98 protein-coding genes, 1 tRNA gene, 4 pseudogenes and 1 riboswitch (2 of these 104 cut by a window edge) are annotated in these 114,268 nt (G+C 68.3%); of the genes and pseudogenes, 41 read left to right on the top strand and 62 right to left on the bottom strand.

All coding sequences use genetic code 11. The features are described 5' to 3' along the window. A protein-coding gene (locus DYZ02_RS08135) for an adenylosuccinate synthase (RefSeq protein ID WP_115685790.1) crosses the window boundary here: on the bottom strand, positions 1–128 show its start. The gene continues 1,162 nt to the left of window position 1, outside the view; 128 of the gene's 1,290 nt are visible here — the first part of the coding sequence; its start codon is at positions 126–128; its stop codon lies off the left edge, out of view. 50 nt (positions 129–178) lie between these two features. Between DYZ02_RS08135 and DYZ02_RS08130 the strand changes: the two genes are divergently transcribed. Then, entirely contained in the window at positions 179–1,090 is a 912-nt protein-coding gene (locus DYZ02_RS08130) for a hypothetical protein (RefSeq protein ID WP_115686433.1), read from the top strand. A 311-nt stretch (positions 1,091–1,401) separates the two neighbouring features. Beyond that, complete coding sequence (locus DYZ02_RS08125) at positions 1,402–2,304, top strand: PRC and DUF2382 domain-containing protein (protein WP_115685789.1); 903 nt, start codon at positions 1,402–1,404, stop codon at positions 2,302–2,304. Positions 2,305–2,391: 87 nt separating this feature from the next. Here DYZ02_RS08125 and DYZ02_RS08120 read toward each other — a convergent pair whose 3' ends face one another. The 11 genes and pseudogenes from DYZ02_RS08120 to DYZ02_RS08065 all read right to left on the bottom strand — a co-directional run bounded on the left by DYZ02_RS08120 (position 2,392) and on the right by DYZ02_RS08065 (position 14,863). Next, complete coding sequence (locus DYZ02_RS08120) at positions 2,392–3,564, bottom strand: FUSC family protein (protein WP_115685788.1); 1,173 nt, start codon at positions 3,562–3,564, stop codon at positions 2,392–2,394. Positions 3,565–3,630: 66 nt separating this feature from the next. Beyond that, entirely contained in the window at positions 3,631–4,665 is a 1,035-nt protein-coding gene (gene fbaA / locus DYZ02_RS08115; RefSeq protein WP_115685787.1) for a class II fructose-bisphosphate aldolase, read from the bottom strand. Positions 4,666–4,842: 177 nt separating this feature from the next. Then, positions 4,843–6,048 (bottom strand): glycoside hydrolase family 76 protein, encoded by a 1,206-nt coding sequence (locus DYZ02_RS08110; protein ID WP_115685786.1) that lies wholly within the window; start codon positions 6,046–6,048, stop codon positions 4,843–4,845. A 47-nt stretch (positions 6,049–6,095) separates the two neighbouring features. After that, on the bottom strand, positions 6,096–6,758 hold the full coding sequence (locus DYZ02_RS08105) for a TrmH family RNA methyltransferase (protein WP_115685785.1): 663 nt from the start codon (positions 6,756–6,758) through the stop codon (positions 6,096–6,098). Continuing rightward, positions 6,745–7,293: an orotate phosphoribosyltransferase gene (pyrE, locus tag DYZ02_RS08100; protein WP_115685784.1), complete on the bottom strand. Its 549-nt coding sequence runs from the start codon at positions 7,291–7,293 to the stop codon at positions 6,745–6,747. Before pyrE ends, DYZ02_RS08105 begins: the two co-directional genes overlap by 14 nt. Positions 7,294–7,304: 11 nt before the next feature. Beyond that, entirely contained in the window at positions 7,305–8,531 is a 1,227-nt protein-coding gene (locus tag DYZ02_RS11390) for a type III secretion system chaperone family protein (protein ID WP_181896934.1), read from the bottom strand. 30 nt (positions 8,532–8,561) lie between these two features. Then, complete coding sequence (locus DYZ02_RS08085; RefSeq protein ID WP_115685782.1) at positions 8,562–9,404, bottom strand: sulfurtransferase; 843 nt, start codon at positions 9,402–9,404, stop codon at positions 8,562–8,564. Between the two features lie 28 nt (positions 9,405–9,432). Continuing rightward, positions 9,433–9,846 carry a DUF4265 domain-containing protein gene (locus DYZ02_RS08080; RefSeq protein WP_115685781.1) on the bottom strand — a complete coding sequence of 138 codons (414 nt, stop codon included), beginning with the start codon at positions 9,844–9,846 and terminating at the stop codon, positions 9,433–9,435. A 113-nt stretch (positions 9,847–9,959) separates the two neighbouring features. After that, a pseudogene (locus DYZ02_RS11665) lies at positions 9,960–10,584 on the bottom strand (alcohol dehydrogenase catalytic domain-containing protein). 106 nt (positions 10,585–10,690) lie between these two features. Beyond that, the gene (gene clpB, locus DYZ02_RS08070; RefSeq protein ID WP_115686432.1) at positions 10,691–13,240 is read right to left on the bottom strand and encodes an ATP-dependent chaperone ClpB; all 2,550 of its coding nucleotides are present in this window, start codon (positions 13,238–13,240) and stop codon (positions 10,691–10,693) included. Positions 13,241–13,456: 216 nt separating this feature from the next. Beyond that, positions 13,457–14,863: a sodium/glutamate symporter gene (locus tag DYZ02_RS08065; RefSeq protein ID WP_181896931.1), complete on the bottom strand. Its 1,407-nt coding sequence runs from the start codon at positions 14,861–14,863 to the stop codon at positions 13,457–13,459. A gap of 106 nt (positions 14,864–14,969) precedes the next feature. Between DYZ02_RS08065 and DYZ02_RS08060 the strand changes: the two genes are divergently transcribed. Further along, positions 14,970–16,010 carry a ferredoxin reductase domain-containing protein gene (locus tag DYZ02_RS08060; RefSeq protein ID WP_147291494.1) on the top strand — a complete coding sequence of 347 codons (1,041 nt, stop codon included), beginning with the start codon at positions 14,970–14,972 and terminating at the stop codon, positions 16,008–16,010. Between the two features lie 10 nt (positions 16,011–16,020). Here the strand turns inward: DYZ02_RS08060 and DYZ02_RS08055 are convergent, their stop codons facing one another. Further along, positions 16,021–16,812: a carbon-nitrogen hydrolase family protein gene (locus tag DYZ02_RS08055; RefSeq protein WP_115685778.1), complete on the bottom strand. Its 792-nt coding sequence runs from the start codon at positions 16,810–16,812 to the stop codon at positions 16,021–16,023. Positions 16,813–16,912: 100 nt separating this feature from the next. Between DYZ02_RS08055 and DYZ02_RS08050 the strand changes: the two genes are divergently transcribed. From DYZ02_RS08050 to DYZ02_RS08040, 3 genes are all read left to right on the top strand, one after another. Further along, positions 16,913–17,173 (top strand): hypothetical protein, encoded by a 261-nt coding sequence (locus DYZ02_RS08050; RefSeq protein ID WP_115685777.1) that lies wholly within the window; start codon positions 16,913–16,915, stop codon positions 17,171–17,173. Beyond that, positions 17,170–18,327, top strand: coding sequence for an alpha/beta hydrolase (locus tag DYZ02_RS08045; RefSeq protein WP_115685776.1), 1,158 nt, complete (start codon positions 17,170–17,172; stop codon positions 18,325–18,327). The genes DYZ02_RS08050 and DYZ02_RS08045 overlap by 4 nt, the downstream gene beginning before the upstream one ends. Positions 18,328–18,394: 67 nt before the next feature. Next, entirely contained in the window at positions 18,395–20,158 is a 1,764-nt protein-coding gene (locus DYZ02_RS08040; RefSeq protein WP_115685775.1) for a pyruvate dehydrogenase, read from the top strand. A 21-nt stretch (positions 20,159–20,179) separates the two neighbouring features. Here DYZ02_RS08040 and DYZ02_RS08035 read toward each other — a convergent pair whose 3' ends face one another. From DYZ02_RS08035 to exaC, 7 genes are all read right to left on the bottom strand, one after another. After that, the gene (locus tag DYZ02_RS08035) at positions 20,180–20,590 is read right to left on the bottom strand and encodes a heat shock protein transcriptional repressor HspR (protein WP_115685774.1); all 411 of its coding nucleotides are present in this window, start codon (positions 20,588–20,590) and stop codon (positions 20,180–20,182) included. 10 nt (positions 20,591–20,600) lie between these two features. Then, positions 20,601–21,788, bottom strand: coding sequence for a molecular chaperone DnaJ (gene dnaJ / locus DYZ02_RS08030; protein ID WP_115686431.1), 1,188 nt, complete (start codon positions 21,786–21,788; stop codon positions 20,601–20,603). 169 nt (positions 21,789–21,957) lie between these two features. Next, on the bottom strand, positions 21,958–22,623 hold the full coding sequence (gene grpE, locus DYZ02_RS08025; RefSeq protein WP_115685773.1) for a nucleotide exchange factor GrpE: 666 nt from the start codon (positions 22,621–22,623) through the stop codon (positions 21,958–21,960). Positions 22,624–22,634: 11 nt separating this feature from the next. Beyond that, entirely contained in the window at positions 22,635–24,476 is a 1,842-nt protein-coding gene (gene dnaK / locus DYZ02_RS08020; protein WP_115685772.1) for a molecular chaperone DnaK, read from the bottom strand. A gap of 143 nt (positions 24,477–24,619) precedes the next feature. After that, entirely contained in the window at positions 24,620–24,877 is a 258-nt protein-coding gene (locus tag DYZ02_RS11250; RefSeq protein ID WP_147291493.1) for a hypothetical protein, read from the bottom strand. Further along, positions 24,859–25,254, bottom strand: a complete 396-nt coding sequence (locus tag DYZ02_RS08015; RefSeq protein ID WP_115685771.1) for a hypothetical protein — start codon at positions 25,252–25,254, stop codon at positions 24,859–24,861. Before DYZ02_RS08015 ends, DYZ02_RS11250 begins: the two co-directional genes overlap by 19 nt. A gap of 202 nt (positions 25,255–25,456) precedes the next feature. After that, positions 25,457–26,977 carry an acetaldehyde dehydrogenase ExaC gene (gene exaC, locus DYZ02_RS08010; protein ID WP_115685770.1) on the bottom strand — a complete coding sequence of 507 codons (1,521 nt, stop codon included), beginning with the start codon at positions 26,975–26,977 and terminating at the stop codon, positions 25,457–25,459. Positions 26,978–27,211: 234 nt separating this feature from the next. On the opposite strand from exaC, the gene DYZ02_RS08005 reads away from it, so the two are divergent. Together DYZ02_RS08005 and DYZ02_RS08000 are read left to right on the top strand one after the other, a co-directional pair. Further along, positions 27,212–28,597, top strand: coding sequence for an AI-2E family transporter (locus DYZ02_RS08005; protein WP_115686430.1), 1,386 nt, complete (start codon positions 27,212–27,214; stop codon positions 28,595–28,597). A gap of 106 nt (positions 28,598–28,703) precedes the next feature. After that, entirely contained in the window at positions 28,704–29,228 is a 525-nt protein-coding gene (locus DYZ02_RS08000; RefSeq protein WP_115685769.1) for a type 1 glutamine amidotransferase domain-containing protein, read from the top strand. 25 nt (positions 29,229–29,253) lie between these two features. Here DYZ02_RS08000 and DYZ02_RS07995 read toward each other — a convergent pair whose 3' ends face one another. Continuing rightward, positions 29,254–29,838 (bottom strand): HhH-GDP family DNA glycosylase, encoded by a 585-nt coding sequence (locus tag DYZ02_RS07995; RefSeq protein WP_115685768.1) that lies wholly within the window; start codon positions 29,836–29,838, stop codon positions 29,254–29,256. Beyond that, complete coding sequence (locus DYZ02_RS07990; RefSeq protein ID WP_115685767.1) at positions 29,838–30,395, bottom strand: nucleosidase; 558 nt, start codon at positions 30,393–30,395, stop codon at positions 29,838–29,840. Before DYZ02_RS07990 ends, DYZ02_RS07995 begins: the two co-directional genes overlap by 1 nt. Before the next feature lie 41 nt (positions 30,396–30,436). On the opposite strand from DYZ02_RS07990, the gene lplB reads away from it, so the two are divergent. Further along, positions 30,437–31,510 (top strand): lipoate-protein ligase small subunit, encoded by a 1,074-nt coding sequence (gene lplB / locus DYZ02_RS07985; protein WP_115685766.1) that lies wholly within the window; start codon positions 30,437–30,439, stop codon positions 31,508–31,510. Between the two features lie 355 nt (positions 31,511–31,865). On the opposite strand, the gene DYZ02_RS07980 is transcribed toward lplB, so the two are convergent. Genes DYZ02_RS07980 through DYZ02_RS07950 form a run of 7 tightly spaced genes read right to left on the bottom strand, consistent with a single transcriptional unit; the run spans position 31,866 to position 38,486 of the window. After that, the gene (locus tag DYZ02_RS07980) at positions 31,866–32,798 is read right to left on the bottom strand and encodes a sulfite exporter TauE/SafE family protein (RefSeq protein WP_181896985.1); all 933 of its coding nucleotides are present in this window, start codon (positions 32,796–32,798) and stop codon (positions 31,866–31,868) included. 11 nt (positions 32,799–32,809) lie between these two features. Continuing rightward, positions 32,810–33,520: a sirohydrochlorin chelatase gene (locus DYZ02_RS07975; protein ID WP_115685764.1), complete on the bottom strand. Its 711-nt coding sequence runs from the start codon at positions 33,518–33,520 to the stop codon at positions 32,810–32,812. A gap of 10 nt (positions 33,521–33,530) precedes the next feature. After that, positions 33,531–34,799 (bottom strand): sulfate adenylyltransferase subunit 1, encoded by a 1,269-nt coding sequence (locus DYZ02_RS07970; RefSeq protein ID WP_115685763.1) that lies wholly within the window; start codon positions 34,797–34,799, stop codon positions 33,531–33,533. Further along, positions 34,799–35,713, bottom strand: coding sequence for a sulfate adenylyltransferase subunit CysD (gene cysD, locus DYZ02_RS07965; RefSeq protein WP_115685762.1), 915 nt, complete (start codon positions 35,711–35,713; stop codon positions 34,799–34,801). The genes DYZ02_RS07970 and cysD overlap by 1 nt, the downstream gene beginning before the upstream one ends. A gap of 40 nt (positions 35,714–35,753) precedes the next feature. Then, the gene (locus DYZ02_RS07960) at positions 35,754–36,530 is read right to left on the bottom strand and encodes a phosphoadenylyl-sulfate reductase (RefSeq protein WP_115685761.1); all 777 of its coding nucleotides are present in this window, start codon (positions 36,528–36,530) and stop codon (positions 35,754–35,756) included. After that, on the bottom strand, positions 36,523–36,819 hold the full coding sequence (locus tag DYZ02_RS07955) for a hypothetical protein (RefSeq protein ID WP_115685760.1): 297 nt from the start codon (positions 36,817–36,819) through the stop codon (positions 36,523–36,525). The genes DYZ02_RS07960 and DYZ02_RS07955 overlap by 8 nt, the downstream gene beginning before the upstream one ends. Then, a complete protein-coding gene (locus DYZ02_RS07950) occupies positions 36,816–38,486 on the bottom strand; it encodes a nitrite/sulfite reductase (protein ID WP_115685759.1) in 1,671 nt (556 codons plus the stop codon). Before DYZ02_RS07950 ends, DYZ02_RS07955 begins: the two co-directional genes overlap by 4 nt. A gap of 287 nt (positions 38,487–38,773) precedes the next feature. Here DYZ02_RS07950 and DYZ02_RS07945 point away from each other — a divergent pair, with 287 nt between their 5' ends. The 7 genes from DYZ02_RS07945 to DYZ02_RS07915 all read left to right on the top strand — a co-directional run bounded on the left by DYZ02_RS07945 (position 38,774) and on the right by DYZ02_RS07915 (position 47,272). Then, on the top strand, positions 38,774–40,126 hold the full coding sequence (locus DYZ02_RS07945) for an FAD-dependent oxidoreductase (protein ID WP_115685758.1): 1,353 nt from the start codon (positions 38,774–38,776) through the stop codon (positions 40,124–40,126). A 253-nt stretch (positions 40,127–40,379) separates the two neighbouring features. Next, positions 40,380–42,095 carry an ABC transporter ATP-binding protein gene (locus DYZ02_RS07940; RefSeq protein WP_115685757.1) on the top strand — a complete coding sequence of 572 codons (1,716 nt, stop codon included), beginning with the start codon at positions 40,380–40,382 and terminating at the stop codon, positions 42,093–42,095. After that, positions 42,092–44,038, top strand: coding sequence for an ABC transporter ATP-binding protein (locus DYZ02_RS07935; protein ID WP_115685756.1), 1,947 nt, complete (start codon positions 42,092–42,094; stop codon positions 44,036–44,038). Before DYZ02_RS07940 ends, DYZ02_RS07935 begins: the two co-directional genes overlap by 4 nt. Before the next feature lie 14 nt (positions 44,039–44,052). Beyond that, on the top strand, positions 44,053–44,307 hold the full coding sequence (locus tag DYZ02_RS07930) for a DUF1707 SHOCT-like domain-containing protein (protein WP_115685755.1): 255 nt from the start codon (positions 44,053–44,055) through the stop codon (positions 44,305–44,307). Between the two features lie 173 nt (positions 44,308–44,480). Beyond that, on the top strand, positions 44,481–44,831 hold the full coding sequence (locus DYZ02_RS07925) for a hypothetical protein (RefSeq protein ID WP_115685754.1): 351 nt from the start codon (positions 44,481–44,483) through the stop codon (positions 44,829–44,831). A 95-nt stretch (positions 44,832–44,926) separates the two neighbouring features. Further along, a complete protein-coding gene (locus tag DYZ02_RS07920) occupies positions 44,927–46,213 on the top strand; it encodes a pyridoxal phosphate-dependent aminotransferase (RefSeq protein WP_115685753.1) in 1,287 nt (428 codons plus the stop codon). Positions 46,214–46,564: 351 nt separating this feature from the next. Continuing rightward, positions 46,565–47,272, top strand: coding sequence for an endonuclease domain-containing protein (locus DYZ02_RS07915; protein ID WP_115685752.1), 708 nt, complete (start codon positions 46,565–46,567; stop codon positions 47,270–47,272). 62 nt (positions 47,273–47,334) lie between these two features. Here the strand turns inward: DYZ02_RS07915 and DYZ02_RS07910 are convergent, their stop codons facing one another. Beyond that, positions 47,335–48,651 carry a UDP-glucose dehydrogenase family protein gene (locus DYZ02_RS07910; RefSeq protein ID WP_115685751.1) on the bottom strand — a complete coding sequence of 439 codons (1,317 nt, stop codon included), beginning with the start codon at positions 48,649–48,651 and terminating at the stop codon, positions 47,335–47,337. A gap of 46 nt (positions 48,652–48,697) precedes the next feature. Further along, positions 48,698–49,261: a dCTP deaminase gene (gene dcd / locus DYZ02_RS07905; protein WP_115685750.1), complete on the bottom strand. Its 564-nt coding sequence runs from the start codon at positions 49,259–49,261 to the stop codon at positions 48,698–48,700. A gap of 65 nt (positions 49,262–49,326) precedes the next feature. Between dcd and DYZ02_RS07900 the strand changes: the two genes are divergently transcribed. Together DYZ02_RS07900 and DYZ02_RS07895 are read left to right on the top strand one after the other, a co-directional pair. Further along, positions 49,327–49,400 (top strand) — tRNA-Gly (locus DYZ02_RS07900). Positions 49,401–49,449: 49 nt separating this feature from the next. Next, entirely contained in the window at positions 49,450–50,061 is a 612-nt protein-coding gene (locus DYZ02_RS07895) for a CPBP family intramembrane glutamic endopeptidase (RefSeq protein WP_115685749.1), read from the top strand. A gap of 5 nt (positions 50,062–50,066) precedes the next feature. Here the strand turns inward: DYZ02_RS07895 and DYZ02_RS07890 are convergent, their stop codons facing one another. The 5 genes from DYZ02_RS07890 to DYZ02_RS07870 form a co-directional block, all read right to left on the bottom strand. After that, positions 50,067–50,633: a hypothetical protein gene (locus tag DYZ02_RS07890; RefSeq protein WP_115685748.1), complete on the bottom strand. Its 567-nt coding sequence runs from the start codon at positions 50,631–50,633 to the stop codon at positions 50,067–50,069. Between the two features lie 15 nt (positions 50,634–50,648). Next, positions 50,649–50,769: riboswitch (SAM riboswitch) on the bottom strand. 44 nt (positions 50,770–50,813) lie between these two features. Continuing rightward, a complete protein-coding gene (locus tag DYZ02_RS07885) occupies positions 50,814–52,178 on the bottom strand; it encodes a YjiH family protein (protein WP_245945719.1) in 1,365 nt (454 codons plus the stop codon). 201 nt (positions 52,179–52,379) lie between these two features. Continuing rightward, the gene (locus DYZ02_RS07880) at positions 52,380–52,883 is read right to left on the bottom strand and encodes a DinB family protein (RefSeq protein ID WP_115685746.1); all 504 of its coding nucleotides are present in this window, start codon (positions 52,881–52,883) and stop codon (positions 52,380–52,382) included. A 9-nt stretch (positions 52,884–52,892) separates the two neighbouring features. After that, positions 52,893–54,464 carry a VanW family protein gene (locus DYZ02_RS07875; RefSeq protein ID WP_115686429.1) on the bottom strand — a complete coding sequence of 524 codons (1,572 nt, stop codon included), beginning with the start codon at positions 54,462–54,464 and terminating at the stop codon, positions 52,893–52,895. Between the two features lie 213 nt (positions 54,465–54,677). Beyond that, the gene (locus tag DYZ02_RS07870) at positions 54,678–55,877 is read right to left on the bottom strand and encodes a glycoside hydrolase family 3 N-terminal domain-containing protein (RefSeq protein ID WP_115685745.1); all 1,200 of its coding nucleotides are present in this window, start codon (positions 55,875–55,877) and stop codon (positions 54,678–54,680) included. Between the two features lie 81 nt (positions 55,878–55,958). On the opposite strand from DYZ02_RS07870, the gene DYZ02_RS07865 reads away from it, so the two are divergent. From DYZ02_RS07865 to ptsP, 6 genes and pseudogenes are all read left to right on the top strand, one after another. Then, on the top strand, positions 55,959–56,156 hold the full coding sequence (locus DYZ02_RS07865; RefSeq protein ID WP_115685744.1) for a DUF2613 domain-containing protein: 198 nt from the start codon (positions 55,959–55,961) through the stop codon (positions 56,154–56,156). 13 nt (positions 56,157–56,169) lie between these two features. Then, positions 56,170–59,070: an alpha-(1->3)-arabinofuranosyltransferase domain-containing protein gene (locus tag DYZ02_RS07860; protein ID WP_115685743.1), complete on the top strand. Its 2,901-nt coding sequence runs from the start codon at positions 56,170–56,172 to the stop codon at positions 59,068–59,070. A gap of 251 nt (positions 59,071–59,321) precedes the next feature. Then, positions 59,322–61,379, top strand: coding sequence for a glucose PTS transporter subunit IIA (locus DYZ02_RS07855; RefSeq protein ID WP_115685742.1), 2,058 nt, complete (start codon positions 59,322–59,324; stop codon positions 61,377–61,379). A 9-nt stretch (positions 61,380–61,388) separates the two neighbouring features. After that, positions 61,389–62,219, top strand: a pseudogene (locus DYZ02_RS07850) (PRD domain-containing protein); the annotation flags it as partial. 81 nt (positions 62,220–62,300) lie between these two features. After that, positions 62,301–62,567 (top strand): HPr family phosphocarrier protein, encoded by a 267-nt coding sequence (locus tag DYZ02_RS11580; RefSeq protein ID WP_245945864.1) that lies wholly within the window; start codon positions 62,301–62,303, stop codon positions 62,565–62,567. Positions 62,568–62,583: 16 nt separating this feature from the next. Beyond that, complete coding sequence (ptsP, locus tag DYZ02_RS07845) at positions 62,584–64,275, top strand: phosphoenolpyruvate--protein phosphotransferase (protein ID WP_115685740.1); 1,692 nt, start codon at positions 62,584–62,586, stop codon at positions 64,273–64,275. A 66-nt stretch (positions 64,276–64,341) separates the two neighbouring features. Here ptsP and DYZ02_RS07840 read toward each other — a convergent pair whose 3' ends face one another. After that, the gene (locus DYZ02_RS07840) at positions 64,342–65,370 is read right to left on the bottom strand and encodes an acyltransferase family protein (protein ID WP_281269001.1); all 1,029 of its coding nucleotides are present in this window, start codon (positions 65,368–65,370) and stop codon (positions 64,342–64,344) included. Positions 65,371–65,388: 18 nt separating this feature from the next. Between DYZ02_RS07840 and DYZ02_RS07835 the strand changes: the two genes are divergently transcribed. From DYZ02_RS07835 to DYZ02_RS07820, 4 genes are all read left to right on the top strand, one after another. After that, complete coding sequence (locus DYZ02_RS07835; RefSeq protein WP_245945717.1) at positions 65,389–66,084, top strand: porin PorA family protein; 696 nt, start codon at positions 65,389–65,391, stop codon at positions 66,082–66,084. Continuing rightward, positions 66,071–67,450 (top strand): MmpA family trehalose lipid delivery protein, encoded by a 1,380-nt coding sequence (locus DYZ02_RS07830; protein ID WP_115685739.1) that lies wholly within the window; start codon positions 66,071–66,073, stop codon positions 67,448–67,450. The genes DYZ02_RS07835 and DYZ02_RS07830 overlap by 14 nt, the downstream gene beginning before the upstream one ends. A gap of 259 nt (positions 67,451–67,709) precedes the next feature. After that, positions 67,710–67,928 (top strand): three-helix bundle dimerization domain-containing protein, encoded by a 219-nt coding sequence (locus DYZ02_RS07825; protein ID WP_115685738.1) that lies wholly within the window; start codon positions 67,710–67,712, stop codon positions 67,926–67,928. 2 nt (positions 67,929–67,930) lie between these two features. Further along, positions 67,931–68,161 (top strand): three-helix bundle dimerization domain-containing protein, encoded by a 231-nt coding sequence (locus tag DYZ02_RS07820; protein ID WP_115685737.1) that lies wholly within the window; start codon positions 67,931–67,933, stop codon positions 68,159–68,161. Positions 68,162–68,218: 57 nt separating this feature from the next. Here the strand turns inward: DYZ02_RS07820 and DYZ02_RS07815 are convergent, their stop codons facing one another. Further along, positions 68,219–69,217, bottom strand: a complete 999-nt coding sequence (locus tag DYZ02_RS07815) for a glycosyltransferase family 4 protein (RefSeq protein WP_115685736.1) — start codon at positions 69,215–69,217, stop codon at positions 68,219–68,221. 5 nt (positions 69,218–69,222) lie between these two features. Here DYZ02_RS07815 and DYZ02_RS07810 point away from each other — a divergent pair, with 5 nt between their 5' ends. After that, positions 69,223–69,981: a class I SAM-dependent methyltransferase gene (locus DYZ02_RS07810; RefSeq protein ID WP_115685735.1), complete on the top strand. Its 759-nt coding sequence runs from the start codon at positions 69,223–69,225 to the stop codon at positions 69,979–69,981. Positions 69,982–69,994: 13 nt separating this feature from the next. Here DYZ02_RS07810 and DYZ02_RS07805 read toward each other — a convergent pair whose 3' ends face one another. Continuing rightward, a complete protein-coding gene (locus DYZ02_RS07805) occupies positions 69,995–71,821 on the bottom strand; it encodes a phosphoenolpyruvate carboxykinase (GTP) (protein WP_115685734.1) in 1,827 nt (608 codons plus the stop codon). A gap of 430 nt (positions 71,822–72,251) precedes the next feature. On the opposite strand from DYZ02_RS07805, the gene trmB reads away from it, so the two are divergent. The 6 genes from trmB (at position 72,252) to DYZ02_RS07775 (ending at position 79,165) form a co-directional block, all read left to right on the top strand. Further along, positions 72,252–73,022, top strand: a complete 771-nt coding sequence (trmB, locus tag DYZ02_RS07800) for a tRNA (guanosine(46)-N7)-methyltransferase TrmB (RefSeq protein WP_115685733.1) — start codon at positions 72,252–72,254, stop codon at positions 73,020–73,022. A gap of 2 nt (positions 73,023–73,024) precedes the next feature. Beyond that, on the top strand, positions 73,025–73,732 hold the full coding sequence (locus DYZ02_RS07795) for an NYN domain-containing protein (protein WP_115685732.1): 708 nt from the start codon (positions 73,025–73,027) through the stop codon (positions 73,730–73,732). A 9-nt stretch (positions 73,733–73,741) separates the two neighbouring features. Continuing rightward, positions 73,742–76,054, top strand: a complete 2,313-nt coding sequence (locus tag DYZ02_RS07790; protein WP_115685731.1) for an MMPL family transporter — start codon at positions 73,742–73,744, stop codon at positions 76,052–76,054. Next, positions 76,047–77,033: a lysylphosphatidylglycerol synthase transmembrane domain-containing protein gene (locus tag DYZ02_RS07785; RefSeq protein WP_115685730.1), complete on the top strand. Its 987-nt coding sequence runs from the start codon at positions 76,047–76,049 to the stop codon at positions 77,031–77,033. The genes DYZ02_RS07790 and DYZ02_RS07785 overlap by 8 nt, the downstream gene beginning before the upstream one ends. Positions 77,034–77,043: 10 nt before the next feature. After that, on the top strand, positions 77,044–77,403 hold the full coding sequence (locus tag DYZ02_RS07780; protein WP_115685729.1) for a DUF3054 domain-containing protein: 360 nt from the start codon (positions 77,044–77,046) through the stop codon (positions 77,401–77,403). Positions 77,404–77,524: 121 nt separating this feature from the next. Next, positions 77,525–79,165: an IS1380 family transposase gene (locus DYZ02_RS07775; protein ID WP_115685728.1), complete on the top strand. Its 1,641-nt coding sequence runs from the start codon at positions 77,525–77,527 to the stop codon at positions 79,163–79,165. A gap of 149 nt (positions 79,166–79,314) precedes the next feature. On the opposite strand, the gene DYZ02_RS07770 is transcribed toward DYZ02_RS07775, so the two are convergent. The 4 genes from DYZ02_RS07770 to DYZ02_RS07755 all read right to left on the bottom strand — a co-directional run bounded on the left by DYZ02_RS07770 (position 79,315) and on the right by DYZ02_RS07755 (position 81,426). Beyond that, positions 79,315–79,614, bottom strand: coding sequence for a hypothetical protein (locus DYZ02_RS07770; RefSeq protein ID WP_115685727.1), 300 nt, complete (start codon positions 79,612–79,614; stop codon positions 79,315–79,317). Further along, the gene (locus DYZ02_RS07765; RefSeq protein ID WP_115685726.1) at positions 79,611–79,928 is read right to left on the bottom strand and encodes a transposase; all 318 of its coding nucleotides are present in this window, start codon (positions 79,926–79,928) and stop codon (positions 79,611–79,613) included. The genes DYZ02_RS07770 and DYZ02_RS07765 overlap by 4 nt, the downstream gene beginning before the upstream one ends. A 138-nt stretch (positions 79,929–80,066) precedes the next feature. After that, the gene (locus tag DYZ02_RS07760; protein ID WP_220272202.1) at positions 80,067–80,549 is read right to left on the bottom strand and encodes an anthrone oxygenase family protein; all 483 of its coding nucleotides are present in this window, start codon (positions 80,547–80,549) and stop codon (positions 80,067–80,069) included. 13 nt (positions 80,550–80,562) lie between these two features. Further along, positions 80,563–81,426, bottom strand: a complete 864-nt coding sequence (locus DYZ02_RS07755; protein WP_115685725.1) for an NmrA family NAD(P)-binding protein — start codon at positions 81,424–81,426, stop codon at positions 80,563–80,565. A 146-nt stretch (positions 81,427–81,572) separates the two neighbouring features. Between DYZ02_RS07755 and DYZ02_RS07750 the strand changes: the two genes are divergently transcribed. The 3 genes and pseudogenes from DYZ02_RS07750 to DYZ02_RS07735 all read left to right on the top strand — a co-directional run. Then, entirely contained in the window at positions 81,573–82,523 is a 951-nt protein-coding gene (locus tag DYZ02_RS07750; RefSeq protein ID WP_115685724.1) for an AraC family transcriptional regulator, read from the top strand. Positions 82,524–82,684: 161 nt separating this feature from the next. Further along, positions 82,685–83,685, top strand: a pseudogene (locus DYZ02_RS11720) (IS3 family transposase). A 34-nt stretch (positions 83,686–83,719) separates the two neighbouring features. Further along, positions 83,720–83,965: pseudogene (locus tag DYZ02_RS07735) on the top strand (transposase); the annotation flags it as partial. Between the two features lie 174 nt (positions 83,966–84,139). Here the strand turns inward: DYZ02_RS07735 and DYZ02_RS07730 are convergent. From DYZ02_RS07730 to DYZ02_RS07665, 14 genes are all read right to left on the bottom strand, one after another. Further along, entirely contained in the window at positions 84,140–84,646 is a 507-nt protein-coding gene (locus DYZ02_RS07730; RefSeq protein ID WP_115685722.1) for a GNAT family N-acetyltransferase, read from the bottom strand. A 296-nt stretch (positions 84,647–84,942) separates the two neighbouring features. Beyond that, on the bottom strand, positions 84,943–86,484 hold the full coding sequence (locus DYZ02_RS07725) for an acyl-CoA carboxylase subunit beta (RefSeq protein WP_181896927.1): 1,542 nt from the start codon (positions 86,482–86,484) through the stop codon (positions 84,943–84,945). After that, positions 86,468–91,222, bottom strand: coding sequence for a polyketide synthase Pks13 (pks13, locus tag DYZ02_RS07720; protein WP_115685720.1), 4,755 nt, complete (start codon positions 91,220–91,222; stop codon positions 86,468–86,470). Before pks13 ends, DYZ02_RS07725 begins: the two co-directional genes overlap by 17 nt. A 35-nt stretch (positions 91,223–91,257) precedes the next feature. Beyond that, the gene (locus DYZ02_RS07715) at positions 91,258–93,066 is read right to left on the bottom strand and encodes a FadD32-like long-chain-fatty-acid--AMP ligase (protein WP_115685719.1); all 1,809 of its coding nucleotides are present in this window, start codon (positions 93,064–93,066) and stop codon (positions 91,258–91,260) included. A gap of 67 nt (positions 93,067–93,133) precedes the next feature. Beyond that, a complete protein-coding gene (locus DYZ02_RS07710) occupies positions 93,134–94,075 on the bottom strand; it encodes a cutinase family protein (RefSeq protein ID WP_115685718.1) in 942 nt (313 codons plus the stop codon). A gap of 8 nt (positions 94,076–94,083) precedes the next feature. Continuing rightward, positions 94,084–94,587, bottom strand: a complete 504-nt coding sequence (locus tag DYZ02_RS07705; protein WP_115685717.1) for a DUF732 domain-containing protein — start codon at positions 94,585–94,587, stop codon at positions 94,084–94,086. After that, a complete protein-coding gene (locus DYZ02_RS07700; RefSeq protein ID WP_115685716.1) occupies positions 94,587–96,527 on the bottom strand; it encodes an alpha/beta hydrolase-fold protein in 1,941 nt (646 codons plus the stop codon). Before DYZ02_RS07700 ends, DYZ02_RS07705 begins: the two co-directional genes overlap by 1 nt. 182 nt (positions 96,528–96,709) lie before the next feature. Continuing rightward, positions 96,710–97,507, bottom strand: coding sequence for an SDR family NAD(P)-dependent oxidoreductase (locus tag DYZ02_RS07695; RefSeq protein WP_115685715.1), 798 nt, complete (start codon positions 97,505–97,507; stop codon positions 96,710–96,712). Between the two features lie 7 nt (positions 97,508–97,514). After that, positions 97,515–98,528 (bottom strand): alpha/beta hydrolase, encoded by a 1,014-nt coding sequence (locus DYZ02_RS07690; protein ID WP_245945714.1) that lies wholly within the window; start codon positions 98,526–98,528, stop codon positions 97,515–97,517. Between the two features lie 66 nt (positions 98,529–98,594). Then, positions 98,595–100,403, bottom strand: coding sequence for an arabinofuranosyltransferase AftB family protein (locus tag DYZ02_RS07685; RefSeq protein ID WP_115685714.1), 1,809 nt, complete (start codon positions 100,401–100,403; stop codon positions 98,595–98,597). A 10-nt stretch (positions 100,404–100,413) separates the two neighbouring features. Further along, entirely contained in the window at positions 100,414–101,397 is a 984-nt protein-coding gene (locus DYZ02_RS07680; RefSeq protein WP_115685713.1) for a decaprenyl-phosphate phosphoribosyltransferase, read from the bottom strand. Then, positions 101,394–101,897 carry a phosphatase PAP2 family protein gene (locus DYZ02_RS07675; protein WP_115685712.1) on the bottom strand — a complete coding sequence of 168 codons (504 nt, stop codon included), beginning with the start codon at positions 101,895–101,897 and terminating at the stop codon, positions 101,394–101,396. Before DYZ02_RS07675 ends, DYZ02_RS07680 begins: the two co-directional genes overlap by 4 nt. Continuing rightward, complete coding sequence (locus DYZ02_RS07670; protein ID WP_115685711.1) at positions 101,884–103,842, bottom strand: glycosyltransferase; 1,959 nt, start codon at positions 103,840–103,842, stop codon at positions 101,884–101,886. The genes DYZ02_RS07675 and DYZ02_RS07670 overlap by 14 nt, the downstream gene beginning before the upstream one ends. An 88-nt stretch (positions 103,843–103,930) precedes the next feature. Then, a complete protein-coding gene (locus tag DYZ02_RS07665; protein WP_181896926.1) occupies positions 103,931–104,503 on the bottom strand; it encodes a TetR/AcrR family transcriptional regulator in 573 nt (190 codons plus the stop codon). Here DYZ02_RS07665 and DYZ02_RS07660 point away from each other — a divergent pair. Next, complete coding sequence (locus tag DYZ02_RS07660; RefSeq protein ID WP_245945712.1) at positions 104,502–105,281, top strand: GAP family protein; 780 nt, start codon at positions 104,502–104,504, stop codon at positions 105,279–105,281. The two genes, DYZ02_RS07665 and DYZ02_RS07660, sit on opposite strands and share 2 nt — an antisense overlap. Continuing rightward, the gene (locus DYZ02_RS07655; protein WP_115685708.1) at positions 105,278–105,634 is read left to right on the top strand and encodes a hypothetical protein; all 357 of its coding nucleotides are present in this window, start codon (positions 105,278–105,280) and stop codon (positions 105,632–105,634) included. Before DYZ02_RS07660 ends, DYZ02_RS07655 begins: the two co-directional genes overlap by 4 nt. A gap of 25 nt (positions 105,635–105,659) precedes the next feature. Here DYZ02_RS07655 and DYZ02_RS07650 read toward each other — a convergent pair whose 3' ends face one another. From DYZ02_RS07650 to glf, 4 genes are all read right to left on the bottom strand, one after another. Further along, a complete protein-coding gene (locus DYZ02_RS07650) occupies positions 105,660–107,252 on the bottom strand; it encodes a cation:proton antiporter (protein WP_115685707.1) in 1,593 nt (530 codons plus the stop codon). 814 nt (positions 107,253–108,066) lie between these two features. After that, positions 108,067–109,152, bottom strand: a complete 1,086-nt coding sequence (locus tag DYZ02_RS07645) for a DUF262 domain-containing protein (protein ID WP_115685706.1) — start codon at positions 109,150–109,152, stop codon at positions 108,067–108,069. Next, on the bottom strand, positions 109,139–109,876 hold the full coding sequence (locus tag DYZ02_RS11245; RefSeq protein ID WP_147291491.1) for a hypothetical protein: 738 nt from the start codon (positions 109,874–109,876) through the stop codon (positions 109,139–109,141). The genes DYZ02_RS07645 and DYZ02_RS11245 overlap by 14 nt, the downstream gene beginning before the upstream one ends. A gap of 23 nt (positions 109,877–109,899) precedes the next feature. Continuing rightward, a complete protein-coding gene (glf, locus tag DYZ02_RS07640) occupies positions 109,900–111,090 on the bottom strand; it encodes a UDP-galactopyranose mutase (protein WP_181896925.1) in 1,191 nt (396 codons plus the stop codon). Between the two features lie 190 nt (positions 111,091–111,280). On the opposite strand from glf, the gene DYZ02_RS07635 reads away from it, so the two are divergent. After that, positions 111,281–113,062, top strand: a complete 1,782-nt coding sequence (locus DYZ02_RS07635; RefSeq protein WP_181896924.1) for an N-acetylmuramoyl-L-alanine amidase — start codon at positions 111,281–111,283, stop codon at positions 113,060–113,062. Here the strand turns inward: DYZ02_RS07635 and glpK are convergent. After that, on the bottom strand, positions 113,059–114,268 hold the 3' portion of the coding sequence (gene glpK / locus DYZ02_RS07630; protein WP_115685704.1) for a glycerol kinase GlpK. It continues 263 nt past the right edge of the window; 1,210 of the gene's 1,473 nt are visible here — the last part of the coding sequence; the start codon falls outside the window, past its right edge — the gene reads right to left on this strand; it ends in the stop codon at positions 113,059–113,061. The two genes, DYZ02_RS07635 and glpK, sit on opposite strands and share 4 nt — an antisense overlap.

The following is a 114,268-nucleotide window of genomic DNA, read 5'->3' as shown; positions in this document are numbered from 1 at the left end:
ACGGTGTGGCCCGCGTTGTTGCCGCCGTTCGGCTTGACCACGTAGTCGACCCTGCCGCCGAGGATATCCGTGGCCTTGCCCTTCCCTTCGTCGCCCCACTGGGCGCCGACGATGACGATGGCGGACATCTTCACTCCTTACATCTAGGCACTAACGGCGCTATTGTAGCGTGATCGGCATGCGGCTGATCCATTTCGCGTGCGCATCGCCATTGCTTATCGACGGCACGACCAACGTCACTCTCCCCGCCCTGCCCTCCCGGGCGGACCTGCGCTTCCTCGACGAGGCAGCCCGGAAGCTCCTCCCGGTCGATCCCACCCCCTCGCTCGACGAGATCGCCGCCTCCCCCTCTGTGGCGCACATGGGCGAGCCCACGTTCGCGCCGCAGGAGCCCGCCGAGCGCCTGCGCGTCATCGTCTCGGGCTCCGACGCCGCCCTCGGCGCGGTGCTGGCCCGCATGATGCGGGCGGACTACCTCTGGGCCGAGGTGGCCTACCTGCCCGCAGACCCCTTGTCCGCCGCCTCGAAGGTGTGGGGGCTGGCGGGCCTGAGCGAGGAGGAGCGCCTCGCCGCGGCGCTCGAGGCCCCCGTGTCCCCCTCGCCGTGCATCCGCACGGACCGCTCCGAGGTCGTCGCCGGTTCCGCGACGCTCTCGCGTGACGACGCCACCGAGTACGTCGGGGAGATCGTCGTCGACTCCGCCGTGCTGCTCTACCGGGAGGACACCGGCTCCCCAGCGCGGTTCCACGGAGACTTCGGCGCCAGGCTCGTCCCCATGAATACCGCACCGGGCATCGCGGCCTCCCGTCTGGTCACTCCCCTTGTCGCCGGGGGGCGGACGGGCCGGCGCGACCCGGAGGAGCTGGAGCGCCTGCGCCGGCTGCCCGGCGGGGCCTGGCTGACCCGCAACGCCGATGTCGACCCGGGCCTCGTGGACCCGGACCGCGTCCTCACGGGCCGCGCCGTCCAGTCCGGCGGCGCGGGGATCCGGGTCGAGATCGACGGAGTCGCGCGGCCCCGCCCCGTCGACCGCGTGACGTTCTACCGCCATCTGCGGGACCTGCAGAGCGTGAAAATGGGCGTCGAGTAGCTTGTGTGATGTAACTCACATAAAGAAATTTTGACGGCTTTCGGCGCCCTTCCGACCGTTCTGCTGGCATGAAGGAAGCTGAATACCGGCGTAGAACCAAGCCGTTTGCCCAGCTCGGGGCCCTCCGGCGCGGGATGGTACCGAAGACGGGCGGGGTGAGCCACTAACTTTTTGATAACGAGGCATCCCTGAACGCACGTCCGAGCACGCCGGGTCAAACCTTGCCTACATTCGGGGTTGTTCCGCCGAACACGGCTCGCCTCCCACGGGGCTGGGTCGCAACAACTTACTTAGAAGGAGCACTACGAATCATGGCTGACTACAACCGCATTGAAGACCTCGCGAACGCTACCGCTTACGACGTTGACGGCGACAAGATCGGTTCCGTCAAGGACGTCTACGTCAACGACAACACCGGCCAGCCGGACTTCGTCTCCGTAAGCCACGGCCTCTTCGGCGCCGGCGACTCCATCGTCCCGCTGCGCGGCCACAACCTCCGCGACGGCGAGCTGCACCTCGCCTTCCCGAAGGACCGCATCAAGGATGCCCCGGATCTTGACGAGAACGGCCACCTCACCAACGAGGACCAGCAGGCCTTCTACCGCCACTACGGCCTCGAGGGCACCCAGGACGTGACCACCTACGAGACCGGCGCCGCCGGTGCCGCAGGTGCCGGCTTCGCCGCCGACCGCGACGCCACCGACCGCGACCGTCTCGCTGAGCGCGACCGCCTCGCAGACCGCGACCGCCTCGCAGACCGCGACGTTGCAGACCGCGACGTCACCGACCGCGACGAGATCGTCCGCTCCGAGGAGCAGCTCAACGTGGACAAGGAGCGCGTCGAGTCCGGCCAGGTGCGCCTGCGCAAGTACGTCGTCAACGAGACCGAGACCGTCGAGGTTCCGGTCGAGCGCGAGGAGGTGCGCGTGACCCGCGAGCCGATCTCCGAGGCTGACCGCGCCAACTACCGCGGCGACATCTCCGACGACGAGGCCTCCATCACCCTGCACGAGGAGCGCGTCAACGTGAGCAAGGAGTCCGTCCCGGTGGAGAAGGTCTCCCTGGACAAGGAGACCGTCCGCGGCACCGAGCGCGTCTCCGAGGAGCTGGCCAAGGAGCGCATCGAAACCGACGGCGACGTCGTCGAGGGTGTCGAGGGCCGCCGCGCTGGCGACCTGCGCCCGGACGTCGACCTGGACGCCGACCGCCGCTAAGACCCAGCGGTAGAGCGAACAATCCCCCACGCCTTCGGGCGCGGGGGATTTTCCGTGCCCTGGGCGCGGAGCTACACGGCCGCGGTCCTACTGCCCGCCGTAGAGCTCCGGCGGGTACTTCGGCGTGACAGACGTCGGCGCGAGCACGGCCACGGCGGACTCGCGGGACATGCCGCAGACCTGCAGGAGGTCGACGATCAGCGAGCGCGATTGCGCCAGGATGACGTAGGCGGAGAGAACGGCGCCGTCCTCGATGACGTCCATCCCGGCCTCGCCGCCGAGGGCGCGCAGCTCGTTGACAGCCTCGGGGATGACGCGGGCCTGGAGGCGTCGAGAGTTGGCCTCGTAGACCTCCGAGAGGTCAAGGCTGATGCGAGCGAGCGAGTCGAGGATCTCGATCTGCTTCTCGGACACGGTGTCGTTGTCCTCGCAGAGCACGTGCGCGCGGCGGGCGAGCACGCGGGTGGTGCGCACAGCCTGGTCGGTCGGGGGGATGACGCGGCTCAACGACGTCAAGTAGCGGCGCGCCCCCCACAAAAACGGCGACAGCGTCGCCGACTCCTGGCCCGAGCGCACGGCGCTGGTCATGTCGTCGATGTCGCGCTGGCTGGCCCGGATGGCCTCGAGGGCGTCGGTGATGCACTCCTCGTCACGGGTGCGCAGGCCCTCGGCGACGTCGTCGAGCACCGAGGACATCAGTCCCAGCACGCGGGCGATTTCGGTGCGGGCGCGGGCGATCGGCCACTGCGGGATGAGTGCGAGCACGCCGATGGCGACGAGGGAGCCGATGAGGGCGTCGATGGTTCGATCGATGCCCGTGACCTCCCCGCCCGGCGGCATGATCGTGGCGATGAGGATCGAGCCGATCGCCACCTGGTTGTTCACAAGCTGGGACTTGGAGAAGAACGACGCGATGAGCATCGAGCCCGCCACGATCACCGCGATCTGCCAGCCACCCTGCCCGATGTGCACGAAGATGAGATCGCCCACGAGCACCCCGAGCACGCAGCCAATGGAGACATCCAGCGCCTTGCGGATGCGCTCGCCGCCCGTCATCCCGATGACGATGATCACCGAGATCGGCGCGAAGAACGGCTGCTTGTGCCCGAAGATATGGGTGGCGATCCAGAAGGCGATGCCCGCCGCCACGGCGATCTGGGTGATCGGCAGGAGGCGGTCGCGGACACGGGTCACACGGGCCTGAATGGAGCTGTCGATCTGGTGCAGTCTCTCGCGCGTGCCCATCCTCTGCTTTGCCATGCCCCCAAGAGTAGCAACGCGAAAACGCCCCACCGGGAGGGCCGATGGGGCGTCGATAAGCGGGGGCTACTTGTTCAGCGAGGTGCCCACGGAGTGGAGGTCCTGGCACGCCTCGATGACGCGCTCGGACATGGACTGCTCAGCCTTCTTGAGGTAGGAGCGCGGGTCGTAGGCCTTCTTGTTGCCCACCTCGCCGTCGATCTTGAGCACGCCGTCGTAGTTCTCGAACATGTGGGAGGCGACCGGGCGGGTGAACGCGTACTGGGTGTCGGTGTCCACGTTCATCTTGATTACGCCGTGGCGCAGGGCCTCCTCGATCTTCTCCTTCTCGGAGCCGGAGCCGCCGTGGAAGACGAAGTCGAAGGGCTGGTCGCCCTCGTTGAGCCCAAGCTTGGCGACGGCCACCTTCTGCCCCTCCCCGAGGACCTCGGGGCGCAGCTTCACGTTGCCCGGCTTGTACACGCCGTGGACGTTGCCGAAGGTCGCGGCGAGCAGGTAGCGGCCGTTCTCGCCGGTGCCGAGGGCGTCGATGGTCTTCTCGAAGTCCCCCGGGGTGGTGTAGAGGTTCGCGCCGGCCTTCGCCTCGACGCCGTCCTCCTCGCCGCCGACGACGCCGATCTCCACCTCGAGGATGATGTTCGCCTTGCGGGCCTTCTCCAGCAGCTCCTTCGCGATCTCCAGGTTCTCGTCGATCGGGATGGCCGAGCCGTCCCACATGTGGGACTGGAACAGCGGGTTCTCGCCGCGGTCAACGCGCTCCTGCGAGATGGCCAGCAGCGGGCGGACGTACTCGTCCAGCATCTCCTTCTGGCAGTGGTCGGTGTGCAGCGCGATGTTGACGTCGTAGTGCTTGGCCACCTCGTGCGCGAAGGCCGCCAGCGCCTGCGCGCCGACAACCTTGTTCTTCACGGCCAGGCCCGAGCCGAACTCGGCGCCGCCGAGGGAGAACTGGATGATGCCGTCGGACTCCGCCTCGGCGAAGCCCTTGATGGCGGCGTTGATCGTCTCGGACGAGGTGCAGTTGATGGCCGGGTATGCGAAGCCCTCCTGCTTCGCGCGGTCGAACATCGCGTTATAGACCTCAGGGGTGGCAATGGGCATGCTGGGAACCTCCGATTCTCCGGTTGCGTACTCACCCCAGTATGCCCGTTTTGGCGGGGCGCTGCAGTCGCGCTCCCCGCTGGCCTTCACGGTAAGAACCAAAGGGTAAGAATGCGCCCCGGGGCCGCGTTGAGGCGGATTCTTGCCGTTTTGTTCTTACCCTTCAGTTCTTGCCTTTCAGTTCTTGCCCGCGGTGTAGGCCGCCACCTTCGCCGCGGCCTCCAGCAGCATCCAGCCGGAGAGCTGCACGGACAGGTCGCGCTCGTCGATGCGCACGAGCCCGACGGCCTCGCTAATCGACGACGGACCCAAGCCGTAGTTGTGGGGCAGCCGCGCGTCCTCGATCCAGTCCGAGGAGAACACCGGCAGGCCGTCCACCTCGAGGCGGTGCTCCCACAGCGACTCCGCCGAGGCCATGACGAGCCGGGCCGCCAGCTTCTTCGTCGCCACGTTCTCCGGGCTGTCCTCCGGCATCCGCACCGCCACGTCGGCGAGGTAGCGCACGAGGATGCCCTTGAACAGGCCCCCGTCGCCGTCGTGGGTCTCGTGGGGCGGGCAGAGGATCACGTCGCGCGGGGTGGCCAGGTGGCGCGCGATGGCGCGCACCAGCGCCCGGATGTGCGTGATGTAGAACACCGAGGCGTCGGCGCGGTGGGAGTGGTCGAAGGAGTCGATCGGCTCGTCATCGGCGAGCCCGACGTCGTGGCGCAGCGCCAGGGCGATCTCGAGGCTCGCGCCGAGCACCGTGCCCTGGTTGTAGGTGTAGATCTTCTCCACCACCTCGGGGCCGTGCATGCGCATGCGGATCCCGTCCTGGACCAGGCCGTTGTCGGCCATGAGGTTGTCGTAGATCCAGTCGACCATCTCGCGGGACTTGTCCAGCCTGCCCGTCCGGGCGAAGAGGATGGCCGCCGGGCCGTTGGAGGGCACGTTGTAGAACGTCTCGTTGGCCCGCCACGGCAGCACGCCCGTCGAGGGGTCGATCCCCGCCAGGATATTGAACTCTAGGGCGGTGAGCCGCTTGGACTGCGTGAACCCGTCCAGCGCCAGCGCGCGGTTCCACGCCAGGGCGAGCCAGGACTTGTCGTCGTAGTAGCGGTTCGCCGTCAGCCGCCCCCGGCTGCGGGCGATGATGCCGTGCAGCGTGTGGTGGATGCGCTTGCGGCGCTGCTTGGTCGAGCGGCGCAGTGCGGCGTCGATGAGGCAGTCGAGGTAGTGGGCCTGCCACCAGTAGTGCCAGTGCAGGAAGGACGTCTCCCGCCAGCCGGGGGGCCAGGCCACCGCCGCCAGGTTCGTCTTGGGCATGCCCCACAGGCGGGTGGCGTGGCGCTCCTGAATGGCCGCTTCCGCCAGGTCAGCGCGGTGTGACCACGTTTCGGGCACAGGCAACTCCCTCGTCAATAAATCTCCTGCCACGTATATTGCCAGAACTACCAGGATTGTTTCAGGTTCGCGTGCTGCCGGATCCACGCGTGCATGGCGATGCCCGCCGCCACACCGGCGTTGATGGAGCGGGTGGATCCGAACTGGGCGATCGAGCACGTCATCTCGGCGCGCTCCCGGGTGTTATCGGTGATCCCGGGGCCCTCCTGCCCGAAGACGAGCACGCAGCGCTCGGGCAGCTGCGCCGTCTCCAGCGGCACGGCCCCGGGCGTGTTGTCGATGGCCACCACGGCCAGCGAGTTCTCCTCCGCCCACCGCATCAGGTCGGCGACCGTGTCGTGGTGGCGGATGTGCTGGTAGCGGTCGGTGACCATCGCGCCGCGCCGGTTCCAGCGGCGCCGCCCCACGACGTGCACCTCCCGCGCCAGAAACGCGTTCGCGGTGCGCACCACGGTGCCGATGTTCATGTCGTTCTCGAAGTTCTCGATCGCCACGTGGAAGGGGTGGCGCCGCGTATCGAGCTCCGCGTTGATCGCCTCGAGCGACCAGTAGCGGAAGGCGTCGACGACGTTGCGGGTGTCGCCGTTGGCAAGCAGCTCCGGGTCGTAGCGCGGGTCGTCCGGCCAGGGCCCCTCCCAGGGGCCGACGCCGTGGCGTCCCTCCGCCCACTCCGTGGGCCCCTTGCCGGTACCGGTGCTACTCGAGTCCAAGGTCGCCGAGTCCGAGCAGGTAGCGGTACTCCAGCCCCGCCTCCTCGATGACCTTCTGGGCGCCCGTCGCCCGGTCGACCACGGTGGCCACGGCGACAACCTCGGCGCCCTCCTCGCGGCAGGCCTCCACGGCGGTCAGCGGCGAGTTGCCGGTGGTCGTGGTGTCCTCCACCACCAGCACGCGGCGGCCCTTGATGCCGGGGCCCTCGATGCGGCGCTGCATGCCGTGCTTCTTGGCCTCCTTGCGCACGACGAAGGCGTCGATGGCGCGGCCGTCGGCGTGCATGACGGCGGTGGCCACCGGGTCCGCGCCCAGGGTTAGGCCGCCCACGGCGTCGAAGTCGAGGTCGTCGGTGAGTTCGCGCAGCAGCTCGCCGATCAGCGGGGACGCCTGGTTGTGCAGGGTGGCGCGGCGCAGGTCCACGTAGTAGTCGGCTTCCTTGCCCGAGGACAGGGTCACCCTGCCGTGCACGACGGCGAGCTCCTTGACCAGCTCGGCCAGCTCGTTCCTCTTGGCCTCATTCACAGTTCCCATGCCCCCACACATTAGTCGCCGAATATCGAGGGGGGCGTCTGGTCCCGCCGCACCCGCGTCAGGTCGCCGCCGGCGGTGTCGCGCGACCCGCCCTCGGCAATCGGCTCGACCTCGTCGCCGCCGACGGCGCGGTGCGAGATCACCCCGCGCACGGCGCCCGTGGTGCGCGTCGGCATCTCCAGAGGCTCCTCGGGGCGCTGCACCTTCGGCGCAGCTTCCTCACGCTTCTCGACGCCCCCGGCAACGCCCAGCCCCTCCCCCATCTCCCGGGTCGGGTACGGCTGCTCCACCGGGTGCCAGGCATGCGGGGGGAGGACCCGTGCGGCGTCGGCAAGCAGGGCGAGCGGGGCGAGCATCTCGTCCCACTCGGCGGGCGTCGTGCCGTGCTCCGTCTCCGCGAGCACCCACTCGGACTCGAACCACACCGCCGTCGCCGCCGCGGGCAGCTGCTCCAGCGCCGTGCGCACGCGCACGTCCAGGAAGCGCTGCGCCGGGCCGGCCTCGGTGGCGTAGACGGTGAAGTCCTCCACCTCGCCCACCTCGACCAGGTCGGCCGAGGACGCGGCGCTGAACCCGCGACGGCGCAGGTCCACGACGACGTCGCTAACCTCGCCGGTGCGCATCGCCATCACGGTGACGCCTCCGAGGTCCATGACCAGGACCTCGTGGCCGTACATCACGCCCGAGGCGATGTCCTTCGCCGCGGCCCCCGAGGCCGCCGCTCCCCGGGTCCACTCCCCGTTCAGGAACTCGTCCTGCCGGGCGAAGTCGAAGCCGTGCGCCTCCGCCCAGGCGCGGCGCTCCCGGCGCGAGGAGCCCGGCAGCTGCAGCCCGGAACGGCGGTGCGGGCGCGGGGCGCGCTCCTCCCCGGTCGGCGGCTCCCAGCGGCGCAGGGTCACCCCGCCCGGCTGGGCCTCCGGGGCGGGATCCGGCTCGGGCTCAGACTCCAGCTCAGGTTCCGGCTGAGATTCGCGCTCAGGTTCGGGCTCGGGCTCGAGCTCAGGCGCTGTCTCGGGCGCAGGTGCTGGCTCAGGCTCGGGTTCCGGCTCTGCCTCGGGTTCAGGCTCGGGATCGGGAGCCACCTCCTCGCCGCGCTCCTCCGGGGCGGCAGCCGCCGCCTCAGGCGCCGGCGCGGCCCCCTCCGCGGCATCGGCGGAACGCTCGCGTGAGTCCGCGAGCAGCAAGACAACGGCCCCCGCCAGGGCGAGGAGACTGAGGAGGATAAGTATGTAGGCCATCGGGAAATACTGTAGCGCCCGCCCGCGACATCACAGGTCAGTGGCCACGGGGTTGGCCCGGTCGCCGGCCCACTGCGACCAGCCGCCGATGAAGTGGGTCACCACCGGCAGCCCGGCGTGCTCCATCGCCGCCAGCAGCAGGGCCGAGTGGTTGCCCGAACCGGAGTAGGCCACCGCCCCGGCCGGGGCCGTGTTCTGGGTGACGCCGATGCGCGAGAAGCGCTCGCGGATGTAGTCCACCTCCTTGACCTGCTGCGTCTCGCCGTCGAACAGGTCGTAGACGGGCAGGTTGACCGCCTGGGGGATGTGGCCTGCCTTGAGGTCGAGCAGCTCGCGGCGCCCGCTGTAGCGGTTCGCCCCGCGGGCGTCGATAAGCAGGCCCGTGAACTCCTTGACCTCATCGATCGTCGCCGTGGGCAGCGCTCCCGGGTTGGGCTCGATGTCGGCGAAGACAGCGACGTTGCCGGGGCCGGCGACCGTCTCGAAGCCGGCCTTGTCCCAGGCCGCCCAGCCGCCGTCGACAATGTGGACATCCTCGACGCCCAGCCAGCGCAGCATCCACCACGCGCGCGCCGCGAAGACGCCGTTGCCCGTGTCGTAGATGTAGGTCGGGTGCCTCTTCTCCACGCCCCAGCTGCGCGCCGCCTTGAGCAGGATGTCCACCGTCGGCATCGGGTTGCGCCCGGCCCTCCGGCCCGGCATGCCGGCAAGCGTCATGGGCGGGTCACAGAACATGGCGGTCGGGATGTGCTCAGACTGGAACGTCGACCACGCCTTGCCCTCCTCGGGTTCCCACAGCGCCGCGATGACGGCCTGGTTCTTCCCGGAGTGGATGCGTTCGCGCAGTTCTGCGGCTGGGACAAATACGCTCATGCGGCCCAGTCTAAAGTTTCTCCCCTGCCTACGCCGTGTAGCCGGGAGCCAGCTGGATCACCCCGTCGTCGGCCAGGCCGTCGAGCCACTCGACGATGCCCTCGCGCGGGCAGTCCGCGCCGATGCTCGCGGCGAGCATCCCGCCCGGGCCGACCTCCACGCGGCACCCGAAGGCCAGCAGCGTCTCCGCGATGTCGTGCGGGTGCTCCTCGTTCGGCAGGATCCGCACCGTCGACGCCCCGCCGCGAACGATCACGCGGTCGACGTGGAAGTGGCGGTCCACCCGCACGCACTCGACGATGTCGCCCAGCGCCAGCGTGGTATCCACGAACGGGACGCTGGCCACCACAAACTTGTTCTCCCCCAGCTGGTGCGCGGCCAGCTGCTCGTTTTCCACACCAGGCACGGCCACGCGGGTGATGATCATCGTCGTCGGCTGCATGCCTCGTACCTTAGTCCGTGGGGCCCGCGAATGCGCCAGGCGCGGCACCGAGCTCGGCCCGGTCCGCGCCTGAAACTTGCCTGGTTCTTGCCTCATTCTTGCCCAGTGTCCGCCTAGTACTTGATGGACATGCGCCCGTCGATCTTGCCCTCCTCCATCCGGGCGAAGACATCGTTGACGTCGTCAAGCGTGCACTCGGTGACGTGCGGCTTCACCTCGCCGCGCGCGTAGAAGTCGAGCGCTTCGGCCATGTCCTGGCGCGTGCCCACGAGCGAGCCGCGGATGGTGATGCCGCGCAGGACCGTGTCGAAGATCGGCGCCGGGAAGTCCCCCGGGGGCAGGCCGACGAAGACAATGGTGCCGTTCGTGCGCACCGTGCCGATCGCCTGCCCGAAGGCCTGCGGGTGCACCGCCGTGACCAGTACGGCAGAACTCGCACTCGCCGCACGCGGACCACAGCCACGCGTTGCCGACCATGTCCACCACCGCGACGGAGTGCTCGCCCGGCCCGAGCTCGACGACGACACCCACGCCCTCATGGCCGGGGACGAAGGGCGGGGCGGGCTTGACCGGCCAGTCGCCGTGCGCGGCGTGCAGGTCGGTGTGGCAGATCCCCGAGGCCTTCAGCTTGACGAGGGCCTGGAAGGGGCCGGGGGTGGGCAGATCGATCTCGTGGACGTCGACGACCGGGCCGAACTCCTCGACGACCACCGCGCGCATGGTGGTGGGGGTGGACATGTCATCCTCCTTCAAGGGGATAGGGGGTACGGGTTTGCCCGCCACGCTAGCCACCCTTTGTTAGGGGTGCAATAGCTTTTCGACGCCCCACCACGCGCCCCGGGAGCTACGCGGCGTCCACCGTCAGGGACTCCCCGCCCTCGGCAACGTCCACGTTGACTGTGTCGCCGTCGCGGACGTAGCCGGCCAGCAGCTCCTTGGCCAGGCGGTCTCCGATCGCCTGCTGGATCACGCGGCGCAGCGGCCGGGCGCCGTAGGCCGGGTCATAGCCGCGCTCCGCCAGCCACGCCTTCGCCGCGGGCGAGACGTTGAGCGTGAGGCGTCGCGAAGCGAGGCGGTCGGCGAGGGAGCCGAGCTGGAAGTCGACGATGCCCACCAGCTGCTCCTCGGTCAGCGGGTCGAAGACCACGACGTCGTCGAGGCGGTTGATGAACTCCGGCTTGAAGTGCGCCTTCACCGCGTCCATGATCTGCTCGCGGTTGCCGCCCGCGCCCAGGTTGGACGTCAGGATGACCACCGTGTTGCGGAAGTCCACCGTGCGGCCCTGGCCGTCGGTGAGGCGACCCTCATCGAGGACCTGGAGCAGCACGTCGAAGACGTCCTGGTGCGCCTTCTCCACCTCGTCGAAAAGCACGAGCGAGTAGGGGCGGCGGCGCACCGCCTCCGTGAGCTGGCCGCCGGCGTCGTAGCCGACGTATCCCGGAGGGGCACCGACGAGGCGGGCCACCGAGTGCTTCTCGCCGTACTCCGACATGTCGATGCGGATCATCGCCGCCTCGTCGTCGAAGAGGAACTCGGCGAGTGCTTTGGCCAGCTCCGTCTTGCCCACGCCCGTGGGCCCGAGGAAGAGGAAGGAACCGATCGGGCGGTTCGGGTCGGCGACACCCGCGCGGGAGCGGCGCACGGCGTCCGAGACGGCGGTGACCGCCTCGGTCTGGCCGATGACGCGCCCGCCGAGCACCGTCTCCATGTTGAGCAGCTTTTCGGTCTCGCCCTGCATCATCTTGCCGGCCGGGATGCCCGTCCAGCTGGACACAACGTCCGCGATGACGTCCGGGGTGACCTCCTCGGTGAGCATCGTGCGCGTGGTCTCCTCGGCCTCCGCCGCGGCGACCTCCTGCTCCAGCTCCGGGATGCGCCCGTAGCGCAGCTCGGAGACCTTGGCGTAATCGCCCTCGCGCTCCGCGATCTCGGACTCGTTGCGCAGCCGCTCGAGCTCCTCCTTCGCGTTCTGGACCTTGTCGATCTCCGCCTTCTCGTTCGCCCAGCGCGCCTTCATCTCGCCCAGAGTCTCGCGCTGGTCGGCGAGTTCCTGGCGCAGGGCGTCCAGGCGCTCCTTCGAGGCGGCGTCGGACTCCTTCTGCAGGGCGATCTCCTCGATCTCCAGGCGCCGCACGACGCGCTCGAGCTCGTCGATCTCCTGCGGGGAGGAGTCGATCTCCATGCGCAGCCTCGATCCGGCCTCGTCGACCAAGTCGATCGCCTTGTCCGGCAGGAAGCGGTTAGTGATGTAGCGGTTCGACAGCTCCGCCGCCGCCACCAGCGCCGAGTCCTGGATGCGCACGCCGTGGTGCACCTCATAGCGCTCCTTCAGCCCGCGCAGGATGCCGATGGTGTCCTCCACCGTCGGCTCGCCCACGTACACCTGCTGGAAGCGGCGCTCCAGCGCGGCGTCCTTCTCGATGTACTGGCGGTACTCGTCCAGCGTCGTCGCGCCGACGAGGCGCAGCTCGCCGCGGGCCAGCATCGGCTTGATCATGTTGCCCGCGTCCATCGCGCCCTCGCCGGTCGCGCCGGCGCCCACGATGGTGTGCAGCTCGTCGATGAAGGTGATGATCTCGCCCTCGGAGGACTTGATCTCGTCCAGCACCGCCTTCAGGCGCTCTTCGAACTCGCCGCGGTACTTCGCGCCCGCGACCATCGAGCCGAGGTCCAGCGAGATCAGGGTCTTGCCCTTGAGCGACTCGGGGACGTCGCCAGCCACGATGCGGCGCGCCAGCCCCTCGACGATCGCAGTCTTACCGACGCCCGGCTCACCGATCAGGACCGGGTTGTTCTTCGTCCTGCGCGACAGCACCTGCACCACGCGGCGAATCTCCGAATCGCGGCCGATGACCGGGTCGATCTTGCCCTCGCGGGCCCGCGCCGTCAGGTCGGTCGAGTACTTCTCCAGCGCCTGGAACTGGCCCTCCGGGTCCTGCGAGGTCACCTTCTTGTTCCCGCGCACGGAGGGGAAGGCGCCCTTGAGCACGTCGTACGTGGCGCCGCGCTTCTTCAGCAGCTCCGCGGCCTCGTCGCTGCCGCGGGCGATCGCCGCGAGCAGGACCTCGGTGGAGACGTACTCGTCACCCAGCTCGCCGGCCAGCTCCTGGGCGGAGTTGATCGCGTTGAGGGCGTCGCGGTTGAAGTTCGGGTTGGCCATGTTCTGGCCCTCAGCCTTGGGGTAGCCGTCAACGATCTCGCCCGCCTCGCGGGCCACCGTCGCCGGGTCCACGCCCGTGGCCTTGAGCACGGGGGCGGCGATGCCGTCCTCCTGCTGCAGGATCGCCTCAAGCAGGTGGGCCGGACGGATGTCCGGGTTGCCCGCGGCGGAGGCGCGCTGCAGCGCCTGCTGGATCGCCTCCTGGGTTTTCGTCGTGGGGTTGAAAGATGCCATGAAGAGCACCCGTCCTTTCTCTACTTAATTTTCGCTACATCATGTGCAACGCCCCAGAAGTTGAGTCTGTTCCGCTCAAGTAAAGAATTTTCGATTCCGGTCTCCCGGCGCGCTGTCCCGGCGCGCAGTCCCGGCATCCCCAGCGCGCCAACGCACAAAGCCCGCGAGCGCCACGTGGGCGTCGCGGGCCGTGCGGACGGGACCGTGAGAAGAGATCTAGTCGTTGTTGATCAGCTTGCCGCGGGTGATTCCGCCATCGTCGGAGCCGAAGACCTCGTGCCGGGTCTTCCAGGCCGTGCCGTGCTTGTCGGCGGGCACCCACTTCAAGGCGTAAGCCACCACGATCACGGCGACGGCGATGGCGAAGGAGGCCCAGCCGAAGCCCGTCGTGAAGCCAGCGATCACCGCGATGGGAGCGAGGATGGTCATGCCGATCTCGAAGGGGGCGAAGCCGACGTAGGCCACGCCGTACTCGTTGAGGGTGCCGGACTTGAGCTTGGGGTCGACCATCTTGAGCAGGGCGATGCCGGTCGCGACGGCGGCGGTGGCCCAGCCCCAGCCGAAGATGCCTCGCTCGAGCCAGTATTCGCCGAAGAAGAGCGGGCCCGCCCACAGCATCCACACGACGCAGAAGATCGTGCCGAGGACGAACATCAGCACCAGCGCCTGCCAGTACCCCGCCAGCGCGGCGGGGACGATGGAGGCGATGCCGAAGGCGATCATGTAGTCGGTCGCCGCGCCGGAGATGGTGGTGATGGTGTCGCGGTCGAGGAAGTCGCCCCGGCCCGTCGCGCGGAGCAGGAGTCGGCCGACCAGGCCGACCACGAAGGACATGGCGAACAGCGGGATGGACACGTTGGGCCACTGGTCCTTGATCAGCCCGTTGAGCATGTAGGCGATGAGCACGGTGAAGATGATGAAGCCGCCGTGCAGGGCGAGCGGCTCGATCGAGGACGGGTTGGTGGTGGCCTTGCCGATGGAGGGGCGCTCGTCGAGGTTGCCGATGTAGCCGGTGCGCAGGTCGTCGGGAAGCTTGCCCTGCAGCTCCGTGGCCTTGCCCTTGCGAATGCCCCAGTTGGCCACGATGACGCCGCCGACGATGGCGACGAGAGTGCCCACGGTGGCGGAGGTGAAGCCGATGGACGACGCCTCGGCGAAGCCGATCTCCTCCAGCGACGAGCCAACGGCCGCGGCCGTGCCGAAACCGCCGACGAAGCCGACCGGCAGCATCATGCCGAACCACGGCTCGGTGCCGAACAGCGGCGCGAAGAGGTAGAGGCCGAGCAGCACGAAGATGCCCCACTGCCCCATGAACATCGCGGTGGAGTAGCCCCACATGTTGCGCGCGCCGGAGGCGACGGAGCCGCCCATCTCCATGGAGTACGCCATGGAGGCGAACACGACGGCGATGAGGATGGTGGTGTAGGCGCCGATCTTGTCGGACCAGTTGATCAGGCCGAGGACCTCCGGGCCGAGCAGCAGCCCGATGAGGCCGGCGGTGATCGGTGCGGGAAGGAGGAGGGCCTGGAGGATTCTCAACCGGTTGCGCAGAGCGTTTCCGATGATCAGCAGGATGGAGATCCACCCGATGTCGAGAAGCAGCGTGTACGGGGTGTATTCCACCGGCGAGCCCTCCCATTGATGCGGGGCACGCGACCCCGGATGTGCAGTTTCCGAGGGAAGAGTAACCGAAACCGGCGGTTTTTCCTCAATCAGTACCCTTGATTGCATGGGCAGGTTTTCAGCATTGGTCGACTACCTCGACGCGAACAGCGAGGTCATCCGGCGCCGCTACTTCGAGGAGCTCGTCGGGTCCGTGCCTCACGCCCGCGGCATCTTCCCCGCAGGCACGGACACGGTCCCGCCTTCGCTTGTCGACGCCCTCCGCTGGCTTCTCTTCCAGTCTCCCGACGGCGCGCTGACCCCCGCCGTGGCCCGCCGCCTGCGCGCCTTCGCCCTGGACTTCCGCCGCTTCGGCTTCCCCGCCTCCGCCTACTCCGACTTTGCAGCGGCCGCCCACCGCGCCCTCGAGCCCGCCGGTCTGGCTGAGGTTCCGGCCGCGCTCGCGATTGTCGACGCCACCGCGGACGTCATGCAGCGCGAGGCCGCCGCCGCCGACACCGCGGGGATCCCGGCAGCGACCGCCGCCCAGGTCGCCTCCGTCTCCGAAAGGGGATCGGACGGGCGCGTCAAGGTGGTCCGGCTGGAGGCCGGCATGGAGCTGAGCTACCTGCCCGGCCAGTTCGTCCCCGTCATGGACACCGCCCGCCCCGGTGTGTGGCGCAACCTCGTCCCCGCGCTGCCCGCCAACCCCTTCGGCCAGCTCGAGTTCCACGTCACCGACGAGTTCGCGCCCGTGGCCGGCAGCTACGTCACCCTCGGCGCGGCGCGCGGGCCCGTGGTCCGCTGCGAGCCCGAGGAGGCCCTGCTCATCGTCGCGGCGGGTACCGGGGCAGCCGCGGCCAAGGCCCTCGCCTTCGGGTTCCTGGACAGCGCCGAGCGGCCGGACGTCCACCTCCGCCTGCAGGCGGGCACCCGGCGCGACCACTACGACTACCGGGTGTTTTCCGCCCTCGCCGAGGCGCACGACTGGTTCTCCGTCTCGCGCGCCCCGCTGGGCTCGGCAGTGCCGCCCGAGCTGTGGTGGGGTCGCAGGGTGGTGGTCAGTGGGGCGTCGGCAAGCGTGCGGGCGATCGCCTCGGGCCTCCGCGGGGCGGGTGCTGGCGACGTCCTCGAAATCGCCCCCGACGCCCCCACGATGTGGGCCTGACCGCGGGATTTTAGAGCAGGGGCAGGGCGCGTCGGGCGGCGGCGGCCTCGGCGGTGTCGATGTCGACGACGAGGGTGTCCTCCCCGTAGCCAGCCTCCGCGAGCCTGCGGCCCGTCGGCCCCACCACGACGGAGTGGCCGATCCCCGTCGGCCCGCTCGGCTCCCCCGCCTTTTCCGGCCCTCCCGGCCGGGCCTGGCCCGCCGCCGCGACGAAGGTGCCGGAGTCCAGGGCCCGCGCGACGGTGAGCGCCCGCCACTGCTCCAGCTTTCCCTCGCCGTCGGCCCAGCTCGTGGGCACGACAATGACCTCGGCGCCGAGCCGGGCGAGGTCCTTGAACTGCTCCGGGAAGCGGGCGTCGTAGCACGTGGCCACGCCCACGACCGTGCCCTCGTGGGTGAAGGTGACCAGCTCGGAACCCGGTTTGACGGTGTCGGATTCGCGGTAGTCGAAGGCATCGAAGGTGTGGATCTTGTCGTAGCCCTTGTGCACCCCGCCGCCGGTGATGAGCGCGGTGTTGTAGACGCGGTTGAGCCCGCCCCGGGTGTCCGCCGGGCGGAACATTCCCGCCACGATCGTCACCCCCAGCTCCTCGGCGAGCGCGCGCAATCCGGTGGCGAACGGGCCGTCGAGGTCCTCCGCCTGCGTGTCCAGTCTGCCCTGGTTGAAGGCCTGCATCGTCGCCTCCGGCAGCACGATCAGGGTGGCTCCCGCCGCGGCCGCCTCGCGGATCCGCGGGGTGACGAGGGCCAGATTCTCCTGCTTATCACCCGTGGTGATGACCTGCAACAGCGCGATCTTCATGACGCCACGATATGTGGAAAACTCCTCCCGCACCACGGGTTGTCCACAGGCCGCAGCAGGCACCGTTGCCGCGCCGCGCCGCCGTGCGCATGCTGTGCCCATGAATTTCCTGCGCCTCACCACCGCCACCGCCCGCGCCGCCCGCGAGAGCCTGCCCGACTGGCCCGACCCGCCCCGCGCCCAGCTCTCGCCCGGCGCGCTCGCCGCAGCGCTCGACGAGGCGCAGCGCCGCTGGGCCACGCTTATCGACGCCACCACCACCGCCGCCCACGACCACACCGCGTCGATCGCCGACTTCGCCGACACCGTCCACCGCCTGGACTCCCAGGTCGCCGCGCGCCTCGGCGGGGGCGCCCCGTGAGCGCGCCGGCCGCGGTCTACGCCCCGCCCCTGCGCGCTGCCGAGCTGGCCGGCTCGGCCGAGGCGCTCGCCCACGCGGCCGGGCTGCTCGCCGCCCGCGCCGCCGACACCCGGGAGGCGGCCCGGCGCATCGACGCCACCGGTTTCGCCGGGCCCGCCGCCGACGCCGCGCTGGCCCGCCTGGCCGAGATCGCGCAGGCGTTCCTGCGCCGCTCCGCCCTGCTGCACCACGCCTCCCAGATCCTCGCCTCCGCCGCGTCCGCCCAGGAAAAGCTGGACCAGCTCGCGGACCTCGCCGACAACTTCGGCCGCGCGCAGGCCATCGAGTGGCTCAACATGATGGCCTGGCTCCTGGACACCGCTGCTGCGGCGGCGATGCGGCTCGCCGCCCTCGGCCCGGCCGAGCCCGGCGCGCCCCAGCTGGTGCAGCGCCCCTTCGACTCCCTCGAGGAGATCCACGCCAGCAACCTCCCAACCGTCCCGGCCGCGACGATCCGGGAGGTACACGCGGCGGGCGGGCTCATCCTGGAGTCCGGCCCCGGCGGCACAACGGTGCTGGTCGGCGACGCGACGGACCCGGCCCGCGTCACGACCCTCGTCGCCGGGGTGTCGACGGGCCGCCCCGAGAAGCTGGCCGGCGAGCTGGACAAGGCCCGCCGGATCGCTGAGGCCACCGGGGGTGCCGTCGTGGTGTGGCAGGGCTACCGCCCGCCCCCGGACGTCCCGCTCGGCATCAACCCCGCGGCCGCGCGCGAGGGCGGGGAGAAGCTCGCCGCCTTCCAGATCGCCGTGGAGGAGCGCTTCCCGCACGCCCGGAAGACCATCCTGGCGCACAGCTACGGCACGGTCGTCGCGGCCCACGCGGCGGGCGAGCCGGGCCTGTACGCCGACGAGCTGTGGCTGCTCGGCTCCCCCGGTGTCCCCGTGCGCTCGGCCGCGGACATGCGTCTGCTCGGCGAGGATCCCGCCGTGTTTGTCGTCGACGCCGACACCGACCCCATCACCGGGCTGCGCTACCGCGACCGCGCCGTGCACGGTTACTCACCCTCGGACCCCTCCTTCGGCGCCACCGTTGTGGAGGGCGTCGAGGGTGGCCACTCGGCGTACTTCACGGACCCCGACTTCCTGCGCGCGCTCTCCTCCCCGCCCCGCTAGCGGCGAAGCGTGTACGAATGGAGGTGTTAATTACTCGTCAGAAAAAGTCAACACGTGAAGGAGAATCATGGCAGCCACCTTTGCTGACCGGCTTGTATCCAAGCTGGAGGAGCTCGGCGTCACCCGCATCTACGGCCTCGTCGGCGACTCCCTTAACCCCCTGTCCGACGCGGTGCGCAAGCACGACATCGAGTGGATCCACGTCCGCAACGAGGAGGCGGCCGCCTTCGCCGCGGGCGCCGACTCGCTCGCCGCCGACGAGCTTGCCGTCTGCGGTGGCTCGTGCGGCCCGGGCAACACCCACTTCGTGCAGGGGCTCTTCGAGGCCCACCGCAACGGCGCGAAGGTGCTCGCCATCGCCTCGCACATCCCCTCCGCCGAGATCGGCTCCGCCTTCTTCCAGGAGACCCACCCCGAGTACCTCTTCCAGGAGTGCTCCTCCTACCGCGAGGTGGTCAACTCCCCAGACCAGGGCATGCGCGTTCTCCACAACGCGATCCAGAACACGATGGCCGGCAACGGCGTATCCGTCATGGTCATCCCCGGCGACGTGTTCGCCGCCGAGGTCAGCTCCGCGCCGAGCCCCGCCGATTCCGTGTACGCCACCGGCGCGGACAAGCGCGTCTTCCCCGACCCCGCCGAGGCCGCCCGCCTCGTCGCCGCGATCAACGAGGCGGACACCGTCACCCTCTTCGCGGGATACGGGGCCCGTGACGCCCGCGAAGAGCTGTTCGCCCTCGCCGAAAAGATCAAGGCCCCAGTGGGGCACTCCTTCCGCGGCAAGATGTACATCGAGTACGACAACCCCTTCGATGTCGGCATGTCGGGCCTGCTCGGCTACGGCGCCTGCCACGAGGCCTCAAAGAAGGCCGACCTGTTCATCATGGTGGGCACCGACTTCCCCTACACGGACTGGCTGCCGCACGACAACGTCGCGCAGATCGACATCGACGGCACCCACATCGGCCGCCGCACCCCGGTGAAGTACCCGGTGGTCGGCGACGTGCGCAGCGTCATCGACAACATCCTGCCCCACGTCGAAGAGAAGACGGACCGCTCCTTCCTCGACGCGATGCTCAAGCGCCACCACGAACTGCTCGAGGACGTGGTGGACAAGTACACCTCCGAGGCCCAGGAGTCCCGGGTGCCGATCCACCCCGAGCTCGCGGCGAAGGTGCTCGACGAGCTCGCGGACGACGACGCCTACTTCACCGTCGACACCGGCATGTGCAACGTGTGGTCCTCGCGCTACCTCACCCCGAACGGCAGGCGCGACGAGTCGGCCTCCTTCCTGCACGGCACCATGGCCAACGCGCTGCCCCAGGCCATCGGCGTGCAGGCCGCCTTCCCGGACCGCCAGGTGATTTCCTGGTCCGGCGACGGCGGCCTGGGGATGCTCATGGGAGAGCTGCTCACCGTGAAGCTGCACAACCTGCCCATCAAGACCGTCGTGTTCAACAACTCCTCGCTCGGCATGGTCAAGCTCGAGATGCTCGTCGAGGGCTTCCCCGAACACGAAACGGACCACGAGCAGGTCAACTTCGCCGCGATCGCTGAGGGCGCGGGCATCAAGTCCTTCCGCATCGAGGATCCGAAGGAGCTGCGCCCCACCCTCAAGGAGGCGCTCGCCTACGACGGCCCGGTGCTCGTGGACATCGTTACCGACCCCGACGCGCTGTCCCTGCCGCCGAACATCACCTGGGACATGATGAAGGGGTTCACCACCGCCGGGGTGAAGACGGTGCTCGACGGCGGCGTGGGCCGGATGATCGATCTCGCCCGCGCCAACATCCGCCACATCGACGCCGCCGCATCCATCACCTTCAAGTAGCGGCGGGCCCCGCCGGGGCCGTCAGCGGGGGTCGCGGCGGCGTCGGTAAGCGGGCTCCCACGCGACGACCGCCGTCGAGCGGGGCACGTGGACGAGCTCGCCGCCGCGCCGCGAGCCTGCGCTCAGGCGCTGGCGCAGCTGGTCGTTCTGCTCCTTCTGGTGGTTAAGCTGCGACTGCAGCTCCTCGATCTGGCTGGTCAGCTCGATGATCGTCTTGATCCCCGCGAGGTTGACCCCCTCCTCCTGGGAGAGGTGCTGGATGCGCTGCAGCATCGTGATGTCGCGGCGCGAGTATCGCCTGCCCCCTCCCGACGTGCGGGCGGGGGTGACCAGACCCATGCGGTCGTAGGTGCGCAGGGTTTGGGCGTGCATGCCCGTGAGCTCTGCGGCAACCGAGATGACGTAGTACTCCTGTGGCGTGTCCGCTGCCATGGCTCACCTCCTACGCCAGCCCGGCCCACCCGGCGCGCGGGTCGAAGCCGGAGTCCTTCTCGGCCTGCGCGTAGGTGCGCAGGGCGCTGGTGGCGGAGGGGTCGAGGTCCTTCGGCACCTGCACCTGGACGGTGACCAGAAGGTCGCCTGCGGTGCCCGAGCGCTTCGGCACGCCGCGGCCCTTCACACGCAGGGTGCGCCCGCTCGGGGTGCCGGCGGGGACCTTCACCTTGACGCGGTTGTCCAGGGTGGGCACCGTAACGGTCCCGCCCAGGGCGAGCTCGCCGAAGGACACGGGGACGGTCACCTCGAGGTCGTCGCCCGAGCGGGTGAAGACCTTGTCGGGGCGCACCTGCACTGTGACGAAGAGGTCGCCGGCAGGTGTCCCGTTCGGCCCGGCCTCGCCCTGCCCCGCCAGCCGCACCTTCTGCCCGTCGACCACGCCTGCGGGGATGCGCACGGTGATCGAGCGGGTGCGCCGCACCGTTCCGGTGCCGGAGCACGTGGGGCACGGGTCCTCGACGATCGTGCCGGTGCCGCCGCACTTGGTGCACGGGCGCGCCATGCCGAAGCCGCCGCTGTTTTCGCGGATGAACCCGGAGCCGGAGCACAGGTCGCATGTCGTGGTGTGGCCCGACTTGGAGCCGGAGCCGTGGCAGGTGGTGCACGGGGCCTCGCCGGTCAGTTCGACGGGGATGGTCGTGCCCTTGGCCGCCTCCCGGAAGTCGAGGCTTATTTCCGTTTCGACGTCGGCCCCCCGCGACGGCCGAGCGTTCCTGCCAGCACCGCCGCCGCGGTTAAAGAAGCTACCGAAGATATCACCAAGGCCGCCGTCTGCAGCTTGTCCACCAGCGGCACCTCCGAAGATGTCTCCGAGGTCGAAGTCGGTTTGCGTCGTGCGAAACCCTCCCGGGAAGCCCGGGCCTCCTGCCCCTCCGAAGCGGCCGAAGCCCCCGGAGTTGATCATGGACTTGAGCTCGTCGTACTCCTTGCGCTTCGTCTCGTCACCGAGCACGTCGTAGGCCTCGGCGACGCGCTTGAATTTTTCCTCCGCCACCTTGTTGCCGGGATTGGAGTCGGGGTGGTTTTCCCGCGCGAGCCTGCGGTACGCCTTCTTGATGTCGGCGGCGCTCGCGTTCGAGGAGACCCCCAGGTCGCCGTAGTAGTCCTTGTTGGCCCATTCCTGCTGTATAGCCATCTGCTTCACCCCTCCTTTCGCGAGAGTGTGGGTGTGTTCATTCTAAGTTCTGTTTGTTGCCCCGCGCCCGGCGCGGGAGTGGGTATCTAAAGCTAACGCCGGGGTGAGGACCGCCCGATTGTTTCGGCGCGACCTCTCCCCGGCGCGTGGTGCCCTCTGGGTGGAGGGGCTAGTTGGCCTCGTCGGTGCCAGTGCCGGCAGCGTCGGCGATGATGACCATCGCGTTGCGCACCAGGCGGTCCCCGACGCGGTAGCCCTGGCGCAGGACGGTGCCGATCACCTTGCTGTCGCCGGTGGACAGGTCCTGCACGGCCTCGTGGATCTCCGGGTCGAAGTCCTCGCCCTCCGCGCCGAAGGGGGCAACCTTCTGCGTGTCGAGCAGCGCGCGGAACTTGTCGGCGAAGGCCTTGAGCGGGCCCTCGTTGAGGTCGCCGTGCTGCTTGGCGAGGTCGAGGTCGTCGAGGAGCGGGATCATCTGCGTCAACACGGAGGCCTTGGACTGCTCCGCGATCTGCGTGCGCTCGCGCTCGGTGCGGCGCCGGTAGTTGGCGTACTCGGCGCTCACGCGCTGCAGGTCCTCGGTGCGCTCGGCGAGCTGGAGCTCGACGTCGCTGACCGCCCCGTCGCCGTCGGCGTCGGGTTCGGTCTCCTCAGTCACCACGTCGTCGATGTCCTCGTCGACGGCGACTGAGAGGGGGTCCTCGTCAGCCTCGAGCGCCTCGGACTCGGCGGCCTCGTCGGCCAGGGACTCGGCCTGGTCCGGGGAGATGTACTGCTCGTCGTTGTTCTCGGGTGCGCCCGGGTCGGTGGGCATCTGCGGGTTCTCCTTGGTCATGAGCGCCCTCCTTACTTGTTGTCGGTGCCGGCGTTGTCGTCGTCCTCGACGACCTCTGCGTCCACCACGTTGTCGTCGCCCGCGGCGTCCGCCTGGGTGGCGCCGGTGTTGGCCTCGGCCTCGTAGAGGGCCTTGCCCAGCTCCTGGGACTCGGTGGTCAGCTTCTCGACGGCCGACTTGATCGCGTCCAAGTCATCGCCCTTGAGCGCCTCGTCGACGGCGTCGGCCGCCTCGGTGACGCGGGTCTTGAGGTCCTCGGACAGCTTGTCGGAGTTCTCGTCCATGAACTTGCGGGTCTGGTAGGCCATGGACTCCGCGTTGTTGCGGGTCTCCTGCTCCTCGCGGCGCTTGCGGTCCTCGTCGGCGTGCTGCTCCGCGTCCTTGACCATGCGGTCTATCTCCTCCTGGGAGAGGCCGGAGCCCTCCTGGATCTTGATAGTGTTCTCCTTGCCGGTGGCCTTGTCCTTGGCCGAGACGGAGACGATGCCGTTGGCGTCGATGTCGAAGGTGACCTCGATCTGCGGCACACCGCGCGGGGCCGGGGCGATGCCGGCCAGCTCGAAGGAGCCGAGCAGCTTGTTGGCGGACGCCATCTCGCGCTCGCCCTGGAAGACCTGGATCTGCACGGAGGGCTGGTTGTCCTCGGCGGTGGTGAAGGTCTCGGAACGCTTGGTCGGGATGGTGGTGTTGCGCTCGATGAGCTTGGTCATCACACCGCCCTTGGTCTCGATGCCCAGGGAGAGCGGGGTGACGTCGAGAAGCAGCACGTCCTTGACGTCGCCGCGCAGCACGCCGGCCTGGAGTGCGGCGCCGAGGGCGACGACCTCGTCCGGGTTGACGCCCTTGTTAGGCTCCTTGCCGCCGGTGAGCTCCTTGACCAGGTCGGTCACGGCCGGCATGCGGGTGGAGCCGCCGACGAGGACGACCTGGTTGATGTCGCCGACGGAGAGGCCGGCGTCCTTGATCACCTGGTTGAACGGCGCCTTGGTGCGGTCGAGCAGGTCGGAGGTGATCTTCTGGAACTCGGTGCGGGTCAGGGTCTCGTCAAGGAAGAGCGGGTTCTTCTCGGCATCGACCGTGATGTACGGCAGGTTGATGGAGGCCTGCTGGGCAGACGACAGCTCGATCTTGGCCTTCTCGGCGGCCTCGCGCAGACGCTGCAGGGCCATCTTGTCCTTGGTCAGGTCGATGCCGTTCTGCGACTTGAACTTGTCCGCCAGCCAGTCGACGATGCGCTGATCCCAGTCGTCACCGCCGAGCTCGTTGTCGCCGGCGGTGGCGAGCACCTCGACGACACCGTCGCCGATCTCGAGGAGGGAGACGTCGAAGGTGCCGCCGCCCAGGTCGAAGACGAGGATGGTCTGCTCCTTGTCGGCCTTCTCCAGGCCGTAGGCCAGCGCGGCGGCGGTCGGCTCGTTGACGATGCGCAGGACGTTGAGGCCCGCGATCTGGCCTGCCTCCTTGGTGGCCTGGCGCTGGGCGTCCTCGAAGTAGGCGGGGACGGTAATGACGGCGTCGGTGACCTCGTCACCCAGGTACGCCTCGGCGTCGCGCTTCAGCTTCATGAGGGTGCGCGCGGAGATCTCCTGCGGGGTGTACTCCTTGCCGTCGATGTCGACGGTCCAGTCCTCGCCCATGTGGCGCTTGACGGAGCGGATGGTGCGGTCAACGTTGGTAACCGCCTGGTTCTTGGCGGACTGCCCCACGAGGACCTCGCCGTTCTTGGCGAAGGCCACAACCGACGGGGTGGTGCGGGAGCCCTCCGAGTTGGCGATAACTACCGGGTCGCCGCCCTCGAGGACAGAGACAACCGAGTTCGTCGTACCGAGGTCGATACCTACTGCGCGTGCCATATTTTCTGATTCCTCCTGATGAGTTTCGATGAGTTGCGTTCTCTACAAGTTGATTGCTTTGGACTCAACTTCCGGGAACCACTATACACGTCACTCCCGCGACCTTGAGTCCGTTGCGCTCAACCTATACAACGGGAGCCAGCTCAAAGTTGTTCCAACCACGCGCAAATATTTTGCCCCCGCCCCCGCACGCTGCGGAAACGCACCACACTCCCAGGAGGTTCAGGGTAGCCTGGCGCGGCAGCTGCGCCGTGAACCGATCCACGAAAGGGCTGGGCGAAACCTGCACCGGTCAGTGCAAGGATGCCCGCCACCAGGCCGGCGATACCGATGCCGGTCGCCTGGCTGGAGGTCAGTGAGCAGCCCGGCACGACGGAGCCGCTCAGCTTCTCGTGCTCCACGCACGCCTTGAACTCCTTGCCGGAGGAGGCGATCGGGGCGGCGAACCCTCCGCCGGAGATGAAGCCGCCGATGGCACCGCCGGCGACAGAGCCGCGGGCGAGGCGCGTCTGGCGGTGGGGATGGCCGGGTCGGCGGGCACCGGCAGGTCGGTGGCGCTCGTCACGTCCTTCCGGAGGCCGTACTCCCACACGACCTGGGCGTCCGCCTTCGCCGGTTCGCCCGTTAAGCCGTCCCTTACCTGCTCACCCATGCGGAGGACAAGGCCCTCGTAGGCGTCGTTGATGCGCCGGGCGTTGGTGTCGGTGAAGGTGATGGCGCACTTGTCGGTCGCCTTGTCGTACACCGTTGCGAAGGCGTCGGCTTTCGGGGCAGCCACAACACCAAGGACGAGGAGGGCTGGAGAACTTCACCGCTTTCCCTTCCTCACAGCAAAGTCTTAGCGAGCTTCAACCGCACGTGCACGGTGTTGCCCGGTTGATGCGGGAGATTCTTCACGGCCTCTCCCGGGCACCCCCAGAAACGCCGCGACCCGCCGGCCGTTCAGGAGGCGGGCGGGTGGGACGTCGTGAAGCGGGTGCCTAGAACAGGCCGGTCTCCCTCTCCGAGTAGGACACGAGCATGTTCTTGGTCTCCTGGTAGTGGGCCAGCATCATGAGGTGGTTCTCGCGTCCGATGCCCGACTGCTTGTAGCCGCCGAACGCCGCGTGCGCCGGGTAGGAGTGGTACTGGTTCACCCACACCCGGCCGGCCTTGATCGCCCGGCCCGCGCGGTAGGCGACGTTGCCGTTGCGCGACCACACGCCCGCGCCGAGGCCGTAGATCGTGTCGTTGGCGATGCGGATCGCCTCGTCGAAGTCCCGGAAGGTGACGACGGAGAGCACCGGGCCGAAGATCTCCTCCTGGAAGATCGTCATGTCGTTGGTGCCCTTGAACACGGTTGGCTCGATGTAGAAGCCCCCGCCGAGCCCGTCGATGTGGTTGACGTGGCCGCCGGTGAGCGTCTCCGCGCCCTCCTTGGGGCCGAGCTCGAGGTAGCCGGTGATCTTGTCCATCTGCTCCTGCGAGGCCTGCGCGCCCATCATGACGTCGGTGTCGAGGGGGTTGCCCACCTTGATGCCTTTCACGCGCTCGACGCCGAGGGCGAGGAACTCGTCGGCGATGGACTCGTGGACCAGGGCGCGCGAGGGGCAGGTGCACACCTCGCCCTGGTTGAGGGCGAACATGGCGAAGCCCTCGACGGCCTTGGCGCGGAACTCGTCATCCTTGTCCATGATGTCCTCGAAGTAGAGGGCCGGGGACTTCCCGCCCAGCTCGAGGGTCACGGGGATGATCTTGTCGGCGGCGGCCTTGTTGATGATCTTGCCCACCTCCGTCGACCCGGTGAAGGCGACCTTGGCGATGCGGTCCGACCCCGTCAGCGCCACGCCCGCCTCGTCGCCGTAGCCGTTGACCACGTTGACCACGCCCGCCGGGATGAGGTCGCCAACGATCTCCATGAGGTAGAGGATGGACGCCGGGGTCTGCTCCGCCGGCTTGAGCACCACGGCGTTGCCCGCCGCGAGCGCCGGGGCGAGCTTCCACGCCGCCATGAGCAGCGGGAAGTTCCACGGGATGATCTGCCCGACCACGCCGAGCGGCTCGTTGAAGTGGTAGGCGATGGTGTCCTCGTCGATCTGGGAGAGCCTGCCCTCCTGCGCGCGGATGGCGCCCGCGAAGTAGCGGAAGTGGTCGATGGCCAGGGGGATGTCGGCCGCGAGCGTCTCGCGCACCGCCTTGCCGTTCTCCCACGTCTCCGCGACGGCGATCTCCTCGAGGTGCTCCTCCATCCGGTCGGCGATGCGGTGTAGCATGAGCGCGCGCTCGGCGGGGCTGGTGGCGCCGAAGCCGGGGGCCGCGGCGTGGGCGGCGTCGAGGGCCTTCTCCACGTCCGCCGCGGTGCCGCGCGCGACCTGGCAGAACACCTCACCGGTGACGGGGGTGATGTTGTCGAAGTACTCCCCCTCGGCCGGGGCGACCCAGTCCCCGCCGATGTAGTTGTCGTAGCGCTTCCTGAAGTTCACCTTCGAGCCCTCGGTGCCGGGGTTCGGGTAGACGGTCATCGCATTTCCTTTCCTCCGCAAAAGCTGTTTCACCTCACGCTACCCGGGGCGCCGCCCGCCCGCCACGCATTCGCTCCCCGCTTTTCGACGCCCCCTCCCGCGCTTTCCCCTCAGCTCCCCGGTCTGGCATAATTGCCAGGCGTGACTAGCGAAAACAACCGCATCCCCCGCGGCAGCGACGGCAGCGAAAAGGACTTCGTCGGCGCGCTCGACACCGCGGTGCACGAGCCGGAGATGTACCCCACCCCGGCCGACGCCGCCCACGAGCTGTCGGGCGACCAGCTCGACCGCGGCGAGATCATCGCCTCGGACGGGCGCACCGCCGCCGCCTGGGCGCTGCGTTTCATCATCATCGTCGCGGCGACCGCGCTACTGCTCTACCTGCTGAAGTTTCTCTGGGTCGGGCTCCTCCCCGCGATGCTCGCCCTCGTGGTGAGCACGGTCCTCTGGCCGCCCGTGCGCACCCTGCGCAACAAGCTGCGCATGCCCGCCGCGGCGGCGGTCTCGCTCGTGCTCGTCGCGTTCTTCGGCATCATCACCGCCATCTTCGCCCTCATGGCCCCGCTCGTGCGCGACCAGGGCGGCCAGCTGATCGCCCAGTCCCAGCAGGGCATCACCGACATCGTGGCGTGGGCCGAGGAGCGCATGGACATCGGCATCATCGACGCCGACCGCGTCCAGGAGACCCTCCAGCAGGCGACGGACTTCGTGCGCGGCCAGGCCTCGAACATCGCCTCCGGCGTCATGTCCGGCCTGGGCGTGGTCGCCTCGGTGGGCACGACGCTGGTGCTCACGCTCATCCTCACCTTCTTCTTCCTCAAGGACGGCGACCGCTTCCTGCCGTGGCTGCGCAAGTACGTCGGAGTGAAGGCCGGCTGGCACCTCACCGAGGTGCTCATGCGCTCGTGGAACACCCTCGCAGGGTTCATCCGCACGCAGGCGATCGTCTCGGCCGTCGACGCCGTCTTCATCGGCCTCGGCCTCGTCCTGCTGGGCGTCCCGCTCTGGCCCGTCCTCGCGGTGCTGACCTTCTTCGGCGGTTTCATCCCGATCATCGGTGCGTTCACCGCGGGCGTGCTGTCCATCACCGTCGCGCTGGTGTCCAACGGCCCGATGAACGCCCTGTTCGCCCTGCTCCTCGTCATCGCGGTGCAGCAGCTGGAGGGCAACATCCTCCAGCCGATCCTGCAGTCGCGCGCGATGGGTCTGCACGCCGCCATCGTCCTGCTCTCCGTCACGGTGGGCGGCACGCTGTTCGGCATCGTCGGCGCCTTCCTCGCAGTGCCGGTCGCCGCGGTCATCGCGGTGTGGCTCGGCTACTGGGCCGAGATGACGGCGCTGCGCGCGGGGGAGATCACCGCCGACGACATCAAGATCGCCACCCAGCAGAGCCAGACCCTCGACTCGAAGGGGGCCTTCCTGGCCGTGCGGGACCACCTGGCGGCGATGGGGCGTCGCAAGGCGGCCCCCGGCGGCTCCACGCGCGTGCCCCGCGACGACGAGGCGCCGGAGAAGACCTACGACAAGGAGGTCCCCGGCAAGACCCGGGCGATCGACCCCGAGGGCACCGAGGCCGACGACAGGGCCCGCCGCCGCTCCCTCGACAGCGACGACGCCTGACGTCCCCCGAAAACACGCGCTCCGCAGGGCTTCTGCGGGGCGCGTTGTTTTTCCCTACGCTGGACGGCGTAAGAAACTAGCACACACAGACGAAAGGACAGGCGCAATGGCTGACCTGAACGGCAAGAAGATCGCGATCATCTCCACCAACGGTTTCGAGGACTCCGAGCTGACCTCCCCGAAGGCGGCGGTCGAGGCTGCGGGCGCGACCACCCAGGTTATTTCCACCGAATCCGGCGAGATCGAGGGCAAGAACGGCACCAAGGTAGCGGTCGACGTCACCTCCGCGGACGCCTCGGCCTCCGACTACGACGCACTCATCCTCCCCGGCGGCACCGGCAACGCCGACACCATCCGCCAGGATGAGGACGCCGTGAAGCTGGTCAAGGAGCTGCGCGGCGCGGACAAGCCGGTCGGCGTGATCTGCCACGGCGGCTGGATCCTCACCGAGGCCGACGCCATAAAGGGCGTCAAGATGACCTCCTACCCCTCCCTGAAGACGGATCTGTCCAACGCGGGCGCGGCGTGGGTCGACGAGGAGGTCGTCGTCGACGGCGGCTTCGTCTCCTCCCGCACCCCGGACGACCTGCCCGCCTTCAACAAGGCGATCGTCGAGGAGTTCGCGAAGTAGAGCACGCTTAGCGACGCCCGCCGGATCATCCGGCGGGTTTTTTCGCGCCCGCCCTCCCCTCCAGCGCGACCCGCACCAGGTGCGCCGCCAGCCGCGGCAGGTCGTCGCCGAGCTCCGCCAGCGCCCCGGGATCCTGCGGCAGCCCGAGGGCTCCCGCCCCCTGCAGCGCCTTCTTGTCGAAGGCCGGGGCGAGCTCCGGCCACACCCCCTGCACCTCCCGCGCGAACATCGCCGCGCAGGCGGGTCCGACGCCGTCGAAGACCTCGAGCGACGAGGGCGCCCCGGCGCGAAGTTCCCGCAGGTCGCCGCGGTGTGCGTCGACAAGCGCCGCGCTCATGGCGTGCAGCCTGGTGGCGGTGGACTCGTCGTAGCGCTTGTAGCCGGTCGCCCCGAACACGCCGATGAGCCGGGAGCGCGGCGCCGCGCGCATTGTCTCCGGCGTGGTCAGGCCGGCGGCGAACAGGCCTCGCGCCGCCGCGACCGCCACGGAGGACTTGATCGGCTTCGCCTGGAGCATGCACAGGGTGAGCAGCTGGAACAGGGGCGCGGGGTCGTCGGAAAGCGCGATGCCCGCTTCCTCGGCGAAGGTCCGGGTCTGCGAGAGGTCCATCAGAGAAGCGCGAGGGCGTCGTGCAGCTCCACCGCCGCAGCGGCGAGCGACTCCGGCCAGGACACGTCCGAGGTCTCGTCGGCGTTGTCGGAGACCTGCTTGAGCATGCTCAGCGGGACGCGGAACTCGCTGCACACGGCGGCCAGGGCGTAGCCCTCCATGTCCACCAGCTCGCTCTCGCGGGCGAGCTCTGCGCGCAGCGCGGTCGTGTTGACGAAGGTGTCGCCCGTGGCGAGCCGCGCCTTCGGCAGCTCGGTGAGGGTGTCCAGCTCGAAGCGGCGCGGGTACACGAAATCCGTCAGCCCCGGGATGTGCAGCGCCCTGTGGTCGTGCTTCACGGCCGACTCGATCTCGTAGACGCCGGCCGGGACGTCGCTGAGCGCCCCCGCGGTGCCGACGTTGATAACGCGCTCCGGCAGCGGCCCCGCAGCGAGGCGCCTCGTCAGCGCGATCGTCGCAGGGATCGTACCGATGCCCGTGACCAGGACCTCGTGTGTGGTGCGGGCGGAGATTTCGGCGGCCTCTTCCTTCATGGCCGCGACGACAAGGATGCTCATGGGGCTCCAGGCTAGCGCCGCGCGCGCCTATAGTCGCGGACATGACACAGCCACAGGCACAGCACCACTTCGAACTCAAGGTCCCCGGCGGCAAGCTCGTCGTCGCGGACGTCACCTCCGACGGCGAGCGCATCACCGGCGCGGTGATCTCGGGCGACTTCTTCCTCGAACCGGAGGAGGCCTACGACGCCCTCAACCGCGCGCTCGTCGGCGCGGACGTCGACGAGGACGCCGCCGCGCTGCAGACCCGTATCGAGCGTGAGCTGGGCGAGATTGAGGGCGTGACCCTCCACGGCTTCGACGCCAAGGACGTCGCGGTCACGGCCCGGCGCGCGGTGGTCGGCGCGAAGGACATCACGGACTACACCTGGGACGTCATCCACTCCCCCGTCCTGCCCACCCCGGTCAACGTCGCGCTCGACCAGCACCTGCTCGACGAGGTCCGCGCGGGCCGACGCAACCCCACCCTGCGCTTCTGGGAGTGGGAGGACCGCGCGGTCGTCTTCGGCTCGTACCAGTCCTATTCCAACGAGCTGGACGAGGAGGGCGTGGACCGGCACGGGATCGTGCCGGTGCGGCGCATCTCGGGCGGCGGCGCGATGTTCATGGAGGGCGGCAACTGCGTCACCTACTCGATGTACCTGCCCGACACCATCGTCAAGGGCCTGAGCTACGTGGACAGCTACTCCTACCTCGACGCCTGGGTGCTCGCGGGCCTGAAGTCGCTCGGCGTCAACGCCTGGTACGTGCCAATCAACGACATCACCTCCGACGGCGGCAAGATCGGCGGCGCCGCCCAGAAGCGCGTTCCCGGCGCGGTGCTGCACCACACGACGATGAGCTACGACATCGACGCCGACAAGATGATGGAGGTGTTGCGCATCGGCAAGGTCAAGGTCGCCGACAAGGGCCTGCGCAGCGCGAAGAAGCGCGTCGACCCGCTGCGCCGCCAGACGGGCGTGCCGCGCGAGGAGGTCATCGAGACGCTGATCGGCACCTTCATGTCTCGCTACCCCTCGGAGCGCACTACGCTTGACGACGCCGACATCACCGCCGCCGAAGAACTCGTCGCGTCCAAGTTCGGCACGGCGGAGTGGACGCACAAGATCCCCTGAGATCTGCGCTGCAGTTTTACGCCTCAATTTAGTGCTGAGGTCTTTGTCCAGCGCCGCTACTCGACGGTTCGCACATCGCTCCTGGGCTTTCGCCCGCGCAGTGCCGCATCGGTCGAGTAACAGGACCTCGCCTTCGCGTCCCGGAAGACCTCAGCGCAAATTCGGGCAGTTTTACGACTCAATTCAGTGCTGAGGTCTTTGTCCAGCGCCGCTACTCGACGGTTCGCACATCGCTCCTGGGCTTTTGCCCACGCAGTGCCGCATCGGTCGAGTAACAGGACAAGCAACAGGCCGCGCCGCACGTCGAGCAAGAGAACGCGCAGCAAGTGAAGCAGCCCGCCCCGAAAACGTGCTGCTAGCGCCCTGCCTCCACCTGCGGGACTTCCGCCTCGCACGGGCTGTGCCCCTCCTTCTCCGAGGCGGCGCGGGAGTTCGCCCGCGCCCGCAGCGCGCCCCGCGCGGACAGCGCAGCACCCAGGAGCAGCACCGCCACGCGGACGACCCAGAGGTGGTCGGTCACGCCGACGGCCTTCAGCACGACCGGCAGGTTGAGCAGCACGATGAGTGTGCCGACGATCCCACCGAGCAGGATCGGGTTGAGCCTGGACACCAGCCACGCCCCGATCGGCGCCGCGATGACGCCTCCCACCAGCAGCGCCACGACGGCGGCCAGGTTGGCGACGAGGTCCTCCCACATGCCGATCGCGAAGCCCGCGGTGGCCGCGGCGGTGACAAGGAACTCCGCAGTGTTGACGGTGCCGACGATGCGACGCGGCTCGGAGCGGCCGGCGGACAGCAGGGTCGAGGTGGTCACCGGCCCCCAGCCTCCGCCGCCGGTGGCGTCGACGAAACCGCCGAAGACTCCGAGGACGCCGAGGAAGCCCCGCGAGTGCGGCTTCTGCGTAACAGTGCGGTGCACCAGCCCACGGGAGAAGCGCAGCATGAGGTTGAGGCCGATGAGCGCGAGGATGAGGCTCATCACCGGTTTCGCCGCCTCGGTGGACAGGTTGGACAGGATTGTGGAGCCGGTAAAGGCGCCGACCGCGCCGGGGATGCCGATGCAGGCGACGACCTTCCAGTCCACGTTGCCGAAGCGCCAGTGTGAGATTCCCGAGGCGAGCGTCGTGCCGAGCTCTGCGGTATGCACGACCGCAGAGGCCTGGGCGGGGCCGAGGGCGGCGAGCATGATGAGGATGGTGGTGGAGGTGACTCCGAAGCCCATGCCGAGCCCGCCGTCGACGAGCTGGGCGGCGAGTCCAGCGATGGCGATGAATGTCAGGGTGGTCAGCTTGTACATCTCTAGGACCCCGTGCTTTCTGTGCGGGCCGCCCGGTAGCGGGCGGCGATGATTTCCGAAAGGTCGGTGCCCAGGGGCTCTGAGCGGGTGATTGTGGAGCCGGTGACCTGCTGGATTTCGTCCAGGACGTCGACGGCGCGGTCGAGTAGGAGGCCCTCGGTGACGAACAGGGGCAGCAGGTGCACCCGCGCGTGGCGGGCTGCGACCTCGGCGATGCCCTCGTTGCCGGTGGTCTCGCCGCACCCGGTGGCCGGGACGACGGTGACCGCCTGCCCGGTGGTCTCGGCGAGGCGCTCCCCCATGCGCAGGGTCGCCTCCGCGGCCGCGGCGTTGGAGGTGCCCACCGGGTAGAGGATGGTGTGGGCGTCGTCAGGCACTCGCGCCGCGAGCAGCTTGACGACGTCCCCTCCCTGCCCCAGCCCTTCGGCGAGCGTCAGGGTGACGCCGGCGCCGGAGGCGGCCTCGAGCGCGGCGGGCACGTCGTGGGTGGCGTGGAAGGCGCGGGTGAACAGCAGGGGCACGACGATGGCCTCGCTGTGGCCCGCGTCGCGGAGTGTTTCCACCGCCCCGGCGAGGTCGGGGGTGGTGAACTCCAGGTGGGCGTCGACCGCGTCGACCCCCAGCTCCGCGCCGGCCCGGGCGGTGAGGCGCCGGATGCCGTCGTGCGCCCGCGCGTGGCGGGAGCCGTGGGAGAGGGTGATCAGCGCGGTCATGGTGTCCCCCTTAGCGCAGCCGCGTTCCCACGAGCCCGGCTGCCAGGGTGTTGCCGCTGGCCTGGTCGATGAGCAGGAAGTTGCCCACCGCGCCGCGGGCGGCGTAGTCCTCGGCGACGACGTCGGCGGCGGTCTGGACGGTGACGTGCGCGATGTCGTTGAGGCCGAAGGAGGCGGGACCCTCCACGTCGCCGGACGGCGAGTCGATGTCCACCAGGCGGTCGACACTCGCCACGCGCGCCCTCACGAGCGCGGTGCCGATGCGCAGCTTGACGGCCTGGCCCGGCGCGACGTCCTTCTCCGTGAGGCCGACGACTGTGGCAGCGAACTCGCGCACCGGCTCCGGCACCGCGCTGCCGGCGATGAGGTCGCCGCGGGTCAGGTCGATGTCGTCGGCGAGGCGCAGGGCGACGGACTCGCCGGCCTCGGCCGTTTCGACCTCGCCGTCCGCGGTGTCGATGTGCATCACGGTCGTGGCGCGCCCGCCGGCGGTGACGGCGTCGCCGACCGCGATCCGGCCCGCCTCGACGCGGCCCGCGTAGGCGCGGTAGTCGCTGGCGTGCTCCCGCAGCACGTACTGGATGGGGAAGCGGAAATCCAGGTCGAGGGCGCGCCCGGAGTGCACCGGGATCTCCTCGAGCAGCTCGAGCACGGTCGAGCCGGTGTACCAGTCCATGTTGGCGGAGCGCTCGACCACGTTGTCGCCCTTGAGCGCCGAGATGGGCACCACGTGCGGGTCGGCGATGCCCAGCTCGGCGGCCTTGCGCTCGAAGTCGGCCCTGATCGCGGCGAAGGTGTCCTCGGAGTAGTCCACCAGGTCGATCTTGTTCACGGCGAGGATCACGGTCTTCACGCCGAGCAGCGCGGCGACGTTGAGGTGGCGCACGGTCTGCTCGACGACGCCGTGTCGGGCGTCGACAAGCAGCACCACGACCTGGGAGGTGGACATGCCGGTGACCGTGTTGCGGGTGTACTGAACGTGGCCCGGGGTGTCGGCGAGGATGAAGGTGCGCTTGTCGGTGGCGAAGTAGCGGTAGGCGACGTCGATGGTGATGCCCTGCTCGCGCTCGGCGCGCAGGCCGTCGACGAGCAGGCTCAGGTCGAGGCCCTCGAAGCCGCGGTCGGCGGAAGTGCGCTCGACGCTGGCGAGCTGGTCGGCGAGCACCGACTTCGTGTCGTGCAGCAGGCGGCCCACGAAGGTGGACTTGCCGTCGTCGACAGAGCCGGCGGTGCACAGACGCAGGGTCTGGCGCTCGGCCAGAAGCGTGGTGGCGGTCATCAGAAGTAGCCCTCCTTCTTGCGGTCTTCCATGGAGGACTCGCTGAGTCGGTCGTCAGCGCGGGTCGCGCCGCGCTCGGTCAAGGTGGAGTTGGCGATCTCGGCGAGCACCTCGTCGATGGTCGTCGCGTTGGACTCGACGGCGCCGGTGCAGGACATGTCGCCCACCGTGCGGTAGCGCACGCGGCGCACCTCGAGGGTCTCGCCCTCGCGGGGGCCTCCCCAGTCGCCGGCGGTCAGCCACATGCCGTCGCGGTTGAACACCTCGCGCTCGTGTGCGTAGTAGATGTCCGGCAGCTGGATGCCGCGGGCGCCGATGTACTCCCACACGTCGGCCTCGGTCCAGTTGGAGATGGGGAAGACGCGGATGTTCTCGCCCGGCAGCTTCTCGCCGTTGTAGAGGTCCCACAGCTCGGGGCGCTGGCGGCGCGGGTCCCAGCCGCCGAAGGAGTCGCGCACCGAGAAGACGCGCTCCTTGGCGCGGGCGCGCTCCTCGTCGCGGCGCGCGCCGCCGAGCACGGCGTCGTAGCCGACCTCGGCGATCGTCTCCACCAGCGGCACCGTCTGCAGGGGGTTGCGGGTGCCGTCGGGGCGCTCCACCAGGTCGCCGCGGTCGATCCAGTCCTGCACGGCGGCCACGCGCAGGCGCACGCCGTACTCGGCGACGATGCGGTCGCGGAACTCGATGACCTCGGGGAAGTTGTGCCCGGTGTCGACGTGGAGCAGCTCGATCGGCATGGCAGTCGGGGCGAAGGCGCGCCGCGCCAACTCGAGCACCACGCAGGAGTCCTTGCCACCCGAGAAGAGCAGCCCGATCTTGTCGAACTGCCCCGCCACCTCGCGCAGGATGTGGATCGACTCGTCCTCAAGCTCCTTCAGGTGCGGGGAGAGTGCGTTACTGGTTGCAATAGTCACTGTTGTTCGTCTCTTCTTTCGCTCGCGGTTCACCCGGGCCCTAGCCGTGCAGCCCGCACTCCGTCTTGGTGGAAAACGCCCAGCGCCCGGCGCGCGGGTCCTCGCCCTCGGCGACGGGCAGGGTGCACGTGGCGCAGCCGATCGAGGGGTAGCCCTGGCGCGTCAGCGGGTGGACGATCAGGTTGTTGTCCTCGATGAAGGCGTCCGTGTCCTCCAGCGACCACGTCACCAGCGGGGAGATCTTCAGCCGGCCGGTCGTGTCCAGGGACAGCGCCGGGGCCTCGGCGCGGGTCGGCCCGTCCGCGCGGCGCAGGCCCGTGACCCAACCGACGTAGGGCGACAGCGACACCGCCAGCGGCTCCACCTTGCGCATCCGGCAGCAGGCCGTGGGGTTGCGCAGGTAGAGGTTCGGCCCGTAGACCCTGTCCTGTTCCTCACGCGGCAGCACGGCCGTGGCCCGCACCAGGCGGTGGCCGGGGTAGCGCGCTTCCACCTCGTCGGCCACGCTCAACGTCTCCGGGAAGTGGTACTCGGTGTCGAGGAAGAGGAAGTCCGCGCGCGGCAGGTGCTTCTCAGCCAGCTCCGCCAGCACGGTGTTCTCCATCGACAGGGTCACCGCCACGTCGCCGGGCGCGTGCTCGTGCGCCCAGGCGAGGATGGCCTCGGCGGGGGCGTCGTAAAGCTCGCCGGCGTATTCATCCACGAGCTCGCGGTTGCGCTCGAGCGTCTCCTCCGGAAGGGGGGCGGTGGTCGTGGGGCCCTCCGGCGAGACCTCCGGGTCGCGGTAGCCGGCGTCACCACCAAGCAGATTAAGCATTGTGTGTCACCTTTCTCTGGTTCCCATCAGTCTCGCTGAAACCCGCGAGGGCTGCAGCGTGTCCGTTGCGGGCGAGGGAGTCGCGGAGGGCCTCCTCGGTGGACTTCGCGGGGGCGTGCGAGACGGCCGGGTCGTCTTGGCCGTAGAACTTCACCTCGAAAATGCGCAGGCACTCCCCGCACTTCCAGGCGAAATCCGTCTCCTCGTTCGGGTAGAGGTCCTCGCCCGCGCAGTAGGGGCAGTAGGTGGGGAAATTCCGGTTCGGGTTGGGCGCGCGCCGCAGGCTCACTGGAGCTTCTCCTCGTCGGCGCGCTGCAGCCAGGCGCGGAAGGTCTCGCCGTCGGTGCGGTCGGAGACGTAGTTCTCCACCACGCGCGTGACGTACTCCGTCAGCTCGGAGGAGAGCACCTTGTGGCCGCGCAGCTTGCGCCCGAAGTTGGCGCCCTCGCCGATCGTGCCACCGAGGTGGACCTGGAAGCCCTCCACCTTCTCCCCGTCCGGGCCCACGACCATCTGGCCCTTCAGGCCGATGTCGGAGATGTGGTGGCGGGCGCAGGCGTTGGGGCAGCCGTTCAGCGAGATGGTGATGGGCGAATCGAGGTCGCCGAAGCGCTCCTCCAGCTCGTCGGCGAGCTCGATGGCGCGGGACTTGGTGGTCACGTGCGCGAGCTTGCAGTACTCCAGGCCGGTGCACGAGAGCAGGCCGCGGCGGAACTCGGAGGGCTTCGAGTACAGGCCCATCTCCTCCAGGTCCGCCTGCAACTTCTCGACGTCACCCGGGGCCACATCGAGGAACAGAAGCTCCTTGAAGGGGGTGAAGCGCAGCTGGGTCAGCCCGTACGACTCAGCGAGCTCCGCCACGGCGATGAGCTGCTCGCCGGACATGTGCCCGAGGGTGGGCTTGACGCCGATGTAGAAGTTGCCGTCTTTCTGCTCGTGCACGCCGATGTGGTCGCGGTCGACGAGGTTGCTGGGGGCCTTCGGGCCGTCGGGAAGCGCGTAGCCGAGGTAGTCCTTCTCCAGGATCTCGCGGAACTTCTCGACTCCCCACTGCGCCACCAGGAACTTCAGCCGCGCGCGGTTGCGCAGGCGGCGGTAGCCGTAGTCGCGGAAGATGCGCACCACGTTCGCCCACACCTCCGGCACCTGCTCGAGGGTGACGAAGGCGCCGAGCGACTGGGCCAGCATCGGGTTGGTGGACAGCCCGCCGCCGACGTAGCACTCGAAGCCGGGGCCGAGCTCGGGGTGCTCGACGCCGATGAAGGCGAGGTCGTTGACCTCGTGGACCACGTCCTGGCGGGCGTTGCCGGAGATGGCGGTCTTGAACTTGCGGGGCAGGTTCTGGAACTCCTCGTCGGTGACGATCTCGTGGATTTTGCGGATCGCCGGGGTGGCGTCGATGATCTCGTCCTTGGCGATCCCCGCCACCGGCGAGCCGAGCACCACGCGCGGCACGTCGCCGCACGCGTCCCAGGTGTTCAACCCGACGCCCTCGAGCTTGTCCCAGATGGCGGGGACGTCCTCGATGGCCACCCAGTGCAGCTGGATGTTCTGCCGGTCCGTCAGGTCGACGGTGGAGCGCGCCCAGTCGCGGGAGATCTCGCCGACGGCGCGGGCCTGCTCGGTGGTGCACTGGCCGCCGTCGAAGCGGATGCGCATCATGAAGTACTCGTCCTGCAGCACCGAGTTGTCCTGGCCGGTGAACTCGCCGCCCAGGTTCTGCTTGCGCTGGGTGTACATGCCGAGCCACTTGAAGCGCGGCGCGAGGTCCTCCGGGGGGATGGAGGCGAAGCCCTGCTTGGAGTAGGTGTCGATGACGCGCTGCTTGACCTGCAGCACGGGTTCGAGCTGCTTGAGCTCCTCGTCGTGGTTGAGCGGTTGGGTGCCGTCGACAAGCCACTGGCCCTCGGGCTTTCGGGGCCGGGCCTTCCTGGGTGCCGTGTGTGCCGCAGTCATGGACGCTCCTGTTCCGGTTTCAGACCGATTGGTCTATCAGAATTACTCTTCCCGTAATGTCGAGCCAGCATGCCATACTGCTTTGTCTACGGCAATGGTACCGGTCATTTTACCGGCCCTCACCTGCCCTAACGTGCATGAAATTAATAGACCTGCCGCGTTCCGTGAATGGAAACTGGGGCACCCGCTTGACATCGCCGCCGCGGCGGGTAGTTTTTCAGACTAAGCGGTCTATGAGTTATCATGGATGAATAAAAACACGACCCCCTTGGAAAGGACCATCACGTATGAGTCTGCGCGTCGCCGTCATCGGCGCCGGCCCCGCCGGTATCTACGCATCTGACCTGCTCATCCGCAACGAAGAGCACGACATCCACGTCGACCTCTTCGAGCAGATGCCCGCCCCGTTCGGCCTCATCCGCTACGGAGTCGCCCCGGACCACCCGCGCATCAAGGGCATCGTGAACTCCCTGCACCGCGTCCTGGACAAGCCGCAGCTGCGGCTGCTCGGCAACATCGAGGTGGGCAAGGACATCACCATCGACGAGCTGCGCGACTACTACGACGCCGTAGTCATCTCCACCGGCGCCGTGCGCGACCGCGAGCTGCTCATCCCGGGCGGCGACGCCTCCATCGGCGCCGGCGAGTTCGTCGGCTTCTACGACGGCAACCCCCGCTTCGAGCGCTCCTGGAACCTCGACGCCCGCGAGGTCGCCGTCATCGGCGTCGGCAACGTCGCCCTCGACGTCGCCCGCATCCTGGCCAAGACCGGCGACGAGCTGCTCGTCACCGAGATCCCGGACAACGTCTACGAATCCCTGAAGAACAACAGGGCCGAGGTCGTGCACATGTTCGGCCGCCGCGGCCCCGCCCAGGCCAAGTTCACCCCGAAGGAGCTGCGCGAGCTCGACCTCTCCGACACCATCCAGGTCCTCGTCGACCCAGAGGACATCGACTACGACCAGCAGTCCGAGGAGGTCCGCCGCGCCGACAAGTCCATCGACCTGAACTGCCAGGTCCTCGAACAGTATGCCATGCGCGAGCCGGACGACTCCCCGCACAAGATCCACATCCACTTCTTCGAGGAGCCCGTCGAGGTGCTTCGCGACGGCGACGCCATCGTCGGCATCCGCACCGAGCGCCAGGAGCTCGACGGCGAGGGCAGCATCCGCGGCACCGGGAAGTTCACCGACTGGCCGGTCCAGCAGGTCTACCACGCCATCGGCTACCGCTCCGAGCCCGTCGAGGGCGTGCCCTTCGACCTTGAGCGCAACGTCATCCCCAACGACGGCGGCCACGTCATGGACGGCTCCGAATTCGCCGACTCCCTCTACGTCACCGGCTGGATCAAGCGCGGCCCCGTCGGCCTGATCGGCAACACCAAGTCCGACGCCAAGGAAACCACCGACATGCTCATCGCCGACGCCGAGGCCGGCAAGCTCAGCGCGCCGAAGTTCGAGGACCCCGACGCCATCCTGGGCCTTTTGGAGGACCGCGGCATCCGCTACACCACCTGGGACGGCTGGTACGCGCTGGACAAGGCCGAGCGCGCCCTCGGCGAGGCCTGCGAGCTCAACCCGCGCGAGCGCAAGAAGGTCGTCGAGTGGGAGGACATGGTCCGCCACTCGCGCGGCGAGTAGAACGCGCCTTTCCCTTTTCGAAAACGAGCATGTGGCGTCCCCGGGGCCTGTGACGGGCCTCAAGGTTCGCCACATGCTCGTTTTTTCGTCCCCTGAGGGCTAAGACGAGCATCTGGGCCGAAACCGCCGCGAAAACCGGCCCCGCAACGCCCACATGCTCGTCTTTCGACCCGTTCTCCGCGGGGAATCTTCGTGTCGGGGCCCCGGTATAGGATGGACGGGTCCCAACTTCAGATAGGAAAGGGCCCACGCGTTGGACCTCGTCAGAATCCTCGCCCGCGCCTCGCGGCCGTACACGGGCTACATCGCGCTCGTGATCGTGCTGCAGCTGGTGACCACCCTCGCCACCCTCTACCTGCCCGACCTCAACGCCAAGATCATCGACCAGGGCGTCGCGCGCGCCGACATCCCCTACATCTGGCGCGTCGGCGGCGTCATGCTCGCCGTCGCCTTCGTCCAGGTAATCGCCGCGGTCGCGGCGGTGTGGTTCGCGGCCCGCGCCGCGATGAGCGTCGGCCGCGACGTGCGCCGCGACGTCTACACGCGGGTCAACGAATTCTCCGCGGAGGACCTCAGCCACTTCGGCACGGCGACCCTGGTCACCCGCGGCACCAACGACGTCCAGCAGGTGCAGATGGTGTTCCTGCTCTTCCTGAACTTCATGGTCGCAGCCCCGATCATGGCGCTCGGCGGCATCATCATGGCGGTGCGCCAGGACCCCGGCATGTCCTGGCTCGTCGTCGTCGCCGTCGGCGCGCTGTTCGTGGTCGTCGGCGTGCTCATTTCCCTGCTGCTTCCCATGTTCAAGTCGATGCAGGGCAAGCTGGACAATATCAACGGCGTGCTGCGCGAGCAGATTGCCGGCATCCGCGTGGTGCGCGCCTTCGGCCGCGAGGAATTCGAGGAGGAGCGCTTCCGCGGCGCGAACGAGGAGATCACCCGCGTCTCGCTAAACATCGGCCGGGTGTTCGTGATGCTCTTCCCCGTCATCATGCTCATCCTCAACCTCGCCACCGCTGCGGTGCTGTGGTTCGGCGGGCACCGCGTCGACGAGGGCGTGGTGGAGGTCGGGGCACTCACCGCCTTCATGCAGTACCTCATGCAGATCCTCATGGCCGTCATGATGGGCACCTTCATGGCCATGATGCTGCCGCGCGCGCTCGTCTGCGCCCGCCGCATCAACGAGCTCCTCGCCCACGAGCCTGCCATCCCCGCCCCGGAGCGCACGCGGACCCCGGAGCGCAGCGAGGGCGTCGTCGAGCTCCGCGGGGTGTCCTACACCTACCCCGGGGCCGAGGAGCCGGTGCTTAACGACGTCACCTTCACCGCCACCCCCGGCACCACCACCGCCATCATCGGCTCGACCGGCTCCGGCAAGACCACGCTGCTTTCGCTGATCCCGCGCCTGCACGCCGCCTCCTCGGGCAGCGTGCTGGTCGACGGCACCGACGTCACCGAGATGGACCGCGCGGACCTCGTCGAGCGCGTCTCGATGGTCCCGCAGAAGGCGTACCTGTTCTCCGGCACCGTGGCCACCAACCTGCGCATGGGCAACCCGGAGGCCACCGACGCCGAGCTGTGGGAGGCCCTGGCCACCGCGCAGGCGGGATTCGTCGAGGACCTCGACATGCCGATCGCCCAGGGCGGCACCAACGTCTCCGGCGGGCAGCGCCAGCGCCTGTGCATCGCGCGGATGCTGGTGGCGCGGCCGAAGGTGTACCTCTTCGACGACTCGTTTTCCGCCCTCGACGCCGTCACGGACGCGAAGGTGCGGGAGGCCATGACGGCCTACACCCGCGACGCGACGGTGATCGTGGTGGCGCAGAGGGTGGCGTCGATTAGCGGGGCAGACCAGATCCTGGTGATGGAGGCCGGGCGCATCGTGGCGCGCGGCACCCACGACGAGCTGCTGGAAAGCAGCGAGACCTACCGAGAAATCTGCGCGTCGCAGGAGGAGGTGCACGCATGAGTGAGCAGATGACCGACGAGCAGCTCGCCGACTTCGAGGAGAAGATGGCGGGCGACGACTGGTCCAACAAGGCGCCCCGCAACGCGAAGCGCTTCTGGCCCTCCGCCAAGCGCCTCTTCGGGCTGCTCGCGCCCTACAAGGTGGCGCTGGCGGCCGTCCTGCTCATGAACGCCGCCTCCGTGGTGCTGGCCGTCTACGCCCCGCGCGTGATGGGCCGCGCGATGGACGTGATCTTCTCCGGTGTGTTCTCCAAGCGCATCCCCGCAGGCGTGACCAAGGAGCAGGCCGTCGAGGGGATCCGGGCGGCGGGGCAGGCGCACTTCGCCGACATGGCGGCGGCGATGGACCTGCGCCCCGGTGAGGGTATCGACTTCGAGCGGCTGCGCGCGCTGATCATCACCGTGCTCGTCCTCTACCTCGCCTCGAGCGTGCTGATGTGGGCGCAGGGGGCTATCCTCAACCGCATCACCATGGCCGCCGTCTACCGGCTGCGCCGCGACGTGGAGGACAAGCTCAACCGCCTGCCGCTGAACTACTTCGATTCGCGTCAGCGCGGCGATGTCATGTCGCGCACCACCAACGACGTCGACAACGTCCAGCAGGCTATGCAGCAGGCGCTGGCCCAGCTGTTCAACGCGGTGCTGATGGTGCTGGGCATCATCGTCATGATGTTCTGGATCTCCTGGCAGCTCGCGCTCGTCGCCCTGCTGGCCATCCCGCTGACCGGCGTGGTGATGGGCGTAGTGGGAACGCGCAGCCAGAAGCAGTTCACGGCGCAGTGGAAGTCGACCGGCGAGCTCAACGGGCACGTCGAGGAGTCCTTCACTGGCCACGAGGTGGCGCTCATCTTCGGGCGCACCGAGTCCCTGCGCGAGGAGTTCGAGCGCAAGAACGCCGCGCTTTTCGACGCCTCCTCCACCGCCCAGTTCCTCTCGAACTCCATGCACCCGATCATGCAGTTCATCTCGTACCTGTCCTACGTGGTCATCGCGGTCCTCGGCGGGCTGAAGGTGGCCTCCGGCTCGATGACGCTGGGAGACGCCACGGCGTTCATCCAGTACTCCCGCCAGTTCAACCAGCCCCTCGGCGAGATCGCGGGCATGGCGCAGATGCTGCAGTCCGGCGTCGCCTCCGCAGAGCGCATCTTCGAGTTCCTCGACGCCGAGGAGGAGACACCCGACGCGGCTGCCGGCGCCCGGGCGCGACCGGTGGAGGGCCGCGTCGAGTTCGCGGATGTCTCCTTCTCCTACACCGACGAGCCCCTGATCCGGGACCTGAACCTGCGGGTCGCCCCGGGCCAGACGGCGGCGATCGTGGGCCCCACCGGCGCGGGCAAGACCACCCTGGTCAACCTGCTCATGCGCTTCTACGACGTCGACTCCGGCGCGATCCTGCTCGACGGCGTGGACATCCGCGGCATGACGCGCGCCGAGCTGCGCGGAAACATCGGCATGGTCCTGCAGGACGCGGTGCTGTTCAAGGGCACGATCATGGACAACATCCGCTACGGTCGGCTCGACGCCACCGACGAGGAGGTCATCGAGGCGGCGAAGGCCACCTACGTGGACCGCTTCGTGCACTCGCTGCCCGAGGGTTACGACACCGTCATCGACCAGGACGGCGGCTCCATCTCCGCCGGCGAGCGCCAGCTGATCACCATCGCGCGCGCCTTCCTGTCGCGCCCGGCGGTGCTCATCCTCGACGAGGCCACCTCTTCCGTGGACACCCGCACCGAGGTGCTCGTGCAGAAGGCGATGAACGCGCTGCGCAGCGACCGCACTTCCTTCGTCATCGCCCACCGCCTCTCCACCATCCGCGACGCGGACCTCATCCTCGTCATGGAGGCCGGGCGCATCGTCGAGCAGGGCAGCCACGCCGAGCTCCTCGACCGCCGGGGCGCCTACTGGCGGCTTCACCAGTCCCAGTTCGCGTCCGGGGAATAGCTAGTATTGGTTTCGTGAGCACCTCATACGGCAACTTCAGGATCAGCGACGCGGAGAGGTCCGAGGCCATCGCCACGCTCAGCCGGGCGCTCGGCGAGGGTCGCCTCACCATGGACGAGTTCGACAGCCGCTGCGAGGCCGTCGCGCGCGCCCAGTTCCTCTCCGACCTCACCCCGCTTTTCGACGACCTCCCCACCACCGCCGCACCCGCCGCCGTCCCCGCGCTGCTCACCCCCTCCGAGCCNTTATCACCCGTGTTGAGCTTATAGATGGATCTAACGTGTGTCGCCAGCCGAGGTATTAGTGTTTTTTTTTTTTGTTAAAGGAACGGGTCCCCACGTATTTCTCAACGGGGTAGACCGTCGGCAGCGCCAGTTGGTTATAAGACCCCGCCCTCTACGGCGCGGACGAGATCCGCGCCACCCGCCGCCAGGGCCAGCGCATGCGCGCCGGGGTCTTCTGGCTGGGTACCCTGGGCTCCTTCGCCCTGAGCGGCGTCGCGGGCGCCGTCACGTCGAGTGGGCTGTCCGCACTGCCCCTGCTCATCATCCCCACCCTGTTCATCCTGCTCTACGTAATGAAGGTCGGCCCCGACGAGTGGTACACCCCGAGCATCCGCCAGCTGGAGCGCCGCCGCCGCGAGCTCGTGCGGGTGCAGCAGCTGGAGATCGAGGCCTCCCGCGCCCACGAGATCGCCGCCCAGCGCGCCCAGCGCCGCCAACAGGTCAGCCAGCTGACCACCGACGCCATCAACGTGGCGCAGCAGACGGTCAGCCGGTTCAAGAAGGGTTAGGCTCCGAGAGGCTGGCGGAGGGGGCGTCGAGAAGCGGGCGCGCCCATTCATCGGACTACCTGTCCCACCGGGCGGGTCGTGGCTAGTATTGCCCTATGAGCAACAAGAAGGACGAGGCCACAGAGAAGGCCCCGAAGAAAGAGAAGCGGGCGCCGCGCAAGCACCGCCACTTCGACCAGGCCGACAAGCTGAAAAACGTCTTCTACGACATCCGCGGGCCGGTGAGCACCACCGCCGAGGAGATGGAGCGCGACGGCCACACCATCCTCAAGCTCAATACCGGCAACCCCGCCATCTTCGGCTTCGACGCCCCCGACGTCATCATGCGCGACATGATCGCCGCCCTGCCAACCTCGCAGGGCTACTCCACCTCCAAGGGCATCATCCCCGCCCGACGCGCCATCGTGACCCGCTACGAGATGATCGACGACTTCCCCACCTTCGACATCGACGACGTCTACCTCGGCAACGGCGTCTCCGAGCTCATCACCATGAGCACGCAGGCCCTGCTCAACGACGGCGACGAGATCCTCATCCCCACCCCGGACTACCCCCTGTGGACCGCCGCCTCGAGCCTCGCCGGCGGCACCCCGGTGCACTACCTCTGCGACGAGGAGGACAACTGGAACCCCTCCCTCGAGGACATCCGGTCGAAGGTCACCCCGAAGACCAAGGCCATCGTGGTGATCAACCCCAACAACCCGACCGGCGCCGTCTACTCGCGCGAAACCCTCGAAGGCATCGCCCAGATCGCCCGGGAGAACCAGCTGGTGGTCTTCTCCGACGAGATCTACGACCGCATCCTCTACGACGGAGCGGAGCACATCTCCATGGCGGAGGTCGGCCCCGACCTGGTCACCGTGACCTTCAACGGCCTGTCCAAGGCCTACCGCGTGGCCGGCTACCGCGCCGGCTGGATGATCATTACCGGCCCCCGCCGCCGCGCCAAGGGCTTCATCGAGGGCCTCGACCTGCTCTCCGGCACCCGCCTGTGCGCCAACGTGCCGGGCCAGCACGCCATCCAGGTGGCCCTCGGCGGGCGCCAGTCCATCTACGAGCTCACCGCCGAGAACGGGCGCCTGACCAAGCAGCGCGACATCACGGTGAAAAAGCTGCGGGAGATCCCGGGCGTGTCCGTCGTCGAGCCGAAGGGCGCGCTCTACGCCTTCCCGAAGATCGACACCGAGATGTACAACATCCACGACGACGAGCGCTTCATGCTCGACCTGCTCAAATCGGAAAAAATCCTCATGGTGCAGGGCACCGGCTTCAACTACCCCACCCCGGACCACTTCCGCGTGGTCACGCTGCCCTGGGCCTCTCAGCTCGAAAACGCCATCGAGCGGCTCGGCAACTTCCTGAGCGACTACCACCAGCACTAGGGGTTTGGGTAAGAACTAAAGGGTAAGAATCCACCTTCGACGGCAGAATTGTGGGATTCTTGCCCTTTTGTTCTTACCCTGAACGAGTTATCCACAGCCCAGCGCCCACCGCGTGGCCTGCCCGGCGCCCAGCGGCGATGATGTCGGCATGGGTTTTGACACCATGGGGGACCTGGCGGCGCTGCTCACGGATACGCGCACGCTCACAGACATGACCAGGGCACACGCCTCCACCTGGCGAAACACGAGTACCACTACGTCGCGCCGACCCAGATCGTTCAGCGCGACATCTGGGATGGGCTGCCGCACTGGCAGAGGCAGAACCTGCAGGCCCTCGCGACCGGCCGCAGCATGACGAAGGGGGTGCTCGTCGGGCGTTCCGCCGCGCGGGTGACGGGGATCCCGGTCATCGCCCTGAGCAACGAGGTGCCCGAGGCGGCCGTGCCCTCGGGTGGTATCCCCTCCGTCAAGGGGCGCATTCCGGGCATCCGCTACCGCAAGGCCGGCCTCGGCAGCGACGAGATTCTGCAGGTACACGGGGCGCGCGCCACCACCCCGGCGCGGACCTGCATAGATATCGCTCGCTACCACGGCTTTTGCGAGGGGCTTGTTGCCACAGACGCGGTGCTGCGCGACTTCGACATCACGGCGGCTGACGTGCGCTGGCATCTGGAGCGGATGGGCCGGTTCCGGGGCAAGAGCGACGTGCTGCGCGTCCTGGAGCACGCCAGCCTGCAGGCGGATTCACCTTTGGAGAGCTGGTTCCGCGGTGAGCTCATCGACCGCGGCGTCACGGGGTGGCGGTTCCAGGCCCCCGTCGCGGGCTACCGCGCCGATTTCCTCTTCGACGACTTCCTCATCGTCGAGATAGACGGCCGCTCGAAGTACGCGACAGCCCCGCACGACGTTCTCATGCGGGAACGCGACCGGGAACGGGCTCTGCTCAACCGCGGCTTCGTCATCCGGCGCGTCTATTTCGAGGATCTACTGAGCAACATGGACGGGGTGATGCGGATGATCGCGGAGGCGCGCTCCTCAAGGGCAAGAACGGAAGGGTAAGAATCCACCGATTCGGCCTCCACGGGCGGATTCTTGCCCTTTAGTTCTTACCCTGTGGATTCCTAACCCCGCCCGAGCGCGCGCACGGTCCAGCCGGCCGCCTGCCAGGCCTCGAGGTCGAGGACGTTGCGCCCGTCGATGAGCACACGCTTATCGACGCCCCGACCCACCGCGACAGGATCCATCTCGCGGAACACCTGCCACTCCGTGGCGAGGATGACCAACTCGGCGCCGGAGAGGGCATCATCAAGCGAAGCCGCGTAGTCGAGCGTGGGGAACACGCGGCGCGCGTTGTCCATCGCCTCCGGGTCGTAGACGCGCACGTCCGCACCCGCCAACGACAGCTGCCCCGCCACCGCCAACGCCGGCGAATCACGCACATCATCCGAATTCGGCTTGAACGCCGCACCCAGCACCGTCACGCGCCGCCCGATCAGCGAACCGAGCTCCTCGCGCGCGATGTCCACGACGCGCTGGCGCCGCCGCATGTTAATCGCATCCACCTCGCGCAGGAAGGTCAGGGCCTGATCCGCACCAACCTCGCCGGCGCGCGCCATGAACGCGCGGATGTCCTTCGGCAGGCATCCGCCGCCGAAGCCCAGGCCCGCGCCCAGGAACTTGCGGCCGATGCGGTCGTCGTAGCCGATGGCGTCGGCAAGCTGCGTCACATCCGCGCCCACGATCTCACAGACCTCGCTGACCGCATTGATAAACGAGATCTTCGTGGCCAGAAACGCGTTCGCCGACACCTTCACCAGCTCCGCGGTCTGCAGATCCGTCACAATAAACGGCGTGCCCGAACCCAGCGGCGTCGCATACACCTGACGGGCGATCTCCTCCGCCCGCGAATCCCGACCACGGGTGCCCAGCACAATACGATCCGGCTCGATGGTGTCCTTGACCGCGTACCCCTCCCGCAAAAACTCCGGGTTCCACGCGATCTCCACCGACGCACCCGGCTGCACCAACCTGTCGGCGCGCTCCTGCAGCGCCGCCGCAGTACCCACCGGCACCGTCGACTTGCCCAGAATCAGGTGATCACCCTGCAGCTGCGGCACGAGGTCGTCGATAACCGCCTCGACATAGCGCGTGTCCGCCGCGTACGAACCACGCTGCTGCGGGGTGCCCACCCCGATGAAATGCACGTTCGCGAACTCAGCCGCCCGGGCGTAATCCGTGGTGAAATCCAGCCGACCCGCCTCGATGTTGCGCTGCAACACCTCCGGCAAACCCGGCTCGTAAATCGGGACCTCGCTGTTCTTCAACCGCGAAATCTTGTTCTCGTCCACATCCACACCCAGCACCTCGTGGCCGAGCTCGGCCATGCACGCGGCGTGGGTCGCACCGAGATACCCGGTGCCGATAACCGTCATACGCATGCGAACCATCATGGCACGCGCGCCGCGTCTTCGCCCGGGAAGGAAACTAGCGGAAGTTCAGGTACGCCTTCGACGGGGTCGGCCCGCGCTGCCCCTGGTACTTTGAGCCCAGCGCGCCGGAGCCGTAGGGCACCTCGGCCGCGGAGGTCATGCGGAACAGCGCCAGCTGGCCCACCTTCATGCCCGGCCACAGGGTGATCGGAAGGTTCGCCACGTTGGACAGCTCGAGGGTGATGTAGCCGGAAAAGCCGGGATCGATGAACCCCGCCGTCGAGTGCGTCAGCAAGCCGAGCCTGCCGAGGGAGCTCTTCCCCTCCAGACGGCCCGCGAGGTCGCTGGGCAGCGTGAACTTCTCCAGGGTGGAGCCGAGCACGAACTCGCCCGGGTGGAGGACGAACGCCTCGCCCTCCGGCACCTCGACGAGGGTGGTCAGGTCCTCCATCTCCAGCTTCGGGTCGATGTGGGTGTACTTCGAGTTGTTGAACACCCGGAAGAACCGGTCCATGCGCACATCCACCGAGGACGGCTGCACCAGCGCCGGGTCGTAGGGCTCGATGCCGAGCCGGCCGGTGTCGATCGCGTCGCGGATGTCATGATCTGAAAGAAGCACGTGGCTCAGTCTAGCGGGCTGCGGTTTTCTCTTGGTGGCCGCCGGGTGCTAACATGACCTCCATTGCCGGCGTAGTTTAGTGGTAGAACATCAGCTTCCCAAGCTGAGAGTGCGAGTTCGATTCTCGTCGCCGGCTCCAATTTTCCCTCCGGGTGGATGCGCCCGCGCGCGCCTGCGACCAATACTGAATGGGTCTGTCTCTTTCGGCCACTGTCGCCAATGCTGCGGGGCTCAACCGCGGCGGCTGGATCGCCTTGGGAGTGATGGTGGGTGGATCACTTTCTGACGCGGCGCTCGCCTACGTCGGTTTCGTCCGCCGCTGCGGCTGGGGGTTGAGAGAGGCGGGCTTTACGACGCCCACCCGCCGCCTTTGGCACCTTCTTTGGTGGATCCCCCTGACCCTCGTCGGCGGGGCAATTGGCGCGACGATCCTCTCCGGCGTGTTCGGCCTCTCCTCCTCGCCCGAGAGCGCCTCGACTGAGGGGTTTCAGCTCGGAGCTCCCGCCGCCGTGCTCCTCGTGGCATGCCTGACCACAGTCATCCCCGCTCTGGAGGAAATCGTTTGTCGGCGCGTGCTGCTGGACTGGTGCGCAAGGTTTGTGCCCATGTGGCTGGCCGCGACCATTGTCACCATTGCCTTCGCGGCGGCACATGTCAGCCCGGCTGCGACGGTGTACCTCATCTTCACCAGCGCGTCGCTGACCCTGGCCCGACTGTGGTTCGGCAGCCTGCGGGCGACGCTTCTGATCCATGCCGCCAACAACGCCGTGGTGAGCGCAATCGCACTCACCGCTTTCTGACCGAGCTAGGAGCGGCAGGCGGAAACGGGAGTGCGGGCGATCCACACCATCCGCTCGGGGTGGCTGGAGGCTTCGCAGCGCACGATCCCCCATCGCGCGTTGTACGCGACTGCCTCGCGCAGCCCGCCCGCGTCGTGGTGATACGCCGAGATCGCCCCGGTGGGAGTCGACAGGATAGCGTGCGTGCCTTCGGCGTATACGCACTCGACCTTCACCCAGTCCTCGGCAGGCGCGGCCAGCGCCTTGAACAGAGGCCCCCAGAACAGGTTGTGCCCCGCAGCCATGAGGATGCACTGTGACGCATCACGGTGCAACGCCACACGCGTGGAGACCGGCAGGAGAAGGACATCCCCCTCACGAGTGCGCACAGCGTTGCGCGCATCCGAATAGTCGAAACCTGGCGCGATGAGGTCGACGAGGTTCATCGCGGCGGCGCGGGTGTCGAACTTCCGCACGTGGCTTTCAGTTTCCACGGTAAAACGGAATAGGCCTGCCTTGACGAAGTCAAAGCGGGCGGGCACCCAGTCGTCTTCAAGATCTTCGGGCAAAAATGCGGACATGTCGCAGGACATGGGCAGCTCCTTGGCTTAGCGCTCTTCCGCGCAGCGGGTCGCGGCGCGGCCGATCTTCTCCCGGGGGCACCGTGCGCGACAAGCGCGGTTGCCAGCCGACGAGCCGGGAGGCTTTGACGCGTCGGGCTTCTGGATCGCGCCATTCAACGTACTAGACAGCTCGGTCTACGTCAAGCGCTCCTAGAACAGCAGATGCGCGATGGGGGTAGCGATGAGGATCGTGAGGGCGACGCGCTCGAACCAAATAAGGACCAGGTGCGAGATTCTCAGCGGGATCTTCGTCGCCATGATGCACGGCACCATCGCGGAGAAGAAGATGATCGCGGAGACCGCAACCACGCCGATAACGAACTTCAGCACCATCGAGCCCGAATCCGCCACAGCGGTCGCGGGCAGGAACATTTCCGCAATACCCATGGCGGCGGCCTTGCTCCCCAGCAGCGGCTCCGGCAGGCGCACCAGCCAGGCGAAGGGGTAGAACAGGTAGCCAATCCACTCGAAGACCGGGGTGAAGCGGGCGAGCAGCAGACCGATCAAGCCAACCGAGAGGATCGACGGGACGATGGCCGCGGCCAGACGCACACCGTCGCGAAGGTTTTCCCAGACGAGCACGCGCAGGGGCGGAACCCGGTCGAGCACGTGCAGCGCCGCCCTCCACGCCTGCTTCAACCGGCTGCCATCAACCGGCTTTTCCGGGTCCGGGGTGGCACCTGGCGCGTAGTCGTCGGGGATCCGGCGCAGGGGCGGCAGGTGGACGGTGATCGCGGTGACAATGAAGGTCACCACCAACGTGACCCAGAAATAGGTGCCCCAGTGCTCCATCAGGTCGAGCTGCTTGGCAACGATGACCATGAAGGCCGCGGAAACCGTCGAAAAGCCGGTTGCGATAATCGACGCCTCGCGCGCGGTGTAGCCTCCTTGCTGGTAGACACGGTCGGTCACCAGAATGCCCAGGGAATACGAGCCGACAAAGGAAGCCACCGCATCAATGGCGGAACGGCCAGGGGTGTGCCACAGCGGACGCATGACCGGTTGCATGAGCACCCCCACGAATTCGAGCAGACCAAAACCGATAAGGAAGGCGAGGAACGCGCCGCCGATCGGCACGATCAATCCGACTGGCACCGCGATCTTGTCCCACAGGAACGGCACGAGGTCCTTCTCCCCGAGGACCCACGGCAACGCATCGAACACGACGAGCGCAGCCACAACGAATCCCACCACGTTCAACACAGCAAACAGCGCCTTCAGCGGGCCCTCCTTCCAAGCCCGGCCCGCCACGCCGCGCCCCGCACCGTAGGCGGCGAGCGCCAGAATGAACCACGGCACCGCGACGGAGAGATGCTCCCGCACAAACGTGACCATGTGGTCGAGCGGGATGGACTGTTTGCCCTTGTACGTCACCGGAAAGAAGAAGACGAACGCGCCGATGGCGCTGTACACGAACATCCGCCATACGCCTTTCGGGCGCGGGCGCGCGCCCGAGTCGGGCGTTTCGGGGTTAGCGTCGTTGTACGAAGCCACAACTGCATCGATGGACGTCACTTCGTCAGCCTCCTTCATTTGGTGCGTCAGCGTCAGTTGAAGGAAACTTATCTCACATATAGCGGGGAGATGTAGGGCAGATCACGCACGTCGTCTCGGATGCGAGACATTCGGCTTCGAGCGAGTGACAGATTTTCGCAGATGCCGAAAACCTGCCTGCGGAAAGTGACAAAAGCAGCCCCGCGCACCGGACTTTTGTCGCTAGCTCAACAGATCAGGCATTCCCGCAACGTAGTGCGCCTGCGCGAGGTGCTCGAGGGCGTCGAGAAGCAGGGAGGTTACCCGCACCTGGCGGGTGACGGGCTCGCCCTCGTAGGTGTCCACCACCTCGTCCCAGTCATCCACACCGGACGCGTAGGAGGAGACCGCGTCGAGCACCGCCGCGACGTAGCCGGTCAACAGGGCAAAGTCCTCCACCCGCACCGCGCGGGCCTGTTCGGGGGTGTGCCCGTAGCCGATGGTGTCGCCGACCTCGCCGAGGTCGAAGCGCTCCCGGAAGCCGCCGGCCGTCCACACCTCTGAAGAGCTGGACAGGGCGGCGAGCTGGGCGTCAAGCTCGCGGCCGGTGTGCCACAACAGCCACGCGGCCGAGTTGGGGTGGCCGCCCGGGTGGGCGACGAGCGCCTCCGGGCTCAAAGAGGGCAACCCCCGAAGGGAGAACCGAACGCGCTCTACGAGGTCCTGGACAGTGTCCCGAGTGTTCATGCCACCAGGCTAGCCGCAGCGGATGATGGGCTGCGGGTCGTAGACCGTGGTCTGGGTTTCGCGGGAGACCACGTTGCCGGAAAGGTCGGTGACGATGCGGGTGTCGGACGTCGTGAAGCCGGGCGCCCCGCCCGACGGCGAGCAGTTGGAGCCGGAGACCGACTGCGGGCGCGGCTGCGTCTCCGCCCAGCGGCCGCCGTTGACCGACTCCACGTTGTAGGTCTTCACGCCCATCAGGTTCACCGTGATGTCGCCGGCGCCGGCGCTGGTGGTGATCTTCACCGGGTAGGGCGAGTCGTTGCGGAACTGCAGGTCGATCGCACCCTCGTAGACGGTCGCCTCGCGGCCGGCCGGGTAGCGGGAGATGTAGTACGAGTGCGGCGTGTGCGCCACGTCCGTCATGCCCGCGAAGTAGGCGGCGTTGTAGAGCGTCGTGGCGAACTGCGAGATGCCGCCGCCCACGGCCTTGTCGGCGTGCCCGTCGAGGATGATGCCGGACTCGACGTAGCCCTGCGCGGTGCCGCGCGGGCCGGTGTAGCCGTTGAGGGAGAAGGTCTCTCCCGGGTTCACGATCGCCCCGTTGACCGTGTTGGCCACCAGGCGGATGTTGGTGCCGGAGGCGGAGCTGAACCCGCCGGTGGTGAAGGTACCCACCACGTCGTTGAACGTGGCGTTCTGCGCCTGCTCGGTGGTGAACTTCGCCGGCACGGGCTTGTAGGCGGCGTCCCACGTCCGCTCGCCGTCGCCGAGGAGGCGCCCGTCGAAGCCGTCAAGGGTGACGTCCCAGTCCACCTCGGTGCCGTCGACGCTGGGCTCGACGCCCCCGCCGGAGAGCACGCGGGCGTTCTTCATCTCCGTGACGGTGGGGGCGAGCTGCTCGCCGAAGATCTCACCCACGCGCTCGCGGTTGACCTCGGGCTGGATGCGCCCCTCGACGTTGCGGAACTGGACCACCTCGCCGATCTGAGCCTTCTGGATCACCCCGTCCACGCCGTCTCGCCCGTGCAGGGTGAGCGGGCCGGAGAGCGCGGCCTTGACGGGGCCGTCCATCGCCGCCTTGATGACGTCGGAGTTGATCGCCGGCTGCACCTCCTTCGGCTCGACCGTCACGCCGTCGGGGTTGAGCCAGCCGGTGGTGAGCCGCTCCTTGAGCTCCGCGCGCTCCACGTCCTGGCCCAGCACGGGGTCGGTGACCTTGGCCTTGTCCCCCTCGACGGCGATGGAGCCGTCGACCGGGTCGGCGTGCAGCTCGCCGCGCAGGCGGTCGAGCTCGGGGCTCAGGGTGGCGTCGTTGACGGTGGGCACCACGTCGACCTCGTGGGTGCGGAACAGGTTGCCCAGGCGGGTCAGCGGGTTGGTGGACTCAATACCCGCGGCCTCGACGGTCGCGCGCCAGTCGATGCCCAGGCCCGCCAGCGAGGGCACGAGCTGGGCGGTCTTGTCGGCGGCGCGCACGGTGACGGGCTTCTCGGCGGTGGAGCCGAGCTCACCCTCGAGCTTGTCCACGGCCTCGTCCTGGGTCAGCCCGCCGATCCTCACTCCGCCGACGGTGGTGCCGCGGGGGATGGCCCCCCGGTTCATTGCCAGGTCGGCGAGGTAGATCGCCAGGAGCACCGCGAAAATGCCCACGACGACACCGAGGGCGATCCTGCCGGCGCGGCCGCCGCCCTTCCTGCCGCGCGAGGTTGCCTTTACCGTAGTCACCCGTAACAGCGTAATGGAGCGCACCGGCCCCACCTACCGGATGGCCCAGTTGATACCCAGCCGTGACCTTCGCGGGGCTTGACGACGCCCCTACAACCCCACATCCAGAAGCTGCTGCTGCGTCCGCACCGCGGCGTCGTCGATCCGATCGAGCGGTATCTCCCCGCTCGCCGCAGCCGCCGTGACCGCGTCGATGATCCCCGCCACGTCCGTCCCGGAGGACCACAGAGCCTGGTCGGCCCCCGCCGCGATCGCCCTCTTCACCGCCTCCGGGGTGGGCGCGTAGTCGAGGATGCCGCGCATTCCGGAGAGGTCGTCGGTGACGATGACACCCTCGTAGGGCGCCCCGCCGGGGTAGTCCCCGGCGCGCAGCACCCGGTAGGCCTCGGCGTTGAGGGAGCTGGGCACCCCGTCGGGCCCGAGGCCGGGGACGATCATGTGGCCCATCATCACGCTCGCCCGGGGAAACGCGCCCAGCACGGGCCCGTAGGGCAGCATGTCCAGGCGCCTCAGTTCCTCCAGCGGCGGGGTGACGGCGAGGGCGACGTGGGTGTCTCCCGAGGCGCGGCCGTGGCCGGGGAAGTGCTTGAAGGTGGGCGTGACCCCGGCGTCGTAAAGCCCCTGCGAGAAGAGCGTGGCCGCCCGCTCGACCTCGAGCGGGTCCGCGCCGAACGCGCGGTCGCCGACGATAGGCAGGCCGCCCACGTCGAGGTCGAGCACGGGGGCGTAATCGACGTTCACGCCGTGAGCGCGCAGCGAGCGCCCGATGTCGTAGCCGGTGCCGCGGGTCACCTCCGGCGGCTGGTGGGCGAGGTCGCCCGGGGGCATCCACGCGCCGAAGACCCCCGTGTGGCGCTGGACCCGGCCGCCCTCGAAGTCGACGGCGACGGAGAAGGGGCGCCGGTACTCGGCGCGCAAAGCGTTGATGTTGCGCCCCTCCTCGGTGAGCAGCTTCGGGTCGGCCCAGCTCGGGATGACCAGCCCGCCCGCGCCCTGGTCCAGCGCGGCGCGCGCCTGGTCGTAGTTGGACACGCCCACCACCATCAGGGAGGCGACCTTCGCGCGCAGGTCGGCGGGCACCCGCTTCTCGGCCTCGCTGGGCTCCGGCGGCGCGGGGGCTTCCTGCGGGCTCGGCGCGGGCTGCTCCAGCCGGGGCTCGGGCTCGGCGGGGCCGGCAGTTTCGGCGGGCTCGGGGGTTTCGGCGGGGTCGGGACCGGCGCAGCCGGAGAGGACAGCGGTGAGGCACAGCGCGAGAGCCGTCGCGGCGGCGAGGCTGGTAGCCCGAAGCATGGCGCTCACCTCCCCCGGCTCGGTCTGTGCGGCGTGGAAACGTGTCCACTGTACCCAGCCGGCACTGCTAAGCTCAGCACCATGTCTGAGGAGAACACGTCCCTGCTTCGCCGCGCCGTCTCGCCGCTGGTGGCCAGCATCGTGGTCGGTGTCGTGCTGGGCGCCGTCGGGGTCATCGGCATCGCCTCCTTCTCTGGCCAGAGCACCGTCCCCTCCGGTAACGCGGTCCCCGCCGACCAGGCCGTCCTCGGCGGCCCGGAGTACGGCTCGCGCCAGTAGGCCCGGGTCAGGGGTGCGCGGGCACGTCCTCGGCTGGGTGGCGCTGACGCTGCTCAGCTTCCTGCAGCCTCCCGGCCGCGTCGCCGCCGACACGAAGTTCGACCTCACCCAGAACCCCCTGGGGTTCCTGCGCCAGGCCACGCACGCCTACACCGAGCAGTTCACGCTCGGCCAGATCCAGAACCAGGCCTACGGCTACCTCTTCCCCCAGGGCCCGTTCTTCCTGCTCCCGCTGCCGGACTGGGTGCTCCAGCGGCTGTGGTGGGCGCTGGTGCTGTGCGTCGCGTACTCGGGCACGCTGCTGCTCGCCCGGCGCGTCGGCATCTCCCCCGGGCTTCCCGCCGTCGCGGCGGCCGCGCTGTACGCGCTCAGCCCGCGCATCCTCACCACGCTCACCGCGATCTCCTCGGAGGCGTGGCCGGTGGCGCTCGTGCCGTGGACGCTGCTTCCGCTGCTGAGCCGCAGGCCCAACGTGGCGGCCGCCGTCGTCCCGATCGCGCTCATGGGCGCGGTCAACGCCACCGCGACCATCCTCGCCTGCGTCCCGGCGTTCGTGCTGCTCGCGTGGCGCCGCGAGTTCGGCGCGCTGGCGCGCTGGTGCGCGGGGACGCTGCTGGTCAGCGTGTGGTGGATCGGCCTGCTGCTCGTCCTGGGCCGCTACTCTCCGCCGTTCACCGAGTTCATCGAGTCCGCCTTCGTGACCACCCACTGGCTCAACCCGGCGGAGATCCTGCGCGGCACGACGAGCTGGGCGCCCTTCGTCGACGCCGAGCGCACCGCGGGGTTCGTGCTGGTCGCCGAGCCGGTGTTCATCCTCGCCACCACAGCGGTCGCCGCCCTCGGGCTCGCGGGCCTGGCGCGGCGCGACATGCCGTGGCGCGGGTTTTTCGTGCTGCTGCTCTCCCTCGGCTTCCTCGTCCTCGGCACGGCCCACTTCCTCACGCCGCTTTACGACGGCCCCCTCGCGCCCTTCCGCAACCTGCACAAACTGGACCCGCTGGTGCGCCTGCCCCTGGTCCTCGGCGTGGGCTGGGCGCTGTCGCGGGCGCGCCCTCCGGCCGTCGTGGCGGCGGGGCTGGCCGCCGCGGTGGCGGTGGCCCCGGCGTGGTCGCTGCGCCTGCTGCCGGAGGGCACGTGGACGTCCGTGTCGCCGGACTGGGTGGCCGCCGGCGAGTGGCTCGACGAGCACGCCGCGGGCACGCGCACCCTGGTGGTTCCGCCGGCGTCGTTCGCCCGCCAGACGTGGGGGTGGACGCGCGACGAGCCGATCCAGGCCGTGACCTCCTCGCCCTTCGCGGTGCGCGACGCCATCCCGCTGGTGGACCCGGAGGCGATCCGGGGCCTCGACGGGCAGGCCGCCGCCCTGGACCCGGAGGCCCTGCGCTCGATCGGCGTCGGGGCCGTGGTGGTGCGCCACGACCTGGAATCCGGACCCGACGCGCCCGACCTCGGCGAGCCCACCGTCAGCTTCGGCGCGGTGGACATCCACATGCTCGAACCCGACCGGGGCGCGATGATCACCTCCGCCGAGCCGGTGCGCGTCGACGGCGGCGGCGAGGTGCTGGCGCTTCTCTACCGCGAGCTGGGTTACTTCCCGGCGCGCCTCGGCGGGGACGACCCGGACATCGTGACGGACACCCCGGCGTTGGCGGCGCGCAACTACGGCACGCTCGACTCCCCGCTCTCCGCCCACCTGCGCGACGAGTCCGAGGGCGCCGACGTGCGCAACCGCCTGAAGGACTACCCCTCGGCGGGCACGCCGGTGGGGGTGGCCCAGGTCGGCGACGCCCGCGCGTCCAGCTCGGCCGCCGACGCCACCTCCTTCGGCGGGGCCGACCCCTCCGCCTCGCTCACCGCAGCCTTCGACGGGCTGCCGGACACGGCGTGGTGGCCCGCCCCCGGCGACGACACCGGCTGGATCGAATCCAGCGTCGCGGACGGCCGCGTGCGCATCACCGCCACCCGCGACACCACGGTGCGCGTCGCCTCGGGCGGCACCGAGCGCGAGGTGTCGCTGGTCGCCGGGCAGCCGCGCACCGTGTCCGCGCCCGGCGACCGGGTCCGCGTCACCCTCACCGAGCGCGCGGGCATCGCCGCCCTCGACGTCGGCACCACCCGCATCGTCGAGGTGCCGGGCACCGCGGACACCTACTTCTTCCAGCGCCTCTTCCCCTCCACCGACGTCCTGCAGCGCCGCTTCACCACCGCCGCGCCCGGCGAGTGGACGCTCAGCGCGCCGGCCACCATCGACGGCACCGCCGCCGAGGGCAGCGTCCACCTCGAGGCGGGCACCCACGAGGTCGTCACCGACGCGGAGACGCTCCTGCTCACCCGCGCAGCACCGCCGACCGGGGGCTGGGTGCCCTTCGGAGGGGAGGTGGGGGCGTCGACAGGCGAGCAGCGCATCCTCACCACCCTCGCCTTCAACGAGGGGCTGCGCGCGAGCGTCGACGGGGTCGAGCTCGAGCCAGAGCTTCTCGACGCCGGCGCCCAGGCCTTCCGCGTCCCACCCGGTGTGAGCGGCACGTTCACCCTCACCTTCGCCGGCGAGCGCCCCTACCGGCTCAGCCTGCTGCTCGGCGGCGCCGTCTCCCTCGCCGCGCTGGTCGGCTGCGCGCTGCTCGCGCGGCGACGCTCCGAGCCCTTCGCCCCCGGGCCGTCCGCCACCGTGTCCCCGCTGGTCGCCGCCGTCGCCGTGGGCCTGGCCCCGGGCGCCGCCGCGGCCGCCGCCGTGTGGGCGATCCGGCGCTACACGCTCCTGCCCTCCTGGGCGCTGGCCAGCGGGTTCACCGGGCTCATGGGCCTGTGGCTCGCCCGCGCGCCCTGGCCGCAGGAGAACTACGCCGGCGGGACCGCACTCGTGCTCGCCGCCGGGTGCGGGGCGGTCGCGGCGCTGGCGTTCGGGGATGAGTAGCACCCCGGTAGCGCCCCAGTAGCACCCCGTGGAAGACCTCGGCGCGAAATGGGGCGTCGACAAGCGCGCAAAATGCGCTGAGGTCTTCGCACAGACCCCTTGCCGGGTGGCGCGGCGGCGGACTAGGATCTGTAAGTACAGACTTCAACCCAGGGTTGTTACTCACATGAGGCAAGACCTGAGGCCGCCGCTTCGCGGTGCCTCGGGTCTTTTTGCGTTAATGGCCCTGGCCTAACCGAAAGAAGGTCACGATGGGATCCACCAAAGATTCCAGTGCGCGGGCGATCGTCGCCAACCTCGGCGGGCCGGAGAACATCTCCAGCCTGACGCACTGCGCGACGCGCCTGCGCCTGGAACTCAACGACATCTCCAAGATCAACGAGGAGGAGATCGAGAAGGTGCCGGGCGTGCTCGGCGCAATCCACCAGGGCGACAACCGCTACCAGGTCATCTGCGGCGGCGGCGTCGAGTCGATGTACACCGCGATCAAGCACCTGCCCGAGATGAAGGGCGCGGGCGCGGCGGCGAAGTCCGACGAGGACGTCAAGGCGGAGGCCCGCTCCAAGGCGCGCGGCAGGTACGCCTGGCTGGACAACTTCTTCGAGTACCTCTCCGATTCATTCCGTCCGATCCTGGGCGTGCTGCTCGGCGCGTCGCTCATCATCGCGATCGCGGCGGTGCTCGACGCGCTCGGTGTGGTCGCCTTCCGCGATGACAACAAGTCCGCCACCTGGGTCTTCTTCGACGCCATGTGGAAGAGCGTGTTCTACTTCCTGCCGGTCATGGTGGCCTACAACGCGGCGAAGAAGCTGCGCGTCGACCCCTGGCTGGGCGCGGCGATCATGGCCGCGCTCATGACGCCCGAGTTCATGAGTCTGTCGGACCCGGAGCGCTTCTCCGAAACCGTCGCCACCACCAACGAGGCCCTGGGCAAGGACCTGTTCAGCACCACGGTCTTCGGGCTGCCGATGCAGCTCAACGACTACGGCGGGCAGGTGTTCGTGCCGCTGATCATGGTGGCCATCCTCGCGGTTGTCTACCACGGCCTGAAGAAGATCTTCCCGGAGAACGTGCAGATGGTGTTCGTGCCGTTCATCTCCATGCTCATCATGATCCCGCTGACGGCCTTCCTCATCGGCCCGCTGGGCATCTGGCTGGGCAACGGCATCGGCGCGGGCCTGGCCTGGATGAACTCGAACGCCCCCTTCGTCTTCGCGATCATGATCCCGCTGCTCTACCCCTTCCTCGTTCCGCTGGGCCTGCACTGGCCGCTCAACGCCCTCATGCTGGTGAACATCCAGACGCTGGGCTACGACTTCATCCAGGGCCCGATGGGCGTGTGGAACTTCGCCTGCTTCGGCGCCACCGCTGGCGTGCTGGCGCTGTCGCTGCGCGACCACGACACGCAGATGCGCCAGACCGCCACCGGCGCGCTCGCCGCGGGCCTCTTCGGCGGCATCTCCGAGCCCTCCCTCTACGGCATCCACCTGCGCTTCAAGAGGATCTACCCGCGCATGCTGCTCGGCTGCCTGGCCGGCGGCATCACCATCGCGATCCTGTCCGCGCCCTTCGAGGGTGTGAAGACGCAGGCGTTCGTCTTCACCTCCCTGCTGACCACGGTGGTGTTCAGCCCGATGTGGGTCTACGTCATCTCCATCGCGGTGGCCTTCTTCGTCGCGATGTTCGCGATCATCCTCACCGACTACCGCACGCCCGAGCAGAAGGCCGAGGCCAGGGCAGCGCTTGACGACGCCACCCCCGCCGCCCCGGTCGAGCCCGTCGCCGAACCCGCCCCGGCCGAGCCTTCCCCGGCTGAGCCCGCCGCAGGCGGCGTCGCCACCGCGGTGGCGACCAGGCTCGTCGAGGTGCGGGCCCCGATTGCGGGCGAGGTCGTCGGCCTGGCCGACGCCGGCGACAAGGTCTTCGCCTCCGGCGCCCTCGGCGACGGCGTGGGCATCGTGCCGAGCGAGTCGACCGTGGTCGCCCCGGTCTCCGGCACGCTCATGACGGTGGCGAAGACCGGCCACGCCTTCGGCATCAAGACCGACGACGGCGTCGAGGTCCTCGTCCACGTGGGCATCGACACGGTGAAGATGGACGGCCGCGGCTTCGACGTCCGGGTGGAGAAGAAGCAGCACGTCGAGGCGGGCGACACCCTCGCCCAGGTCGATTTCGACGCCGTCGCCGCCGCGGGCTTTTCCACCACCACGCTCATGACGGTGACCAACACCAAGAAGATGGAGCGCGTCGAGGCTGTCGCGGTGGGCAGCGTGCGCGCCGGCGACACGGTCATCGAAGTTCAGCCATAATCGCTCGTGATGGCGACCAGCGCAATGGAAATCCTGAGAGTATTCAACAACAACGTGGTCCTGGCCAAGGACCCGGCCGGTGAGAAGATCGTCACCGGCCGGGGCATCGGGTTCCAGGCGCGCCCGGGCCAGGCCATCGACGCCTCCCGGATCACCCGCGTCTTCGTCCCGGCCGACGGCCGCGACCCGGACTACGTTGCCTCCCTGCTCACCGAGATTCCCCTCGCGCACGTCAACCTGGTCACCGACGCCGTCGCCGCCGCCGGGCTGCCCGATTCCACGGCGCAGAACGCGTCTCTGCTCATCGCGCTGGCCGACCACATCGGCTTCGCCCTGTCGCGCGCCGCGAGCGGGCAGCACGCCACCTACCCGCTGCTCGCCGAGGTCAGCCAGCTCTACGGCGAGGAGTACCGCCAGGCGCAGCGGATTCTGTCCCACATCAACGACGCCCTCGCGCAGCGGGGCATCGAGCAGCTCCCCCACTCCGAGGCGGTCGCCCTGACGCTGCACCTGGTCAACGCGGGGTTCTCCACCGGCGACCTGAGCTTCACCTACACCATGACCGGCGTGCTCCAGCAGCTGGTCAGCATCATCGAGAGCGACTTCTCGCTCACCCTCGACCCCGACAGCGTCAGCGTCGGGCGCTTCATCACCCACCTGCGCTACCTCTTCGTGCGCATCGCCAACCACGAGCAGCTCGACGAGCACCACTCCGCGATCGGCCAGGCCATCCGCGACTCCTCCCCCGAGGCCTACCAGTGCGCCCAGCGCATCGCCTCGGTCATCGAGCTGCGCCTGGGGGCCGAGCTGACCGAGGACGAGGTCTCCTACCTCACACTGCACATCGCCCGCATCGTGCACACCACGGGGGCGCAGCGGTATACAGGCACTAGAACCGAAAACATTCGAAAGGACCCCACTATGATCACCCGCACCGCCACCATCGGCTCCTCCGTCGGGCTGCACGCCCGACCCGCCTCGCTGTTCACCCAGGCGGCCGGCGAGTACGACTACGACATCACCATCTCCTTCGACGGCGAGGAGGCGGACGCCGCCTCCATCCTCGAGGTCATGACGCTGGGCGCCAAGCACGGCGACGTGGTTACGCTGACCTGCGAGGACGACGAGGCCGCCGGCGCGCTCGACGAGCTCGCCGCCATGCTCGAGCGCGACCTCGACGCGGAGTAGGGCCCCGGGTAGACAGATGATCGAGCAGCACACCGTCATCTACGGCATCGGAGTATCCACCGGAACGGCGAACGCTGGCGTCGTCAAGGTCCTCCCCGCCCCCGGGGTCGACACCAACGAGCCGGCGTCGACGGACCCGGCCGCGGACGGCGAGCGCGTCCGCGCGGCCATGGCCTCGGTCGCCGCGTCGCTGAAGGCGCAGGCCGAGCACGCCAGCCCGAAGGCGCGCCCGATCCTGGAGGCCACCGCCCAGCTGGCCAGCGACCGCGCCCTCGCGAAGGCGGTGGTGAAGAAGCTGAAGCAGGGCTCCGGCGTCACCCGCGCGGTCCACGACGCCACCGAGGACTACGCCCAGCTGCTCGCCGGCCTCGGCGGGTACATGGCCGAGCGCGTGACGGACCTCTACGACGTCCGCGACCGCACCATCTGCGAGCTGCGCGGACTGCCCAAGCCCGGCGTGCCCGACATCACCGAGCCCGCGATCCTGCTTGCCGACGACCTCGCCCCCGCCGAGACCGTCGGCCTGAACCCGGAGCTGGTCGTCGGCATCGTCACCGCCGGCGGCGGGCCCACCAGCCACACCGCCATCCTGGCGGCGCAGCTGGGCATCCCGGCCGTGGTCAAGGCCCGCGGTGTCATGGACATCGCCGAGGGCACGCACGTGGCCATCGACGGCGGCGCCGGCGAGGTCATCGTCCACCCCACCGACGACGAGGTGGCTGACCTGCGGCGCCGCACGGAGCGTCGGGAAGCTGCCCTGGCCGAGTCCACCGGCGCGGGCGTTACGGCCGACGGCTACCCCGTCGCACTGCTGGCCAACATCGGCACCGCCGAGGACGGCGCCGCCGCGGCCGCCCGGGACGTCGAGGGCACCGGCCTGTTCCGCACCGAGTTCCTCTTCCTCGACCGCGAGAGCGCGCCCAGCCTGGAGGAGCAGACGGAGACCTACTCCCGCGTCCTCGAGGCGTTCGGCACCCGGCGCGTCGTCGTGCGCACGCTCGACGCCGGCGCCGACAAGCCGCTGAGCTTCGCCAACCTGGGCGAGGAGGAGAACCCGGCGCTGGGCCGCCGTGGGCTGCGCCTCTCCCAGGCTCGCGAGGACCTGCTGGACACCCAGCTCGACGCCCTCGCCGCGGCCTACGAGGCCACCGGGCGCACCGCGGACCTGCGCGTCATGGCGCCCATGGTCGCCACCGTCGAGGAGGCCACCTGGTTCGCCGACAAGGCGCGCGGCCGGGGGCTGCCGAAGGTCGGCATCATGATCGAGATCCCCGCCGCGGCGATCGCCTCCAAGCAGCTTCTCTCGGTGGTCGACTTCGCCTCGATCGGCACCAACGACCTGTCGCAGTACACCATGGCGGCCGACCGGATGCAGGGCGCCCTGTCCGACCTGCTCTCCCCCTGGCAGCCCGCCGTCCTGCAGATGATCAAGGCGACCTGCCTCGGCGGCGACGCCACCGGCAAGCCCATCAGCGTCTGCGGCGAGGCCGGCGGCGACCCGCTGCTCGCCCTCGTGCTGGTCGGCCTGGGCGTGAGCTCCCTGTCCATGGCCGTGTCCAAGGTGCCCGCCGTGCGCGCCGCGCTGCGCCTGCACGACCGGGCGACCTGCCAGCAGATGGCCGCCTACGCGCTCGACGCCGTCACCGCCGCCGACGCCAAGGCCGCCGTCAGCGCGCTGGTGAACCCGAAGATGCGCGACCTTCTGTAGGGCGGCTGACACAGGGCAAAAACAGAAGGGTAAGAATCCACCGGAATGGCCGGAATCGGTGGATTCTTACCCTTCTGTTCTTACCCCGAAGTACCCCGACAGCCGACCAAACCGCTCCAGCCCGCGCGACACCCACCGCGCCCCGGGGACCTCGACGCACTCGTAGGACACGTACGCCACGGCCACGCTCGCGGCGGCGGTGAACAGCAGCACCGGCACGAAGCGCCCGCTGAACACCGGCACCCCGAGCACCGGGAAGGCGAAGGAGAGAACCGCGACGTGCCAGAGGAAGATCGAGTAGGACCAGCGGCCCAGGTGCGTCATCACCCGCGAGGCGAGCACGCCCGAGGCGCGCGGGCCCAGCGCGAACGGGACCACCAGCACGGCGGCGAAGCACGCGCCGATGAGCACGCGCACGTTGAACTCCGCCGGGGTCGGGTGCTCGAGCCCCTCCGGCCCGAGCACCCCGCCCAGCCAGGCGAGCGGCAGGAACAGCAGGGCGACCGGCCAGCGCGGCCAGCGCCACGCGAGGCCGGCGCGCTCCGCCTCCGCGGCGGCGAGCCCGACGGCGAACCAGGGGACGTACGACGGCGGCCAGATCTGCATGTTCACCCAGCTCACAGAGTCGACCAGCCAGGGCCAGAGCAGCGAGAGCGGCACCGCCAGCACCAGAAACAGCCGGCGCCGGGAAAGGCTCAGCCTCAGGTACAGCGGCAGGAGGAGGTAGAACGCCACCTCGACGCACAGCGACCACATCTGGGTCAGGCCGGCGACCAGACCGTCGGGGACGTAGATCTGCAGCAGGAAGAGGTTGGCGAGGAAGCGGGGGGCGTCGAGAAGCGAAAGCTCGGGCAGGACCAGGGAAACAACGACGACGCAGACCACGTAGGCGGGGGCGATGCGTGCGAGGCGGCGCCGGTAGTAGCCCGGCCGCGGGGTGCCGCGCGCGAGCAGGAACGCCGACAGCGCGAAGAAGACGGCGACGAAGTAGTCGAAGCGGGCGAGCACCGGCGAATCGGTCGCGGTCTGGAACGCCACGTGCGTGACGAGGATCCCGAGGGAGGCCACGGCGCGCAAGCCCTCAAGTTCCGGCAGTAGGCTATTGTTTCTGATGTGTTCATTGTAGGAGTCAGGCGCGCGCGCATCGCCGCTGTCGTTCTCCTCGCCTGCTTCGCCGTCAACCTCATCGCCCCCGTGGTCATCTCCGCGCAGCGCGCGATGCCGCGCCCCGCCGAGTTCACGTCCACCTACGACGGCCCCGTCCCCTTCACCGTGGAAACCACGCTCACCCAGGGCGCGAAGAAGGACGAGGTGGACGTCAACGCGCGATTGCTTATCGACGGCACCGAGCACCGCGACTCCTACACCGCCAACGCCGCCACCACCTTCCCCGTGCGCGACCGCGGCGGGCTGACCTATTTCTTCCCCTACCAGCCGGAGCGGCGCAGCTACCCCTACTCGGATCCCTTCTCACTGGAGGCCGTGCCGATGGACTACGTCGGGCCGGGCAACGTCGCCGGGCTGGAGACGTACAAGTACCAGGCGGAGATCACCGACGGGGATTACCGGGCGGAGCGCATTGTCGACCTGGAGCGGCGCACAGGACGGGTGCTCGACGAGACGTGGACCACCTCCGGCGGGCCCGCCGAGGGTTTCTTCCGGCTCTCGGATGAGTCGCGGGCGCGGGCCGTCGATAAGGCGCGCAGCGAGGTCGCGGTGCTGCGCGCCCTGCAGGTCCTGGCGTGGGTGACGCGCTTCGTCGCGGTGCTCACCCTGGCGTGGCTGGCGGTCGCGTTTGCGCGGCGCTAAGGCCTACGCGGCCCTGCTCGTCCTCGCGGTAACGTGGCCCTTCCTCCTGCCCGGCGGGGCGTTCGCCCTGCGGGACATGATGGTGCTGCCCGACATGGCGCTGACGCGGGCCGCCCTCGGTTTCGGCGACCTCCCGGCGCGCAACGTCCCGCAGGACGCGCTGCTGGGCATCCTCCCCTTCCCGGTGCTGGCGGTGCGGGCGATCGTGATCGCCTCAGCGGGCTGCGCCGCGTGGGCCGGGTGGCGCGCCGCCCCGCACGCCTGGGGCAAGGCGGCGGCGATGACTGTGGCGGTGTGGAACCCCTTCGTCGTGGAGCGGCTGCTGCAGGGGCAGTGGTCTCTCGCCGTGGCGGGGTGGCTCATGCCCCTCATCGCCGTGGCGCCCGCCTGGGGGTGGCGCTGGCTCGCCTCGCTGACCCCGACGGGCGCGCTCGCCGCCGTGGCCGCCTCCCGCACGTGGGGCACCGCCGTGTTCTCGGCCGCGCTGTGCCTGCCGTGGGTGGTCGGCGGCGCTCTGGCCGGCCCGGGCACCTCCTCGGCGGCATCGGCCGAGGTGTTCGCGCCGCGCGCCGAGGCGGGCGCGGGCACCCTGGGTTCGCTGGCGGGGCTGGGCGGGATCTGGAACGCCGCGGCCGTGCCCGCCTCCCGCGAGGCCGGCTTCGCGCTGTTCGGGGTTGCCCTCTTCGTCCTCCTGGCGCTCGGCTGGCGCGGGGTGGAACGCCGCCTGCTCCTTCTCGCGGGTGCCGGTTTCGCGCTCGCACTGCTCTCCTGGGCGGGGGCGCTCACCTGGGCGGTGGCGACGCTGCCCGGGGGCGGGTTGCTTCGCGACGCCCACAAGGGGCTCATCCTGGCAATTCCCGCCTTCGTCCAGGCTGCCGCCGCGCTGCCCACCCGCCGGGCGGTCGCGGCGCTTGCGCTGGCGTTGCTGCAGGTCCCCGACGCCCCCGTCGCCCTCGCGGCGCTGCGCCCGGTGGCCGAGGTCGAGGTGCCCGCCGTCGACGACCGGGGCCGCGACGTCTTCTTCGTCGACCGGCCAGCGCTGATCCTGCGCGGCGACGGGGCCCCGGCGGTGGACCCGGCCCCCAAGGTGATGAACGTGGTGGAACCGGGCGAGCTGGTGGTCGACGGGGTCGTGGTCGACCAGGCCTCCGCGCGCTGGCGCGAGGCGGCCGACAGCCTCGGCGACGCGGGGGCCCTGCGCGCACTCGGGGTGGGGCTGGTGGTCTACCCCGACGGGCGGGTCGTGGACACGGGCGCCCCGGCGCGCGGCCTGCCGGCGGCGGGCGTGGCGCTGCTGGCCCTCTGGATCGGCGCGGGATTGGTCGCCGCGGTGCGCGCCGGAACGACCTGGCGACGGGGAAGTTAACTTACTTGTAACCCTTTTCCGACGGCCGCGAAAGGCGCCCCGACACCCGACGCGGCGCGCGAGTCGCGAAGTTATAAAGATGTTACTAAGGCGTGTGCCTGCAACTTTAGTGAAGTATGTGGGCACCGACCAATAAATCGGCTCGACCAAGCGTCGAGGCCCTTGCATCCGCCCGCGAGACCATTTAAGGTTAACACTAGTTAAACAACAGGTTACTTAACCGAGTAGCCGCGAGAAGAACCGGAAGGGTGAATCTGAAATGACCAACGCGATGAACGACAGGGTGATCGGCCGAGTCCGGCAAGACCTCGTAGAAAAGTGGAACGGAGAGTTTAGTGACGCGGAGGTGACCGAAACCTTCGACAACGTCCTCGCCCACCACGAAGCGGAGGCCACGATCACCGACTTCATTCCAGTTCTCGCCGAGGCGGAGACCAACGAGGTCCTCGCCCACAAGATCCACGAGGGGGACAAGTAAACATGAACAAGAAGGACATCGACTTCAGCATCATTCGCGAGCGCGCGCTGCGCAACATCCGCGAAGACCTCATCAACGACTGGGCCGACCAGTACGAGGCCAACCAGATCAGCAACACCTTCGACAACGTCCTCGCGTCCCACCGCAAGGAGGCCGTCATCGAGGACTTCGTCCCGGTGCTTGTCGAGGCCGAGATGCTCGACCGCCTGCGCGAGGGCGAGCTCTTCTCCTAACCCGCGCAGGCGCACGCCCCGGCACCCGCCGGGGTTTTCGTCGTTTCGGCTCCCGCCCTACAGCCCCAGCACCTCGGCGAAGCGCCGGCCCGTCTCCTCCCACGAGTAGCGCGCGGCCCGCTCGCGGGCGGCGGCGCCGAGTGAGGCGCGGGAGGGGGCGTCGTCAAGCAGTGCCCTCGCGAACTCGATGAACTCGCCCTTCGTGCGGGCGAGCCGCCCCGTGACCCCGTCCTCGACCGAGTCGCGCAGGCCGCCCGCGGAGAGGTAGCCCACCGTGGGCACACCGTGCTGCGCCGCCTCCGTCACCGCGATCCCCCAGCCCTCCTTCGCGCTCGGCATGAGGTGCAGAACGGCGCGGGCGAGCAGGGCGTGCTTGTGCGCCTCGTTGACGTGGCCGTGGAAGACCACCTTGTCGCCGTAGGGCTCCGCGTACTCGCGCAGCCTGTCCTCCCACCAGCCCGAGCCGATGATGTCCAGGACCACCCCGTCCATCGCGCCGACGGCGTCGATGGCGTGCTCGATGCGCTTGTGCGGCACAAGCCGCGACAGGGTGACCACGTGCAGCCGGCCGTCCTCCGGCAGCACCGGCACCGAGTCCGGCACCGGGTCCACCCCGTTTTCCACGATCGCCACGTCGGATGCCTCCACCCCGAGGCCCACCAGGTCCGCCTTGGACGCCTCCGAGACCGTCACGTAGCGCGCCCCGCGGTACACGCGCGGGGCGACGCGCGACTCCAGGAACCAGCCCAGGCGCCCGATCACCGGGCCCGCCACCGGCCACTGCTCCTTGTGGCAGTGGTGCGTGAGCAGCACCGTCTCGGCCCGCGAGTACAGCCGGGCGAAGAAGGGCACTCCGTTCTGCGTGTCCAGGATGACGTCCGGCCGGTGCCGCCACACCGACAGCGGCGCTCGCGGCGCGTCCGTGTGCTTCGCCGTGCGGTAGACCACGTCGTGGCCGCGCGACGCCAGGTACTCCCCGACCCGCTCCAGGTAGCGCTCCGAGCCGCCGCCCTGCGGGTGGGTGGTATCGCGCCAGCAGAGGAGAAGTATCTTCATAGGTTATGTACCGTACCCGCCGCATGGCCACGCTCCGCCGCTCGCTGCGCCTGTTGCGGTCGTTCACCTACGAGCAATTCCGCCCCGCCATCTTCTACTCGGGGCTGGCCCGCGACACGCGCTCGCTTCTCGACGCCCTCTCCACCGACCTCACCGGCCGCGACGTCGCCGGCGCCCGGGTGCTGGACGTCGGCGGCGGGCCCGGCTACTTCGCGGACGCCTTCGCCGGCTCCTTCTACGTGGGCCTCGAGCCCAGTGTCTCCGAGATGAGCGCGGCGGGCCTGACCGGCTACGGCGCCGTGCGCGGTGACGGCACCGCGCTGCCCTTCGCGGACGGCTCTTTCGACGTGGTCTACTCCTCCAACGTGGCCGAGCACATCCCCGACTGGCGCGCGATGGGCGCGGAGATGCTGCGCGTGTGCCGCCCCGGCGGGCTGGTGGTGCTGTCCTACACGGTGTGGCTCGGCCCCTTCGGCGGGCACGAGACCGGCCTGTGGGAGCACTACGTGGGCGGCGAGTTCGCCCGGCGCCGCTACGTGAAGAAGCACGGGCACCAGCCGAAGAACGCGTGGGGCACCTCGCTTTTCGACGTCTCCGCCGCCGCCGGCCTCGACTGGGCCCGCGAACAGCACGAAGCGGGGGAAGGCGAATTCGTTTTCGCCTTCCCCCGCTACCACCCGAGCTGGGCGTGGTGGCTCGCCCGCGTCCCGCTGCTGCGCGAGTTCGCGGTGTCCAACCTCGTGCTCGTGCTGCGCCGGCCCTGAGGCCTGCGCGGGCTTAAGCGCGGGCCTCCTCGGTGCGCTTCTCCAGCGCGTCGAGCTGCGCGAAGATCTCCTTCGGGACGCGGTGGCCGAGCTCCTCGAGGTAGCCGCGGGAGTCGTCGATGTCCTCCGCCCACAGCTCGGGGTCCGGGTAGAGGGCCTCCTTGACGTCGTCAAGCGGGGTGTCCAGGCCGGTCAGGTCGAGGTCCTCGGCGCGGGCGGTGTGGCCCACGAGGGTGTCGTCGGCGCCGACGCGGCCCTCGATGCGGTCCACGATCCACTTCAGCACGCGCGAGTTCTCGCCGAAGCCCGGCCACAGGAAGCGGCCGTCCTCGCCGCGGCGGAACCAGTTGACCAGGAAGATCGACGGCATGCGGTCGCCGCCCTTGACGCCCATGTCGAGCCAGTGCTGGAAGTAGTCGCCCACGGCGTAGCCCATGAAGGGCAGCATGGCCATCGGGTCGTGGCGCAGGGTGCCCACCTTCGCCTCGGAGGAGGCGGCGGTCTGGCCGGAGGAGAGCATCGCGCCGATCATGGTGCCGTGCTCCCAGTCCAGGGCCTGGGTGACCAGGGGGACGGTGTCCGCGCGGCGGCCGCCGAAGAGGATGGCGTCGATCTTCACGCCCTTGGGGTCGTTGAACTCAGGCGCGGCCGTCGGGCACTGCTCGATGGCGACGCAGTAGCGGGAGTTCGGGTGGGCGGCGTCGTGGCCGGACCGCGGGGTCCAGTCGTTGCCGCGCCAGTCGATGAGGTGGGCGGGCGCCTCGCCGTCCATGCCCTCCCACCAGACGTCGCCGTCGTCGGTGAGCGCGACGTTGGTGAACAGGGTGTTGCCCGGCTCCATGGTCTGCATGGCGATCGGGTTGGAGGCGTAGTTGGTGCCCGGGGCAACGCCGAAGAAGCCGTTCTCCGGGTTCACGGCGTAGAGGCCGTCCTCGCGCAGGTGCATCCAGGCGATGTCGTCGCCCACAACCTCGGCGGACCAGCCCTCGAGCGTCGGGGTGATCATGGCCAGGTTGGTCTTGCCGCAGGCGGAGGGGAAGGCGCCCGCGATGTGGTAGCTCTTGCCCTCCGGGGACGTGAGCTTGAGGATGAGCATGTGCTCGGCCATCCAGCCCTCCTCCTCAGCCATGACGGAGGCGATGCGCAGCGCGTAGCACTTCTTGGCCAGGATGGCGTTGCCGCCGTAGCCGGAGCCGAAGGACCAGATCTCCTTGGTCTCGGGGAACTGGGAGATGTACTTGGTGTCGTTGCACGGCCAGGTCACGTCCTCCTCGCCCTCGGCGAGCGGGGCGCCGACCGAGTGGAGGCAGTGCACGAAGTTGCCGCCCTCGATCTTGTCCAGCGCCTCCTGGCCCATGCGGGTCATGATGCGCATGGACATGACGACGTACTCGGAGTCGGTGAGCTGGACGCCGAGCTTGGGGGCGGGGTCGGTGATCGGGCCCATGCAGAAGGGCACGACGTACATGGTGCGGCCCTTCATGGAGCCGCGGAAGTGCTCGAGCATCTCCTCCTTGAGGGCGGCCGGCTTCATCCAGTTGTTGGTCGGGCCGGCGTCCTCCTCCTTCTCGGTGGCGATGAAGGTGCGGGATTCGACGCGGGCCACGTCAGAGGGGTTGGAGCGGGCGAGGAAGGAGTTGGGGCGCTTCTCCTCGTTGAGCTTGACGAGGGTGCCCTTCTCCACCAGATCGGCCGCCATGCGGTCCCATTCCTCCTGGGAGCCGTCGGCGAACACCACGCGCTCGGGCTGGAACAGCTCGACGGCCTCGTTTACCCACGCGATAAGTTCTTCGTTGTCGGTCGGCGCGGGCTGCGCCATGCCCTTAACTGCAGTGGCCATGTGCCCTCCTGTGTGTTTCGTGCTCCGGCACGCCAAGTGGTTATCCCCGGCGGCGCACCGAAAAGGAATTCCTGTAGGGGTCTAGATTATCGAAAACACGGCTCTTCGTGCTCAAACGCCGCCCCCGACGCCCCGCCATCGGTTATGACCAGTGACCCAGTACACCCAAAACGGNGCGGCCGTCGTGGTGGTCGCGGGAGGGCCGCCAGTACCGGCGGGGGGGGAGGGAGGGGAATAAGAGGGCGGTTAGAACCGCCTATCAGCCGCTCTATATGGGGCATAAGCAGGGGGAATAACCTACCCCCGCGGGGTCAAACAGAACCGCCACCCCGAACCGCCCGACCTCCACCCCCACATGAGGGGTGCGCGCGGCGCGGCCTCCCCCCTCGAAGGACTTGCATTTACCCACGTCATGTGGACAATTAACACGATGAATAGTTCTGATAATCCTAAAATTGAGCGGCCCGGGGTAGGCGAGCTCCCCCACGGCCGCCCGCCGCAGACCGACTTCGGCACCGGGCTCGACTACCCTCGCCTCGGCTCCGTCACCTTTCGCCGCGGCACGCTCACCGAGAACCAGGAGGCGCTTTTCGACGCCCACTGGCCCCGCCTCGGCCGGGTCCTGAGCGACGAGCCCATTGACGTCGAGAGCTGGTTCGGCCGCTCGGGGCACCCGACCATCGTGGAGATCGGCTCCGGCACCGGCACCTCCACCGCCGCGATGGCCCCGCTCGAGGCCGACACGAACATCATCGCCGTCGAGCTGTACAAGCCCGGGCTGGCCAAGCTGCTGGGCGCGGTCGTGCGCGGGGAGATCGACAACATCCGCATGGTCCGCGGCGACGGCGTCGAGGTGCTGGCCCGGATGATCCCCGAGGGCTCCCTCGACGGGGTGCGCATCTTCTTCCCGGACCCGTGGCCCAAGGCCCGCCACCACAAGCGGCGCATCATCCAGTCGGGCACGCTCAACCTCATCGCCGCCCGCCTGAAGAAGGGCGGCGTGCTGCACGTCGCCACCGACCATGCTGGCTACGCGGAGTGGATCGACGAGCTCGTGGAGGTCGAGCCGCAGCTCGCGTACCGCGGCTGGCCCTGGGAGGGGGCGCCGCTGCTCACGGACCGCCAGGTCATCACTAAGTTTGAGGGCAAGGGACTGGACAAGGACCACACCATCCGCGAGTACCTCTGGGAGAAGATCTAGCCATGCAGGACCTCCACGAAATGACCCACCCCTACTCCCCCGGCGCCGCCCCCGGGCCCGAGAGCTTCCTGCTGGTCTGGGACGCCCCCAACCTGGACATGGGCCTCGGCGCGATTCTGGGCGGGCGGCCCACCGCGGCCTACCGGCCCCGCTTCGACGCGATCGGGCGCTGGCTCATCTCCCGCGCGGCGGAGCGCTCCGCCGAGCTCGGCGAGCGCGTCGAGCCCGAGGCGACGGTGTTCACCAACATCTCCGCCCAGGGCGCGGACGTGGTCCGCCCCTGGGTCGAGGCGCTGCGCAACGTCGGTTTCGCGGTGTTTGCCAAGCCGAAGAGCGAGGAAGACTCCGACGTGGACCGCGACATGCTCGCCCACATCGAGCGCCGCCGCGCGGAGGGCGTGCTGCGCGGGGTGGTCATCGCCTCGGCCGACGGGCAGAACTTCCTCGAACCCATCGAGGAGCTCATCGCCGCCGGCATCCCGGTCACCGTCCTCGGCTTCCACGAGCACGCGTCCTGGGCGGTGACGGCCAAGGACATCACCTTCGTCGACCTCGAGGACATCCCCGGGGTGTTCCGCGAGCCCCTGCCGCGGGTCAACCTCGACCAGCTGCCCGAGGGCGGCGCCTGGCTCCAACCGTTCCGCCCCCTGTCCTCCCTGCTGCACAACACGCGCGAGCACAACCGGGACAACAACCGAGACAACAGCTAGGAGGCCCGTTTGTTTTACAGGTGGGGGCATTTTGCCTACCGTTTCCGCCGCGTCATCCCGGCGGTGGTCATCGCCGTCATCGTGCTGCTGCAGGTCTTCTTCGGCTCCAAGCTGGGAGAGCGCATGTCGCAGGAGGGCTGGGAGGACCCGCACGCCGACTCGACCGCGGCCGCGCGCATCGAGGAGGACACCTTCGGCCGCGACAGCTCGGGCGACGTCATCGTGCTTGTCGACGCCCCCGGCGGCCTCACCACCGGCCCCGTCTTCGACGAGGCCAACCGGCAGATCTCCGAGCTGAAGCAGCGCTACCCGGAGCAGATCGACTCGGTGGCCAGCTACTTCGCCTCCCCGAACCCGCAGCAGGTCAACGCCGAGGGCACCCGCGCCTTCGCCGCGATCAGCCTGAAGGGCGACGGGGAGCAGACGCTGAAGGACTTCCGCACCATCGAGCCGGCCCTGCGCGGCATCTCGCTTCCCGACGGCGCCACCGTGCAGATCGCCGGCGCGACCGCCGTGGCCGACGCCCTGGACGACGGGATGGCGGGCGACATCGCCCGCGCCGAGAAGGTCGGCCTCGTCTTCGTGGCCATCATCCTGCTGTTAGTCTTCGGCGGCGTCGTCGCCGCGGCCATGCCGCTGATCGTCGGCATCCTCTCCATCGTGGGCTCGCTTTCCCTGCTGTCCATCCTGGCCAGCTTCCAGCAGGTCAACGTGTTCTCCCAGTCGGTGATCACGCTGCTCGGCCTGGGCCTGGCCATCGACTACGGCCTGTTCATGGTCTCGCGCTTCCGCGAGGAGCTCGACCGCGGCCTCGACGTCGAGGAGGCCGTGGCGGTGACGACGACCACGGCGGGCAAGACCGTGTTCTTCTCGGCGCTCATGGTGGGCGTCGCCCTGTCGGGGCTGATCATGTTCCCGCAGGCCTTCCTCAAGTCCGTCGCCTACGGCGCGATCAGCGCCGTCGTCCTCGCCGCGGTGATTTCCGTGGCGGTGCTGCCGGCGCTGTTCGGCATGCTGGGCAGGAACATCGACAAGTGGTCGGTGCGCCGCACCTCGCGCCGCGGCCGCCGTATCGAGGACACCGTCTGGTACCGGATCCCCCGCTGGGCCATGGGCCACGCCAAGCTCGTCGCCGCCGGCGTCTCCGCCCTGCTCATCGCCCTGACCATCCCGATGGTGGGCATCACCTTCGGCGGCATCAACGAGTCCTACCTTCCGCCCGACCAGGAGACCCGCCAGGCGCAGGACGCGTTCAACGAGACCTTCCCCGCCTTCCGCACCGACCCGGTCAAGCTCGTGGTCACGGGCGCCGACAACCGGCAGCTTGTCGACGTCGTCATGCAGGCGCGCCAGGTCACCGGCCTCGCCTCGCCGCTGGCGCCCTCGCACCCGACCCAGGACGGCACCACGGTCCTCTCCGCGCCCCTGGCGGACCGGAACGGCGGGGCGGACGTCGTGAAGCAAATGCGCGAGATCACCGCGCCCGAGGGCGTCGAGCTCTACGTGGCGGGCACCCCGGCGATGGAGGTCGAGTCGATCGAGGCGCTGCTGGCCACCCTGCCCTGGATGGCGCTGTACATGGTGGTGGCCACGTTCATCCTCATGGCGCTGCTGTTCGGCTCCCTGATCCTGCCGGCGAAGGCGGTGATCATGAACATCCTCGGCATCGGCGCCACCCTCGGATTCCTCACCGCCGTCTTCGTCGACGGCGTCGGCTCGGGGCTTTTGAACTTCACCCCGGGCCCGCTCATGAGCCCCGTGCTCGTGCTCATCGTGGCCATCCTCTACGGCCTGTCCACCGACTACGAGGTCTTCCTCGTCTCGCGCATGGTGGAGGCGCGCCATCACGGGGCCTCGACCGACGAGGCCATCGGCGAGGGTACCGCCCACACCGGCGGGATCATCACCGCCGCGGCGGCCATCATGATCGTCGTCGCCGGGGCCTTCGCGATGAGCGAGATCGTCATGATGAAGTACATCGCCTTCGGCATGATCTTCTCCCTCGCCCTCGACGCCACCGTCATCCGCCTCTTGCTCGTGCCCGCCGTGATGCACCTGCTGCGCGAGGACAACTGGTGGGCGCCGCGCTGGGTCAAGCGCGCCTACGCCTCCCTCGGCGAGTCTTCCTCCGCCGCCCCCGTCGCGGAGACCCCGCGCTCCCACCCGCGCACCGGCGAGATCGCCATCGAGGACATGGTCGTGGACACCCTGCCCGTGCGCGGCGGCCGCTCCGTCGACGAGGACTCCGCGCTCATCCCCTTCGACGAGCTGATGCGCCGCCTCGCGGAGCGCGGCCCGCGCGAGCTGGAGCGCGGTGAATAACTCGCCGGCAACGTGGGCGCGGTGGCTCCTCCCGGTCGTCGCGCTCGTCGCCGTGCTCGCCCTCTTCCGCGACGAACTGCCCTTCCTCGGCGAGGCGTGGGACGCGCTCCTGCGCGCCTCCCCCGCTCCCCTCGCTCTCGCGGCGGCCACCGCCTTCGGCGCCGTCTTCGCGATGGCCGCGGCGATGACAGTCCTGATGAACATCCAGGGCCGCATCGCCAGCTTCGGCCGCTGCACGGCGCTGACCCTGGCCTCCAACGCCTGGTCCACGTCGGTGCCGGGCGGGCCCGCGGTCTCGGCCTGGTTCGCCTACAACGTGCACCGCGCCTGGGGGGCGTCGACGGGCCTGTGCGGCTGGTTCTTCGTCATCTCCGGCGCCCTCTCCACGGTGTGGCTGGTGGTCCTCGGCATCCTCGCCGTCGCCGTCCTCGGCGCCGCCCTCTCCCCCGCCGCGCTGGCGGGATCCCTCATCTCCGCCGTCGCCGTCGCGCTCGGGCTCTTCTGGGCCACCCGCAACCCCGAGCTGCTCAAGCGCGCGGTGCGCTTCGTCCCGGCCCGCGTCGGCGCCCGCCTCGAGGAGGTCATCGACCAGGTCGCCGCGATCCGCATGGGCGCCGGGGCCTTCGCCGCCACCGCCTCGTTCTCCCTGACCAACAGGCTCCTCGACGCCGCCACCTTCTACCTCGCCGCCCTCGCCGTCACCGGGGACATCCCCCTGCGCACGGCCGTGCTCGCGTTCGTCATGACCAAGCTCGCGGGCGCGGCCCAGATCACGCCCGGCGGGGTGGGCACCGTCGAGGCCGTCACCACCGGCGTCCTCGCCGCCGCCGGCATACCGCTTGCCGACGCCACCGCCACCGCCCTCGTCTACCGGCTCGTCTCCTTCGTCCTCGTCACCGCCGTCGGCTGGGTGGTCTACCTGGCGCGCTACGCCGGGCGCGGTTTCGTCGTCGGCGCGCCCGGCGGGGCGGGGCGCTAGGCTCGGGGGCATGTTGAAAACGCCCTACGCCATCGCCGCCGACTACGTCGCCATCGCGGCCTTCGCGCTCCTCGCCCGCGCCGCGCACCGGACCGAGGACATGCCGTTCACCTTCTTCGGCTGGTTCGAGACCTTCACGCCCTTCGCCATCGGCCTGGCGCTGGCGTGGCTCGCGGTGCGCCGCGACAAGGGCTGGCTGATCTGGCTCATCACGCTCGTCGTCGGCCTGGTCATCTGGGGCTTCTACCGCGACAAGCTGCCGCACTGGTCGTTCGTGGTGGTGGCCAGCTCCATGTCGGCGCTGCTCATGCTCGGCTGGCGCGGCATCGCGCGCCTGGTGCTGAAGCGCGGCGGGCAGCGCGCCCGCTAGCCTCGAGATTTCATGTGGGTGTGGTCTGGGCTGGTGGGTGGTGTAGCGAAAGGTGCTCCTGGCCTGGGATGATACGGGGTGTCAAGAGTCGTATCGATCCGCTGGAAGGAGCACCTTTCAGGTGTCCCACCCTACCTTGTTCTTCTACCCCCGGCCGCGTGTGGACATCGCTGAGGTTCCGGCGGTGTCGCATGCCGGTGCGGTGCTGCTGACCGACACGCTGCACGCTACGGGCCTGGCGGATTCGCTGCGCGAGGCGTTGATGCCGTGGACGAAGCCGCTGGCGGAGCATCACGCCTCGAAGGTTCTGCTGGACCTGGCCCTCACGTGCGCGATCGGCGGAGACACCGCCCGGGATACTGATCTGCTGCGCTGTGAACCGGGCCTGTTCGGTCCTGTCGCCTCAACCCCGACGATCTCCCGCACGCTCAGGACCCTGGCCGACGACGCCCCGGCGGTGATCGCAGCGATCTCCAAGGCTCGCCAGGTCGCGCGGGAGAGAGCCTGGGCTCTGGCTGGGGAACATTCCCCAGGCGCGGGGGCCAGTGCGAAGACCCCGCTGGTCATCGATCTTGATGCCACCTTGATCAACGTCCACAGCCAGAAGGAGCAGGCCGCCCCGACGTTCAAACGTGGTTTCGGCTACCACCCTTTGTGCGCGTTCCTCGACCATGGCAGCGACGGGACCGGTGAGCCGCTGGCAATCCAGCTGCGTCCGGGCAACGCGGGCTCGAACACCGCTGCCGATCACATCAGCATCACCCGGCAAGCCCTTGCGCAACTGCCCGCGGGGCTGCTTTCCCGAGATGGGCGGGGCTCGAAGAAGATCCTGATCCGCACCGATGGGGCTGGTGGCACGAAGGACTTCGTGGGCTGGCTTAACCAGCAGCGACTGGCCTACTCCGTCGGGTTCACCCTCCCAACGAACACTCCTGACCTGCTCACATACTTCGACGAGGCGGGGGCGTGGACTGCCGCCTATGACACCGATAGCGACGGTATCCGTGAAGGAGCCTGGGTAGCGGAGCTGACCGGCCTGCTGGACCTGACAGGCTGGCCCGAGGGAATGCGGGTGATCGTGCGCAAGGAACGCCCGCACCCCGGAGCGCAGCTGCGGATCACCGATCATGAGGGCATGCGCATCACCGCGTTCGCGACCAACACCGTCCATGGACAGCTTCCCGTCCTGGAGCTGCGTCACCGGCGCCGGGCACGGTGTGAGGACCGGATCCGTCACGCCAAGGACATGGGCCTGCTGAAGCTACCGCTGCAGTCCTTCAAGCAGAACCAGATCTGGTGCCAGATCATCCAGCTCGCCTGCGAGCTGGTCGCATGGATGCAGACCATTGCTTTCACCAGTGATGATGCCCGCAGATGGGAGCCCAAACGGCTTCGAGCGCGGTTGTTCGAGATCCCCGCGACGCTCGTGCGGCGCTGCCGTCACAAGGTCCTTCACCTCGCCCGCCACGCCCCGGAAGCAGCCACCGTCCTGACCGGCATCAACCGACTACGCNACCAGATCTGGTGCCAGATCATCCAGCTCGCCTGCGAGCTGGTCGCATGGATGCAGACCATTGCTTTCACCAGTGATGATGCCCGCAGATGGGAGCCCAAACGGCTTCGAGCGCGGTTGTTCGAGATCCCCGCGACGCTCGTGCGGCGCTGCCGTCACAAGGTCCTTCACCTCGCCCGCCACGCCCCGGAAGCAGCCACCGTCCTGACCGGCATCAACCGACTACGCACCACCGTGGCCCAGACCTGACGCGCCCGCTCCACCGTCCCTACCACCAGCAGCACCCTCACCCCCGGCAGTGGAACCCGGGCCGCCCGCAACGGACACTGCGACACAACATCACGCCCAGATGCCAGAATCAGGACGTGAACACCGGTAACGACGCCACCCAACCCAGCTCACGAACCCGATGAAACATCGAGGTTAGCGTCCTGCATGATCCGCATGACGGTGGACGCTGAGGCCTGCCCGCCCTCGTATCTGGTCATCGCCCAGATCTTCCGATGCCCCCAGGCGGGATGTTTCTGCGCCTTGTCGATGACCATGTCATGGGCGGCATCGCGTGCGGGCGTGGGCCACGGACCGCGAACGCTTTCACCGTTCCGATGGCGAGATTGCCAGCGACGCCAGGTCCGCTCGGGCATGTCGAATAATTCACAGAACCTCGAGGTTGACATGCCCGCTTCCTGGCGGATCATCTCGAGGTCCTTGAAGGGCCCAGGCGGCCGTCAGCACTTTTCTTCCATACGCGGGCTTCGAGGTGAGCCTCGCCAAGCGCTTGGGTGAGATCCGCTATCTCTTCCTCGAGCTGTTTCTCGCGGCTGCTCGGTTTCGATTTCCCGGCGGCTACGCCAGAGCGCCCTCCTTCGAGGAATTGTCGTTTCCAGTTTCCTACGGACTGCTCGGAGACCTTCGCGCGGCGAGCAGCCTCTGCGACAGTCACCTCGCCCGCCAGGATCGACAGGACGATACGGACCTTCTCCTCCACTGCAACGACGGGTGGTCGGGCCATGATGACCAGATTCCTTCAGGTAAGACCCGCAACTAACGGACTCTGCCACACAGTCTGACGCGGGACACCGACTCTTGTTTCTGCGGTTCTCTACTTACTCATGTGCATAGTTGACGTGCGGGGCTTCGGTCATCTGCTTCACCCCAGGGCTCCGGCGAGTACGAGGCTCACGAGGGCACCGGCACTCGTGATCGTTCGGGTGAGGTTCCACCGATTCCAGAGTGCCTCGAATCGTTCGCGCGCGACCCGGTACTCGACCTGCGTTCTGGTTGCGGCTCGGTCGAGTTGTGTGTTGAGCGGTACGTTCCGGACTGCGGTGATGATTAACGTCAGCGCGGCGCATGCTGCACCCGCCCACGCCCAGGATGTCGGCACGATTGCGGCCGACCTTGTACCGAGGAAGGCGTAGGCGAGAGCCGTGAGCGGGGCGGAGAAGAAGACGAGCAGGAACCAGCCGTTCACGATCGCGCGGTTGATCGCGCGAAACGCCTGCACGTAGGTGGCGTCATCAACGCGCCCGAAACCGGGCGTGATCGCGCAGGCGAAGACGAAGAACAGCCCGGCGAGCAACCCGTTCATCACAATCGCAGAGACGACCAGGGCATCAATGAGGGAAGACACGGCAGCCCGCCGTTCAACGGAGCGCGAGGATGCGCTCGATGGTTGCTTCGACCGGGGTGTTTACGTGCACGCTGCGGTCACCGCGCGGAGCGAGCAGTCCGTGCTCGTCGGCTCGGTACAGCTCAGCGAGGCTCTCGGCGATGTGCGGGCGAAACCCTGCTTCGGAAAGGGCGCCGACCCAGGCTTCCTCGGGAACCGTCGCGACCTCTAGCTCCCGCCCGAGAGCCTTGCCGAGCAGTTCGGCGATAGTGCGCTCCGAGTAGGCGGGGCCGACGACATCGATGCTCTCACTCACAGCGGGCGGCGACTGGAGCCTCTCGGCCACGAGCCCACCGAGGTCTGCGGTGGCGACCATCGGCAGCGGGGCGTCGGCCGAGGTGGCGAACACGGGGTAGATACCGCTGTCGCGTGCGACGTCGATCACGTCGCCGACCTTTTCTTGGAAGTGTCCCGGACGCAACGCGGTCAGCGTGGTGCCGGTTGCGCGCAGTGCTTCTTCGAGGCGGTGCAGGCCGGTGATCGGGCCGGTGCCGCCCGCGAGATCCGCACCCCCGGAAGACAGCATCACGACATGCGGCACGCGGGCCTCGGCGACCGCGCCCGAGATCGAGGCGACCAGGCGACCCGCATGCTCCTCGAGATCGTCGACGGTGAGGTCGAACGGCAGTAGGGCGAAGAACCCGGCGCACGCTCGCAGCGCCTCGGTGAGCGCGGCCCGGTCGTCGAGCGCGACGATGCGCACCTCGGCCCCCTGCGCTTCCCACTCGTCGGCATCCGACGGGCGGCGCACGAGCACGCGCACTTTTGTATCAGCGGCCAGCAGCGCACGAGCTGCCACTGAGCCCACTCTGCCTGTTGCTCCTGCGATGACGTACATGATGATTCCTCTCGGTCAAGCGGCTTGCTTACGAAGTCGACGGTACAAATGCTTGATCGGCGACACCATGCCTGTGAATCCAATCTTCTTGCTCATTCGTCCGATACCGCCGGTGAAATGGTGTCGGAATAGGGCAGACTGGGGCCATGAGACCGGGACTTCCTGCTGAGACCACAGACCGGCTGGCGCGCGTGCTGCACACGCTACGGATGCGCAGCACGTTCTACTGCCACGCCGAACTCGGCGAGCCCTGGGCACTTCAGATGCCCGCTATTCCGGACTCGATCAGCTTCCACGTCCTCACCACCGGCACCTGCTGGCTTCGTCTGCCCGACGCTGATCCACGGGAACTTCGCGCGGGCGACCTTGCCCTCGTGCCGCATGGGCTCGGCCACGACCTCGCCAGCACGGAGACCAGCGCAGCGGGGCCGCGCGTCGATCTGCTGCCGCAGCAGTACCTCACCGAGCACTACTCCGTGCTGCGGCACGGGGGCAGCGGTCGTTCGGCGCAGTTGATCTGTGGCGTGGTGTCGTTCGACGATCCCGCGGCCCGTGAACTCATGCGCGCACTCCCATCGGTGCTCTTCGTCGGCGGCGACACCCTCTCAGCCGCATCCTCGATCCGCGACACCCTGCGCCTCATGGCCGGCGAACTCTCCCATCCGCAACCCGGCGGAGAAGCAGTCGCCACCAGGCTCGCCGACATCCTCGTCGTCCAAGCAATCCGCGCATGGCTCGCCAACAATCCCGACACCGGCTCAGGCTGGCTCCGCGCTCTGCACGACGAGCGGATCGGCTATGCCCTGGAAGCTATCCACAACGAACCGGGACGCGAATGGACGCTCGAGCGCCTCGCACAGCTCGCAAGCATGTCGCGGTCGTCATTCAGCACCCGCTTCACCGAACTCACAGGCGTTGCCCCCATCGCCTACCTCACCCGCTGGCGCATGAACATCGCCCACACCAGACTCCGTAACGAGAACACCACCGCAGCAAGGCTCGCCACGGAACTCGGCTACCAATCAGAAGCCGCGTTCAACCGTGCCTTCACCCGCATCATCGGACACACCCCCGGCACCATCCGCCGCCAACGCTGACTCGCGCGGCTACGCAGAGAGTGCGACGCTCCGCGCCCGTTAGCTTCGTAGTCGGTAGGCAATCACTCTCCGCGGGCGTACCTGCCGGGTGTGACGGTCGGGACTGCTGCAGGGGTAGGTGACATCTGATCTGGCTTGCCCGTAGGGCGGCCTGGAAGGATGTGCACTATGCCCGCTCCCTACCCCCAGGAGTTCCGTTCCGTGTCGATGTGGTGGCCGTGGCCCGGTCCCGTGAGGACGGTGTCACGATCGCGTAGATCGCGAAGGACTTCGGTGTCCACGAGATGACGTTGCATAAGTGGATGCGCCAAGCCGATATCGACGACGGCAACCGGCCCGGCAGAAGCCGGCAGGAGGCTGATGAGCTGTGCGAGGCCTACCGCGCTAATGCCCTGCATGACGCTCACCTGGATGACCCCGAGTTCGGCTCCCGCCTCCTGGCCGATGAGGCCGCGGCTGCTGGCGAGGGGATGTGTGATCGCACCGCGTGGAAGATCTGCCACGACAACCAGTGGTTCTCCGCGTTCGGCATCAAACGGGAGAAGAACGGCAAGCGCCCCGGGCCCGCGGTCCACGATGACCTTATCGAGCGGGACTTCACCGCCGATGATGTCAACGAACTGTGGCTGACCGACATTCCCCCCGCTGCGCGCTTCGCGCATCATCGCAGCGGGTGGTGCCCCCCTCTGAGCATCCCACTGACGAGGGCAAGCTCTACCTGTGCGCGGTCAAGGACGCGTTCTCCGGACGGATCGTGGGCTACTCGATCGACTTCCGGATGAAAGCCGGCCTGGCCGCGAACGCCCTGAACAGCGCCGTTGCCCGACGCGAGGACGTGGCCGGGTGCATCGTCCACTCCGACCGCGGGTCCCAGTTCCGGGCCGAGTCATTCACCCACGCCCTGGACCAGCACCACCTGATCGGCTCCATGGGCCAGGTCGGTGCCGCCCGTGACAACGCGGCAATGGAATCGTTCTTCGCTCTGCTGCAGAAGAACGTCCTGAACCGTCAGCGGTGGCACACCCGGGAAGAGCTCTGCATCGCCATCTTCACCTAAATCGAGCGGACCTACCGCCGGCGCCTCTGCAGGCCCGCTTGGGCCGGTTGACCCCCCATCGAATACGAGACCATCATGAACCCCGCCGTGACACTCGCGGCCTAACACCCCGGCTGTCACCTAACCGTGCAGCAGCCCCCAGATCTGGTGCCAGATCATCCAGCTCGCCTGCGAGCTGGTCGCATGGATGCAGACCATTGCTTTCACCAGTGATGATGCCCGCAGATGGGAGCCCAAACGGCTTCGAGCGCGGTTGTTCGAGATCCCCGCGACGCTCGTGCGGCGCTGCCGTCACAAGGTCCTTCACCTCGCCCGCCACGCCCCGGAAGCAGCCACCGTCCTGACCGGCATCAACCGACTACGCACCACCGTGGCCCAGACCTGACGCGCCCGCTCCACCGTCCCTACCACCAGCAGCACCCTCACCCCCGGCAGTGGAACCCGGGCCGCCCGCAACGGACACTGCGACACAACATCACGCCCAGATGCCAGAATCAGGACGTGAACACCGGTAACGACGCCACCCAACCCAGCTCACGAACCCGATGAAACATCGAGGCTAGCCGGTGGCAATCCAGTAGCGCCGCATCGCCCGGCCCTCCGGGTCGACGCGGGTGTCCTCCAGTTTCCCGCCGTTGGCCTCGATGACTCTGCGTGAGGCGACGTTGTCGTCCACGCAGGTCACGAGCACGCGGTCCAGGCCCCGGTCGGCGGCGCGCCGCAGCACCTCGCCCAGCGCCCGCCGCGCGATGCCCCGGCGGCGCAGCGACGGGCGCCCCGTGTAGCCGACGTGCCCGTAGAAGTTCTCCAGCGCCTCGTTCAGCTCGTGGCGCAGGCTGATCATCCCGGCGACCTCGCCGCCATCGACGATCCAGTAATTCGACGCCGTCACCCAGCCCGGGTAGCTGCCCCTCGTCTCCGCACCACGGAGGAAGTCGACGATCCCCTCCGTCTCCACCGCCTCCCGGCCGACGAAGCCCCCGCCGTCGGGGCTGTCCACCCCGATCTCCTCGTAGGCGCACAGGAAAGAGCCGTACAGCTCTGTGGTGGGGGTGGCCAGTTCCATGGTGCTCCACGTTACGGACCCGCCAGCAGCTGCGTCCCCGAATCCCCGCGCACAGCGCACGGCGCCCGCCTCCCACCGGGGGAAGACGGGTGCCGTGGGGCGCGCTCCACTACGGGCGCGGGAAGGTGATACCCAGGTTGTACAGCGGGTTGTTGCTGCTGAGGGCCTTGAAGCCCCACACGAGGTAGTTGATCAGGTCACCGGCGATGTCAAGAGCGCTGGAAAGCATGGGATACGAACCTTTCTGGAAAACGAATAACTTCTACTGGGATAAAACGAACAACGTAACGGTTATGTTACAGCGGGGCGATGGTGTGCTTCTTCGGCAGATCGGTCTCGTGCTTGGTGGCCAGCTGGCGCAGGGCACGTCGCAAAGCGAGCCTCGTCTCCGACGGCTGGATCATGGCGTCGATGTAACCGCGCTCGGCGGCGACGTACGGCGAGGTCATCGTCTCGTCGTAGAAGTCCATGAACATCTTCTTCATCGTCTCGCGCTGGGCCGGGTCCTCGATCGCGTCGAGCTGCTTGCCCTGGATCATCACCACGGCCGCGGCCGAGCCCATTACCGCGATCTGCGCGGTCGGCCAGGCCAGGTTGATGTCGCCCGAGAGGTTCTTCGAACCCATCACCGCGTACGCGCCGCCGTAGGCCTTGCGCACGATGAGCGCCACCTTCGGCACGGTGGCCTCCACGCCCGCGAAGGCGAACTTCGCACCGCGGTGGATCAGGCCCTGGCGCTCCTGGTCCACGCCCGGCAGGTAGCCCGGGGTGTCCACTACGTAGACGACGGGGATGTTGTACACGTCGCAGGTGCGCACGAAGCGCGCGCCCTTGTCGGCCGCGTCGGCGTCGATGCAGCCCGCGTAGTGCATCGGGTTGTTGGCCACGAAGCCGACGGTCCTGCCATCGATGCGGCCGAAGGCGCAGATTATGTTCTCGGCGTAGTTCGCCTGGATCTCGATGAGCTCCTCGTCGTCGCCCAGCTGGGCGAGCAGCTCGCGCATGTCGTAGCCGGCGTTCGTGTCGTCCGGCATGAAGGTGTCGAGCGCGGAGTCGTCGAGCTCCTCGTCCGCGGGGGCCCACGCCACCGGGGATTCGTCGAACGTCGAGGTGGGCAGGTGCGCGAGCAGGTCGCGGACGTACTCGAAGGCCTCCTCCTCGGAGCCGACAACCGCCTGGATGTTGCCCGACTGCTCCTGGATGCGCGCCCCGCCCAGCTCGGCGGAGGAGATGTCCTCGCCGGTGACCTCACGGATCACGTTCGGGCCGGTGACGTACATCTCCGACTGCCCGTCGACGGCGACCACGAAGTCCGTGGTCACGGGGGCGTACACGGCGCCGCCGGCGGACTTGCCCAGCATGATGGAAATCTGCGGGGAGCGCCCCGAGATGGGCAGCTGGCGCCGCGCGATCTCCGAGTACATCGCCAGCGAGGTCACCGCGTCCTGGATGCGGGCGCCACCGGAGTCCTGGATGCCCACGACGGGGCAACCGACCTTGATGGCCATTTCCATCAGCTCGGTTACCTTGCGCCCGAAGGTCACGCCTACGGAGCCGCCGTAGACGGTCTTGTCGTGGGCATAGACAGCCACCGGGCGACCGTCGACCCGGCCCCAGCCGGTGACCACGCCGTCGGAGTAGACGGCGTCCGGGTCGCCGGGGGTGCGGGCGAGCGCCCCGATCTCAACGAAGGTGTCCTCGTCGAGCAGCGCGTGGATGCGCTCGCGAGGGGTGGTCTGCCCGGCGTCGTCGCGGCGCTTGCGGGCGCGCTCGGAGCCCGGGTCCTGGGCCTTTTCGAGGCGCGCGCGCAGGTCTGCCAGCTTATCGGCGGTCGACATCATCAATCCATTCGTTCATGTGCTTGCCGACGATCCCCACCGCCGGCTCGTCCACGACCGCGAGGTGGTCACCCGGGAGGTGGACAATCTTCAGGTTGTCCACGATAGCGCCCCACCCGCCGTCTTCGTCAATGTGAGCGTAGGCCGGCTCCAGGATGATCGCGCCCTCGTGCATCCGCTCCGACCGGAACAGAAGCACCGGCACATCGACCGAGGCCCAGCGGGAGAAGTCCAGGTTGCCCAGGATCTGGTTGTCCACGAAGGAGGCGCGCTGGTGCTCCAGCACCCCGGCCGCCAGGCCGTGCTCGGAGGCGTCGGTGGTGGCGAGGAACTCGCCCAGCATGTTCAGCACCGCGTCCTCGCCGGCCGTCTCGAGCAGCTCGTAGGGCACGGGGAAGTCGAGCCCGTAGGTGTCCTTCGCAAAAGCCGCGTAGCGCTCCCAGCGCTTCTTCGTCTCCTCCGGCGTGTTCGGGGTCGGCTCGGAGGGCTGGGTGGTGTCCAGCAGCGCGATAAAGGCGACCTTGTCATCACCGAGGCGCTGCGCCACCTCGTAGGCCAGCGCGCCGCCGAAGGACCACCCGGCGAGGACGACGGGCCTGCCCGCGGAGAGCTGCTCGATGTCCTCCAGGTAGGCCTCGGCGCGCTCCTCCAGGCTGCCCTCGAGGCGCTCCACCCCGTAGACGGGGACGTTGTCGCCGAGGCGGCGCGACAGCGGCTGGTAGACGCTGCTCGACCCGCCCGCCGGGTGGAACACGAACACGCTCGGCGCGTCCATGTCCTCGGTGCGCTCACGGAAGACGCGGATGTTGCCGTCCACGGGGGTCTCCAGTCCCTCGCGGACGAGGTTGGCCAGCGGCTCGAGGGTGCGCGCGCCCAGCACGTCGGCGGCGGTGACCTCGATGCCGGAGCGCTCGCTCAGGTGCGCGGCGATGAGCCCGGCCTGCTCCTCGCTAATCTCGGGCAGCTCGGAGGTCACGCCCGCGGCGGCGGCCCCGGTGTGCTTCGCCCAGGTGCCGAACACCACGCGCTCGGCGGCGTCGCGCGGCGCCACGCCGACGCCCTGCGGCACCTTCGGGGTCTCGCTCGGCTGGGCCGCGGCGGCGGGATCGCGCGTGTCCGAGTTGTAGGGCAGCGGCTGCGGGGCGTCGGGGCGCCCGGCGACCGCGTCCTCGACCATGCGGATGACGTCGGCGACGGAGGCGTCGCGAAGCGCCTGCACCTGCAGCGGCGGGATCTGGAAGTCGTTTTCCACCCGGTTCTTGATGCGCATGCCCATGAGGGAGTCGAGGCCGAGGTCGATGAGCGGCAGTTCGTCGGGAAGGTCCTCGGCGTCGTAGCCCATCGACTCGGAGACGATGGCGCGCAGGCGGTCGCGCACGCTCTCCCCGGAGGAGGGGTCCCAGCGCACGGCCTCGATGCCGGAGGTGTCCTCGGCGGGTTCCGGGGCGCGCGTCGGCGCGAGCTCGCTCACGCCCTGCGGGGCGCTCGGCTCACCGAAGTCGAGGGAGGTGGCGAAGCCCTCCACGAGGAGCTCGGCGCCGTTGTAGACCTTGATGCTCGCCCCGCCGAGGGAGGTGGAGACGATGGTGGTCAGCTCGCCGTCGGCGGGCAGGTAGCCGTGCTCCTCGGTGGCGACGACGCGCGAGCCCGGCGCGATCTCCTCGGCGACCGACTCGATGAGCTGGTGCGGGCTGAACACCTGGTCGGCCTGGGTGGCGAAGGCCACGGTGTTGTCCGGCAGGGTCACCTTAGCGCCGAGCAGCGAGGTCGCTGCGGAGGAGGGGCGCGCCTTCGTCCACAGGCGGTTGCGCTTGAACGGGGTGTGCGGCGCCTCGAGCACGGGGCCGGGGCCGTAGAAGCCGGCGAAGTCGACGTCGACGCCCTGCGTGTAGAGCTTGGAGGCGAGGTCGAGCAGCGAGGAGACCTCGTCGACCTTGCGCTTGGTGGTGAACAGCAGCTGGGCATCGGGCTTGCCGACGCCAAACGCGGTGTTCATCATGCCCATCACCGCCACCGGGTTTGGGGCGATCTCCACGAGGGTGGTGTGCCCTGCGTTGAGCGCCGCCTCCGTGGCGTCCTGGAAGTACACGGCGTGGCGGGTCATGCGGAGGAAATAGCCCACGTCGTGCACCGTCTCACCCGCGCGGTAGACCACGCCGCGGTCGACCGAGCTGAACAGAGGCACCTTCAGCGGCTGCGGCTCCAGCCCGGCGAGCTCCCCGGCGAGGTCGCCGAGGATGGGGTCGAGCATGCTGGTGTGGCCGGCTCCGCGCACGTTGAGCTTGCGGGCGAACTTCTCCTGCTTCTCCAGCTCGGCGACGACGTAGTCGATCGCGGTGGAGGGCCCCCCGATGGTGGTCATGCCGGGTCCGGCGTAGACGGCGGGCTCGGCGCCCGCGGCCTCGGGGTGCTGCTCGATGAACGCGGCCAGGTCGTCGCGGCTGAGCTCGACGACGGCCATCGCGCCCTCCTGCGGGGTGCCGACGATCATCGCCTCGCCCTCGCTCATCAGCCGCGCGCGGTGGCAGGCGATGAGGATGGCATCGCGCGCCGTGATCCCGCCCGCGCCGTAGGCGGCGCCCATCTCGCCCATGGACATGCCCATGGTCGCCGCGGGCGTGATGCCGAGGGAGGCGAGCAGGTCGGTCTGCGCGATCTGGATCGCGGTGATGGTGACCTGGCCGGTCAGCGTGTCGTAGGTCTGTTCGTCGTCGCGGATGATGTCCAGCATGGACCAGCCGGCCTCGAAGGTGACGTACTCGTCGAGCTCCTCCATGCGGCGGCGGAACAGCGGGGAGGTCTCCAGGAGCTGCTTGGCCATCTTCCGGTGCTGCGAGCCGAAGCCGGAGTAGACGAAGACGGGGCCGAGCGCAGAGGGCGAGTCGGCCGAGGAGATGCCGGGGGCGGCCTTGCCCTCGGCGACCTGGCGCAGCTTCTTCACGGCCTCCTCGGTCGTGGAAGCCTGGACCACGGCCGCGGAGCGCCCGTGGTTGCGGGTGTTCAGCGAGCGGGCCAGCGGGACGAGGTCGGTGTCGGGCCGGCCCTCGAGGAAGTCCGCGACTGCAGCGGCGGCGTCCTTGCGCCGCGACGGCAGGAGCCCGGAGACGGGCAGCGCCACGTGGGTGCCACCGGTCAGCTCGGCCGGGGTCGGGGCGGCCTCGGCGTCGTACTCCTCCGGGGCGAAGTCAGCGACGACGACGTGCGCGTTCGTGCCGCCGAAGCCGAAGCCCGACACGCCCGCTACACGACGCCCCGAGTAGCGCGGCCACTCGCGGGGGTCTTCCACGACCTCGATGTGCTGCGCGTCGAAGTCGACGTACTTGTTGGGGCCGACGTAGTTGATGGAGGCGGGGATCGTGTCGTGTTTGAGCGCCTCAAGGACCTTGATCAGCGCGACAACGCCGGCGGCCGACTCGGAGTGGCCTACGTTGGACTTCGCCGAGCCGAGCAGCAGCGGCTGGGCGTTGCCGCGGCCGCGGCCGAGCACGGTTCCCAGCGCGGTCGCCTCGATCGGGTCGCCCAGGATCGTGCCGGTGCCGTGGGCCTCGATGAGGTCGACCTCGGCGGGGTCGACGCCCGCGTCGACGTAGGCCCGCTCGAGCACGTCCACCTGCGCGTCCGGGTTGGGGGCGGTCAGGCCGTTGGAGTGGCCGTCGGAGTTGGTGGCCGAGCCCTTGATCACGGCGAGGATCTCGTCGCCGTCGCGCAGGGCGTCGTCGACGCGCTTGAGCACGACGAACCCGGCGGCCTCCGAGCGCACGATCCCGTCCGCGTCCTCCGAGAAGGCGTGGATGTTGCTGGTCGGGGAGATGACGCCGAGCTCGGCGAACATCAGGGAGGCGAAGGGGTTGGCCATGACGTTGACGCCTCCGGCAAGGGCCACGTCAGCCTCGCCGTCGCGAAGCGCGCGCACCGCGTGGTGCACCGAGACGAGCGAGGAGGAGCACGCCGTGTCGACGCTGACCGAGGGCCCGCGGAAGTCGAAGGCGTAGGAGATGCGGTTCGGGATGATCGAGCTCGCCGCGCCCGTCAGCGCGTAGGGGTGCGCCTCAGAGGGGTCGGCGGCGATGAGCATTCCGTAGTCGTTATTGGAGGAGCCGACGAAGACGCCGACGGACTCGCCGCGCAGCTGGTTGGCGGGCAGCTTCGCGTCCTCGAGGGCCTCCCAGGCCAGCTCGAGCATGATGCGCTGCTGCGGGTCCATGTTGGTCGCCTCGAGGGGGCTGAGCCCGAAGAACTCGTTGTCGAAGCTCTCGATGTCGTCCAGGTAGCCGCCGGCGGTGTTCTCCTCCGCCATCTTGGAGCGCACGACCGGGTCCCCGGCGTACTCCGACCAGCGCTTCTCCGGCAGCGGCCCGGTGGTCGAGCGGCCCTCGATGAGCACCTGCCAGAACTCGTCGTTGTTCGCGGCGCCGGGGAAACGGCCGGCCGAGCCGATGATCGCGATGTCGTGCGCGCCCGGGGAGGTGTTCGCTTCACGACGCACCACCGCGCGCCCCTGGTCCTCCGGGGCCGTGAGCGCGGCTGCGAGGGCGGCGATGGTCGGGTACTGGTACGCCACGGTCGGGTCCACGCGGCGGCCGAGCAGGTTCTCCAGCTCGCCGGACATGATCACCGCGTCGCGGGAGGACAAGCCGAATGTTTCCAGCGGTTTCGTGGGCTCCACCTCGGCGGTGTCGAGGCTTGTGGCCTCGGCGACCCACTTCTGCAGCCATACAATCAGCTCGTTCTCACTCATAGCACTCCAGACTATCGCGCGCGGCGATCGATCCGTTATCTGTTGTTGTTCTCCAGGTAGTTCTTCATGTTCACGCGGCGGGCGATCTTGCCCGAGGAGGATCGCGCGATCTCGTTGGGCGCGAAGAACTCGATGACGTCGGGCGAAACACCGTGGACGGTGGTCACCGCCGCGCGGATCGTGTCCTCGGCCGCCAGGTCGCCCTCGGCGGTGGCGTCCTCGGAGCGCTCGACGAAGAGGATGAGGCGCTCGACGTCCTCGCCCGGCACGGCGAAGGCGGCGACCGAGTCAGTGCGCACGTGGTCGGTGGCCTCCTGGACGGTGATCTCGATGTCCTGCGGGTAGTGGTTGCGCCCCGCGACGACGATGAGGTCCTTCAGGCGGCCGGTGATGTAGAGCTCCCCGTCAATGAGCGTGCCGAGGTCGCCGGTGGCGAGCCAGCCGTCGGCCGGCAGGCCCTCCTGCAGCGTGGCGCCGATGGAGTTGGCGAAGGTCTCGGCCGTCTCCTCCGGGCGGTCCAGGTAGCCGCCGGCGACGTTGACACCGTGGATCCAGATCTCGCCGATGGTGCCCTCCTCCACCTCGTTGCGGGTCTCCGGGTCGACGATGGCGAAATCCATCCAGCGCACCGGCTGGCCGTTGGAGGCCATGATGACGCCGTCCGCCGATTCGACAGCCTTGCCCTCGGCCAGCTTGGCGCGGTCGAGCTTGAGGAACTTCGGGCGGTCCTCCGTCTGCGCGGTGGTGACGATGAGGGTGGCCTCGGCCAGGCCGTAGCCCGGCCGGATCGCGTCGCGGCGCATGCCGTAGTCCGCGAAGGCGTCGACGAAGGTGTCCACGCCGGTCTTCGTCACCGGCTCCGAGCCGATGATCAGGCCTTCGACGGCGGAGAGGTCGACGGCGTCGTCCTCGGTGAGGTTGGCGTAGCGGGCCATGACGTCTAGGGCGAAGTTCGGGACCACGGAGTAGATGTGCATGTCCTCCGGGTCGTCCGCGCGGTGGGAGAGCTGCTGGATGTAGCGCTTCGGCTGCTGCATGAAGTCGCGCGGCGCCATCAGCTCGATCTCGTTGCCCAGCACCACCAGCAGCATCGCCACGATGATGCCCATGTCGTGGTGCAGCGGCAGCCACACCGGCGCGCGCAGCGGCTGGTGCAGGTCGACGGCGGTGTAGATCTGGATGACGTTGGTCACCACCGACTCGTTAGTGATGATCACGCCCGCCGGCATCCGGGTCGAGCCCGAGGTGTACTGCAAAAACGCGATGTCCTGGGCGGTGTCGGTGCCCTCCGGCGTCTCCAGCGGGACCCAGGACTCGGCCAGGGAGTCGGGCAGCGAATCCACCGAGAGGATGCGGGGGCGCTGGGCGGCCGGCAGCTCGGAGAAGAAGGCGCGGACCGCTGCGGCGCCCTGCTTGTTGGTCAGCACGGTCGTCGCGCTCGAGTCGCTCAGCACCGCCCGCAGGTGGTCGCCGTGGCCCGGCTCGTTCGGGTCGTACAGCGGGATGGGAACCTGTCCGGCGTACATGGCGCCCATGAAGGCGAAGAGGTACTCGGGCGAGTTCGAGGCGAGGACGGCCACGCGGTCGCCCGGCTGGCCGACCTGCATGAGCCGCGCGGCGACCGCCTTGACGCGGGTGTTGACCTCGCGGCGCGAGAAGGTGCGCATCTCACCCTCCGTGCTCTGGGAGTAATCCCAGTAGCGGATGTTCGTGTCGTCCAGCTGCCCCATCTGGGCACCCATGAAGTACAGCATCTCGGCGAGCGCCGGGATGGTGAAGTTGTGGGGAAGGACGATCTTGCCTTCCTCGTCGATGAAACGCTGGATGATCACGCTCAGATCCATGGGACTCCTTTGATTGGGGGCGATGCGGACGGGTTCCGCACATTGTATTGTTTCGTTATCTAAAACGTTACCGCGCGAGCTCGCCGTCAAGCACGCCCCGCGCCCACTCCACCGTCCACTGCGTGGCGGTGCTCCCCGGAATCACCTCGGGGTTGGTGGCGTACTGGGCGTGGTTGCCGTTGGCGAGCATGAGGTCGCCCGCGCGCGCGAGGAGCGTACCCATATCCTGGGGCGCGTCGCAGACCGAATCGTTCGGCGCGCAAATCTCGAAGGAGCGGTCGGCCACCTCGCCGAAACCGCCCGGGCGCGCGCCCGTCATGGTCGCGCCCGGCGTGACGGCCTGCACGACCCGGTTGATCGGCTGGAGCGCGATCTCGGCCCCGATGCCCGGGACCTGCACGCCGGGGTTGACGCCCACGCCGTTTTCGCGGCGCCCGTCGGCGATCATCACGGCGCCGAGCAGCTTCTCCGGGGGGACCGCGTTGGCGCGCGTGCCGATCTGGTTGGCGATGTCGCCCGCGATGACAGCGCCCTGGGAGAAGCCCATGACGATGAACTTCGTGCTCGGGCACGTCTCGTTGACGAACGCCAGCTCCCCGTTCACCCGGGCGGTGCCCTCGGCTCGCGAGTCGTCGTAGGTCATCTCCGCGCGCCCCGCCTCCGTCTGGATGTTCCGGAACTGCGCGGTGTACGGCGTCGTCCACACCCGGACGTCATCGATGGAGTAGGCATCCTGCAGCGGCTTCGTGATCGAGAGCATGAAGGAGTACGGGTTGGCCTGCGGGTTGAACGGATCGTCCGTCGCCGAGGACTCCCACGTCCCCGGAACCGAGACCACCTGCACGGCGGGGCACCAGTCGGGCTCCGCCGGCGGGAGGATCTCCGTGGGCAGCGGCAGCGGCCGCTCCCCCTCCGTCAGGGGTCCGTCACCGGCGCGCCACTGGTACACGCCCAGGCCGATGAGGGCCAGCACGACGATGACCGCGCCGACGATGAGGGGCTTACGCATGAGTCTCCTTAGCAGAGGTGGGCGTGAGCGGTGTCGTCGATAAGCGTGGCTGTGGCTGCGGGGTCGAGGTTGGTGCGCCGCTGCTCCACGAGCTGGCCGGCGACCGCGTCACGGGTAAATGTGGTTCCATCACAGACGCTAAGGCCTGTGGCTGTGAGCTGGTCCTCAACGCCCTCGACGTTGACTCCCTTGTTCCTGATTTCATCCAGGAACTTCTGCTCCTCCGGCGAGTAGCGCGACGCCTGGTCCGGCACCGAAGAGATCTCCCGGGCGGGCTGCTCGCCATCCGTCGCGGCGGAGGCGGAGCTGGCCTGCGGGGAGCCCGGCGCGGACGGGGAGCTCGACGCGCTCGATGCGCTCGTCGTTGTCGACGCGCTCGATGCCGTCGATTCCGTCGGGGCGGCCGAGGACGAAGAGGCGGTCACGTCCGAGCTGTCCACCGTGGCCTCCCCGCAGGCGGCGAGGATGAGGGCGGAGGCGGCGAGGGCGAGGACTGCGCTGGCCTGTCGCATCAGCGCCTCGTTTCCTTCACGGTGCCGTTGACCTGCTCGAGCTTCCCGTTCTGGAAGTCGATGGTCAGCCCGCCGGCCGGGACGGCCTTCATGTCGGAGGTCGGCCAGCCGAGGGGGCCCTGCTCCCAGAGCTGCTTGCCCCAGGCGTCGAAGATGTCGCCGTAGTAGATGACGTGGGCGCCGGTCTGCTCCGACCAGTAGATGTTGCCCTTCTCGAACTCCTGGAAGGAGCCGCCATCGACCGCGCGCTCGTTGCCCCTCGGGTAGCCGAGGTCGGAGGCCGCGGTGTTGATCTCGCGGTACTTCGCGCCGATCGCGCCGTGGACGATGTAGTGGCTGGTGCCGTCCGGGTTGCGGGTGAGAAAACCACCCTCGAACTCCTGGACGTATCCATCGCCGATTTTCTGGGCCTCAGCCACCGGGTACTTCAGGTGGCCGTTCTCCCAGCCGTTTTCACCCCAGGCCTTGAACATATCGCCCGGGATGGCATAGGCGCCGGTCTGCGGGGTCCAGTAGATGGAGCCGTTCTGGAAGTGCACGAAGCGGCCGCGCCCGTCCGGGGTCCGGGTCTCGCCCGTGGTGGGGAAGCCGAGCCAGCCTGCGGCGCCGCCCAGGCCGTTGTACTTGGCCAGGATCGCGCCGTACAGGGCGTGCGCGCCGGTGTCCGGCGACCAGAACGCCTGCCCGCCGCGGAAGTCCTCGGCCTTGCCGCCGGCGACGTCGTACTCGTTGTTGACGCAGCTGCCGATGATGCCGGACTTGGTGGCCTCGGCGATCGCGCCGATCGGGGCGCAGTCGGCGCCGCGATCCTCCTGGGAAACGCCCAGGGCATTGGCGATGTAGGGCCAGGCCTGGGTCATCTCAAACTGCCAGAACTCCCAGGAGTGCACGCCGGAGGGGCGGAACTGGGTGATCGGCTTGACGCTGGTGCGCGCGGCGTAGTCCACGAAGGTCTGGGTGGACAGGCGCGAGATGACCTCGAGGCCCACGCCGGCCGGGTTGGCAGCGCCCTTGGCCACGGAGTCGGGGCTGCCGAAGTCGTCGCGGCCCGAGCCGGAGGAGACGTAGACGGTCTTGCCGGCGAGATTCTCGATGCCGAGCTTCGGGTCGTGGTCGATCCAGTCCTGGGAGCCGGCCGGGCCCCACATGGCGTCGGTGTTGTAGCCACCGGCGTCCTGCTGCGCGGCGCGGATCGCCGCGGGCATGCCGGTGGTGGTGGTGTCGAGGTAGCCGGAGAAGGAGCCGACGAAATCGAACAGGTGGGGGTTGCGCTCGGCGAGGTTCATCGCGGCGGTGCCGCCCATCGAGATGCCCACGACGGCGCGCTTCTCGTTGGAGCGGAACTCGTTCTTGAGCACGGGGACGAGCTCCTTGGTCAGGAACGTCTCCCACTTGTAGTTCTTGCCGTTGTCGGGGCGCTGCCAGTCGGAGTAGAAGGAGGACTCGCCGCCGACGGGCAGGATCACGTTGACGTTCTTGTCGGCGTAGAACTGCTCGATGTTGGTCTCGATGGTCCAGCCGTTCTCGTCGTCGCGGGCGCGCAGGCCGTCGAGGGCCCAGACCTCCGGGAAGGTGGCCTTCGGGTTGGAGTGCCAGTCGCGGGCCAGGAGGATCTGCACCTGCATGAGCTGCTCCGGCATGGCGGCGGACTTGATGAAGACGGCGACGCGGCGGTTGGTCAGCCACTCGATGCGGTCCACGGTCACGCCTTCGGGCAGGCCGGGGATCTGCGGGTTCTTGTCCACCTCAATCGGGGTGCGCTTCGGCGGGTCCGAGGGCCGGATGTTGTCGGACAGGCTGCCGTTGGAGGAGCTGAAGGGGAGGTTGACCTGCGCCATCGCGGGGGCGGCGCCCACTCCCACGACCGCCGCCGTCGGGACGGCGGCCGCCACAAGCCACGTGCGTCGCAGCTGCGGACGCGGGGAACGGTGATCTCGCATGGTTATCCTGCCTTTTCCTGATATGAGGTCGCGTAGTGAGTCCGTCGTCGTACCCGTGTCCGAGGGTTCCCCTCCCCCGGCGTGCGCATACAACGAAGGTATCGGCTAGTGAGTTCGTGTCGTTACAGTACACGAAACATTAAGTCTTACTTGAGACTTTAGCCTCCGACACGCCAGGAAATCTACGGGCCGTGCTTCCGCGCGACCAGACGCAGCATCGCGTCGAGCGGCAGGAGGCGCGCCAGCGGGAACACGACCCGCGCCATCGACCCGCACGCGTACAGCGGCCGGGGCCGCCGCGCCGCGACCGCCCGCGCGATCTCCTCCGCCACCCGCTCGGGGGCAATGCCGGAGCGCTCGTTGCGGTTGAGCCGGTCCAGCATGGTCGCGTACTCCCCCGCGTAGGGCCCGCGCTTGTCGACGTACCCCGTGCGCCGCTGCGACAGCCCCGTCGCGATGGACCCCGGTTCCACCACCGAGAGCTGCACCCCGAAGGGCGCGAGCTCGCTCCGCGCCGCGAAGGCGAATCCCTTGAGCGCCGCCTTGGACGCCACGTAGCTGGAGCGGCACGCCAGCGGGAAGCTGCCCAGCATGGAACCGATCATGATGACCCTGCCGCGCCCGGCCGCCCGCATCGCGGGCAGCAGCCGCTGCGTCAGGTCCACGTGCCCGATCACGTTGACCTGGAAGAGGCGCTCGAGCGCCTCGCGCGGCAGCTCCTCGAAGGGCCCGGACTGCGACTCCCCCGCGTTGTTGACCAGCACTGCGGGCACCCCGCGGGCGAGGATCTCCTCGGCGCACAGCCGGATCGACTCCGGGTTGCCCAGGTCGAGGGCGACATAGCTGACGCCGGGCAACGGGTCGGCGATGCGCGAGGGGTCGCGGCCAGTGCCGATGACCTCGTAGTCCCCCGACAAGCGCAAAGCCGTCGCCCGGCCAATCCCTGAGGTGGCGCCGGTGACGACGGCTAGCGGTTTCATGCGCGCTCTACCAGGCGTTCATCACGTCCAGGACGCGGTCCTTGGTGTCCTCCATCTGCCCGCCGAACTGCTGCCAGTTGTGCAGGCCGGTCGGGGTGTAGACCTCGGTGAAGCGCAGGCCGGTGGCGCGGGCCTTCAGGGCCCACACGCGGGTGGTCAGGTTGGAGTAGGACTCCAGCGCGATGCCCGAGGCCTGGTGCTCCGGCTTGTAGCCCGCGTCGGCGGGGCCGGGCACGGCGGAGCCGGCGGAGATGTAGACGTCCGAGTTGCGCAGGCCCTCCATGTTGAGGAAGGGGTCGTTCTCGAAGCGGCGCGGGCTGATCACGGGGCCGTACATGGCGTTGATGTTGTACAGGCCGCCGTCGAGGAGCGCGGCGCGCAGCGCGGTCTGCGAGCCCGGCATGGTGGTGGTGAGGTAGCCAGAGAAGGACAGCACCTGGCGGAACTGGTCATTGTGCTTCGCGGCGAGGTTCATCGCGGCGGTCGCGCCCATGGACAGGCCGAGGATCGAGTTATTGTTGCGCGCAACGCCGAAGTTGTCCGCCAGGTAGTTCGGGAGCTCGCTGGTGAGGAAGGTCTCCCACTGGTAGATGACCGGGTCGTCGAAGTTGTAGGTCGCCGGGGCCTCCCAGTCCGCGTAGAAGGAGCTCGCTCCGCCGACGGGCATGACCAGGGTGATGTTGGAGTCGACGTAGGTCTTCGCCGCGTTGACATCGTTGACCCAGGCGCTGGTCTGCTCGGTGGCGCGCAGGCCGTCGAGCATGTAGAGACCGGCGTTGCCGCCGCGCGCGGCGGGCTGGATCTGGACGGTGATGTTGCGGTTCATCGCCTGCGACCAGACGTCGCAGCGCTGCACCCAGAACTGCACGGTGTCCCAGTCGCAGGAACCGTTGGAGTCGGGGCGCAACCAGTCGCGGTTCGCCGCCGAGGCGTTCGGGGCGGTGGCGACTAGGCCGACCGCGGTTCCAAGTGTGACAAGCAGTGCGATGAGCGCGCGCTTGATGGTTCCAGTCGCGTTCACAAGGCCCCCTCAGGGTGGTTGACAGTAAAAAGCTACGTCGACGTTATCAATTCGTTGCTTTTTTGGCTAGTTGTTGGCAGAAGCGGGCCAGGCGATGCGGGTGCCCACTCGACCGACGTCTTCCCCGTCCGCGATCCTGCGCAGGGTCGCTTCGTCCAGGTAGACCGACGGGTCGTCGCTAAGCTCCAGCGTTCGACCGCCCTGAAGGGCATATCGGAGGTTCTTCCCAAAACGTTTCAGGCTCATCGGCTCGCGTGACGACGCCAGAAGTTCCGCCAGCTCCGGCGTCCGCAGCGCCGCCCGGGCTTGCATGGCCGTTTCCCTGTCGATCCAGTCGGGCAGAGCGTCGAGATCCGTCGCGGTGTCCGCCACCTGCCATTCCGGGATGAGGTGCTTGTCGTGGCCGACGCGACCGTCCGGGTCGCGTGGCATGCGCGCGGCGAGCGGGGTGCTCAGCCCGACGGTGTCGAGCACGCGCACGTCCAACCCGGAGTTCATCCCCGTCATTCCGAGGTTGATGAGGTAAGCCGTCAGAGGGAGCTCCTGCAGGTCAGAGTCGCTCGTGAAGCGAGGGCGGTAGAACCACGCGAAGGTCTCCGGGTCGCGGCTTACCCGTCCGACGATCATCTGCGCCGCACCGTTGGCCTGGGACTCGGACAGGGCGTCGGGCCAGTTGCCCATGAGCTTGGACCCGAGGAAGTCCTCGGCGTGCCGCGGCGGGTTACCGGACTCGCGCCGGACAGCCATCGTCCAAAACTCGCGCTCATCGACGATCCCCAGCGTGTCGGCGCTGCGGCGCTCCAGGTCGTCCGGCAGCGGGTGGCCGCGGACGATGACCACCCCGGCCCACACCACGGCGGCCGCCGCCGCGAGCGCCGTGGCGGGCCGGGCGGGCACGGTGAGGACGGGAAGCAGCAGGGCGAACAGGGGCAGCAGCAGCATGCGCGCGTGCATGAAATCGCCGCCGACGCGCAGCACGTACAGCACGTGCACGAGCGCGCAGCCCACCACGAGCAGGACGATGACGCGGCTGCGGCCGCGCTCCCCCCGCAGCAGCCACACGCCGAACGCGAGCGCGACGATAAGCGGGGCCCACAGCGCGTAGGGCGCGAGGAAGTCCCAGGCGTAGCCGAAGCCCTGCGCCCACTCGGAGTCCGCCGCCGACTTCGCCACGGCGGTGTGGGGCGTGAGCAGGCCGTAGTAGCCCATGCGGAAGATCTGGTAGGCGGCGGGGACGGGCAGCGCCGCCGCCAGGATCCCCGCCCACCGGCGCGGGCTGTGGGCGAGCAGGACGAACCCGGTCACGCCGCCGTAGAGGGCGAACTCGGGCCGGACCAGCCACGACAGGCCCGCCCAGAAGGCGAGGAAGTAACCCACCGGCAGGGCCGCGCGGCGCCCGGACGGCTGCGCCCACGCCACCAGCAGCGCCCACCACGCGGAGAGCCAGAACAGGCACAGGCCCCACTCGAGGCCGGAGGTGGCGAAGTCGCGGGCGGGCGGCAGCGCGAAGTAGAGGATCACGCCGAAGGGCACGACCACGGTGGCCGTTCCCCAGAAGCGGGCGCTCGCCCGGGTGGCCACCACCGCCCCGGCCGTGGTGAGCAGCAGCGCGAGCCACATGGCCACGTCCTCGAGGCGGACGCCGGGCAGCCACCCGAACAGGGTGATCAGGTACTGCCAGAGCGTCGAGGTGTTCGCCTCGACGCGCTCGCCGGCGTTGAACACGGGGCCGTTGCCGGCCAGGAGGTTGCGCACGGTGCGCAGGACGATGAGGCCGTCGTCGCTGATCCAGCGGCGCTGCCAGCCGCCGACGAAGGCGAAAACGCCCGCGGCCGCGGCGGAAAGCAGCAGGGAGAGGCGGGCGTTTCGTGTCACCTGGATGACTTTACTGTGTCAAGGCGGGAACAATGTAGACAGCCATGACGATGCAGAAGATCCAGAGCAGGGCGAGCAGCTGCAGCACCCGGTCCTCGAGGGCGATTTCGTCCGGGGCGCCGCCGTGGCCGCCGTCGACCTCGGCCGCGTAGCGCAGGATCGCGATGACGAAGGGCACCATGGAGATCTGGTACCAGATCGCGGCGGGCCCGTCGACGGCCGAGGAGAGCTGGAAGCCCCATAGGGCGTACGACATGACCACGGCCGTGGCCGACAGGGTCCACACGAAGCGCAGGTAGGTGGGGGTGTAGCCCTCGAGCGCCTTGCGGATCTTCGCCCCGGTCTCCTGCGCCAGGAGCATCTCCGCGTAGCGCTTGCCCGAGGCCATGAACAGCGAGCCGAAGGCGGCGACGAGGAGGAACCACTGGGACAGCTCGATGTTGGCCGCCACACCGCCGGCCATGGTGCGCAGCATGAAGCCGGAGGAGACCAGCGCGATGTCGATCACGGGGATGTGCTTCCAGCCGAAGCAGTAGCCCAGCTGCAGTGCGATGTAGACGCCGATGACCACGGCGAGCGCCGGGCCGTCGGTGGCCAGCAGCGACAGCCCGACCGCGGCGACGATGAGGGCAAAGGCCATCGCGTAGGCGAGGTTGACTGGCAGCATGCCGGAGGCGATCGGGCGGAAGCGCTTGGTCGGGTGCTCGCGATCGCTCTCCACGTCGCGGGCGTCGTTGACCAGGTAGATCGAGGAGGCGCCGAGGCAGAACACCACGAAGGCAAGCGCGACGTCGATGGCGGTGCGGGAGGTGAAGGCACCCGCGCCGGCGGCGAGGGGGGCCGCGAGCACGAGGACGTTCTTCACCCACTGCTTCGGGCGCAGGCCCTTGATCATCGCGTCGGGCAGGTTCTTCGGCGGGGTCTTCTTCCGGGCGACGTCCACGCCCTCGGTGTGGGGCTCGGACTTCAGTAGTGGCTCGTGGGGTTCGCTCACCGCGTCTCCTTCTCCGCCTTGATGGTTGCTGAGGCAACACCCGCGCCGAGGAGGGCACCCGCGAGGGTGTCAGTCGGGTAATGCACGCCAAGCACCATACGCGAAAGCATCATGATCGGAACGCCGACATACGGCAGCTTGGAGCCCGTGATGTCCGCCAGGTGCACGGCGGCGGCCGCGGTGTTCGTCGCGTGCGAGGAGGGAAAGCTCAGCTTGGAGGGCGTTCTCACGCCGATGCGCACGCGGGGGTCGTGGGGGCGCGAGCGGCGCACTATGCGCTTGATCACCACGGAGGCCGCGTGCGCCGCGAAGGTCCCCGCCCCCAGCGCCGCCCACTGCCGCCGCCGCCGCTTGTCGACGCCCATCCCGACGCCCGCCAGGGCCATCCAGCCCAGGTCGTGCTCGCCGAAGTGGCTCAGCCCGCGCGCGGCCTTCGTCACCGCGGGGGTGAACAAAGCCGACTGGACGGCGACGAGCAGGTCGCTCTCACGCTTGCTCATCGAAGATCTTCCCCCAGTTCTCGCGGCTGGTCAGCTCGGGTTTCGCGCCGCGGTAGGCGGCCTGCAGCTCGGGCCAGCGCTCGGTGATCTGCTTGTGCAGGTCCTTGGTCTGCGCCAGGAGGTCGTCGGAAAGCTGCTTGTCGCGCTTGCGGAAGGCCACGCCGGTGCCGCCGGCGGTGGAGACGGTGGCGGAGTCGACGCGGGCGAGGGTGAACCAGCGCGCCTCGTCGGCGGTGAGGTTGAGCTGCGGGGCCTGCCAGTGGGCGCGGTCCTCGCCGGAGAGCTGGTGGCGCAGCGCCTTGACGGCCCAGGGGATCTTCTTGATCTTGGCTAGGCGCCCCCCGATGTTGGCGGTGGGCACGCCCGGCGCGCCGGTGGGGGCGGGCAGCTCGGCCGCGGACGCGATGACCTGAGCGTCCGGGTAGTCCTTGCGCACGTTCTGGATGCGCGGCAGGCTCGACTCGAGGATGTCGAAGAGCTGGTCGGGGCCCTTCAGGAAGTCCTTCATGGCCTCGATCTGGATGGCCATGGTGGAGTACTCCATGCACATGATGTGCTTGTAGGTGGACTTCAGCATGTTCTTCAGGATGCCGCCGGGGCCGGCGCCCTCGTGGTACATCGCCGCGACGATGAGCCTGTTGCGCAGGTGGAAGTAGGCCTGCCAGTCGATCGCGTCGTCTTTGTCGGCCCAGGCCATGTGCCAGATGGCGATGCCGGGCCAGGTGACCGTCGGGAAGCCCGCCGCCTTGGCGCGCAGGGCGTACTCGGTGTCGTCCCACTTGATGAACAGCGGCAGGGGCAGCCCGAGCTTTTCGGCGACGACGCGGGGGAAGAGGTTCATCCACCAGCCGTTGTAGTCCACGTCGACGCGGCGGTGCAGCGCGCGCGAGTCGCGCTTGCGCGGGTCCGCCTGTTCCTCGGGGGTACCCAGGTAACCGAGGGGGTAGGCGGAGAAGTCGTGGTCGTAGACCGCGTGGGGGGCCGCGCCCCACATGAAGGTGTGCGGGTCCACCGCCTCGCCGGTGGTGCGCAGCTGGGCGCGGTCCTGCAGGTTGAGCATCTGCCCGCCCACGAGAATCGGGCTTTTCGCGTAGCGGGCGGCCTGGACGGCGCGCAGGATGGAGTCGGGCTCGATGGCGATGTCGTCGTCCATGTAGAGGATGTAGGGCGCATCCGTGCTCCCCACCCCCTCGTACATGATGCGCGAGTAGCCGCCGGAGCCGCCCAGGTTGCCCTGGGAGAACATGCGCAGCCTGCCGCCGAGCCTGGCCTCGGCGTCGGCGAAGTCCGGCTCGTCGGCCGGGTGCTGGTTGCCCTGGTCGGGCATGAGGACGCTGGTGATCGCCTCGAGCACCACCGGGTCCTCGGACAGCGCGTGCAGCGCGTTGACGGCGTCGCGCGGGCGGTTGAAGGTGGGGATGCCCACCGCCACTTCCTTGGGGAAGGGCCCGACCTGCGTGCCGTCCGGCATGGTCTGCGCCTGCGGCAGCCGGTCGGCGCACCAGCCGGCGTTGGTCACCACCGCGTCGGATTCGGCAGTGACGTCGAACCAGAGCCAGCCGCCGTCCTCGAAGTTGCGCAGCTCGAGGGGGATCTCCACGTGCTCGTCGCGCGCTTCCACGTTGACCACGGAGATGCGCACGCCGTCGTGCTTGGAGCGGTAGACGGAAACGGTGGCCTCCCCCTCGACGTCGAGGGAGAGGATGACGCGGTCGAGCTGCGACCAGCGGCGCCAGTACGACGCCGGGAAGGCGTTGAAGTAGGTCTGGAAGGACACCTCGGCGCCCGCCGGGATGCTCAGCCGGGTGCGGTCCGGCCAGCGCAGGCGCTGCTTGTTCTGCTCCGCCTCGATCAGGTACAGCATGCGCACGTCGTGCGGCTCGCCCTTCTTGGGCAGGAGGACGCGCTGCAGCGTGTCCACGGCCAGGGTCTTGCTCGTCTCCACAGCTCTCACTTTCTATTGTGGGCAGTCAGAGTCCAAGCGTAACCGCTCTGCAGGTGTTTCCTTGGTGTGGCTCGCGGCTCAACGGGGGTTAGCTGGCGAAGAGCAGGCCCAGGCCTACGCGGAGGTCTGCCACGATTCGGGCGGCCTCCGCTTCTGAAACCCGCAGATTGTCCAGCGTAAGGCCGTCGACCAGAGCGGTAACTAGGCGTGCCTTGGGCTTTGCAGCCTCCTCACCACCGAGCGCAAGGACAACACTGCTCTGAAAGTCTTCGAGGACCTCGGTATAGAGATTCGCAATCCAGTCCCGGGTCGCAGAGGCGGAGCCGTACGTGACCCAGATTGCGGCGTCTTCGGAACGCACCCCTCCGATCGGGAGGAGCTCGGCAAGCCTCGTCACCCAGGTTTCGAGCTTGTCTCCCCTTTCAGAAACTGCAGCCACTCGCTCCCCCTGGCGCTGAATGGAGCGAATGAACGCGTGCGCCAGCAGGGTGTCCTTGTTCGGAGCATGATATTGCACCGAGCCGGCGGCGAACCCGGATTCTTTCGCCACCTCCCGCACGCTCACGGCATCGAGCCCCCGCGACGCAATGATGCGGATAGTGGCGTCTGCAATTGCCGCGGCCGATTCTGAAAACTGATGGTCCAGGGAAAAGTCATTCATGGTTGCACCCCAGTCTAGATTCTCGTACGTTCGTAAGTCGCAGTACGTTCGTACGAGAGATCCGGAGATCCCCATGAGTTCGGTCATCCCCGTTGTTGGATTGGCGCTGCTTGACAGCCTGAGCCTGGGCACCCTTGTCATCCCCCTCGCGCTCATCGTCCACTGGCGCGCTGTGAGAGTGCCAGCGCTGGCTACGTACCTGGTCACAGTTGCGGCGGTCTACTTCCTCCTCGGGCTGGGACTGCTCCTCGGGTTCGCCAGCCTGGGCTCGGTCGCCGAACGGGTCACGCAGACCGACGTCTTCCCATGGATCACGTTGATACTGGGCGCGGCCCTTGCGATCTTCGGCATCTTCGCACCAAACCCCAAGAAGCCCGAACCCGGGCAGTTGCCGAAACACGCGGCCAGCGCAATAAGCAGTGTTCCAAGCATGGTCGCCCTGGGCCTCGGCGCATCGCTTACCGAGGCGGCGACGATGCTGCCGTACATCGCAGCGATGGGCATCATCGGCAGCTGGGATATCCCATCCGTGGCAAAGGCTGGAGCCGTGGGCATCTACTGCCTCATTATGATCGTGCCAACAGGTGTCCTCGCTACCTTCGCACTGCTCTTCGGCCAAAAGTTTTTCCCGCGGCTTGAACGCCTTATCCCCCGCCTCGAGTACGAGGCAAAAGTGACGCTTCTCTGGATCGCCGCCATCGTCGGCATCTACATGGTGATCCAGAGCGTCCCGATGCTCCGCGCCGACCTTTCCGCTCTGGAATACTCGGCCCCATGAACAGCACAGGCAATTCCTCGGGTCGCAACTACGCCGCTGCCGTGGCGTTGATCGTGGTGGCCGTCCTGTCGTTTGCGTTCCTGTCCGGGCCGACGGCCGTGTTCACCGGCATCGCCGCCGCCGTCGCGGGCGCAGTGTTTTTGGTGATGGGCATCCAGGCCGCCAACGACCGCCACCCCGACACGCTCGAGCAGGACCTGTACGGCCTGCCGGAGACCCACTACGCCGACGGCGACCGCCAGTTCGGCCACGCCTCCCCGCCTGAGACGGTTGGCGACATCGACTGGGACGGGGATTTCCGCCGCGAGTTCGGTGGGGGCGATACCGGCGGCGCTCCGGAGGCTCGTCGATAAGCAATTGAGCCCTACCCTTGGGCGGCTACTCTTCCGGCTCCCACAGCGTGCTGGGTGCGGCGAGCGCGCTGCGGTCGCGGGCGAGGATCAGCTTGTCCAGGTCTGCCAGCACCGCGTCGACATCGGCGGGATTGTACTGGCGCTCCCGGCGCGCCTGCTGCAGCTCCCTACTCGCAGCCCGTAGTGCCACTTGCTGCATCTGCAGAGCGCCGGCGCGAGCGCGCTTGAAGGCTTGCTTACGCTCCTCGGAGCCCTCGGGGTCTTGCAGGCGCTTCTCCGCGATGGAATCGAGCCATTCCTGCACCATCGCGTAGGCCTCCGGCGCGAACTCCTCGCCGTGCTGCTTCACCGCTTTGCGCGCAGCGGCGTAGGCGCGCTGGTTCAGCTCCTCGACGGCCTTGTCCCCGCCCGGTCCGTTTTGCAAGTCGAGCTTGTCCACGAGCCACGGGAGCAGCAGCCCGGGCACCACCATCGTGCAGGTGAGCACGGTCAGGGCGATGACCGAAAGCTCGTGGTGGTACGCGGTTGTGGACGCGGGAATAGCTAGCACCAGCGCCAACGTGACCAGGCCGCGCATGCCAGCCCACGCCATGAGCAGCACTTCCTGCATCCGCAGCGGCGAGACATTGGTGTGGTGCATGTTCTGGTTGATCTTGTACAGCACGAACATCCAGGCGAACCGGACAGCGAAAGCCACCGCCGAGAAGACGACGCCGACCTGCACCGCCTGCCAGATGTGCGTGCCGGCGGTGTCGAGTGCGTCGCGCACACTCATGCCGATCAGGCCGAACGCAACGCCGGTGAAGAGCAGTTCCACCGTCTCCCAGAACGAATGGCCGGTCAGGCGGTCCTCGGCGGTCATGGCGGAGCGCGACGACATTTCCACTGCGGCGATGACGATAGCGATGACGCCGGAGGCCTCGATGGCCTCGCAGCCCGCGTAGATGGCGAACGGGAGCACCCAGGTAAACGCGGTGCGGATCACCGAATCCGGCACGGAGTTAGCGAACATGGCGGCCAGCCGGCCCACGACCAGGCCGATAACCACGGCGGCGACCGCCGCGTACAGGAACTGGAAAAACCCTTTGGTGAAGTCGACCTCGCCGTGAGCCACCGCCGCCGCCATGGCGACGTTGAAGGTGACGATGGAGGCGGCGTCGTTGAACAACCCCTCAGTCTGCAGGGTGCTGGTGATGCGCTTCGGGATGCCAGCCGGGCCCGCCACCGCGTCCACAGCCACCGGGTCCGGCGGCGCGATCGCGGCGGCGAGGACCATCGCGGCGGCGAGGCTCAGCCCCGGCAGCATCCACATCGCCGTGGCGGTCAGCGCCGCGATGGTGAGGAACACCAGGATGACGGACATGGTCAGCACCACGTTGAGCTGGGAGCGGATCTGCCCCCAGCTCGTGCGCCGGGCCAGCGACCACAACAGCGGCGGCAGGAAGATCGGCAGGATCAGGTGCGGAGGGATGGACACCGTGTCAATGCCCGGAATGAAGATGACCGGCGCCACCACCACGGTCAAAAGCGCCGGCCACGGCAGGCCGGTGCGCTCACCTACTGCGGCGACGAGGACGGTGGCTAGAAGCAGCCCGATTAGTGCTATGAATGTTCCCACGCGGGGTCATGATAGCGGAGTGTTTGGCCACAACACCCGACCTTGATGAGAGCGCTTACGGATCCAAAGCAGCAATCGACATTACTGCTTCCATTCATCGCTGCCCTGGGTACCCGACGTGATGTATTTCCTCGGAGCGGCGAGTTTCCGACGCCGCGTCTTTCTATGGATTCTGGCCATCCTAGGAATTTTTGACACCGGCCGAGTCAAACCTGCGGTGAGCAATCTGCCGAACCGGCTGGCCAATCCTGTCCATACCATTCCGCCGGATAATGACCCTTTTGGTTTAATGTATCTTCAACGCAGACGAAGATAATGGTGCCCTATACCGCGGAAATGAGTATCATTTACGAATGGTGAATCCCGATAGCAGAGGAGCTATCAACTACCGCGCGACCATCCTGCTCCCCCGCACGGTGCCTCTCGTGCCGGGGCAGAAGTTCTTCCCTACCTCGAGAAAAGTATGCCAACTTGACGCCAAATCAACCCTGCTGTAGACCGCGGCAAGCTTCGGCTTTTTCGAGATCGTCTACAGGCGTGGGCACTGTTCACTAGTGTGCACGCTGCCAAGCGATCGTTCTGCCTTCCTCGTAGTAGTGGCGGGCGTGCTTTTGGAAGACCGACAGAGCGGCACCGGCCGAGACCGCTGGGAGGCGCGCCACGCACGCTAGGTGATGTCAGAAATTCGAAGATCCGCCCCCACCCGATCTGACAGCAAGGAACTCTACGTCGCGTTTTTTATCCTTACCGCAGGAGACAAGCGGTAGTGCCATACCGCATTTGTAGGCCCCGAGAAGAAAGATCGACGGCCGGCTTACGCAAAAGCTTCTCGCATAACCTCGACTAGAGCCTGATTTCGATTCCGCCTTGCGCCTAGGTCTGACGAGTTACGGATTCCGGTCTCATACTGAACCACCCAATCGCGGGCCTTCTCAAGGCTCACTCCGAGTTGCTTTGCGAAACTGGCTAGACCATCCTCTCCCCCGGATCTTCTCTTCTTTTCGTTAACAGCCGCTTGAAAACTATCCAGGGCACCCGCAACCTTCTCACGTCCCGCATCATCTAAGCTTTTCAGTTCAGAGAACAAACTGTAAGAGGCTAGGAGAAGTGTGTACATGTCAACAATGTTGGACCAGCGGGTCCGAGGCGACCATTTAACAATGTCTTCAATCAGCGTTAGCAGTGCAATAAAGTTGTCTGCCTCATCGGAATAGGCATCAAAGTCTTCGGAAAGTGTGTTATACCTCTCATCGAAACCCTTGCGCTTATTAGGAATCCCGAATAGGCAGGACCCGAATACGTCTGCATAGAACTCTAGGTCACCTCCCCTCATCTGCCTTGTAACGCTGAACAGCCCCGCCCTTTGATTCACCGGATGGCTTACGCAGTCACGAAGGAAATCCATAAAACGGCCAGGCAGCAAGGCGTTGCGAATCTCTTGACTCGTCAGGGTCATGTTGACCCTGTTCACTCGAGCAAAGATTTCCCTAACGGTCTCATCATTGAGATTAAGCAATTTGCGGACCGGAAATGTGTATTGAAAGAACGCCATTCTTACGTCCTCCGAAAGATCCTTGAAGTATCTTCCGTGAAATTCACGCGAACGCTCATCAGAAAGTGAATCCAAGCTGTAATCGTTCGATAGAAAATGAATCAGGGCGCTCAGACGCTGTTGCCCATCCACTACAGAAACAGTTTGATTACCTTCAGCGTCCGTAGCGTACTCTAGGTAGATCTCCGGAATAGGGTAGCCGAGCAAGATCGTTTCCATAAGCGAATCTTTAGCCTCTTGCGGCCAGACGACTTTGCGCTGATAGTCTGGCTGGAGAATTAATTCGTCACGCTGATGCATGCCCCAGAAGTCAGCGACGGTTTTCGACTCGATGCTAAATGCGTCCATTAGCTGCGTTCCTTTTATCAAGTTCAGTGATGGCACGTTCAATCGATCTGAGCTGGTAAGCCCTCAGATGCTCCGACGATTTGTAGAGACGAAAGTTGATCTCTATGTCTTCATAGCCAGATCCCAGAGTCTGTATTAGCGAATCCCTTGCTTTGGACCACTGCTGTCCATATCTCATCCTGGTGAGCACACTTTCAAGTGGTACGAAACCGTCCAAGATCGACCTTAGGATATAAATCTGTCGGAAATGCGCTTCCGACAGCGGTTTTCCAACCAGACTGCGATTTAGCTCCTGATGGAACTTCATGGCCTGTAGGTCCTCCAGGGATTTCTCAAAGAGTGTTTCCGAAACGATAGCAACGTCTAAATCCGACCCGTTAGCTGCATCGAAGGGTTTGAAAAACTGTTTCGGATTCAAGGAGTAACCTAGCTTGCCGCTCCCGACAACCCGGACCCCTTCCACTAAGATGGTGCAACCAAGGTCACTGGTAGGACTGAGCACCTCAGCCACTTCATGACGAAACGCAGAGTATTTCGGCATTTTTGGAATCGCAAAGCAAGGACCATCCAGCATATATGCAGTTAGGAACTTCTGAGGATCCCGTTCAACACCTTGAACCTGCTCCCGGAATTCTGCGAATGAACGCCCAGTCGACCACGACTCCAAGTGAGCACCTGACCTTCGAAAATTTGAATGCGCCGTCAGCATCTTAGCACCTTCCATGACGGCAAGGTTGCCTTCAGCCCCTAGTGCCCGCGCGGCTGGCTCAACGGCTGGCCGGATTCGAAGAACGGGCGCAGCTGGTTGTCAAACAAGGTCAGCGCGGCGGCGATGGCCATGTGCATGTCCAGGTACTGGTAGGTGCCCAGGCGGCCGCCGAACAGGACGTTGTGCTGCTCGGATTCGGCGGCGGCGAGGCGTCGATAGGCTTCCAGCCTCTCGCGGTCCTCCGGGGTGTTGATCGGGTAGTACACCTCATCATCCTCCGAAGCGAAGCGGGAGTACTCCTTCACAATCACCGTCTTGTCGGACGGGTACTCAGACCGCTCCGGGTGGAAGTGGCGGAACTCGTGGATGCGGGTGTACGGCACGTCCGCGTCGTTGTAGTTCATCACCGGGGTGCCCTGGAAGTCACCGACCTCGAGGACCTCCTGCTCGAAGTCGAGGGTGCGCCAGCCCAGACGCCCCTCGGCGTAGTCGAAGTACTGGTCAAGCGGGCCGGTGTAGACCACCGGCGCGTCGGGGTTCTCAGCGCGGATGGAGTCGCGGACTTCGAACCAGTCGGTGTCGGTACGTACATCGATATGCTCATGCGCCGCCATCTTCTCCAGCCACGCGGCGTAGCCGTCGACAGGCAGGCCTTCGTAGGTGTCGTTGAAGTAGCGGTTGTTGAAGGTGTAGCGCACCGGCAGGCGCGAGATGATCTCCGGCGGCAGGTCGGTGGGGTCGGTCTGCCACTGCTTGGCGGTGTAGTGCTTCACGAACGCGTCGTAGAGCGGCTTGCCGATCAGCGCGATGCCGCGCTCTTCCAGGTTCGTCGCGGCTGCGGGGTCGAGGCCCTCGCGCTGCTCCTCGATGAGCTTCTTCGCCTCCTCCGGCGAGTAGTAGCGGCCGAAGAACTGGTTGATCAGGCCCAGCCCCATGGGGAACTGGTACGCCGTGCCGTCGTGCATGGCAAAGACGCGGTGCTGGTAATCCGTGAAATCGGTGAAGCGGTTGACGTACTCCCACACGCGCTGGTTGGAGGTGTGGAACAGGTGCGCGCCGTATTTGTGCACCTCGATGCCGGTCTCGGGCTCCTTCTCGGAGTAGGCGTTGCCGCCGATGTGGCCGCGCTTTTCCACCACGAGCACGCGCTTGCCCAGCTCGCTCGCGGCCTGCTCGGCGACGGTGAGGCCGAAGAACCCGGATCCAACAACGATGAGGTCATAAGTCATGGCCCCATTTTCGCACATTCGCTTCACGACGCCCCGACGCGCGACACACCCAGAAGTCTCAATCCTTCCTTTAGGGTTGTCGGTGCTCTACACTGCACATTGATTAACTGTTTTCACACTTGCCACAGGAGCCCCTACCGTGCAACAACGACGACGACTCACCAGGTCATCCTCGCGGGTTAACCCCGTCATGGCCGCCCTCGTTTCGGCGGCCCTCGTTGCCGTCACCGCCATCGGCGGCAACCAGATCCTCCAGGTCCAGTCCATCGGCCAGGGCTCGATGGAGGTCTCCTCCTCCAGCACCTCCTTCGCCGATGGCGCCGACGTCACCGTCGACGACGCCGCCGTGAAGACCCAGGGCGGCGACGGCCAGGAGCGCCGCGTGGTCAAGGAGTTCACCCGCGAGACGCCCTTCACCATGTTCGGCCTGACCTGGACCGGCGAGCGCGACATCGTCGCCTACGTCCGCTCCCACAAGGCGGACGGCTCCTGGTCCGAGTGGTTCCCCATGGACCAGGCCGAGTCCGTGCCCAACGCCGCGAAGTTCGGCACCGAGCCGATCTTCGTCGAGCCCACCACCCGCATCCAGGTCTCCACCGGCAACGTCGACCTCATGGAGGACGGCCGCGCCGAGTCCGAGGCCCCCACCACCGCCAAGGACCTCGACGCCATCTTCCTCGACGGCGGCGAGGGCACTGCCCAGGGCGACATCGCCCCGGTTGCCGAGACCTACGCGCAGGGCATGCCCAAGGTCATCTCCCGCGCACAGTGGGGCGCGGGCTGGGCCAGCCACCCCACCTACACCGACCCGGTCAGCGCCGTGACCGTGCACCACACCGCCGGCTCCAACAACTACACCGAGGCCCAGGCCCCCGGCATCGTCCGCGGCATCTGGGACTACCACACCAACACCCTCGGCTGGGGCGACGTGGGCTACAACGCCCTGGTGGATAAGTACGGCAACATCTACGAGGGCCGCTCCGGCGGCCTGGACAAGGCGGTCGAGGGCGCCCACGTCGGCGGCTTCAACCAGAACACCTGGGGCGTGTCCATGCTGGGCGACTACCAGAAGACCGCACCGACCCAGGCCTCCATCCAGGCGATGGGCGAGATCATCGGCTGGAAGGCCGCCGTCGCCGGCTTCGACCCGATGGGCAAGAGCTTCCACACCGCCGACTTCAACTTCCAGGGCAGCCGCTACGCCGCCGGCCAGGGCGCGACGTTCAACAACATCAACGCCCACCGCGACTTCCACTACAACACCTGCCCCGGCGACTACCTCTACAACCAGCTCGGCGCGATCCGCACCATCGCCGCCGCGAAGGCCACCTCGGTCAAGGCCGGGACGGACTTCACTGCGCCGGACACCCCGCGCCCGAAGGAGACCGTGCCCAACCCCAACGGGGGCACGACCACCGTTACCGCCCCGGAGGGCTCGAGCCAGCTGCAGGGCCTCGACCTCACCGGCCTGGCCGAGGGCGATCCCGTCGCCGTCGCCGGCGCCGCGGGCACCATCGCCGGCGTGCTCATCCTCTTCGCCGCGCAGTACGACCTGCTGCCCGGCGGCGCGCAGACCGTCGGCGGGATCGAGATCCTCCCGGGCCTGACCCTGGACAAGATCACCCCGTACATCGGGCCGATCCTCAAGTTCGCCGGCAAGGACGAGGCCGCCGAATCCTGGGCTCAGCTCGAGCCGACGCTGGGCACCCTGACCGGCGCCGCCGGCGTGGGCGGCAACAGCTACGCCTTCTTCGAAAACGGCATCGCCATCAGGAACTCCGGCGGCGACGTCCACACCCTCGTCGGCGAGATTGCCGACGCCTGGCTCCAGCAAGGCCTCGACGGCGGCCCGCTCGGCCTGCCCACCTCGGACCAGTACTCCCCCGCCCAGGACCTCGTCCGGGTGGACTTCCAGGGCGGCCACATCGCCTTCAACCCGCAGACGAAGGCCGTGGACATCAACGTGGATTAGCCCAGCCCGTAGGACCTGCCCACAGCGTCCTTCCACGCCGAGACAAGCCGGTCCCTCACGGGGCCGGCTATCTCGTTGTTCCAGGAAGTGGACTCCCCGAGGGTGAGTGGGGCGTCGATAACCGAAGCCCCGATCCCCGCCGCCGAGGCCGCGCCCATGACCGTGGTCTCGATGTTGCCCGGGCGCACCACGCGCGCGCCGAGGATGTCGGCCTGCATCTGCATGAGCAGGTCATTGTCGGTCATCCCGCCGTCGACGCGCAGCTCGTCGATCGCCACCCCCGCGTCCTGCTCCATCGCCCGGACCACCTCGAGCGTCTGCAGGCATGTGGCCTCCAGCGCGGCGCGGGCGATGTGGCGCCGGTCGGCGAAGCGGGTCAGGCCCGTGATGATCCCCCGGGCGTCGGACCGCCAGCGTGGGGCGAACAGCCCCGAGAACGCCGGCACGATGACCACCCCGGCGCTGTCGTCCACCTGGCGCGCCAGGCTCTCCGACTCTGCGGCGGTGCGCAGGATACCCAGCTGGTCGCGCAACCACTGGATCAGCGACCCACCCACGGCCACCGAGCCCTCCAACGCGTACACCGGGGCCTGACCGGCGCGCTGGTACGCCACGGTGCTGAGCAGCCCGTGCTCGCTGAGCTGCACCGCGCCACCCGTGTTGAGCAGCATGAACAGCCCCGTTCCGTAGGTCATCTTCGCCTCCCCCTCAGCGAGGCACCCCTGCCCGAACAGCGCCGCCTGCTGGTCGCCGAGCACCCCGGTGATCGGCACGCCCGCGAACGGCCCCCGCGGCCGCACACGCGCGAACTCGCCTATCGACGCCCGAATCTCCGGCAGCATCACCCGCGGCACACCGATCTCGTCGCACAGCGCCTCGTCCCAGTCCAGCGTGTTCAGGTCCATGAGCAGGGTGCGGCTGGCATTGGTCACGTCCGTCAGGTGCACCGCGCGCTCCGGCTCTCTGGCCCCGCCCGTCAGGTTCCACATCAGCCACGTGTCGATGGTGCCGGCCAGCAGCTCGCCGCGCTCCGCCCGCTCGCGCGCGCCCTCGACGTTGTCCAGGATCCACGCCCACTTCGGGCCCGCCGGGTAGGAGTTGTGCAACAGGCCGGTGGTGCGCATGTGGCGGGCCGGGTCGCCGTCGTGGTTCGTGCGGGTGTCCTGCCACACGATCGCGTTGTAGACCGGCTTGCCCGTCTCCCTG

It is taken from the genome of Corynebacterium senegalense, assembly GCF_900411315.1.
Classification (GTDB): Bacteria; Actinomycetota; Actinomycetes; order Mycobacteriales; family Mycobacteriaceae; genus Corynebacterium; species Corynebacterium senegalense.
The sequence above is the reverse complement of the archived record's forward strand: the minus strand, read 5'-3'. Positions and strand labels throughout refer to the sequence as shown.

Excerpts from the sequence above, each read along its gene's own strand:
- DYZ02_RS08130 (WP_115686433.1), top strand. The coding sequence starts at position 179 with ATGCGGCTGATCCATTTCGCGTGCGCATCGCCATTGCTTATCGACGGC.
- DYZ02_RS08125 (WP_115685789.1), top strand. The coding sequence starts at position 1,402 with ATGGCTGACTACAACCGCATTGAAGACCTCGCGAACGCTACCGCTTAC.
- DYZ02_RS08120 (WP_115685788.1), bottom strand. The coding sequence starts at position 3,564 with ATGGCAAAGCAGAGGATGGGCACGCGCGAGAGACTGCACCAGATCGAC.
- fbaA (WP_115685787.1), bottom strand. The coding sequence starts at position 4,665 with ATGCCCATTGCCACCCCTGAGGTCTATAACGCGATGTTCGACCGCGCG.
- pyrE (WP_115685784.1), bottom strand. The coding sequence starts at position 7,293 with ATGGGAACTGTGAATGAGGCCAAGAGGAACGAGCTGGCCGAGCTGGTC.
- DYZ02_RS11390 (WP_181896934.1), bottom strand. The coding sequence starts at position 8,531 with ATGGCCTACATACTTATCCTCCTCAGTCTCCTCGCCCTGGCGGGGGCC.
- DYZ02_RS08085 (WP_115685782.1), bottom strand. The coding sequence starts at position 9,404 with ATGAGCGTATTTGTCCCAGCCGCAGAACTGCGCGAACGCATCCACTCC.
- DYZ02_RS08080 (WP_115685781.1), bottom strand. The coding sequence starts at position 9,846 with ATGCAGCCGACGACGATGATCATCACCCGCGTGGCCGTGCCTGGTGTG.
- clpB (WP_115686432.1), bottom strand. The coding sequence starts at position 13,240 with ATGGCATCTTTCAACCCCACGACGAAAACCCAGGAGGCGATCCAGCAG.
- DYZ02_RS08060 (WP_147291494.1), top strand. The coding sequence starts at position 14,970 with ATGGGCAGGTTTTCAGCATTGGTCGACTACCTCGACGCGAACAGCGAG.
- DYZ02_RS08055 (WP_115685778.1), bottom strand. The coding sequence starts at position 16,812 with ATGAAGATCGCGCTGTTGCAGGTCATCACCACGGGTGATAAGCAGGAG.
- DYZ02_RS08050 (WP_115685777.1), top strand. The coding sequence starts at position 16,913 with ATGAATTTCCTGCGCCTCACCACCGCCACCGCCCGCGCCGCCCGCGAG.
- DYZ02_RS08040 (WP_115685775.1), top strand. The coding sequence starts at position 18,395 with ATGGCAGCCACCTTTGCTGACCGGCTTGTATCCAAGCTGGAGGAGCTC.
- DYZ02_RS08035 (WP_115685774.1), bottom strand. The coding sequence starts at position 20,590 with ATGGCAGCGGACACGCCACAGGAGTACTACGTCATCTCGGTTGCCGCA.
- dnaJ (WP_115686431.1), bottom strand. The coding sequence starts at position 21,788 with ATGGCTATACAGCAGGAATGGGCCAACAAGGACTACTACGGCGACCTG.
- grpE (WP_115685773.1), bottom strand. The coding sequence starts at position 22,623 with ATGACCAAGGAGAACCCGCAGATGCCCACCGACCCGGGCGCACCCGAG.
- dnaK (WP_115685772.1), bottom strand. The coding sequence starts at position 24,476 with ATGGCACGCGCAGTAGGTATCGACCTCGGTACGACGAACTCGGTTGTC.
- exaC (WP_115685770.1), bottom strand. The coding sequence starts at position 26,977 with ATGACCGTCTACCCGAACCCCGGCACCGAGGGCTCGAAGGTGAACTTC.
- DYZ02_RS08005 (WP_115686430.1), top strand. The coding sequence starts at position 27,212 with ATGTACCCCACCCCGGCCGACGCCGCCCACGAGCTGTCGGGCGACCAG.
- DYZ02_RS08000 (WP_115685769.1), top strand. The coding sequence starts at position 28,704 with ATGGCTGACCTGAACGGCAAGAAGATCGCGATCATCTCCACCAACGGT.
- DYZ02_RS07995 (WP_115685768.1), bottom strand. The coding sequence starts at position 29,838 with ATGGACCTCTCGCAGACCCGGACCTTCGCCGAGGAAGCGGGCATCGCG.
- DYZ02_RS07990 (WP_115685767.1), bottom strand. The coding sequence starts at position 30,395 with ATGAGCATCCTTGTCGTCGCGGCCATGAAGGAAGAGGCCGCCGAAATC.
- lplB (WP_115685766.1), top strand. The coding sequence starts at position 30,437 with ATGACACAGCCACAGGCACAGCACCACTTCGAACTCAAGGTCCCCGGC.
- DYZ02_RS07975 (WP_115685764.1), bottom strand. The coding sequence starts at position 33,520 with ATGACCGCGCTGATCACCCTCTCCCACGGCTCCCGCCACGCGCGGGCG.
- DYZ02_RS07970 (WP_115685763.1), bottom strand. The coding sequence starts at position 34,799 with ATGACCGCCACCACGCTTCTGGCCGAGCGCCAGACCCTGCGTCTGTGC.
- DYZ02_RS07960 (WP_115685761.1), bottom strand. The coding sequence starts at position 36,530 with ATGCTTAATCTGCTTGGTGGTGACGCCGGCTACCGCGACCCGGAGGTC.
- DYZ02_RS07950 (WP_115685759.1), bottom strand. The coding sequence starts at position 38,486 with ATGACTGCGGCACACACGGCACCCAGGAAGGCCCGGCCCCGAAAGCCC.
- DYZ02_RS07945 (WP_115685758.1), top strand. The coding sequence starts at position 38,774 with ATGAGTCTGCGCGTCGCCGTCATCGGCGCCGGCCCCGCCGGTATCTAC.
- DYZ02_RS07935 (WP_115685756.1), top strand. The coding sequence starts at position 42,092 with ATGAGTGAGCAGATGACCGACGAGCAGCTCGCCGACTTCGAGGAGAAG.
- DYZ02_RS07925 (WP_115685754.1), top strand. The coding sequence starts at position 44,481 with ATGCGCGCCGGGGTCTTCTGGCTGGGTACCCTGGGCTCCTTCGCCCTG.
- DYZ02_RS07920 (WP_115685753.1), top strand. The coding sequence starts at position 44,927 with ATGAGCAACAAGAAGGACGAGGCCACAGAGAAGGCCCCGAAGAAAGAG.
- DYZ02_RS07915 (WP_115685752.1), top strand. The coding sequence starts at position 46,565 with ATGACGAAGGGGGTGCTCGTCGGGCGTTCCGCCGCGCGGGTGACGGGG.
- DYZ02_RS07910 (WP_115685751.1), bottom strand. The coding sequence starts at position 48,651 with ATGCGTATGACGGTTATCGGCACCGGGTATCTCGGTGCGACCCACGCC.
- DYZ02_RS07895 (WP_115685749.1), top strand. The coding sequence starts at position 49,450 with ATGGGTCTGTCTCTTTCGGCCACTGTCGCCAATGCTGCGGGGCTCAAC.
- DYZ02_RS07890 (WP_115685748.1), bottom strand. The coding sequence starts at position 50,633 with ATGTCCTGCGACATGTCCGCATTTTTGCCCGAAGATCTTGAAGACGAC.
- DYZ02_RS07880 (WP_115685746.1), bottom strand. The coding sequence starts at position 52,883 with ATGAACACTCGGGACACTGTCCAGGACCTCGTAGAGCGCGTTCGGTTC.
- DYZ02_RS07875 (WP_115686429.1), bottom strand. The coding sequence starts at position 54,464 with ATGAACCGGGGGGCCATCCCCCGCGGCACCACCGTCGGCGGAGTGAGG.
- DYZ02_RS07870 (WP_115685745.1), bottom strand. The coding sequence starts at position 55,877 with ATGCTTCGGGCTACCAGCCTCGCCGCCGCGACGGCTCTCGCGCTGTGC.
- DYZ02_RS07865 (WP_115685744.1), top strand. The coding sequence starts at position 55,959 with ATGTCTGAGGAGAACACGTCCCTGCTTCGCCGCGCCGTCTCGCCGCTG.
- DYZ02_RS07855 (WP_115685742.1), top strand. The coding sequence starts at position 59,322 with ATGGGATCCACCAAAGATTCCAGTGCGCGGGCGATCGTCGCCAACCTC.
- DYZ02_RS11580 (WP_245945864.1), top strand. The coding sequence starts at position 62,301 with ATGATCACCCGCACCGCCACCATCGGCTCCTCCGTCGGGCTGCACGCC.
- ptsP (WP_115685740.1), top strand. The coding sequence starts at position 62,584 with ATGATCGAGCAGCACACCGTCATCTACGGCATCGGAGTATCCACCGGA.
- DYZ02_RS07825 (WP_115685738.1), top strand. The coding sequence starts at position 67,710 with ATGACCAACGCGATGAACGACAGGGTGATCGGCCGAGTCCGGCAAGAC.
- DYZ02_RS07820 (WP_115685737.1), top strand. The coding sequence starts at position 67,931 with ATGAACAAGAAGGACATCGACTTCAGCATCATTCGCGAGCGCGCGCTG.
- DYZ02_RS07815 (WP_115685736.1), bottom strand. The coding sequence starts at position 69,217 with ATGAAGATACTTCTCCTCTGCTGGCGCGATACCACCCACCCGCAGGGC.
- DYZ02_RS07810 (WP_115685735.1), top strand. The coding sequence starts at position 69,223 with ATGTACCGTACCCGCCGCATGGCCACGCTCCGCCGCTCGCTGCGCCTG.
- DYZ02_RS07805 (WP_115685734.1), bottom strand. The coding sequence starts at position 71,821 with ATGGCCACTGCAGTTAAGGGCATGGCGCAGCCCGCGCCGACCGACAAC.
- trmB (WP_115685733.1), top strand. The coding sequence starts at position 72,252 with ATGAATAGTTCTGATAATCCTAAAATTGAGCGGCCCGGGGTAGGCGAG.
- DYZ02_RS07795 (WP_115685732.1), top strand. The coding sequence starts at position 73,025 with ATGCAGGACCTCCACGAAATGACCCACCCCTACTCCCCCGGCGCCGCC.
- DYZ02_RS07780 (WP_115685729.1), top strand. The coding sequence starts at position 77,044 with ATGTTGAAAACGCCCTACGCCATCGCCGCCGACTACGTCGCCATCGCG.
- DYZ02_RS07770 (WP_115685727.1), bottom strand. The coding sequence starts at position 79,614 with ATGATCCGCCAGGAAGCGGGCATGTCAACCTCGAGGTTCTGTGAATTA.
- DYZ02_RS07765 (WP_115685726.1), bottom strand. The coding sequence starts at position 79,928 with ATGGCCCGACCACCCGTCGTTGCAGTGGAGGAGAAGGTCCGTATCGTC.
- DYZ02_RS07755 (WP_115685725.1), bottom strand. The coding sequence starts at position 81,426 with ATGTACGTCATCGCAGGAGCAACAGGCAGAGTGGGCTCAGTGGCAGCT.
- DYZ02_RS07750 (WP_115685724.1), top strand. The coding sequence starts at position 81,573 with ATGAGACCGGGACTTCCTGCTGAGACCACAGACCGGCTGGCGCGCGTG.
- DYZ02_RS07730 (WP_115685722.1), bottom strand. The coding sequence starts at position 84,646 with ATGGAACTGGCCACCCCCACCACAGAGCTGTACGGCTCTTTCCTGTGC.
- DYZ02_RS07725 (WP_181896927.1), bottom strand. The coding sequence starts at position 86,484 with ATGTCGACCGCCGATAAGCTGGCAGACCTGCGCGCGCGCCTCGAAAAG.
- pks13 (WP_115685720.1), bottom strand. The coding sequence starts at position 91,222 with ATGAGTGAGAACGAGCTGATTGTATGGCTGCAGAAGTGGGTCGCCGAG.
- DYZ02_RS07715 (WP_115685719.1), bottom strand. The coding sequence starts at position 93,066 with ATGGATCTGAGCGTGATCATCCAGCGTTTCATCGACGAGGAAGGCAAG.
- DYZ02_RS07710 (WP_115685718.1), bottom strand. The coding sequence starts at position 94,075 with ATGCGTAAGCCCCTCATCGTCGGCGCGGTCATCGTCGTGCTGGCCCTC.
- DYZ02_RS07705 (WP_115685717.1), bottom strand. The coding sequence starts at position 94,587 with ATGCGACAGGCCAGCGCAGTCCTCGCCCTCGCCGCCTCCGCCCTCATC.
- DYZ02_RS07700 (WP_115685716.1), bottom strand. The coding sequence starts at position 96,527 with ATGCGAGATCACCGTTCCCCGCGTCCGCAGCTGCGACGCACGTGGCTT.
- DYZ02_RS07695 (WP_115685715.1), bottom strand. The coding sequence starts at position 97,507 with ATGAAACCGCTAGCCGTCGTCACCGGCGCCACCTCAGGGATTGGCCGG.
- DYZ02_RS07675 (WP_115685712.1), bottom strand. The coding sequence starts at position 101,897 with ATGAGCAAGCGTGAGAGCGACCTGCTCGTCGCCGTCCAGTCGGCTTTG.
- DYZ02_RS07660 (WP_245945712.1), top strand. The coding sequence starts at position 104,502 with ATGGTTGCACCCCAGTCTAGATTCTCGTACGTTCGTAAGTCGCAGTAC.
- DYZ02_RS07665 (WP_181896926.1), bottom strand. The coding sequence starts at position 104,503 with ATGAATGACTTTTCCCTGGACCATCAGTTTTCAGAATCGGCCGCGGCA.
- DYZ02_RS07655 (WP_115685708.1), top strand. The coding sequence starts at position 105,278 with ATGAACAGCACAGGCAATTCCTCGGGTCGCAACTACGCCGCTGCCGTG.
- DYZ02_RS07645 (WP_115685706.1), bottom strand. The coding sequence starts at position 109,152 with ATGGACGCATTTAGCATCGAGTCGAAAACCGTCGCTGACTTCTGGGGC.
- DYZ02_RS11245 (WP_147291491.1), bottom strand. The coding sequence starts at position 109,876 with ATGGAAGGTGCTAAGATGCTGACGGCGCATTCAAATTTTCGAAGGTCA.
- glf (WP_181896925.1), bottom strand. The coding sequence starts at position 111,090 with ATGACTTATGACCTCATCGTTGTTGGATCCGGGTTCTTCGGCCTCACC.
- DYZ02_RS07635 (WP_181896924.1), top strand. The coding sequence starts at position 111,281 with ATGGCCGCCCTCGTTTCGGCGGCCCTCGTTGCCGTCACCGCCATCGGC.